109 protein-coding genes and 2 tRNA genes (2 of these 111 running past the window's edge) are annotated in these 114,080 nt (G+C 65.3%); 61 read left to right on the top strand and 50 right to left on the bottom strand.

Annotated elements, in window-relative coordinates:
* The 8 genes from ASF00_RS12525 to ASF00_RS12560 form a co-directional block, all read left to right on the top strand.
* Positions 1-1,514: the 3' portion of a TonB-dependent receptor gene (locus ASF00_RS12525; RefSeq protein WP_055879475.1), read on the top strand. Its footprint begins 946 nt before the window's first position; only the last 1,514 of its 2,460 coding nucleotides appear in the window; its start codon lies beyond the left edge, outside the window; the stop codon is at positions 1,512-1,514.
* Between the two features lie 279 nt (positions 1,515-1,793).
* Positions 1,794-2,147, top strand: a complete 354-nt coding sequence (locus ASF00_RS12530) for a hypothetical protein (RefSeq protein ID WP_235525797.1) — start codon at positions 1,794-1,796, stop codon at positions 2,145-2,147.
* A gap of 62 nt (positions 2,148-2,209) precedes the next feature.
* On the top strand, positions 2,210-3,070 hold the full coding sequence (gene panB, locus ASF00_RS12535) for a 3-methyl-2-oxobutanoate hydroxymethyltransferase (protein WP_055879481.1): 861 nt from the start codon (positions 2,210-2,212) through the stop codon (positions 3,068-3,070).
* 70 nt (positions 3,071-3,140) lie between these two features.
* Complete coding sequence (locus tag ASF00_RS12540) at positions 3,141-3,893, top strand: tetratricopeptide repeat protein (protein WP_055879485.1); 753 nt, start codon at positions 3,141-3,143, stop codon at positions 3,891-3,893.
* Entirely contained in the window at positions 3,890-5,212 is a 1,323-nt protein-coding gene (locus ASF00_RS12545; RefSeq protein ID WP_055879489.1) for an outer membrane protein assembly factor BamB family protein, read from the top strand. Before ASF00_RS12540 ends, ASF00_RS12545 begins: the two co-directional genes overlap by 4 nt.
* A gap of 172 nt (positions 5,213-5,384) precedes the next feature.
* Positions 5,385-6,773, top strand: coding sequence for a ribosome biogenesis GTPase Der (der, locus tag ASF00_RS12550; protein WP_055879492.1), 1,389 nt, complete (start codon positions 5,385-5,387; stop codon positions 6,771-6,773).
* Between the two features lie 6 nt (positions 6,774-6,779).
* Positions 6,780-6,998, top strand: coding sequence for a sulfurtransferase TusA family protein (locus ASF00_RS12555; protein WP_443024410.1), 219 nt, complete (start codon positions 6,780-6,782; stop codon positions 6,996-6,998).
* 83 nt (positions 6,999-7,081) lie between these two features.
* Positions 7,082-7,519 (top strand): Hpt domain-containing protein, encoded by a 438-nt coding sequence (locus ASF00_RS12560; RefSeq protein ID WP_055879501.1) that lies wholly within the window; start codon positions 7,082-7,084, stop codon positions 7,517-7,519.
* A 106-nt stretch (positions 7,520-7,625) separates the two neighbouring features.
* Here ASF00_RS12560 and bfr read toward each other — a convergent pair whose 3' ends face one another.
* The 4 genes from bfr to purL all read right to left on the bottom strand — a co-directional run bounded on the left by bfr (position 7,626) and on the right by purL (position 12,440).
* Complete coding sequence (bfr, locus tag ASF00_RS12565; RefSeq protein ID WP_055879504.1) at positions 7,626-8,141, bottom strand: bacterioferritin; 516 nt, start codon at positions 8,139-8,141, stop codon at positions 7,626-7,628.
* A 103-nt stretch (positions 8,142-8,244) separates the two neighbouring features.
* A complete protein-coding gene (locus ASF00_RS19050) occupies positions 8,245-8,415 on the bottom strand; it encodes a (2Fe-2S)-binding protein (protein ID WP_082463413.1) in 171 nt (56 codons plus the stop codon).
* An 81-nt stretch (positions 8,416-8,496) separates the two neighbouring features.
* The gene (locus ASF00_RS12570; RefSeq protein ID WP_055879507.1) at positions 8,497-9,747 is read right to left on the bottom strand and encodes a DUF418 domain-containing protein; all 1,251 of its coding nucleotides are present in this window, start codon (positions 9,745-9,747) and stop codon (positions 8,497-8,499) included.
* 464 nt (positions 9,748-10,211) lie between these two features.
* On the bottom strand, positions 10,212-12,440 hold the full coding sequence (gene purL, locus ASF00_RS12575; RefSeq protein WP_055879508.1) for a phosphoribosylformylglycinamidine synthase subunit PurL: 2,229 nt from the start codon (positions 12,438-12,440) through the stop codon (positions 10,212-10,214).
* A gap of 185 nt (positions 12,441-12,625) precedes the next feature.
* Between purL and ASF00_RS12580 the strand changes: the two genes are divergently transcribed.
* On the top strand, positions 12,626-13,024 hold the full coding sequence (locus ASF00_RS12580; RefSeq protein WP_055879511.1) for a DUF1842 domain-containing protein: 399 nt from the start codon (positions 12,626-12,628) through the stop codon (positions 13,022-13,024).
* A 304-nt stretch (positions 13,025-13,328) separates the two neighbouring features.
* On the opposite strand, the gene map is transcribed toward ASF00_RS12580, so the two are convergent.
* The gene (gene map, locus ASF00_RS12585; RefSeq protein ID WP_055879516.1) at positions 13,329-14,156 is read right to left on the bottom strand and encodes a type I methionyl aminopeptidase; all 828 of its coding nucleotides are present in this window, start codon (positions 14,154-14,156) and stop codon (positions 13,329-13,331) included.
* A gap of 51 nt (positions 14,157-14,207) precedes the next feature.
* Here map and ASF00_RS12590 point away from each other — a divergent pair, with 51 nt between their 5' ends.
* Positions 14,208-14,966 carry a competence/damage-inducible protein A gene (locus ASF00_RS12590; RefSeq protein ID WP_055879520.1) on the top strand — a complete coding sequence of 253 codons (759 nt, stop codon included), beginning with the start codon at positions 14,208-14,210 and terminating at the stop codon, positions 14,964-14,966.
* Positions 14,967-14,979: 13 nt separating this feature from the next.
* Here the strand turns inward: ASF00_RS12590 and ASF00_RS12595 are convergent, their stop codons facing one another.
* From ASF00_RS12595 to ASF00_RS12605, 3 genes are all read right to left on the bottom strand, one after another.
* Complete coding sequence (locus ASF00_RS12595) at positions 14,980-15,399, bottom strand: HIRAN domain-containing protein (protein WP_055879522.1); 420 nt, start codon at positions 15,397-15,399, stop codon at positions 14,980-14,982.
* Positions 15,400-15,591: 192 nt separating this feature from the next.
* Positions 15,592-15,948 carry a hypothetical protein gene (locus ASF00_RS12600; protein WP_443024411.1) on the bottom strand — a complete coding sequence of 119 codons (357 nt, stop codon included), beginning with the start codon at positions 15,946-15,948 and terminating at the stop codon, positions 15,592-15,594.
* A gap of 89 nt (positions 15,949-16,037) precedes the next feature.
* Positions 16,038-16,826 carry a metallophosphoesterase family protein gene (locus ASF00_RS12605; RefSeq protein WP_055879530.1) on the bottom strand — a complete coding sequence of 263 codons (789 nt, stop codon included), beginning with the start codon at positions 16,824-16,826 and terminating at the stop codon, positions 16,038-16,040.
* A 158-nt stretch (positions 16,827-16,984) separates the two neighbouring features.
* On the opposite strand from ASF00_RS12605, the gene ASF00_RS12610 reads away from it, so the two are divergent.
* Complete coding sequence (locus tag ASF00_RS12610) at positions 16,985-17,977, top strand: M48 family metallopeptidase (RefSeq protein WP_055879533.1); 993 nt, start codon at positions 16,985-16,987, stop codon at positions 17,975-17,977.
* On the opposite strand, the gene wecC is transcribed toward ASF00_RS12610, so the two are convergent.
* Positions 17,978-19,258 (bottom strand): UDP-N-acetyl-D-mannosamine dehydrogenase, encoded by a 1,281-nt coding sequence (wecC, locus tag ASF00_RS12615; RefSeq protein ID WP_055879535.1) that lies wholly within the window; start codon positions 19,256-19,258, stop codon positions 17,978-17,980.
* A complete protein-coding gene (gene wecB, locus ASF00_RS12620; RefSeq protein WP_055879538.1) occupies positions 19,242-20,405 on the bottom strand; it encodes a non-hydrolyzing UDP-N-acetylglucosamine 2-epimerase in 1,164 nt (387 codons plus the stop codon). Before wecB ends, wecC begins: the two co-directional genes overlap by 17 nt.
* Positions 20,406-20,557: 152 nt before the next feature.
* Here wecB and galU point away from each other — a divergent pair, with 152 nt between their 5' ends.
* Positions 20,558-21,430, top strand: coding sequence for a UTP--glucose-1-phosphate uridylyltransferase GalU (gene galU, locus ASF00_RS12625; protein WP_055879542.1), 873 nt, complete (start codon positions 20,558-20,560; stop codon positions 21,428-21,430).
* A 55-nt stretch (positions 21,431-21,485) separates the two neighbouring features.
* Here the strand turns inward: galU and ASF00_RS12630 are convergent, their stop codons facing one another.
* From ASF00_RS12630 to ASF00_RS12645, 4 genes are all read right to left on the bottom strand, one after another.
* Positions 21,486-21,761: a hypothetical protein gene (locus ASF00_RS12630; RefSeq protein WP_055879545.1), complete on the bottom strand. Its 276-nt coding sequence runs from the start codon at positions 21,759-21,761 to the stop codon at positions 21,486-21,488.
* A 207-nt stretch (positions 21,762-21,968) separates the two neighbouring features.
* Positions 21,969-22,496 (bottom strand): molybdenum cofactor biosynthesis protein B, encoded by a 528-nt coding sequence (gene moaB, locus ASF00_RS12635; RefSeq protein ID WP_055879548.1) that lies wholly within the window; start codon positions 22,494-22,496, stop codon positions 21,969-21,971.
* A gap of 5 nt (positions 22,497-22,501) precedes the next feature.
* Positions 22,502-24,373 (bottom strand): lytic transglycosylase domain-containing protein, encoded by a 1,872-nt coding sequence (locus tag ASF00_RS12640; RefSeq protein ID WP_055879551.1) that lies wholly within the window; start codon positions 24,371-24,373, stop codon positions 22,502-22,504.
* Positions 24,370-25,128 carry a uracil-DNA glycosylase gene (locus ASF00_RS12645; RefSeq protein ID WP_055879553.1) on the bottom strand — a complete coding sequence of 253 codons (759 nt, stop codon included), beginning with the start codon at positions 25,126-25,128 and terminating at the stop codon, positions 24,370-24,372. The genes ASF00_RS12640 and ASF00_RS12645 overlap by 4 nt, the downstream gene beginning before the upstream one ends.
* 152 nt (positions 25,129-25,280) lie before the next feature.
* On the opposite strand from ASF00_RS12645, the gene ASF00_RS12650 reads away from it, so the two are divergent.
* The 6 genes from ASF00_RS12650 to ASF00_RS12675 all read left to right on the top strand — a co-directional run bounded on the left by ASF00_RS12650 (position 25,281) and on the right by ASF00_RS12675 (position 32,797).
* Positions 25,281-26,942 (top strand): electron transfer flavoprotein-ubiquinone oxidoreductase, encoded by a 1,662-nt coding sequence (locus ASF00_RS12650; protein ID WP_055880478.1) that lies wholly within the window; start codon positions 25,281-25,283, stop codon positions 26,940-26,942.
* Between the two features lie 40 nt (positions 26,943-26,982).
* Positions 26,983-28,368 carry a tetratricopeptide repeat protein gene (locus ASF00_RS12655; protein WP_055879556.1) on the top strand — a complete coding sequence of 462 codons (1,386 nt, stop codon included), beginning with the start codon at positions 26,983-26,985 and terminating at the stop codon, positions 28,366-28,368.
* A gap of 226 nt (positions 28,369-28,594) precedes the next feature.
* A complete protein-coding gene (locus ASF00_RS12660) occupies positions 28,595-29,470 on the top strand; it encodes a 4-(cytidine 5'-diphospho)-2-C-methyl-D-erythritol kinase (protein WP_055879559.1) in 876 nt (291 codons plus the stop codon).
* Positions 29,471-29,704: 234 nt separating this feature from the next.
* The gene (gene recA / locus ASF00_RS12665; RefSeq protein WP_055880491.1) at positions 29,705-30,778 is read left to right on the top strand and encodes a recombinase RecA; all 1,074 of its coding nucleotides are present in this window, start codon (positions 29,705-29,707) and stop codon (positions 30,776-30,778) included.
* 523 nt (positions 30,779-31,301) lie between these two features.
* Complete coding sequence (locus tag ASF00_RS12670; protein ID WP_055879561.1) at positions 31,302-32,138, top strand: class I SAM-dependent methyltransferase; 837 nt, start codon at positions 31,302-31,304, stop codon at positions 32,136-32,138.
* Between the two features lie 35 nt (positions 32,139-32,173).
* The gene (locus tag ASF00_RS12675; RefSeq protein ID WP_055879564.1) at positions 32,174-32,797 is read left to right on the top strand and encodes a glutathione S-transferase family protein; all 624 of its coding nucleotides are present in this window, start codon (positions 32,174-32,176) and stop codon (positions 32,795-32,797) included.
* A gap of 174 nt (positions 32,798-32,971) precedes the next feature.
* On the opposite strand, the gene ASF00_RS12680 is transcribed toward ASF00_RS12675, so the two are convergent.
* On the bottom strand, positions 32,972-34,309 hold the full coding sequence (locus tag ASF00_RS12680; protein WP_055879567.1) for a dicarboxylate/amino acid:cation symporter: 1,338 nt from the start codon (positions 34,307-34,309) through the stop codon (positions 32,972-32,974).
* 78 nt (positions 34,310-34,387) lie between these two features.
* Between ASF00_RS12680 and ASF00_RS12685 the strand changes: the two genes are divergently transcribed.
* Entirely contained in the window at positions 34,388-35,650 is a 1,263-nt protein-coding gene (locus ASF00_RS12685; protein ID WP_156348333.1) for a M24 family metallopeptidase, read from the top strand.
* A gap of 290 nt (positions 35,651-35,940) precedes the next feature.
* A complete protein-coding gene (gene alaS, locus ASF00_RS12690) occupies positions 35,941-38,583 on the top strand; it encodes an alanine--tRNA ligase (RefSeq protein WP_055879574.1) in 2,643 nt (880 codons plus the stop codon).
* Positions 38,584-38,878: 295 nt separating this feature from the next.
* Here alaS and ASF00_RS12695 read toward each other — a convergent pair whose 3' ends face one another.
* Positions 38,879-40,525: a thiamine pyrophosphate-binding protein gene (locus ASF00_RS12695; RefSeq protein WP_055879576.1), complete on the bottom strand. Its 1,647-nt coding sequence runs from the start codon at positions 40,523-40,525 to the stop codon at positions 38,879-38,881.
* 122 nt (positions 40,526-40,647) lie between these two features.
* Between ASF00_RS12695 and ASF00_RS12700 the strand changes: the two genes are divergently transcribed.
* The 6 genes from ASF00_RS12700 to ASF00_RS12725 all read left to right on the top strand — a co-directional run bounded on the left by ASF00_RS12700 (position 40,648) and on the right by ASF00_RS12725 (position 45,091).
* Positions 40,648-41,547, top strand: coding sequence for an SMP-30/gluconolactonase/LRE family protein (locus tag ASF00_RS12700; RefSeq protein ID WP_055879579.1), 900 nt, complete (start codon positions 40,648-40,650; stop codon positions 41,545-41,547).
* 53 nt (positions 41,548-41,600) lie between these two features.
* On the top strand, positions 41,601-42,311 hold the full coding sequence (locus ASF00_RS12705) for a CoA transferase subunit A (protein ID WP_055879583.1): 711 nt from the start codon (positions 41,601-41,603) through the stop codon (positions 42,309-42,311).
* Positions 42,312-42,400: 89 nt separating this feature from the next.
* Entirely contained in the window at positions 42,401-43,243 is an 843-nt protein-coding gene (locus ASF00_RS12710) for an HAD family acid phosphatase (protein WP_443024412.1), read from the top strand.
* Positions 43,243-43,566 carry a DUF5076 domain-containing protein gene (locus ASF00_RS12715; protein WP_055879586.1) on the top strand — a complete coding sequence of 108 codons (324 nt, stop codon included), beginning with the start codon at positions 43,243-43,245 and terminating at the stop codon, positions 43,564-43,566. Before ASF00_RS12710 ends, ASF00_RS12715 begins: the two co-directional genes overlap by 1 nt.
* Positions 43,566-44,201, top strand: coding sequence for a 3-oxoacid CoA-transferase subunit B (locus ASF00_RS12720; protein WP_055879589.1), 636 nt, complete (start codon positions 43,566-43,568; stop codon positions 44,199-44,201). Before ASF00_RS12715 ends, ASF00_RS12720 begins: the two co-directional genes overlap by 1 nt.
* Entirely contained in the window at positions 44,201-45,091 is an 891-nt protein-coding gene (locus tag ASF00_RS12725) for an alpha/beta hydrolase (RefSeq protein ID WP_055879592.1), read from the top strand. Before ASF00_RS12720 ends, ASF00_RS12725 begins: the two co-directional genes overlap by 1 nt.
* A gap of 67 nt (positions 45,092-45,158) precedes the next feature.
* On the opposite strand, the gene ASF00_RS19180 is transcribed toward ASF00_RS12725, so the two are convergent.
* Positions 45,159-45,290, bottom strand: coding sequence for a hypothetical protein (locus ASF00_RS19180; RefSeq protein WP_268795100.1), 132 nt, complete (start codon positions 45,288-45,290; stop codon positions 45,159-45,161).
* A gap of 44 nt (positions 45,291-45,334) precedes the next feature.
* Here ASF00_RS19180 and ASF00_RS12730 point away from each other — a divergent pair, with 44 nt between their 5' ends.
* From ASF00_RS12730 to nadA, 10 genes are all read left to right on the top strand, one after another.
* On the top strand, positions 45,335-46,555 hold the full coding sequence (locus ASF00_RS12730) for a hypothetical protein (protein WP_156348334.1): 1,221 nt from the start codon (positions 45,335-45,337) through the stop codon (positions 46,553-46,555).
* Positions 46,556-46,651: 96 nt separating this feature from the next.
* Positions 46,652-48,088, top strand: coding sequence for a 3-isopropylmalate dehydratase large subunit (leuC, locus tag ASF00_RS12735; RefSeq protein WP_443024413.1), 1,437 nt, complete (start codon positions 46,652-46,654; stop codon positions 48,086-48,088).
* 112 nt (positions 48,089-48,200) lie between these two features.
* Positions 48,201-48,830, top strand: a complete 630-nt coding sequence (leuD, locus tag ASF00_RS12740) for a 3-isopropylmalate dehydratase small subunit (protein WP_055879600.1) — start codon at positions 48,201-48,203, stop codon at positions 48,828-48,830.
* The gene (locus tag ASF00_RS12745; protein ID WP_200910538.1) at positions 48,793-49,791 is read left to right on the top strand and encodes an NADPH:quinone oxidoreductase family protein; all 999 of its coding nucleotides are present in this window, start codon (positions 48,793-48,795) and stop codon (positions 49,789-49,791) included. The genes leuD and ASF00_RS12745 overlap by 38 nt, the downstream gene beginning before the upstream one ends.
* 351 nt (positions 49,792-50,142) lie before the next feature.
* On the top strand, positions 50,143-50,466 hold the full coding sequence (locus tag ASF00_RS12750) for a DUF1476 domain-containing protein (protein ID WP_055879606.1): 324 nt from the start codon (positions 50,143-50,145) through the stop codon (positions 50,464-50,466).
* 1 nt (position 50,467) lies between these two features.
* On the top strand, positions 50,468-50,698 hold the full coding sequence (locus ASF00_RS12755) for a BolA family protein (protein ID WP_055879608.1): 231 nt from the start codon (positions 50,468-50,470) through the stop codon (positions 50,696-50,698).
* A gap of 10 nt (positions 50,699-50,708) precedes the next feature.
* Complete coding sequence (grxD, locus tag ASF00_RS12760; RefSeq protein WP_055879610.1) at positions 50,709-51,032, top strand: Grx4 family monothiol glutaredoxin; 324 nt, start codon at positions 50,709-50,711, stop codon at positions 51,030-51,032.
* A gap of 418 nt (positions 51,033-51,450) precedes the next feature.
* Positions 51,451-52,305, top strand: coding sequence for an MBL fold metallo-hydrolase (locus ASF00_RS12765; RefSeq protein ID WP_055879612.1), 855 nt, complete (start codon positions 51,451-51,453; stop codon positions 52,303-52,305).
* Entirely contained in the window at positions 52,290-53,012 is a 723-nt protein-coding gene (locus ASF00_RS12770) for a DUF4230 domain-containing protein (protein ID WP_055879614.1), read from the top strand. The genes ASF00_RS12765 and ASF00_RS12770 overlap by 16 nt, the downstream gene beginning before the upstream one ends.
* Positions 53,013-53,039: 27 nt before the next feature.
* Complete coding sequence (gene nadA / locus ASF00_RS12775; protein ID WP_055879618.1) at positions 53,040-54,023, top strand: quinolinate synthase NadA; 984 nt, start codon at positions 53,040-53,042, stop codon at positions 54,021-54,023.
* A gap of 7 nt (positions 54,024-54,030) precedes the next feature.
* Here nadA and ASF00_RS18860 read toward each other — a convergent pair whose 3' ends face one another.
* A complete protein-coding gene (locus ASF00_RS18860; protein WP_200910539.1) occupies positions 54,031-54,180 on the bottom strand; it encodes a hypothetical protein in 150 nt (49 codons plus the stop codon).
* Between the two features lie 167 nt (positions 54,181-54,347).
* Between ASF00_RS18860 and nadC the strand changes: the two genes are divergently transcribed.
* The 3 genes from nadC (at position 54,348) to ASF00_RS12790 (ending at position 56,462) form a co-directional block, all read left to right on the top strand.
* The gene (gene nadC / locus ASF00_RS12780; protein WP_414893458.1) at positions 54,348-55,214 is read left to right on the top strand and encodes a carboxylating nicotinate-nucleotide diphosphorylase; all 867 of its coding nucleotides are present in this window, start codon (positions 54,348-54,350) and stop codon (positions 55,212-55,214) included.
* Positions 55,215-55,276: 62 nt separating this feature from the next.
* The gene (locus ASF00_RS12785; protein WP_156348335.1) at positions 55,277-55,759 is read left to right on the top strand and encodes a hypothetical protein; all 483 of its coding nucleotides are present in this window, start codon (positions 55,277-55,279) and stop codon (positions 55,757-55,759) included.
* Positions 55,749-56,462 carry a ribonuclease T2 family protein gene (locus tag ASF00_RS12790; RefSeq protein WP_055879626.1) on the top strand — a complete coding sequence of 238 codons (714 nt, stop codon included), beginning with the start codon at positions 55,749-55,751 and terminating at the stop codon, positions 56,460-56,462. Before ASF00_RS12785 ends, ASF00_RS12790 begins: the two co-directional genes overlap by 11 nt.
* A gap of 123 nt (positions 56,463-56,585) precedes the next feature.
* Here the strand turns inward: ASF00_RS12790 and ASF00_RS12795 are convergent, their stop codons facing one another.
* The 5 genes from ASF00_RS12795 to rpsA form a co-directional block, all read right to left on the bottom strand.
* Positions 56,586-57,011, bottom strand: coding sequence for a DUF4112 domain-containing protein (locus ASF00_RS12795; RefSeq protein WP_055879629.1), 426 nt, complete (start codon positions 57,009-57,011; stop codon positions 56,586-56,588).
* A gap of 5 nt (positions 57,012-57,016) precedes the next feature.
* The gene (locus ASF00_RS12800; RefSeq protein ID WP_235525798.1) at positions 57,017-58,393 is read right to left on the bottom strand and encodes an ABC transporter substrate-binding protein; all 1,377 of its coding nucleotides are present in this window, start codon (positions 58,391-58,393) and stop codon (positions 57,017-57,019) included.
* Positions 58,394-58,476: 83 nt separating this feature from the next.
* Positions 58,477-58,560, bottom strand: a tRNA-Leu gene (locus tag ASF00_RS12805).
* 93 nt (positions 58,561-58,653) lie between these two features.
* The gene (gene ihfB, locus ASF00_RS12810) at positions 58,654-58,932 is read right to left on the bottom strand and encodes an integration host factor subunit beta (RefSeq protein ID WP_055879632.1); all 279 of its coding nucleotides are present in this window, start codon (positions 58,930-58,932) and stop codon (positions 58,654-58,656) included.
* A 160-nt stretch (positions 58,933-59,092) separates the two neighbouring features.
* A complete protein-coding gene (rpsA, locus tag ASF00_RS12815) occupies positions 59,093-60,811 on the bottom strand; it encodes a 30S ribosomal protein S1 (protein ID WP_055879635.1) in 1,719 nt (572 codons plus the stop codon).
* 275 nt (positions 60,812-61,086) lie between these two features.
* On the opposite strand from rpsA, the gene ASF00_RS12820 reads away from it, so the two are divergent.
* Positions 61,087-61,344 (top strand): SemiSWEET family transporter, encoded by a 258-nt coding sequence (locus tag ASF00_RS12820; RefSeq protein ID WP_055879637.1) that lies wholly within the window; start codon positions 61,087-61,089, stop codon positions 61,342-61,344.
* A gap of 245 nt (positions 61,345-61,589) precedes the next feature.
* Here the strand turns inward: ASF00_RS12820 and cmk are convergent, their stop codons facing one another.
* Both cmk and aroA read right to left on the bottom strand, forming a co-directional pair.
* Positions 61,590-62,225 carry a (d)CMP kinase gene (cmk, locus tag ASF00_RS12825; RefSeq protein ID WP_055879641.1) on the bottom strand — a complete coding sequence of 212 codons (636 nt, stop codon included), beginning with the start codon at positions 62,223-62,225 and terminating at the stop codon, positions 61,590-61,592.
* 1 nt (position 62,226) lies between these two features.
* On the bottom strand, positions 62,227-63,561 hold the full coding sequence (gene aroA / locus ASF00_RS12830) for a 3-phosphoshikimate 1-carboxyvinyltransferase (protein ID WP_055879645.1): 1,335 nt from the start codon (positions 63,559-63,561) through the stop codon (positions 62,227-62,229).
* A 99-nt stretch (positions 63,562-63,660) separates the two neighbouring features.
* On the opposite strand from aroA, the gene ASF00_RS12835 reads away from it, so the two are divergent.
* The 3 genes from ASF00_RS12835 (at position 63,661) to ASF00_RS12845 (ending at position 65,807) form a co-directional block, all read left to right on the top strand.
* Positions 63,661-63,987, top strand: coding sequence for a TIGR02300 family protein (locus ASF00_RS12835; RefSeq protein ID WP_031395784.1), 327 nt, complete (start codon positions 63,661-63,663; stop codon positions 63,985-63,987).
* An 82-nt stretch (positions 63,988-64,069) separates the two neighbouring features.
* Positions 64,070-64,145, top strand: a tRNA-Ala gene (locus ASF00_RS12840).
* Between the two features lie 90 nt (positions 64,146-64,235).
* A complete protein-coding gene (locus ASF00_RS12845) occupies positions 64,236-65,807 on the top strand; it encodes a DUF6538 domain-containing protein (RefSeq protein ID WP_327196360.1) in 1,572 nt (523 codons plus the stop codon).
* Between the two features lie 374 nt (positions 65,808-66,181).
* Here the strand turns inward: ASF00_RS12845 and ASF00_RS18545 are convergent, their stop codons facing one another.
* From ASF00_RS18545 to ASF00_RS12885, 9 genes are all read right to left on the bottom strand, one after another.
* Complete coding sequence (locus tag ASF00_RS18545; RefSeq protein WP_156348337.1) at positions 66,182-67,024, bottom strand: hypothetical protein; 843 nt, start codon at positions 67,022-67,024, stop codon at positions 66,182-66,184.
* 5 nt (positions 67,025-67,029) lie between these two features.
* Positions 67,030-67,584: a hypothetical protein gene (locus tag ASF00_RS12855; protein ID WP_156348338.1), complete on the bottom strand. Its 555-nt coding sequence runs from the start codon at positions 67,582-67,584 to the stop codon at positions 67,030-67,032.
* Positions 67,584-68,096 carry a hypothetical protein gene (locus ASF00_RS12860; RefSeq protein WP_156348339.1) on the bottom strand — a complete coding sequence of 171 codons (513 nt, stop codon included), beginning with the start codon at positions 68,094-68,096 and terminating at the stop codon, positions 67,584-67,586. Before ASF00_RS12860 ends, ASF00_RS12855 begins: the two co-directional genes overlap by 1 nt.
* A 27-nt stretch (positions 68,097-68,123) precedes the next feature.
* The gene (locus tag ASF00_RS18550; protein ID WP_156348340.1) at positions 68,124-68,387 is read right to left on the bottom strand and encodes a hypothetical protein; all 264 of its coding nucleotides are present in this window, start codon (positions 68,385-68,387) and stop codon (positions 68,124-68,126) included.
* Between the two features lie 1,033 nt (positions 68,388-69,420).
* Positions 69,421-70,095: a recombinase family protein gene (locus ASF00_RS12865; protein WP_055879660.1), complete on the bottom strand. Its 675-nt coding sequence runs from the start codon at positions 70,093-70,095 to the stop codon at positions 69,421-69,423.
* 268 nt (positions 70,096-70,363) lie between these two features.
* Complete coding sequence (locus ASF00_RS12870) at positions 70,364-71,116, bottom strand: nucleotide-binding protein (RefSeq protein ID WP_055879662.1); 753 nt, start codon at positions 71,114-71,116, stop codon at positions 70,364-70,366.
* Between the two features lie 297 nt (positions 71,117-71,413).
* Positions 71,414-73,207 carry an autotransporter domain-containing protein gene (locus tag ASF00_RS12875; RefSeq protein ID WP_055879664.1) on the bottom strand — a complete coding sequence of 598 codons (1,794 nt, stop codon included), beginning with the start codon at positions 73,205-73,207 and terminating at the stop codon, positions 71,414-71,416.
* A 104-nt stretch (positions 73,208-73,311) separates the two neighbouring features.
* On the bottom strand, positions 73,312-74,310 hold the full coding sequence (locus tag ASF00_RS12880; protein WP_055879667.1) for an inorganic phosphate transporter: 999 nt from the start codon (positions 74,308-74,310) through the stop codon (positions 73,312-73,314).
* A gap of 165 nt (positions 74,311-74,475) precedes the next feature.
* Positions 74,476-75,594: a DUF47 family protein gene (locus ASF00_RS12885; RefSeq protein WP_055879670.1), complete on the bottom strand. Its 1,119-nt coding sequence runs from the start codon at positions 75,592-75,594 to the stop codon at positions 74,476-74,478.
* Positions 75,595-75,788: 194 nt separating this feature from the next.
* Here ASF00_RS12885 and ASF00_RS18865 point away from each other — a divergent pair, with 194 nt between their 5' ends.
* Complete coding sequence (locus ASF00_RS18865) at positions 75,789-75,953, top strand: hypothetical protein (protein ID WP_200910540.1); 165 nt, start codon at positions 75,789-75,791, stop codon at positions 75,951-75,953.
* Between the two features lie 39 nt (positions 75,954-75,992).
* Here ASF00_RS18865 and ASF00_RS12895 read toward each other — a convergent pair whose 3' ends face one another.
* Positions 75,993-77,318 (bottom strand): MFS transporter, encoded by a 1,326-nt coding sequence (locus ASF00_RS12895; RefSeq protein ID WP_055879677.1) that lies wholly within the window; start codon positions 77,316-77,318, stop codon positions 75,993-75,995.
* Positions 77,319-77,432: 114 nt separating this feature from the next.
* Between ASF00_RS12895 and pgsA the strand changes: the two genes are divergently transcribed.
* The 3 genes from pgsA to ASF00_RS12910 are packed head-to-tail and all read left to right on the top strand — an operon-like array spanning position 77,433 to position 78,690.
* Positions 77,433-77,984, top strand: coding sequence for a CDP-diacylglycerol--glycerol-3-phosphate 3-phosphatidyltransferase (gene pgsA / locus ASF00_RS12900; protein WP_055879680.1), 552 nt, complete (start codon positions 77,433-77,435; stop codon positions 77,982-77,984).
* A 2-nt stretch (positions 77,985-77,986) separates the two neighbouring features.
* The gene (gene moaD / locus ASF00_RS12905; protein WP_055879682.1) at positions 77,987-78,244 is read left to right on the top strand and encodes a molybdopterin converting factor subunit 1; all 258 of its coding nucleotides are present in this window, start codon (positions 77,987-77,989) and stop codon (positions 78,242-78,244) included.
* Positions 78,241-78,690 carry a molybdenum cofactor biosynthesis protein MoaE gene (locus tag ASF00_RS12910; RefSeq protein WP_055879686.1) on the top strand — a complete coding sequence of 150 codons (450 nt, stop codon included), beginning with the start codon at positions 78,241-78,243 and terminating at the stop codon, positions 78,688-78,690. Before moaD ends, ASF00_RS12910 begins: the two co-directional genes overlap by 4 nt.
* Positions 78,691-78,799: 109 nt before the next feature.
* Here the strand turns inward: ASF00_RS12910 and ASF00_RS12915 are convergent, their stop codons facing one another.
* The 3 genes from ASF00_RS12915 to ASF00_RS12925 form a co-directional block, all read right to left on the bottom strand.
* A complete protein-coding gene (locus ASF00_RS12915; RefSeq protein ID WP_082463415.1) occupies positions 78,800-79,429 on the bottom strand; it encodes a fasciclin domain-containing protein in 630 nt (209 codons plus the stop codon).
* A 136-nt stretch (positions 79,430-79,565) separates the two neighbouring features.
* Positions 79,566-80,198, bottom strand: coding sequence for a fasciclin domain-containing protein (locus tag ASF00_RS12920; RefSeq protein WP_082463458.1), 633 nt, complete (start codon positions 80,196-80,198; stop codon positions 79,566-79,568).
* A gap of 89 nt (positions 80,199-80,287) precedes the next feature.
* The gene (locus ASF00_RS12925; protein ID WP_055879690.1) at positions 80,288-81,190 is read right to left on the bottom strand and encodes a hydrogen peroxide-inducible genes activator; all 903 of its coding nucleotides are present in this window, start codon (positions 81,188-81,190) and stop codon (positions 80,288-80,290) included.
* A 147-nt stretch (positions 81,191-81,337) separates the two neighbouring features.
* On the opposite strand from ASF00_RS12925, the gene ASF00_RS12930 reads away from it, so the two are divergent.
* Together ASF00_RS12930 and ASF00_RS12935 are read left to right on the top strand one after the other, a co-directional pair.
* Positions 81,338-81,883: a peroxiredoxin gene (locus tag ASF00_RS12930; protein WP_055879693.1), complete on the top strand. Its 546-nt coding sequence runs from the start codon at positions 81,338-81,340 to the stop codon at positions 81,881-81,883.
* Positions 81,884-82,029: 146 nt separating this feature from the next.
* Positions 82,030-82,548: a carboxymuconolactone decarboxylase family protein gene (locus ASF00_RS12935; RefSeq protein WP_055879695.1), complete on the top strand. Its 519-nt coding sequence runs from the start codon at positions 82,030-82,032 to the stop codon at positions 82,546-82,548.
* Between the two features lie 143 nt (positions 82,549-82,691).
* On the opposite strand, the gene ASF00_RS12940 is transcribed toward ASF00_RS12935, so the two are convergent.
* Positions 82,692-83,459 (bottom strand): sulfite exporter TauE/SafE family protein, encoded by a 768-nt coding sequence (locus ASF00_RS12940; protein ID WP_055880505.1) that lies wholly within the window; start codon positions 83,457-83,459, stop codon positions 82,692-82,694.
* Positions 83,460-83,622: 163 nt separating this feature from the next.
* Between ASF00_RS12940 and epsC the strand changes: the two genes are divergently transcribed.
* Both epsC and ASF00_RS12950 read left to right on the top strand, forming a co-directional pair.
* Entirely contained in the window at positions 83,623-84,315 is a 693-nt protein-coding gene (gene epsC / locus ASF00_RS12945; RefSeq protein ID WP_055879698.1) for a serine O-acetyltransferase EpsC, read from the top strand.
* A 13-nt stretch (positions 84,316-84,328) separates the two neighbouring features.
* On the top strand, positions 84,329-84,667 hold the full coding sequence (locus ASF00_RS12950) for a DUF2794 domain-containing protein (protein ID WP_055879701.1): 339 nt from the start codon (positions 84,329-84,331) through the stop codon (positions 84,665-84,667).
* Between the two features lie 73 nt (positions 84,668-84,740).
* On the opposite strand, the gene ASF00_RS12955 is transcribed toward ASF00_RS12950, so the two are convergent.
* Together ASF00_RS12955 and pncB are read right to left on the bottom strand one after the other, a co-directional pair.
* Positions 84,741-87,662 carry a TonB-dependent receptor plug domain-containing protein gene (locus ASF00_RS12955; RefSeq protein ID WP_082463416.1) on the bottom strand — a complete coding sequence of 974 codons (2,922 nt, stop codon included), beginning with the start codon at positions 87,660-87,662 and terminating at the stop codon, positions 84,741-84,743.
* A 160-nt stretch (positions 87,663-87,822) separates the two neighbouring features.
* Complete coding sequence (pncB, locus tag ASF00_RS12960) at positions 87,823-89,127, bottom strand: nicotinate phosphoribosyltransferase (protein ID WP_055879704.1); 1,305 nt, start codon at positions 89,125-89,127, stop codon at positions 87,823-87,825.
* Positions 89,128-89,211: 84 nt separating this feature from the next.
* Between pncB and ASF00_RS12965 the strand changes: the two genes are divergently transcribed.
* Complete coding sequence (locus ASF00_RS12965) at positions 89,212-89,799, top strand: cysteine hydrolase family protein (protein ID WP_055879707.1); 588 nt, start codon at positions 89,212-89,214, stop codon at positions 89,797-89,799.
* Positions 89,800-89,952: 153 nt separating this feature from the next.
* Here ASF00_RS12965 and ASF00_RS12970 read toward each other — a convergent pair whose 3' ends face one another.
* Positions 89,953-91,248, bottom strand: a complete 1,296-nt coding sequence (locus ASF00_RS12970; protein ID WP_055879711.1) for a glycoside hydrolase family 130 protein — start codon at positions 91,246-91,248, stop codon at positions 89,953-89,955.
* A gap of 147 nt (positions 91,249-91,395) precedes the next feature.
* On the opposite strand from ASF00_RS12970, the gene ASF00_RS12975 reads away from it, so the two are divergent.
* Entirely contained in the window at positions 91,396-91,608 is a 213-nt protein-coding gene (locus ASF00_RS12975; RefSeq protein WP_055879715.1) for a hypothetical protein, read from the top strand.
* 179 nt (positions 91,609-91,787) lie between these two features.
* Here the strand turns inward: ASF00_RS12975 and ASF00_RS12980 are convergent, their stop codons facing one another.
* The 4 genes from ASF00_RS12980 to ASF00_RS12995 all read right to left on the bottom strand — a co-directional run bounded on the left by ASF00_RS12980 (position 91,788) and on the right by ASF00_RS12995 (position 96,986).
* A complete protein-coding gene (locus ASF00_RS12980) occupies positions 91,788-93,578 on the bottom strand; it encodes a putative bifunctional diguanylate cyclase/phosphodiesterase (RefSeq protein WP_055879717.1) in 1,791 nt (596 codons plus the stop codon).
* Positions 93,579-93,644: 66 nt separating this feature from the next.
* A complete protein-coding gene (locus tag ASF00_RS12985; protein WP_162233585.1) occupies positions 93,645-95,342 on the bottom strand; it encodes a sensor domain-containing protein in 1,698 nt (565 codons plus the stop codon).
* Between the two features lie 181 nt (positions 95,343-95,523).
* Positions 95,524-96,276: an SDR family NAD(P)-dependent oxidoreductase gene (locus ASF00_RS12990; protein WP_055879723.1), complete on the bottom strand. Its 753-nt coding sequence runs from the start codon at positions 96,274-96,276 to the stop codon at positions 95,524-95,526.
* 146 nt (positions 96,277-96,422) lie between these two features.
* On the bottom strand, positions 96,423-96,986 hold the full coding sequence (locus tag ASF00_RS12995; protein WP_327196364.1) for a TetR/AcrR family transcriptional regulator: 564 nt from the start codon (positions 96,984-96,986) through the stop codon (positions 96,423-96,425).
* Positions 96,987-97,127: 141 nt separating this feature from the next.
* On the opposite strand from ASF00_RS12995, the gene ASF00_RS13000 reads away from it, so the two are divergent.
* From ASF00_RS13000 to zwf, 5 genes are all read left to right on the top strand, one after another.
* Positions 97,128-98,315: an efflux RND transporter periplasmic adaptor subunit gene (locus ASF00_RS13000; protein ID WP_055880513.1), complete on the top strand. Its 1,188-nt coding sequence runs from the start codon at positions 97,128-97,130 to the stop codon at positions 98,313-98,315.
* A gap of 6 nt (positions 98,316-98,321) precedes the next feature.
* The gene (locus tag ASF00_RS13005) at positions 98,322-101,546 is read left to right on the top strand and encodes an efflux RND transporter permease subunit (protein ID WP_055879731.1); all 3,225 of its coding nucleotides are present in this window, start codon (positions 98,322-98,324) and stop codon (positions 101,544-101,546) included.
* Positions 101,547-101,587: 41 nt separating this feature from the next.
* The gene (locus ASF00_RS13010) at positions 101,588-103,147 is read left to right on the top strand and encodes an efflux transporter outer membrane subunit (protein ID WP_055879734.1); all 1,560 of its coding nucleotides are present in this window, start codon (positions 101,588-101,590) and stop codon (positions 103,145-103,147) included.
* A 397-nt stretch (positions 103,148-103,544) separates the two neighbouring features.
* Entirely contained in the window at positions 103,545-105,092 is a 1,548-nt protein-coding gene (locus ASF00_RS13015) for a cation:proton antiporter (RefSeq protein WP_082463418.1), read from the top strand.
* 95 nt (positions 105,093-105,187) lie between these two features.
* A complete protein-coding gene (zwf, locus tag ASF00_RS13020; RefSeq protein ID WP_055879742.1) occupies positions 105,188-106,690 on the top strand; it encodes a glucose-6-phosphate dehydrogenase in 1,503 nt (500 codons plus the stop codon).
* 174 nt (positions 106,691-106,864) lie between these two features.
* Here zwf and ASF00_RS13025 read toward each other — a convergent pair whose 3' ends face one another.
* The 3 genes from ASF00_RS13025 to ASF00_RS13035 are packed head-to-tail and all read right to left on the bottom strand — an operon-like array spanning position 106,865 to position 107,832.
* On the bottom strand, positions 106,865-107,152 hold the full coding sequence (locus ASF00_RS13025) for a hypothetical protein (RefSeq protein WP_055879746.1): 288 nt from the start codon (positions 107,150-107,152) through the stop codon (positions 106,865-106,867).
* A gap of 28 nt (positions 107,153-107,180) precedes the next feature.
* Entirely contained in the window at positions 107,181-107,411 is a 231-nt protein-coding gene (locus ASF00_RS13030) for a hypothetical protein (RefSeq protein ID WP_055879749.1), read from the bottom strand.
* A 40-nt stretch (positions 107,412-107,451) separates the two neighbouring features.
* On the bottom strand, positions 107,452-107,832 hold the full coding sequence (locus ASF00_RS13035) for a winged helix-turn-helix transcriptional regulator (protein WP_055879753.1): 381 nt from the start codon (positions 107,830-107,832) through the stop codon (positions 107,452-107,454).
* Positions 107,833-107,931: 99 nt separating this feature from the next.
* On the opposite strand from ASF00_RS13035, the gene ASF00_RS13040 reads away from it, so the two are divergent.
* On the top strand, positions 107,932-108,993 hold the full coding sequence (locus ASF00_RS13040) for an SDR family oxidoreductase (protein ID WP_055880516.1): 1,062 nt from the start codon (positions 107,932-107,934) through the stop codon (positions 108,991-108,993).
* Between the two features lie 165 nt (positions 108,994-109,158).
* Here ASF00_RS13040 and ASF00_RS13045 read toward each other — a convergent pair whose 3' ends face one another.
* Complete coding sequence (locus ASF00_RS13045; protein WP_055879756.1) at positions 109,159-111,546, bottom strand: hypothetical protein; 2,388 nt, start codon at positions 111,544-111,546, stop codon at positions 109,159-109,161.
* A 201-nt stretch (positions 111,547-111,747) separates the two neighbouring features.
* Between ASF00_RS13045 and ASF00_RS13050 the strand changes: the two genes are divergently transcribed.
* Both ASF00_RS13050 and ASF00_RS13055 read left to right on the top strand, forming a co-directional pair.
* Entirely contained in the window at positions 111,748-113,685 is a 1,938-nt protein-coding gene (locus ASF00_RS13050) for a TadE/TadG family type IV pilus assembly protein (protein ID WP_327196361.1), read from the top strand.
* Positions 113,682-114,080: the 5' portion of a TadE family protein gene (locus tag ASF00_RS13055; protein WP_055879763.1), read on the top strand. The gene runs 189 nt beyond the window's last position; only the first 399 of its 588 coding nucleotides appear in the window; its start codon is at positions 113,682-113,684; the stop codon falls past the right edge of the window. The genes ASF00_RS13050 and ASF00_RS13055 overlap by 4 nt, the downstream gene beginning before the upstream one ends.

Below are 114,080 nucleotides of genomic sequence, written 5' to 3' on the forward strand. Positions count from 1 at the left end.
GCGCGAGGCAGGAATTGGGCGGGGTGTCGCTGCTTGGCAATCTGGATCTGGGTGCGGCGACGATCACCTCGGTCAGCGCCTGGCGGTTCTGGAACTGGGATCCGTCGAACGACCGCGATTTTATCGGCCTGCCGATCACCACCGTCTCCGCCAATCCGTCGCAGCAGACGCAGTACAGCCAGGAGCTGCGGATCGCGTCGAACGGCAAGCACACGCTCGATTACGTGCTCGGCGCGTTCTATTTCTACCAGACGATCGATACGCAGGGCCTCCAGGTCCAGGGCCCGGCGGCAAGCGCCTATCTGCTCAACCCGACCAGCGCCAACAGCCGCAACCCTGCCGTGCTGAACGGTCTGACCTCGCGCAACACGATCGGCTTCACCAACACCAGTGCGGCGTTGTTCGGTAAGCTCACCTGGCATGTCACCGACCGGCTTCAGATCGCGCCCGGACTGCGGCTCAACTACGACAAGAAGAATGGTGACTACGTCTCGACCGTGACGACCGGCACCGGCGTGGCGCTCAACTGCTCGGCCACCGCACAGGGGGCGAGCAGCGTCGTCAGGGACCAGTGCGGCGTGCTCGCCCCGCAAAGCTATCGGCCGAACTTCGACAACTGGAACCTGTCGGGTGACATCACGGCCGCGTACACCGTGACGTCCGACATCCACGCCTATGCCACTTACGCGCGCAGCTATAAATCGGGCGGCATCAACCTGTCCGGCCTGCCGCTCGACCTTGCCAACGCGCCGATCCTGTCTGCCGCGACCGTAAAGCCCGAAAAGGTGAATCACTTCGAACTTGGCCTGAAGACGCAGCTGTTCGATCGTCGGCTGACGCTCAACCTCGCCGCTTTCTGGACCGAGATCAGCGATTACCAGGCGACCGTCACCAACGGCCAGCTCGGCGTGCTGCGTGGGTATCTCGCCAACGCCGGCAAGGTCCGCACGCGCGGCCTCGAAATCGACTCGGCCTTCCGTCCGTCGTCGCGGTTCAGCATCTATGCGAATGGTGCGTATACCGATGCGAAATACGTCAGGTTCGTCGACGCGCCGTGCCCGCCCGAACTCTCCGGCGGCTCCGCGCCGACCGCGACCAGCCCGGCGGGAGCGGCTGGCACTGGGACGGTCAGCCCGCTCAATTGCGACATCTCCGGTCAGCGCCTGCCCGGCGTCTCGAAATGGGCGTTCTCCTACGGCGCGGAATACGACCTGCCGGCGTCGTTCGCCGGGCTCGATGGGCAGGTCTATCTCGGCTATGACGGCAGCTACCGGTCGACCTTCTCTTCGAACCCGTCACGCTCCGCGTATACCGACATCAACGGGTACGCGCTCAGCAACTTCCGTCTTGGATTCAAGGCGAAGGACAGCTGGAACGTATTCGGCTGGCTGCGCAACGCGTTTGACCACAATTATTATGAAGTGCTCGCGCTGCAATCCGGCAGCACCGGATTGGTCGTCGGTCAGCCGGGCGATCCGCGCACCTATGGCCTGACCGTCTCGCGGTCGTTCTGATCGTCATTCAGAAATCGTCACGACGCGTTCAGGTTGCACGCGATAAACCGTGAACATGGCCCGGAGGGACGTCGCAGTCGGAAGCTCCCGACGTCTCTCCGGTTCCGAAACGACGTCATCTTGCCGCATATCGGGGCCCTATTGCCTGTACCCTCTGCGCGGCGCAGTCTGTTACCCCGAGACAACAGGGGTGGCGCTATGTTCTTCGTACGACAGGGACCCTTGTGGTTTCGACTTACAACAGGCGTGCTCGTCCTCTGGGCGCTCGTCGGATGCTTCATGTGCTTGCAACAGGTACGGCTCGGCGCCGACGCTGTGGGCCATGCGACCGCCTATGATCGGGCGCTCTATGCGGCGTTGCCCGCTTGGTATGAGCCGCTGTTTGCCATCGCCGTGCTGACCGGACTAGTGGGTAGCGTCCTGCTGTTCATGCGACGGGCTACCGCCCGCCCGTTCCTGATCGCCTCGTTGGTCGCGACGACCGCGCAGTTCGCCTGGCTGTTCGCCTCGACCGATATCATCGCGCACAAGGGCGCGGGCGAGACGCTCGTCTTCCCCCTCCTCATCGCCGCGATCGCGGTATTCACGATCTGGCTCGTCGGCCATGCGCGGCTGAAGGGGTGGGCGGTCTGATGCCCGCAAGCCCGACGATGGGAAGGCTGGGCGAGCCCAAGGTCCCACGCTAGAAAGCGGCCATGTCCACGACCTACACCCTCGACACCGCGACGAGTCGCGCGAACCCGACGCCGGCGCCGCTCAAGCGCCTGACGATTCCCGCGATCCGACGGCAGAAGGGCAAGACGCCGCTCGTCATGCTCACCGCCTATACCGTGCGGACCGCGCAGTTGCTCGATCCGCACTGCGATATGCTGCTCGTCGGCGACAGTCTGGGGCAAGTGGTCTACGGCCTGCCGTCGACCGTCCCCGTCACGCTCGAGATGATGGCCGCTCACGGCGCGGCTGTCGTGCGCGGCAGCTATCATGCGGTGGTCGTGATCGACATGCCGTTCGGCAGCTATGAAGCCTCGCCCGAAAAGGCGTTCGAGAGCGCGGCGTGGTTGCTGAAACAGACCGGCGCGGCAGCGGTAAAGCTCGAGGGCGGCACCGCGATGGCGCCGACCGTCAAGTTCCTGACCGAGCGTGGCATTCCGGTGATGGGGCATGTCGGCCTTACCCCGCAGGCGGTGAACGTGCTCGGCGGCTACGGCGCGCGTGGTCGCACGCCCGAGGAAGCGGCCAAGATCGTCGCCGACGCGCAGAGCATCGCCGAAGCCGGCGCCTTCGCGCTGGTGATCGAGGGCGTGGTCGAGCCGATCGCGATCGAGATCACCACCACGATCGCCTGCCCGACGATCGGCATCGGTGCGTCGGCGCAGTGCGACGGGCAGGTGCTGGTCGCCGAGGACATGCTGGGGATGTTCGAGCGGACCGCCAAGTTCGTGAAGCGCTTTGCCGATATCGCCGATACGATCGCGTCGGCGGCGCAGACCTATGCCGAGGACGTCCGCACCCGCGCATTTCCGGGGCCTGAGCAGGTCTACGCCCCCAAGGATTGATCCGCTTCCGTTTCGGTCCCGGCGCGGCTAAGGTCCGCGCCGTCCATCCCCAAATATTCCGGAGCTGTCCTTGGCCCTCCCGCCGAAAACCGATGAAGCATTTTTGCGCGAGGTCGACGAAGAACTCCGCCGTGACCAACTCGCCGGATTCTGGACGACTTGGGGCAAATGGGTCGCGATTGGCGTCGTCGCCGCACTCGCTGCGTTTGCTGGCTTCCTCTACTGGCAGCATCGCGATGGCGAGGCCGCCGGCGTCGCCGGTGAGCAGCTTCAGGCTGCCTACGATTCGCTAGGCGCGAACAATGCCGCTGCTGCGTTGAAGCCGCTCGCCGAGCTCGCCAAGTCGAACCGTGACGGCTACCGTGCGCTCGCGCTGTTCACGCAGGCCGATATCCTGCTTCAGAAGAACGACCTGAAGGCAGCCGCGGCCAAGCTCGGCACGATCGCCGCCGATGCGTCGCTGGCCAAGCCGTTCCGCGATCTCGCTTTGGTCCGCCAGACCTCGGCCGAGTTCGATACACTGAAGCCGCAGGTCGTCGTCGAGCGCCTCCGTCCACTCGCCGTTCCCGGTGGTGCATGGCTCGGTAGCGCGGGTGAGATGGTCGCGATTTCCTATCTCCGGATGAACCAGCGGCAGCAGGCGGGCGCGTTGTTCGGCCAGATCGCGCGCGATACCGGCGTACCAGAGACGATCCGTCAACGTGCGGTTCAGATGGCCGGCGTACTGGGCGTGGACGCTGTTGGCAGCCAAGGTTCTACCGACGGGCCGACCGCCAGAGTGATCGCTCCGGCCGCATCAAACGAGGATACCAAGGCGCAATGATGAAGACATATCGGGTGACGGTCGCCGTCGCCGCGTTGGTGGCGCTCAGCGGTTGCGGAATCTTCAAGGGCGGCGGCAAGAAGACGCCTACGCTGGGTGATCGCGTGTCGATCCTGGTCTCGGAAAACGAGGTCGAGACCGACAAGACGATTGCCGATGTGCAGGTCCTGCTGCCCGCGCCTGCGGTCAACGATGCTTGGTCGCAGCCCGGTGGCAACCCCGCCAAGTCGATGGGCCAGCTCGCGCTTGCCGATCAGCCCAAGCGGCTGTGGCAGTCGGGGATCGACGGCGGCTCGAACCGCGAACGGCTGGGTGCCGCCCCCGTCGTCGCCGACGGCAAGCTGTTCGTGACCGACGTCACCGCGACGATCCACGCGTTCACCGCCGATACCGGTGCGGCGTTGTGGAGCGCAGGGATCACCGAAGGCGATATAAACCGTGCCGCGCGCTTCGGTGGCGGCGTCAGCTATGACGACGGCAAGCTCTATGCCACCGACGGCGTCGGCGATGTCGTCGCGATGAGCGCGGCAGATGGCAAGATCTTGTGGCGTGCCAAGCCCGGCGCGCCGTTGCGGGGCGCACCGACCGTCGCCAATGGCGCGGTGTACGTTCTGACCCAGGACAACCAAGTCTTCTCGCTCAACCAGACCGACGGCAAGGTCCAGTGGGTCCAGTCGGGGACACTCGAGACGCAGGGCGTGTTCGGTGTCGCGGCCCCCGCGGTAAGCCAGGGTACCGTCGTCGCGGGTTTCTCCAGCGGCGAGCTCAGCGCCTATCGCTACGAGAATGGCCGCATTCTGTGGCAGGACGCCTTGTCGCGCACCTCGGTCACCACTTCGGTGTCGAGCCTGTCCGATATCGATGCCGCACCGGTGATCGACGGCGGCCGCGTCTATGCAGTCGGGCAGGGGGGGCGCATGGTCGCACTCGAACTGTCGACCGGACAGCGCCTATGGGAGCAGAACTTCGCGGGCATTTCGACGCCTTGGATCGCGGGGGAATGGCTGTTCGTGGTCACCGACGACGCCAAGCTCGTCTGCCTGTCGCGTTCGAACGGCAAGGCCCGCTGGATCGCGCAGTTGAAGCGGTTTCAGAACGAGAAGAAGCGCAGCAACGCGATCACGTGGTTCGGCCCGATACTGGCCGGCAACCGCTTGATCCTGACCAACTCGCGCGGCGAGATCAATTTCGTTTCGCCGACCGATGGCACGATCAGCGCAACGATCGAGACGAAGACGCCTTTCTCGCTGCCGCCGATCGTCGCGAACTCGACGCTCTATACGCTCGACCAGAAGGGCAAGGTCACCGCTTACCGGTGATAAAACTCCCTCGTCCGTCGGAAGCGGGAAGGGGGCCACATTGAAGGTAAGGAAGGGTGAGGGTGACGCTTCGACACGTTGCCCTCACCGTAACGTGACTATGTCGCTTCCCCATGTCCCGACGGGATAGGGACTAGGTGACCTTTGCCGCGACACGCGCTAAGGGCCTGCCATGTCCAAACTCCCCGTGGTCGCGATCGTCGGCCGCCCAAATGTCGGCAAGTCGACCCTGTTCAACCGCCTCGTCGGCAAGAAGCTCGCGCTGGTCGACGACCGGCCCGGTGTCACGCGTGATCGACGCGAGGGCGATGCGTCGTTGATCGGGCTCGAATTCCGCATCATCGACACCGCCGGCTACGAAGACCACGACGCGCAGACGCTGCCCGGCCGGATGCGCCAGCAGACCGAAGCCGCGGTCGAGCAGGCCGATGTCGCGCTGTTCCTGTTCGACGCGCGCGCCGGGATCGTGCCCCTCGACGAAGAGATTGCGCGCTGGCTGCGTACCGCCGACGTTCCGGTCATCCTCGTCGCCAACAAGGCCGAAGGCCGGGCAGGCGAAGACGGTATCCTCGAGTCGCTCGCCCTCGGCTTTGGCGATCCGGTGCAGTTGTCTGCCGAGCATGGCGAAGGCCTGGGCGACCTGTTCGAAGGCCTGCTCCCGCTGCTCGAAGGCAAGGAAGAGCCGCCCGAGGAACAGCCCGATAACGAATATGAAGGCCCGCTGAAGCTCGCGATCGTCGGCCGCCCGAATGCGGGCAAGTCGACGCTCGTCAACCGCATCCTCGGCGAAGATCGCATGATCACCGGCCCCGAGGCGGGCATCACGCGCGATTCGATCAGCGTCGATTACGACTGGCACCCGACCGGCGGCGAAGCGCGCAAGGTGCGGCTGATCGATACCGCGGGGATGCGCAAGCGCGCCAAGGTGCAGGACAAGCTCGAGAAGATGTCGGTCGAGGACGCTCTGCACGCGGTCGACTTCGCCGAGGTCGTCGTGCTGCTGCTCGACGCCACGCTCGGGCTCGAGGCGCAGGATCTCCGCATCGCCGACAAGGTGCTGCAGGAAGGCCGCGCGCTCGTCATCGCGCTGAACAAATGGGATATCGCCGAGAGCGCGTCGTCGCTGTTCAACGGCGTCAAGCGCGCGCTCGAGGATGGCCTCAGCCAGGTCAAGGGCGTCACCGTGATGACCGTGTCCGGCGCGACCGGCAAGGGCATCGACCAGCTGCTCCAGGCGTGTTTCGACACGCGCGATGCGTGGTCGAAGCGCGTCGGCACCGGGGAACTCAATCGCTGGTTCGAGCGCGCGATCGAGGCGACCCCGCCGCCGGCCCCGGGCGGCAAGCGGATCAAGATGCGCTACGTCACGCAGGTCAAGACGCGCCCGCCAAGCTTCGTCATCTTCGGTACGCGCGTCGATCAGCTCCCCGCCAGCTATGAGCGGTATCTGGTCAATTCGATGCGCAAGGACCTCGGCTTCGGCGCGGTGCCAGTGCGCCTGATGTTCCGCGCACCGAAGAACCCGTATGACGATAATGGCAAGGGCGGCGGCGGTAGCTAGACGCTGGTGTACGGGGTGGTCCACATCGATGCCCGGGGAATGCGCTGTCCCTGGCCGGCGGTGCGGCTGGCGCGCGCGTTGCGCGACGGTGCGCGGCATGTCGAGGTACTTGCCGACGACCCGCAGGCCCCGGCCGAACTCTCGGCGGTCGCCGAGGTGTCGAATGCCGAGGTGAAGATCGTTTTGGACAATTTTTACCCGATCTTTGTCGTCACTTGTCGGTAGTGTGACAACATTGTATTTACTCGGACCGGCTAAGTTGCGGTTCTGAGCTTCGTGGCGCTATTGCTCAACGGGAGAAGGCGACAGTGTCGTTCGAAGGAAGCACCTTGGTCAACTGGCCGGCATTTTCGCAGGCGCGGGCTGAACTCGGTGCCGGGTTTGTCCGTATCCTCGGCTATTTTCGCGAGGACGGCGTGAAATCTGTCGCGTCGATCGAGGCCGCGATGCGGTCGCTGAGCGCAGCCGCGATGGTGATCCCGGCGCATACGCTCAAGGGCGAAGCGCGGCAGTTCGGAGCCGAGCCGCTCGCCGATCTGGCCGAGGCGATCGAGACGATCGCGCGCGACTGCGTGGAGATGCAGGACACACCCGAAGAGGCGCTGGAGCATATCGTCAACCTGCGCCCGCTCTTCGACCAGACACTGACGCTGCTCGAGCGTGAGGCCAACCCGATCATCGCGCGGAAGCCCGTAGCGGGTGGTTTCGGCCGTCGCGCCGTGCCGACCGGTTTAGGCGAACACTAGGATCGAGCCGACCCGTCCTCGCCCGCACGGGGGAGCATACAGGCCGCCCGATAGGCACAGGCGATACTCGGCAGGGGCATCGCCTGGTGATTACCGCCTCAGGTGATTACCCCTTCAGATACGGTGCCGCGCCAGCCTTGGGCGAGTCATGCTCGGAGATCGAGTTCAGCTGGATGTAGTTGTGGATGCCCATCCGCGCGATCATCTCGAACTGGCGCTCAAGCGTGTCGACATGCTCTTCCTCGCTCGCGAGGATCCGCGCGAACAGGTCGCGGCTGATGTAATCCTTGACCTCTTCGCAGTAGGAGATCGCGCCCTTGAGCTGGACGGTCGCCTCAACCTCGAGCGCGAGATCCGACTTCAGGACCTCCTCGACGGTCTCGCCGATGCGGAGGCGACCGAGCAGCTGGAAGTTGGGCAAGCCATCGAGAAACAGGATGCGCTCCGACAACCAGTCGGCATGCTTCATCTCGTCGATCGATTCCATCCGCTCATATTGGGCGAGCTTGTAGACGCCCCAATGCTCGAGCATCCGGTAATGGAGCCAATATTGGTTGACCGCGGTCAGCTCGTTCTTGAGCGCCTCGTTCAGATAGTCGATTACTTGGGGGTCGCCGCGCATGGCCATATCTCCGTCACCTCTGACGGTCATGTAGCGGGCTGACGCAGATCAATACAACCCCAAAGAATGGCAGTTTTCTGGGCTTTGTCAGCTGCTGCGACGCTTATGCAGCAGCGCGTTCCTCGTCGATAATCGCTCGCGCTATCGACGCGCATTGGCCGCATTTGGGTGTGCGGCCCATCGACCGGAACGCCTGGCAGGGGGTCGTACAGCCACCACGTGCGCAGCTGCGGACGTCGGATTCTCGTATGGCATTGCAAACGCAGACGACCATGGATGCTCCCTCGCTCTGCGACCCGGGTATAGCTAATGCGACACGCTCGCAAGCTAAATTGCGTCGCGTTCGCAACAAGCGTTATCGGTTCACCGCGAACGCGGAACCTCGCATCGGCTGCCACGCGAATCGCGCGAAACTTCGCCACAACCATTCGAGCGGACCGTAGCGGAACCGATCGAGCCAGGGCTTCGACCACGCGAGCATCAGCAGCCAGACCGCGACCACAATCAGATAGAGCTGCGCGCGGGACAGGCCGCCGTAGAGGCCTAGTCCGTAGCCGTAAAAGACGGTGGTGCAGATCAGCGTGGTGCCGAGATAGTTGGAGAACGCCATCCGACCGGCTGCCGAGAGGCGGGGCGTCAGCCAGCCGTCGCGACGGGCAAGCAGGATGATCGCGGCGGCGTAGCCCATGATCGTCGGCGGCCGGAGCGGTGTTGCGAGCGCCAGCCACGATAGCGCGACGTAGCGCGCGTCGAATCGGTGGGCGATGGCGAAGGCCGCGATCGCCGCATAGCAGAGCCAGCCGATCCCGATCCCGGCGACCGCGATCACCCGATAGCGTCGCCGCGTCCATTGGCCGGTCAGGAACCCCGATCGCAGCCCGGCCATGCCGAACAGCATGAACCCTAGCGTCTCGGGTCCGTTGACCGTGAGCGACGTGATCGGGCCGGCCGCGTGCGTCCAGCGCCATGCGACCAGATCGCGCCATCCGCCGCGTCCGATCGCGAGGTCTCGGGCGATGACGGCGGGGCTGGGCTGGCCAAATTGATCCGCCAGACGCTGCCAGTTCGCGACGACGCGGGGCGCGGCGCCGGCTTTATGGGCGGAAGCGTGCAGATCGAACGCATACGCCACCAGCGTCGTGAGTTCGACCATCTGCACCGCGATGCAGGCGAGCCCGATTCCGATCAGCCACCGCACCGGCAGCCGCACGAACATGAAGGCGAACGCGCCGACGAGCGCGTATTGCGTCAAGATGTCGCCCCACCAGAGCAGATAGAGGTGCGCGATGCCGAACACGAACAGCCACGCCATCCGCCACAGATGCACCGTGGCGGGGTCTTCGTCGCGCGCCCGCGCACGGTCGATCACCAGCATCATCGACGCGCCAAACAGGAACGAGAACAGCCCGCGCATCTTGCCGTCGATGACGATGAAGGTGGTGACCCAAGCGATCAGGTCGGGGGTGCTCGGCCAGCCCATCGACGCGGGGGTCATATAGGCGAATTCGGGCAAGCCGAACGCGGCGATGTTGGCGGCGAGGATACCCATGACGGCGACGCCGCGGATGACGTCCAGCGTGGCGATTCTGGCGGGGGTGGGGGTCATGCGGGAACAGTGAAGTTCAGGAAGTTCACACGCTCGCGCGTGTCCTGATGGCGGACCGGCATGGCGTCGGGTGACGGCGTTGGAGTGGGTGAGGGGAGCGGCGGTGCCATTCCGGCCTGCTCGCATAGCCGGGGCGCGTAGGACAGCGTGATTTTGGGTTTGCGGGGGCGTCCGGTCGCTGTGCGCACCGTCAGGACGGGTTCTGGGGGGCGCGGTTTTCTTGTTCTCCCGCGAAGGCGGGAGTCCAGTCTGGGCCCCCGCCTTCGCGGGGGAGCAAGGCGCGGTTCGTGCTGGGCGTCCGTGCTCCACAACCGCGACCACCCCGGCGAAGGCCGGGGCCCAAATGGGAAGGCTTTAGTAAGAATGGCAGCGCGAGGTTACTGCGGCCATTCCAATTGGGCCCCGGCCTTCGCCGGGGGGGCGTTCGTGTTTGGGGGGCTCTAATTTACCCGCCCCCGACCCCATCAAGCGAGCGCGGCGTCGACGCCCATCAGCTTGGGGAAGAAGCCTTCATGCGCGGTACGCAGCGTCTCCAGCGCGATGACGTCGTCGCGGTCGGGGCGCTCGAAGATCAGGCGCTTGCCGCCGGTACGACCCAGAGGTTCAGCCTCGACGTCGGCCGCATGCGCGGCGCCGAGGAAGTCGAGCAGCGCGTGATCCTCGACGGTGACGATGTAGACGCCTTGGTCCTCGGCAAAGAACGCGCGCGCGCAGTCGAACGGCTGCTTGCGGTCGATCATCGCGCCGATGCCGCCCGCGAGTGCCATCTCGGCGAGCGTCACCGCGATGCCGCCGTCGGAGACGTCGTGGACCGCAGTCAACTGGCCGAGGCTGATCGCTTCACGGATCAGGTCGCCCACGCGGCGCTCGGCCGCGAGATCGACGGGCGGCGGGGGGCCGGCGTCGAGCTGCTCGCGGCCATGGCACTCGCGCAGCCACAGCGACTGGCCGAGATGCCCGCCTCGCGTGCCGACCGCGAGGATGATGTCGCCCGAGCCCTTGAACGCGATCGTCGCATTCTTCTGCCAGTCCGCGAGCAACCCGATCGCGCCGATCGCGGGAGTCGGCAGGATCGCCGAGCCGCCGCCGGTGGCCTTGGATTCATTGTAGAGCGAGACGTTGCCCGACACGATCGGGAAGTCGAGCGCGATGCACGCGTCGCTCATCCCCTCGAGGCAGCCGACGATCTGGCCCATGATCTCGGGCCGCTGCGGGTTGGCGAAGTTGAGGCAGTTCGTCACCGCCAGCGGCAGCGCGCCGACCGCGGTGAGGTTGCGCCATGCTTCGGCGACCGCCTGCTTGCCGCCCTCGACGGGGTCGGCAAAGCAATAGCGCGGCGTGCAGTCGGTGGTCATCGCCAGCGCCTTCTGCGTGCCGTGGACGCGGACGACCGCGGCGTCGCCACCGGGGCGCTGGACGGTGTCGGCGCCGACCATGTGGTCATACTGCTCCCAGATCCAGCGGCGCGAGGCGATGTCGGGCGAGCCCATCAGCGTCACCAGATCGGCGGCGATGTCGTTGCTGTGCGGCGCGTTTTCGAGCGGCGCGGGCTTGGGCGTCGGCACGTGCGGGCGATCGTAGAGCGGCGCCTCGTCGGCGAGCGGCCCGAGCGGAATGTCGCAGACCGTCTCGCCCTTGAACGTCAGCACCATGCGGCCGGTGTCGGTGACCCGGCCGATGACCGCGAAATCGAGCTCCCACTTCCTGAAGATCGCCTCGGCCTCGGCCTCGCGGCCGGGCTTGAGGACCATGAGCATGCGCTCCTGGCTCTCGCTCAGCATCATCTCGTACGGCGTCATGCCAGTCTCGCGCTGCGGCACGTCGTCCATCGTCAGCTCGATGCCGACGCCGCCCTTCGACGCCATTTCCACCGCCGAAGAGGTGAGGCCGGCGGCGCCCATATCCTGGATCGCGACGATGACGTCGGTCGCCATCAGCTCAAGGCAGGCCTCGATCAGCAGCTTTTCGGTGAAGGGATCGCCGACCTGGACGGTCGGGCGCTTGGCATCCGAATCCTCGCCGAAGTCCGCGCTCGCCATCGTCGCACCGTGGATGCCGTCGCGACCGGTCTTGGAGCCGACATAGACGATCGGATTGCCGATGCCGCTGGCGGCCGAATAGAAGATCTTGTCCTGATCGGCGATCCCGACGGTCATCGCGTTGACCAAGATGTTGCCGTCATACGCGCTGTGGAAGTTCACTTCGCCGCCGACGGTCGGCACGCCGACGCAATTGCCGTAGCCGCCGATGCCGTGGACGACGCCCGAGATCAGGTGGCGCATCTTCGGGTGATCGGGCCGGCCGAAGCGCAGCGCGTTCAGGTTGGCGATCGGCCGCGCGCCCATCGTGAAGACGTCGCGCAGGATGCCGCCGACGCCGGTCGCCGCGCCCTGATAGGGCTCGATATAGGACGGGTGGTTGTGGCTCTCCATCTTGAAGATCGCCGCCTGGTTGTCGCCGATATCGACGACGCCGGCATTCTCGCCCGGGCCGCAGATGACGCGGGGGCCCTTGGTGGGCAGCTTCATCAGGTGGATCTTGCTCGACTTGTAGCTGCAATGCTCGGACCACATCACCGAGAAGATGCCGAGCTCGACCATGTTCGGCTCGCGGCCGATGGCGCGCAGGACGCGCTGATATTCTTCGGGGGACAGGCCGTGGTCGGCGACGATCTGCGGTGTGATCTCGGTCATGCGGGGGCAGATAGCGGCGGCGAGGGGCCGCGTCACCCTTTGTGCGTCAGATTCACGCGAAAGGTCACGGCCAAGTCCAGATGGCTTCGCCGCATTCGTTTCGGACCCAATCTCGCTGGACTCGCCAGTCGCGCTATGAGGAAATCCACTACAGGACCAGCAAGGATCCACAGGAGGAACTATTCATGACCGAGTCGGTGGGGTTTTATCAAGTAAAGCTGCAGGTTCAGCACGCCGGGTTCGCCGGTGCGCCGGTACTTCATCTCGATCTGGGCGTGAATGCCGTAACCGGACAGGTTGCCGGATCGGCGCAGATCACGCAGGCGCTGCCGCCACCTTATGGAACGACGATGATTCCCTATATCACGGGTGCGATCCTGCACACCGGCTTCGGACAGGACACGCTGCTCGTGCATCTTACTGGGCAATATGTCGTGTCGGTGCCGCCGCCCGCAATCGGATCGTATCTCGCCCATTTCAGCGCGGCGCTCGCGGTGACCAAGGACTGGAACGGCAAGGGATCGTTCGACTATGGCGGCCACGTCATCACCGATTGCACGGTGAAGAACGTTTCGACCAGTTGACGCCGATTCGGGTCGATGGCGTCGTGACCCGACAACGACAAGCAGGGCCAACGTGGTCGACGTTCATTGCCAGCGGAGCGAATAGGCTACGCGGGTGGATAAATCGCGCGCTGTTTCATTACCGGAAGAGACGAGCGCGGCCAGCGTGTGGTTGGCCAAGGCGCAAAGCTCCGCGGGAGATGGGGCCGTTCCAGTATTCCGTCATCCTGCCGAAAGTCAGGATGACGGAAACCAGGCGATGCGCGGCAACGACGGCGTTTGTAGCAATGCTACCCGCCGACGTAACGACCGGCGCTAGCGCCGCTCAGACGTAGGGCGGCTGCGTGTAGCCCTTGGGGCTGAGCGTGAAGATGTCGCAACCGGTCTCGGTGATGCCGATCGAGTGTTCGAACTGTGCGGACAGCGAGCGGTCCCGGGTGACCGCCGTCCAGCCATCGTCGAGCAGCTTCACGTCGGGGCGGCCGATGTTGATCATCGGCTCGATCGTGAAGATCATGCCCGGCCGCAGCTCGGGGCCAGTGCCGGGCTTGCCGACATGGACGACCTCGGGCGCGTCGTGGAACAGCCGGCCGACGCCGTGACCGCAGAAATCGCGGACCACGCCGTAGCGGTGCTTCTCCGCATGGCGCTGGATCGCGTTGGCGACATCGCCCATGCGGTTGCCGGGCTTGGCCTGCTCGATGCCGAGCATGAGGCATTCATACGTCACCTCTACGAGGCGGCGTGCCTTGATCGGGACGTCGCCGATCAGGTACATCCGGCTCGTGTCGCCGTGCCAGCCGTCGAGCAACGGCGTGACGTCGACATTGACGATATCGCCCGATTTCAGCGCCTTGTCGCTCGGGATGCCGTGGCAGACGACATGGTTGATCGAGATGCAGACGCTGTGCGTATAGCCACGATAGCCGAGCGTCGCAGGCACGCCGCCGCCGGCGATGATGAAGTCGTAGATCAGCCGGTCGATCTCGGCGGTGGTGACGCCGGGCACCATGTGCGGAACGATCATGTCGAGAGTCTCGGCCGCGAGCCTGCCCGCCTTCATCATGCCCTCGAACGCGGCAGGGCCGTGCAGCTTGATCGCGCCAGTACGCGCGTCGGGCTGGTCGGAGGTGACGGTTACATATTCGGTCATGCCGCGCGATATAGCGTAGCGACGGCTCTTTTGCGAGGCTATGCGGGGGGCATGGCACAAGAACGCATCTGGACCGCCGCGCTGACGATCATCGGTGACGAGATCCTGTCAGGCCGCACGCAGGACAAGAACGTCGCGCAGATCGCGTCCTGGCTCAATGTGCAGGGCATCCGCCTCGCCGAAGTGCGCGTCGTCGCCGACAAGACCGAGGCGATCGTCGAGGCGGTCAACACGCTGCGCGCGCGCAACGATTATCTGTTCACGACCGGCGGGATCGGGCCGACTCACGACGACATCACGGTGGATGCGATCGCCGCGGCGCTGGGCGTCGCGGTCGAACATCATCCGCGCGCGATGGCGGTGCTGGAGGCGTATTACGCGACTCGCGGCGGGCTGACCGAGGCGCGCGCGCGGATGGCGCGCGTACCGGTCGGCGCGGACCTGATCGACAACAAGGTGTCGGGCGCGCCGGGCATCCGCGTCGGCAACATCTTCATTATGGCGGGCGTGCCGCACATCACCGCGGGAATGCTCGACGCACTGACCGGGACGCTCGAGGGCGGGCGCCCGGTGGTGTCGAAGACGATCGGTTGCTGGGTGGCGGAGAGCGAAGTCGCCGACCTGCTGCGCGACGCCGAGAAGACGCATGAAGGCGTCGCGATCGGCAGCTATCCGTTCTTCCGCGACGGGCGGACGGGTGCGAACTTCGTCGTGCGGAGTTCGGACGAGGCGCTGGTCGACCGCTGCATGGCCGATTTGACGCGCGATCTCGAAGCGACCGGGCGAATCGTCAGCGCACAGGGGATCTAGCGCGGCGCGCGATTCAGGCTCCCCATTCGGGGCCTTCGGGATCGGGATAAAAGGCGTCAGGATCGAACGCGGCGGTGCGGCCGGGCGCGGGTGTTTCCGCCTCGCTTGGACGGGGGAGCGTCGGCATGCCGCCGCCAAAGCGGAGGCGGAGATAGCCCATGCTGCCGACCAGCGCCTGGAACACCGCGACATACCCCTCCTGCTGCATCCGCCGGCCGATCAGCGGTGCGCGCTCGGCGGAAAGATATCCCATCTGCACACCGCGTTCGCTGAAGACCGCCACGGCATTGGCGTCATGCGGGTTCTTCGGCTCGCGACGGAGCTCGACCGGTTCGCCCGGTGTGCAGAGCATCAGCTCCATCCGTCGGTTGCTCCCGCTCCGGTCTGCGTTGGGAAAGTCGATCCCGACCACGGTAAGCGTCAGTTCGTCCACGCCGTGTCCTTCGATCCAAACGCGTCGTCTGGCACCCGACGCGCCGAGCAGAATCGGCGCCCAACGCATGCGCGTGTCTGCGGAGCGGACCCCACCGAGCGGACCTTCCGATGCGCTGCCGGCGAGTGACGGAGTCCGGGCAAAAAAATAGCGGCCCGAAGACCGCTATTTCCTTCAACGAAGTCGTTAGACTTAGTTGCTGTCCGAGTTGTCGTCGTTGTCTGCAACGATGACGATCCCGGCTACGACTGCAGCCGCTGCCAGGATGGCAACGATGATGCCGCCGCCAGCAAGCTCGTTCTTCTTTGCCGACACCGAACCGGTGCGAACCGACTTCGAAACCGACAGGTTGGCTGCTGGATTTGCTGCCATGGCCGGAGCAACTGCCATCGTGGCGGCTGCTGCGGTCAGGATGTACTTCCCAAGACGCATGATGAACTCCCTTTGTGCTCGTCGCGCTGCCAATGGCACGAAACCAGTGACATGGCAACCAACGTAACCGGTAAGGAACGGAAGCGTTCCCCACTGTTGCGGCAGTGCAACATGCATCTGCCATTGCGCTCTATAGCGGCTGCCCGAAATTCGAGAAGGGGGCGTGGCGCTCAGATGTGATAAATACCGGCTGAAACAGCGCGGATCTAGGTCGAAGCATCTTCAAGGCTCGGTCCGGCGGTCTGAAGATGCCAGACATCGCTGCCTTCCAACCCCAGAGCCGTAAGCTTGCCGGACTTGTAAGCGCCGGTATCGACGCCGATCCGGTGCGTGCGATGCTCGATGTCGTCGGTCATCGTATGGCCGTGGACGATCGTCTTTTCCAGCCTGGTGCGATGGTCGAGAAACGGATCGCGGATCCAGCGCAGGTCGGCCGTGCGTTGACGGTCGAGCGGGGCGTCGGGGCGCACCCCGGCGTGGACGAAGGCATAGTCGCCAATCACGATCATGTCCTCGAAGTTGCCGACGAATGCGCGATGCTCGCTCGGGACGAGATCGGTAAGACGATGGACGAGCTCCTCATAGTCGAGCCGCTCATATTCGGTCGATTCCATACCGTAGCTGAGCACGGTCTCACGCCCGCCGATTCGGCAGAACAGCCGCAACGCCTTGGGTTCACCGTCGAGCGCGCCCAGAAATATCTCCTCGTGATTGCCGAGCAGACATCGGACGTTGCCGCGAGTCGCGGACAGCGTGCGCAACCGCTCGATCACCGCCGCCGAGGCGGGACCACGATCCACCAGGTCGCCAAGGAAGATTAGCAGGGTGTCGGCTGGGCCGCGTTCGGCATCGTCCGCGTCGATCAGCGCGATCAACTCGTCGAGTAGGTCGGCGCAGCCATGGATGTCGCCGACCGCATAGACGCGCTGGCCTTCGGGCACGGAGGGGGCTGACGCCTTGGCAGCGGTGCGAGACTTGAAAAGCTTTGAAATCATGAAGCCGAGATGTGTGCAGTGCGGTATCGAACTGCAATACCACGGAGGTGTGGCGCGTACCGGGTTACGCGGCAGGTCGCAACGTTCGCGCGCCGACCCGTGGCCGCGACCAGCTTTGCGCGCATGACGCGGTCGCCGGACGCGGCTAATGCAAGGCTATGACGCTTACCGCCCGGCTGTTGCCGCTTCTCCTGCTGACCGCCGCTGCACCCGCCCCGGAGGCCGCGCCGCCCCCTGCGTTCTTCGAGGCTCTGCGGACTGCGGACCTGCGGCTGGCGACGATCGCGTACCGGCTGACGACCGCCAATGCGGCGCTGTGCGACCGGGTTCAGCCGCAGATCGGCATGCCGATCCACGCGTTGACGCAATATGGCCCGGCAGCGCGTGGACCGGCGGCGACGGCGTTCGGATTCGAGTCGCTGATCGGCGTCGAGGCGGTGGTGGCGGGCGCGCCGGCAGATCGCGCCGGGATTCGCGCGAACGATTCCCTGGCGGCAATCGGCGATGTCGCATTGCCGGGCTTGCCCGCTGCCGACGCCCCCGAGAACGCGGCGAGTCGCGACATCGCCGAAGCGACGATCGCCGATGCCACGCCGAGTCGGCCGCTGCGGTTGACGGTGCTGCGCCAGGGACGCCGACAGACCATCGCGGTAAACCCGGTGACCGGCTGCCGATCGCGGTTCGAGATTCTGCTCGGCAGCGGGCTTGACGCGAGCGCCGACGGATCCGTGGTGCAGATCGGCGAGCGGTTTTTCGAGGGCTATACCGATGCCGAAATTGCGGTCGTCGTGGCGCATGAACTCGCGCACAACATCCTGCGGCATCGCACGCGGCTGGATGCCGTGAAGATCAATCGGGGGCTGCTCGCGGAACTCGGGCGCAACGGCCGCCTGATCCGCGAGACCGAAGACCAGGCCGACCTGCTCGGGATCTACCTGCTCGCCAATGCCGGTTATGATCCGATGTCCGCGCCCGCGTTCTGGCGGCACAAGGGTGGCACGGTTGATGGCGGGCTGTTCCGCAGCCGGACGCATGCCTCGTCGAAAGCGCGCGCCGACACGCTGGACGCGGTGGCGCGGACGATCGCCGCCACCCCGGCCCGGCCCCTCATCCCGCCGGTCGTGGCGACCCGGAACGAGCCGCTTCGCTGACTATCGCCGATCGGGCGACGCGCGGGGCTGATCCGGCCAGATTCCGCGTGTATCGAGCACCAGTTTGTCGGCGCGCTCTTCCAGAGGGATCGACTTGAAGACGTCGTGATCGACCAGCACGACCATGATCGGACAGGTCTCGATCGCGGTATCGACATCGATCAGCGTCGCGCCGCTATGGGCCAGCGCCGCGGGGAGCGTTCGGGCATAGGGTTCGACGATCCGGACCCGGTCGCCGAAAGCGTTTGCGACGGCCTGCGCGACCTTCAGCGCGGGACTCTCGCGGAAGTCGTCAATATTCGCCTTGAACGCGAGGCCGAGGCACGCGACCGGTGCGCCGGGCATCGAGTCGACCAGCGCCGCGACCTGCGCGATGACGTGATTGGTCTTGCCGTCATTGACCTCGCGCGCGGTCCGGATCAGGGGCGTCTGGTCGGGCGCGGCATGGACCAGGAACCAGGGGTCGACCGCGATGCAATGCCCGCCGACGCCGGGGCCCGGCTGGAGGATGTTCACGCGCGGGTGACGGTTGGCGAGGCGGATCACCTCCCACACATCGACGCCCATCGTGTCGGCGATCAGCGATAATTCGTTGGCGAAGGCGATATTGACGTCGCGAAACGCGTTCTCGGTCAGCTTGGTCATTTCCGCGGCGCGCGCGGTGGTGGTGACGCAGGCGCCGCGGACGAAGCGGCGGTAGAAGGTGAGGGCCTTTCGCGCGCACCGCGGCGTGATCCCGCCGATGACGCGGTCGTTGTCGATCAGCTCGACCAGGATGCGGCCGGGCAACACGCGCTCCGGGCAATAGGCGATCGCGATATCCGCCTGCTCACCCGCGCGGCCGGGCACGCGGATATCCGGGCGGAGCCGGGCCAGCAGGTCGCGCACGCGCTCGGTGGTGCCGACCGGCGAGGTCGATTCGAGAATGATCGTGTCGCCGGCCTTCAAGACCGTGGCGATCGTCGTCGCGGCATCGAGGACATAGCCGATGTCGGGCGCGTGATCGTCGTCGAACGGCGTCGGCACCGCGATGACGAAGACGTCGGCAGGCTCGATCACGGTCGAGGCGCGCAACGTACCACGCGCCACCACGCCCGAGACGAGCCCGTCGAGATCGACCTCCTCGATATGGACGCGGCCCGAATTGACGGTTTCGACCACCGACTCGGTTACGTCGACGCCAAGCACGCGCGCGCCGGTCCGCGCGATTACCGCGGCGGTCGGCAGGCCGATATAGCCGAGCCCCATGACGACGACGGTGAGTTCAGTCTCGGTGAGCATGCGCGGCGGGTCCCTGTGCGTTGGCGGGGGTAAGCAGATCGGCGATGATCGTCGCGATCCGTTGGGCGGCATGGCCATCGCCGAACGGATTGTGCGCGCGGGCCATCGCCGCATAGGCTGGTTCATCGTCGAGGAGCGCGACGATCTCGGCAACGATGCGATCTTCGTCGGTGCCGATCAGCTTGGCGGTGCCCGCCGCCACCCCCTCGGGGCGCTCGGTCGTCTCGCGCATCACCAGCACGGGCTTGCCGAGTGCGGGCGCTTCCTCCTGCACGCCGCCCGAATCGGTCAGGACGATGTTCGCCATCCCGAGCGCGCGGACGAAGTGCGGATAGTCGAGCGGTGCGATCCGTGCGACGTTCGCGCGTTCGCCCAGGATGGCGTCCATCACCGACACTACATTGGGGTTCGGATGAACCGGAAACAGCACCGCCACGTCGTCCCGCTCGGCGATGCGGCCGATCGCGCGTGCGATCGCGGCCATGCCGTCACCGAAATTCTCACGGCGATGCGTCGTCACCAGGATGATCCGCTTGCCCGCGAACCGGGCGGCGATGTCGTCGAGGCCGGCGGCAAGCGCGGGATCGGCGGCAACCCGCGCGCTGGTCCAGTGCAGCGCGTCGATCACGGTATTCCCGGTGACGTGGATCGTGTCGGGTGCGATCGTCTCGCGGCGGAGCGCCTCGGCCGACGTTTCGGTCGGCGCGAGGTGGAGCGCGGCGATCGGTGCGACGATCCGGCGGTTCACCTCTTCGGGCCAGGGATGATAAATATCACCTGACCGCAGTCCCGCTTCGACATGCGCGACCGGAACCTTGCGATAATAGGCGGCGAGCGCGCCGGTCATCGCGGTCGCGGTGTCGCCCTGTACGATGACCAGATCGGGCGATTCGGCGTCCATCACGTCGCCAAGCCCGGTCAGGAGCCGCGCGGTCAGGCGATCGAGCGTCTGGCCGGGCTCCATCAGGTCAAGATCGATGTCGGGCGCGAGATCGGCGATTGCCAGCACCTGGTCGAGCAGCCCGCGGTGCTGCGCGGTGACGCAGGTCCGCACCGTCACGTCGGGAAGCGCCGCCAATGCCCGGATGACCGGGAAGAGTTTGATCGCTTCCGGGCGCGTTCCGAAGATGACGAGGATCTTTTGCATGTAACGCCTCTAGCGCAGCGTGCTTAACGGCGCGCTAAACGATCGTAGCAATCTGCACCTTGGGTGCGGGGCAATCTGCACCCTGGGTGCGGGGAGATTTGCACCTGTGGGCAGGGGCGGATAGTGCCGTGACATAGATATTGGAGTTTCGAATGACCATCAAACCGCTGCGTAAGGCCGTCTTCCCGGTTGCAGGATTGGGTACGCGCTTCCTCCCCGCCACCAAGGCGATGCCGAAGGAAATGCTGACGGTCGTCGACAAGCCGTTGATCCAATATGCCGTCGAGGAAGCACTCGAGGCGGGGATCGAGCAGATCATCTTCGTCACGGGCCGCAACAAGGGCTCGCTGGAGGATCATTTCGATATCTCCTACGAGCTAGAGGATACGATGAAGGCGCGCGGCAAATCGCTCGATGCGATCAGCCATATCCGGATGAAGCCGGGTTCGCCGGTCTATGTGCGCCAACAGGAACCGCTCGGTCTCGGCCATGCGGTATGGTGCGCGCGCGAGATCGTCGGCGACGAACCCTTTGCCGTGCTGCTCCCCGACGAATTGATGGTCGGGACGCCCGGCTTCCTCAAGCAGATGGTCGAGGCGTATAATCAGGTCGGCGGCAACGTCATCGGCGCACTTGAGGTCGCCGATTCGGAGACCGATAAATACGGCATCATCTCGCCGGGGGCGATCGACGGGCGCCTGACCGAAGTCACGGCGCTGGTGGAAAAGCCCAAACGGGGTAGTGCACCGTCCAACCTGATGATCCCCGGTCGCTATATTCTCCAGCCCGAGGTGATGCGCATACTCGAAACGCAGGAGAAGGGCGCAGGCGACGAGATCCAGCTGACCGACGCGATGGCGCAGCTTATCGGTGTCCAGCCGTTCCACGGCTTTACCTTCGACGGCCAGCGCTATGATTGCGGCGACAAGGGCGGGTATATCCAGGCCAATCTGGCGATTGCCTTGTCGCGCGATGATATCGGCCCGGGTGTCCGCGCGTTTGCCGAGCGTTTGTTGGCGAAATGACCGGGCTCTAGGGCGGCGGCGGCACCGGTACGGTGCCGCCGCCGCCCGCGGCGCGTCACTTCTGCGCGACCATCACCGTCGTGGACTGGACCGTGGTCTCGGCCATCGTCGTCTTCGGCATGTCGAGTCCGTCGGCGCTCCACTGCGTCGCGCTCTTGCACGTCTTGCGCTGGAGGTGTGTGCCGGTGACGGCCGGATCGGTCAGGCAATATTTCTGCGTCTTTGCATCGTATTTCAGTGCCGTGGTCGGCTGTGTTTCGCCGGCGAGGGCCGGCGCAGCGGTCACGACCATGGCGGCGGCGATGAAGCTGTTCAGGATGAGCGATGGCATGATGGCGTCCTTCGGATCGTTGGTGTCGCACCCCTGATCGGGTGCATGACGACCAATGCATCGAGTGTGCCAGTTTCCTAATACGGCGATACACGCACGCAGCGGGCTCGAATCATGCGATATTCTTGAGGCTGACCGTTTTGCACCGGAAGCGGTGTTCCGATCGCAACACCATGATTTGGTGCCATGTACGGGGTATTGGTGCTTTTAGCGTTCCAGCAACCGCGGCATCAGTTCGACGAAGTTGCAGGGGCGATGGCGGCTGTCGAGCTGGTCGCGCAATATGCCGTCCCAGCCGTCCTTCACCGCGCCGGTCGAGCCGGGCAGCGCGAAGATATAGGTGCCGTGCGACACGCAGGCGCAGGCGCGCGACTGCACGGTCGAGGTGCCGATCGTCTGGTAGCTCAGCATGCGGAAGAGTTCGCCAAAGCCGGGGATCATCTTCTCGGCGACCTGCTCGATTGCCTCGGGGGTCACGTCGCGCCCCGTCACGCCGGTGCCGCCGGTGGTGATGACGCAGTCGACCTCGGGATCGCCGACCCAGGCGTGCAGCCGCGAGACGATCGTCTCGACATCGTCCTTCTCGATCCGGCGATCGGCGAGGATGTGACCCGCCTCGGTCAGCCGCGCGACGAGAGTGTCGCCCGAGCGATCCTCGGCGAGGCCGCGCGTGTCGGACACCGTCAGCACGGCAATCCGTACCGGCAGGAACGTCCGGCTTTCATCGATCGGCATGAAACTCAGTCCGCGCGCGTGACGGTGGTGGAGCGTGGTCCGACGTTCGCATTGACCGCGAGGGTCGCCTGCACCGGCGTCACGCTGGCGTGATATTGCGTGTACGGCTTGGCGGCCATCCGGACCGCGGACGCACCCGGCAGACCGGGGAAGCGCGGCCACATGCCTTGCGCCAGCGCGTTGCGGCTGGTCGATGCCTTCTTGCCGCCCTGTGCCTCGTACATCCAGTAATTGCGCAATACCGTGGTCACGTAGCCGCGCGTTTCCCAATAGGGGATGCTCTCGATGTACAGCAGCGGATCGCCGTTATCATGGACGATCGCGTTCCAGTCGCCGACCGGACGGGGACCCGCATTATAGGCGGCGATCACCTTGGGCAGGAGCCCGCCGGTCACGCCCGCCATGTCGCGAAGCCGCTCGAGATGGCGCTGGCCGATATCCATGTTGGTCGACGGCTTGGTGAGCGCCTTCATGTCGATCGCGGTGCCGCGTTCGCGCGCGAAGTCGGTCGCGGCGGCGGGCATGATCTGCATCAGGCCATAGGCGCCCGCCGGGCTCTTCACGGTGTTGCGGAACCGCGATTCCTCGAGCGTGTGCGCATAGACCAGCGCCTTGTCGATGTGCCAGCCGCTGTCCGGCGTCCAGTTCGGCGTCGGATAGCGCGCCTCGGCGGTCGACGTGACGCCCTGCGGGCAGTTGTGCGCGAGGAACACGGTGGTCGCGGGCAGGCTCAGCGCCTCGGCGACGCGGACCAGATTGGCGAATTCGCGCGGGTCGCCGATCTTGGCCTGCTGGCGGATGACGGTATCGGCGAGATCGGTCTCGCCGACCTCGACCAGCGCCGCGGCGACGCGGACGTTGGGGCGCTTGCCGACGACCTTCCAGTCGCTCGCGACGAGCCCGCCGACCGACGTCCCCTTGTCCTTCATCGCCAGCTGCTGGCGCGCGAGCTGGCCGTAGAAGCTCTCGCTGAACTGCGCCGCCGCCTTCAGGCGACCCTCGATCTTGTCGGGGCGCGCACACACCATGTCCGCGCGCGACGCCCAGTACAGCGCCGCCGCGCGCAGGTCGACGTCGCCGGCGCGCGCCGCGACGCCCTCGAACCCGGTTTCGGCATTCGCGCAGTCGTTCTGCCGCCATGCCGACAGCGCGTTGACCCAGCGACCCTGCACCGCCCAGTCGCCGACGCCGTCCTGCGCCTTGGTAGCCATGACCCGTGCGTTCGCATCGTCGCCCTGGAGGAAATAGATCCACGCGATCTTCTGCTGCCACTCGGTCAGCGCCTCGGGGGTGAGCCCGGGCGTGCTTTCGAGCAGCGACTGCGCCTCGCGGCCCATGTCCGCCTTGACGTAGGGCTGCATCTTGAGCGCGAGATCGGCGGCGATCATGTCGCCCTTGAGGCTCTTGGCGCGGACGCGACGCGGCGCGCCGTCCTGCCAGATCAGACGCTGCGCGACGGGCAGCGGGGGAAGGTCGACGGCACCGCGCATCGCGGCGAGGCGCGAGATCTGCTCGGCCTCGGGCAGCTCCGGCGCTTCGTTGAGCAGCGCGACGAGCGGCTCCATCTCGACCCTGGGCGAACCCTTGGCCGTATACATCTCCGCACGCGCGATGGCGTGCAGCGGGCCGGGCTTCATCGTGTCGAGCCCGATCTGCGCGTCGGTCCACTTGCCGTCGCGGATCGCTGCGAACACGGTCCTGTACGCCTCGCGCTGGTCTGGATCGAGCTGGTCGGGGATCTGCTCCAATGTCGGCGCACCGACGAGCTGCGTCGCGCCGAGCCGGGTATTGCCACCGGGCTCGCCCGCGATCGTCGCGGCGAAAGCCGGAAGGGGGAGGGCGCTTAGCCCCAGAACGATAGCAAGAGTTCGAATCATCGTGCGCCCTTTTGCGACATCTGTGCGCCCATCAGCATCTGCAAGTCCTTCCAGGCCTCGGCCTTGGCCGCCGGCTTCTCGATCAGAAACCGCGGATGGAAGCTCGCGACGACCGCCGTAGAACCAGCCCCCGTTTCTCCGGTCTTATGGTTAAAGTCGTGTAAACGCCCGCGCGCCGCCTGTAATTCCGTCCCGAGGATCGCACGGCTCGCCGCATTGCCCAGCAGCAGCAACCGCTGCGGCGCAACCAACCCGATGTGATGCTTGGCGATTTCTGCCAATCGCTCCTCGACGTCGCTATGGATCCGCCCTGCGGTCGGCCGCTTTGCGCAGACCGCCGCGAGATGCACGTCATCGCGCGTCAACCCGATCGCTGCGAGCATCCGGTCGAGCAGCCGCCCCGAGGCGCCGCTCAGGAGCGCCCCGGCATCGCCATCGTCGCGATCCGGGCAATCGACAAGCACCATGACCGTAGCGTCAGCCGGGCCCATGGCCGCCAGCGACACCCCGCTCCAGTCCGCCTCGGGAACCGCCGCGCCGCGCCGCCAGTCGAGAAAATCGGCAAGCAAAAGCGGCATCGCGGACTGTGCGACGACCGGTCCGGCAGGCGCCGCGGCGGGCACCACGAGTGGCTCCGGCGCCGCGAACCAGTCGCGCGGGACGTCGTCGACCAGCGTGTCGACGCCAGCCTCGTGCCACCAGTCGAGCGCGCTCGCCGCGGCATTTCGCCAGTCGATGGTTTGGTCCGCCCCCACAGGGTAACCTATGCTGGACGGTTGACGTGGCGGTCAACTCGCGCAATCGCCATAATGGACAAGACGGTGCCGGCCCGAGCCCGAACGAACGCCGAAGCGCGCGGGCCGGACGGAAAGCCAGGCAGACAGGGGACATCCCCCGGGAGACGATGATGACGACACGTGAATCGATGCCCTATGACGTGGTGATCGTCGGCGCAGGCCCGGCCGGTCTCTCGGCAGCGATCCGTCTCAAACAGATGGCGGCCGAGAAGGACGCCGAGATCAGCGTCTGCGTGCTCGAAAAGGGCTCCGAGGTCGGCGCGCACATCCTGTCGGGCGCGGTCATCGATCCGAAGAGCCTCGACGAACTGCTCCCCGACTGGCGCGAGGACGGCTGCCCGCTCGCCGAGGTGCCGGTGACCGAGAACCACCACTGGATCCTCAGCAAGACGAAGAAGAGCGAAATGCCGCACTTCGTCACGCCGTCGTTCATGCACAACAAGGGCACCTACACCGGCAGCCTCGGCAATCTGTGTCGCTGGCTCGCGGGCAAGGCGGAGGAACTCGGCGTTGAGATCTTCCCGGGCTTCGCCGCCGCCGAAATCCTGTTCAACGACGACGGCTCGGTCAAGGGCGTCGCGACCGGCGACATGGGCGTCGCGCGCGACGGCACGCACAAGGGCGACTACACCCCCGGCCTCGAACTCCACGCGAAGTACACCTTCTTCTCGGAAGGCTGCCGCGGTCACCTGACCAAGCAGCTGATCGCCAAGTTCGATCTAGCCAAGGACAGCGATCCGCAGGTCTATGGCCTCGGCATCAAGGAGCTCTGGGACATCGATCCCGCGCTCCACAGCCCCGGCCGCGTGATCCATACGCAGGGCTGGCCGCTGACCGAAACCGACGGCTCGAACGGCGGCGGCTGGATCTATCACCAGGCAAACGGTCAGGTCTCGATCGGCTTCGTCACGTGGCTGAACTACACCAACCCGCATCTCTCACCGTTTCACGAGATGCAGCGCTGGAAGACGCACCCCGAGATCGCCGCGCTGCTCAAGGGCGCCAAGCGCGTCAGCTACGGCGCGCGCGCGATCAGCGATGGCGGGCTGCAGTCGATCCCCAAGCTCGTGATGCCCGGCGCCGCGCTGATCGGCGACAGTGCCGGCTTCCTCAACGTGCCGCGGATCAAGGGCACGCACACCGCGATGAAGTCCGGCATGATGGCCGCCGAGGCCGCGGTCGAGGCGATCGTGTCGCAGCGCGGCCATGACGAGCTCGCCGCCTATCCCGCGGCGTTCGAGACGTCGTGGGTCAAGAAGGAGCTGTCGGTCGTCCGCAACGTCGTGCCGCTGGTCAAGAAGTTCGGCGACTTGGTCGGCTCGGGTCTCGCCGGCGTGACGATGTGGCTCGAGCATCTGGGGATCAAGGTGCCCTTCACGATGCACCATCACCCCGATCACGAGAGCCTGTGGCGCAAGGATCTGGTCAAGCCGATCGACTATCCCAAGGCGGATGGCGTCCTCACCTTCGATCGTCTCTCGTCGGTGTTCATTTCGAACACCAACCATGAGGAGGACCAGCCGGTCCACCTGACGCTCAAGGATCCGGCGGTGCCGATCACCTACAACCTGCCGATGTACGACGAGCCCGCGCAACGCTATTGCCCGGCCGGCGTTTACGAGGTCGTCGGCGTCGAAGAGGGCGATCCGAAGTTCGTCATCAACGCGCAGAACTGCGTCCACTGCAAGACCTGTGACATCAAGGACCCCACCCAGAACATCAACTGGGTCGTACCCGAGGGCGGCGGAGGCCCCAATTATCCCAACATGTAAGCCCCTTCGTCCGCCTCTATTCCTCCTGCTCGGTCTCGCCGTGGCGGCACCCGCCGCGGCCGAGACGGGGGATCTCTCCGCCTATCTGAAGGCGCGCGCCGCCGATGCCGCGGGGCGCCCCGACCTTGCCGCCGCCAGCTATGCCAAGGTGCTGGCGGCATCGCCCGCCGATCCCGTCGTCGCGATCCGCGCCTATCGCGAAGCGCTCAAGGCGGGTGACATGCCGCTCGCCACGCGCGCCGCCGCTGTCCTCGGCAGGGCGGGCGTTGCCCCCGCCGATGCCGCGCTGCTCCCGCTCGCCGAGGCCGCACGACAGGGCGATACCAAAGCCGCGAGCGCCGCCATATCCACGCTCGCGACCGGTCCGCTCGTGGTCCTCGCGCCCTCGCTCTACGCCTGGGTTGCGCACGCCGAAGGTCGCGATCCCGAACCGTCGCTCGCCACCGCCGCGAAGGACCCGGTCGCCAACCGCTTCGCCGCCGAAACCCGGACGCTGATCGCCGCGGCGCCCACCAGGCAACCACTCGCGATCGGCGTCTCACGCCTGCTCACCCGCCTCGCCAGTGATCTCGCCGCGGGCGAACCCTCGCCGCTGTCGATCGCCCTGACGCAGGCTGCACTGCGCGCCGACCCGCGCTACGACGGCGCGCGCGTCCTGCTCGCTGACGCGCTCGCCCGCACCGAGATCGTCGACCGCGCGCTCATCGTCCTCGATGAGATCGGTCCGAAAAGTCCCTCTGCCGCCGCCGCCGCCGCCGCGCGAATCGACATCCTCGCCAACGCCGACCGCGACGGCGAGGCGCTTGCCGCCGCCAAGAACCGCGTCGACCAGCCGGGGGCGGGGGCCGCTGACTGGCAACGCTATGCCGATCTGCTCCTGACCACCGGCAACCCCGCCGATGCCGCCACTTATTACCAGCGCGTCATCGCCGCCGACGCCGACACGGGCGGCAGCTGGGCGGCATGGCTGCAATATGGCGGCGCGCTCGATCAGGCCGGCCGCTGGCCCGAGGCCCGCGACGCGCTCGAAAAGGCCGTCGCGCGCGGCCCGGCGCAACCGCTTGCACTCAATTATCTCGGCTTCGCGCAGGTCGAGCATGGCGACGACATCCCCGCCGCGCTCAAGCTGCTCGAACGCGCCACCCGCCTCGATCCCACCAATGCCTCGATCACCGATTCGCTGGGTTGGGCCTATCACCTCTCCGGCAACACCGCGCGCGCGCTGCCGCTGCTCGAAACCGCCGCGCAGGCCGAGCCCACCAATGCCGAAATCGCGGATCACCTCGGCGACGCCTATTGGAGCGTCGGCCGACACTATGAAGCCCGCTACGCCTGGCGCGCCGCGCTGCTGACCGCCGAACCCAGCGATACCGCGCGCCTGACTGCGAAGATCACGAACGGCCTCCCGCCAAACGCGCGTCGCTGACTCGCGTATCGCAACGGGAAGGGGCCAGCACCGGGCAGTGCCTAGCCCGAACCTGGCGAAGTGCGCCCCCCCTTGCGTCGTCCTGACGAAAGTCAGGATCCAGAGCCGGGCACGGCATCGCTCGTTACGCTGGATCCCGACTTTCGTCAGGATGACGGGAGGCTGGCGTTGCCAGCGCCCCTCCGTCCGCTAAGCCCAACCCGAACCGCAAACCCCGAGACCCACGATGCCCGCCACCACCGAACCCGCGCCTGCGAAGATCAACCTGGCGCTCCACGTCCGCCGCCGCCGCGACGACGGCTATCACGAGCTCGAAACGCTGTTCGCCTTCGCCACCGACGGCGACATCGTCACCGTCGAACCGGCCGCCGCGAACAGCTTCACCATCACCGGCCCCTTCGCGGATGCGCTGCTCCCCGCCCCAAAACACAACACCACCCCGGCCTCCGCCGGGGTGGCGGCATGGGGTGGCAACCTCGTCACCGCCGCGGCCGACGCCTTCACCGCCGCGTTCGCCCCAGACACCCACCACGCGATAACGCTCGAAAAGCACCTCCCGATCGCCTCGGGCATCGGCGGCGGCTCGGCCGACGCCGCCGCGACGCTCCGCGCGCTCGCCCGCCTCCACTGCGTCGGGCCGACCGATCCCCGCCTCCACGCGATCGCCGCAACGCTCGGCGCGGACGTCCCCGCCTGCCTCGCCAACCGCACCACGCTCGGCACCGGCAAGGGCGACACCCTCGCAAACCTCGAGGGCCTGTCCGGAACGCCGCTCCTCCTCGTAAATCCCGGCGTCGCGGTCTCCACCGCCGCGGTCTTCAAGACGTGGGATGGCCAGGATCGCGGCCCGATCCCCGAAGGCGACCTTCTCACGCGCGCAACCGCCGGCCGCAACGATCTGGAGCCCCCCGCATTGGCCTTGGCCCCCGTCATCGCCGACGTCCGCACGCTTCTCGACGCGGCACACGAGGTCTTGCTGTCCAGAATGTCCGGATCCGGCGCCACCTGCTTCGCCCTTTTCGAGACAGCCGAAGCCAGGGACGCTGCCGCAACCGCCGCTTTAGCCCGCGGCTGGTGGACGCTCGCAACGACGCTCGCCTGAACGGCCTCCCACCGCGCGTCGTCATCCTGACGAAAGTCAGGACCCAGACCCAAAAACGAATACGCCGGCCACTCCCAAGCGTGCGCCTAAACGACCCGACCCATTATTGACCAAACTCTGCCTTTTTCGCGGAAACCCGATGTTCCACACTTGTTCCAGGAGAACAAAGAGAATACATGGCGTTTGACGCGTTGAATGGCACGCGCGCTTGCTTTAGCGATGGGAGCATATTCGATGGCCGCTAATTTGAAAGTGATCGACACCGGCATGGCAACCGCAACCAACGACCGCCAGAAGGCGCTCGACGCCGCGCTCGCGCAGATCGACCGCGCGTTCGGCAAGGGCTCGGCGATGCGCCTTGGCTCCAAGGAAACGATGCAGGTCGAGGTCATCTCGACGGGCTCGCTCGGGCTCGACATCGCGCTCGGCGTCGGCGGCCTGCCGCGCGGCCGCGTGATCGAGATCTACGGTCCGGAAAGCTCGGGCAAGACCACGCTCGCGCTCCACGTGATCGCCGAGGCGCAGAAGAATGGCGGCACCGCGGCGTTCGTCGATGCCGAGCATGCGCTCGATCCGGTCTACGCCAAGAAGCTCGGCGTCAACATCGACGAGTTGATCGTGTCGCAGCCCGACACCGGCGAGCAGGCGCTCGAGATCGTCGACACGCTGGTGCGCTCGAACGCGATCGACGTGCTCGTGGTCGACTCGGTTGCGGCCCTCGTGCCGCGCGCGGAAATCGAGGGCGAGATGGGCGACAGCCATGTCGGGCTCCAGGCGCGTCTGATGTCGCAGAGCTTGCGCAAGCTCACCGGCTCGATCAGCCGCTCGCGCTGCATGGTGATCTTCATCAACCAGCTCCGCATGAAGATCGGCGTGATGTACGGCAACCCGGAGACGACGACGGGCGGCAACGCGCTGAAATTCTACGCCTCGGTCCGCCTCGACATCCGCCGCATCGGCGCGGTCAAGGCCGGTGAAGAGGTGACGGGCAACCAGACTCGCGTGAAGGTCGTCAAGAACAAGGTCGCGCCGCCGTTCAAGCAGGTCGAGTTCGACATCATGTACGGGCAGGGCGTCTCCAAGCTCGGCGAGATTCTCGATCTCGGCGTGAAGGCCGGGCTCGTCGAGAAGTCGGGCGCGTGGTTCAGCTACGACAGCGTCCGGCTCGGCCAGGGTCGCGAGAATTCGAAGACCTTCCTAAAGGACAACCCCGAAACCGCCGACCGCCTCGAAAAGCAGATCCGCGCGCGCACCGACAAGGTCGCCGAGGAAATGATGGTAGGCCCCGGCGCCGAAGACGACGCATAACCCGAACGCTCTCCCGTCAAGCGGGAGAGCCGGACTGCTTGACCCTCTCCCCTCGGGGGAGAGGGAGGGGCCCATTGCCCTTGCAATGGGAGGGTGAGGGCACGCGAGGAAACGCGTCGCCCCCAAGCCCACACCACCCCGGCGAACGCCGGGGCCAGTTGGGAAGGCCGCTCATGTCGAGTGCCACGACGACGCAAGCCCGCATCACCCCGGCGAAGGCCGGGGCCCAGTTGGGAAGGCCGCTCATGTCGAGTGCCATGACAACCCAAACCCACGCCACCCCGGCGAAGGCCGGGGCCCAATTGGGATGGCTTTCCAATTCAGGTGCTACGACGCTCGCGCCCCGATGATCTCCCGCGAAGGCGGGAGCCCAGACTGGATCCCCGCCGTCGCGGGGAAAAACGGATACGCAATCTACCGCGGCCGCGAAAAATCCCTCGACGCAGACCCCGCGCGAGCGTCTATACTTTCTATACTTCACTCCCCCCAATGCCCCGAACCCCAAGCATGAAGCGCGCCGCTGATGACCACAGGCTTTGACTGGACCGGCAGGATTGGCGACGTCTGGGCCGAGGAATGGCGCCGCACCGACCGCAGCTTCGCCAACCTCACGCCGCATCTGAACGCCGCGATCCTCGCCGCCGCGTCGCCGCAAACAGCCAAGGTCATCGACATCGGCTGCGGCGCGGGCGCGACCACGCTCGCCACCGCGCAGGCGCTCCCGAACGCGACCGTCACCGGGATAGATCTCTCCCCCACGCTGATTGAGACAGCCCGGCAGCGCGCCGCCGATCAAACCAACGCGCAATTCGATTGCGCCGACATCACCGCCGCCGCCGCGAACCACGCCCCGGTCGATCTCTACGTCTCGCGCCACGGCGTCATGTTCTTCGCCGACCCCATCGCCGCCTTCGCCACGCTCGCCGCTGCCGCCGCCCCGGCCGCACCCCTCGTCTTCTCCTGTTTCGCGGAGCGCGCCGCCAATCGCTGGGCCACCGAAACCATCGCCGCAACCGGCGGAGATGCGGACGCGCCGGCGACGACTACGCCCGGCCCGTTCGCGTTCGCCGACCCAGGCCATGTCGCCGCCATCCTCGCCAAGGCCGGCTGGCACGCAGAACCGCCGCGCCGGATCGACTTTGCCTATCGCGCCGGCGGCGGGCGCGACCCCATCGCGGACGCGGTCAACTATTTCCGCCGCATCGGCCCCGCCGCCTCCGCGATCCGCGATGCGGCGCCCGCGGAACGCGCGCGCCACATCGCGCGTCTCAACCTTGTCTGCGACCGTCACCGCATCGGCGACATGGTGGAATTTCCCGCCGTCGCCTGGATTTGGACGGCGCGCACCGCGGCCCGATAAGCGTGTCGGCGGGATAGAAGAGCAGGGGAGCCAGCATGATCATCGTCCACCACCTCGAAAACTCGCGGTCGCAGCGCATCCTCTGGATGCTCGAGGAACTCGGACTCCCCTATGTGATGAAGCGCTACGAACGGAACCCGCAGACCATGCTCGCCCCGCCCGAGCTCAAGAAGGTCCACCCGCTCGGCAAGTCGCCGGTGATCGAGGATGAGGGGCAGATCATCGCCGAGACCGGCGCGATCGTCGAATATCTCGTCGACAAGGCGGACGGCAAGCTCGGTGCGCCTGCGAACCGCGCCGGCGCGCTGCGCTACCGCTTCTGGCTGCATTACGCCGAAGGCTCGATGATGCCGCCTCTGCTATTGAAGCTCGTCCTCGCGCGCATCCCGATCATGGGCAAGCTCGCGGTCAAGAGGATCCAGCCGATGATCGACGTCCATCTCGACTATGTCGAATCCGAGCTGTCGCAGCGTCCCTGGTTCTCCGGTAACGAGATGACCGCCGCCGACATCATGATGAGCTTCCCGCTCGAGGCCGCGCGCAGCCGCGGCGGCCTGAACGAGTCCCGCCCCGCGACGATCGCCTGGCTCGGCAAGGTCCATGCGCGGCCGGCATATCAGGCCGGGCTCAGAAAGGGCGGCCCCTACGCCTACGCCTGAGCGTCTGGATCACGCCACCGCCTCCCAACGTCCGTCATCCTGGGCTCGACCCAGGATCCAGAGCCACGCGCGCGCCGATCGTGGCTCTGGATCCCAGCCTTCGCTGGGATGACGAAGATTGCCGGGGTGACGGACGTTCCCGGGATAACGGACGTAACTTCACCGCTGTCCGCCTCAACCCTGACCCGGACTAATCTTGTCGAAGCTGTCGACATTGGTCTTCGGCCCATGCCCGGTCGGCGCCACCGGCGGATCGCGGTCGGCGGGCTCGCGCTCGTCGAGCCCGCCCTCCCACTTCGCCACCACCGTCGCCGCGACCGCATTGCCGATCACATTGGTCGCCGAGCGCCCCATGTCGAGGAAATGGTCCACGGCCAGGATCAGCAGGATACCCGCCTCGGGGATCTTGAACATCGACAGCGTCCCCGCGATCACCACCAGCGACGCGCGCGGCACGCCGGCGATCCCCTTCGACGTCACCATCAGCACCAGCAGCATCGCGATCTGCTGCCCGATCGGCATGTCGATGCCATAGGCCTGCGCGATGAACAGCGACGCGAACGTCATGTACATCATCGATCCGTCGAGGTTGAACGAATAGCCGAGCGGCAGCACGAAGCTCGCGATCCGCGGCGGCACGCCGAACCGGTCGAGCGCCTCCAGCGTCCGCGGATACGCCGCCTCGGACGACGCCGCCGAGAAGGCGAGGATCAGCGGATCGCGGATATAGCGCACCAGCAACCGAGTCCGCGGGCCGATCAGCACGAACGCGATCCCGATCAGCAGCGCCCACAGCAGCGCGAGCCCCAGATAGAAGCACAGCATGAAATAGCCGAGATCGCCGAGAATGCTCGGGCCGCGCTCGGCGAGCGTCGCGGTCACCGCGGCGAACACCGCGAACGGCGCGAACCGCATCACGTAATTGGTGATCTGGAGCATGACGGCGACCAGCGCCTCGATCGCCTTGACGAGCGGGGCGGCCTTCTCGCCGACCGCGGTGATCGCCACGCCGACGAACACCGAGAACACGACGATCTGCAGGATCTCGTTGCTCGCCATCGCCGCGATCATCGAATCGGGGACGATGTGCGAGATGAACTTGGCGAGGTCGAACGCCGCGGCATCCACCCCGCTCGACGCGGTCGCGGGCGGGATCGCCAACTCGAGGCCGACGCCCGGCTGCAACACATTGACCAGGATCATGCCCAGCGTCAGCGACAATAGCGACGCGCAGACGAACCAGCCGAGGCTGCGCAGGCCGACGCGACCCAGCGCGCCGGTGTCGCCCATATGCGCGATGCCGACGACCAGCGTCGAGAAGACTAGCGGCGCGATGATCATCTTGATCAGCCGCAGGAACAGCGACGTCACGATCGAAAAATAGCCCGCAATGTCCTTCAGCTGCGCGGCCGATGCGGCGGTGCCGTCGTCGATCGATGCGTTGAGGATCCAGCCGACGACCAGACCCGCGACCAGCCCCAGCAAGATGTAATAGGTTAGCCGCTTGGCCATTAATCGCTCCCGAATTTCGTGCGCGAGGGAAGGGGATTGCGGCGCTCGGGTCAAGCACCCTATCGTCCGGCGATGTCGATGACCGCCTTTAAACCTTCGCGCCGCACGCTGCTTGGCCTTGCCGCCGCGGCGCCTTTGCTGTCCATTAGCACCCTCCTGCGCGCCGCGGAACCGGACCTGTCCGCGCTGTCCGATATCACTGGCGCAGCGAAACCGATCGACGCCGCCGAGCGCGCCGCACGGCTGGTTCGCGCGCAGTCGCTGATGAAGGCGGCGGGGATCGGCGCGGTGCTGATCGAGCCCGGATCGTCTATGATCTACTTCACCGGCGTCCGCTGGCACACCAGCGAGCGGCTGACGCTGGCGGTGATTCCGGTCGAGGGGACGCCGTGCATCGTCACGCCCTTCTTCGAGGAGCCCTCGGTGCGCGAGACGCTCGCCGTCCCCGCCGACGTCCGCGTGTGGCAGGAGGACGAGAATCCGCTGCGCGTGGTGGCCGGGTTCCTGCGCGATCGCAAACTCGCCGCGCGGCCGATCGCGCTGGAGGCCGACGTCCGCTATTTCGCCTATGCGGGCCTTGCACGCGTGCTGCCGGGGGCGAAGATCGTGTCGGCCGATCCGGTCGTCCGCGCCAGCCGGATGATCAAGACCCCTGCCGAGATCGCGCTGATGCAGACGGCGACCGACGTCACGCTCGCCGCCTATCGCTGGACCAAGGCGCGCGTCGAAACCGGCATGACCGGCGCGCAGATCGGCGCGCTGATGACCGCCGCGACGAAGGCTTTGGGCGGCGCGCCCGAATTCTCGATGGCGCTGGTCGGCGAGGCGTCGGCCTATCCGCACGGCAGCCGCGAGATCCACCGCGTCGCCGACGGGCAGGTCGTGCTGATGGATTGCGGGTGCACGGTGCAAGGCTATCAGTCCGACGTCTCGCGCACCTGGGTCCACGGCGCCGCGACCGCCGACCAGCGCAAGACCTGGGATCAGGTGGCCCGCGGGCAACAGGTCGCCTTTGCCGCCGCAAAGATCGGCGCGACCGCGGGCAGCGTCGATGATGCGGTCCGGCGCTATTACGAAACGCTCGGCTACGGTCCGGGCTACACGCTCCCCGGCCTGTCGCACCGGACGGGGCACGGGATCGGTATGGACGGCCACGAACCCGTCAACTTCGTCCGCGGCGAGACGACGCGGTTGGCGGCGGGGATGTGCTTCTCCGACGAACCTGGGCTTTATACGCCGGGCAGATATGGTGTCCGGATCGAGGACTGCTTCCACATGACCGATTCCGGGCCGGCATGGTTTAGCAAGCCGCCCAGATCGATCGACGCACCTTTGGGGTGAGGTAACTTACCACACACTCCACCACCCCGGCGGAGGCCGGGGTCCAGTTGGAAAGGTGGCAATAACGGAGCGCGATCCGTTGTTACTGCGGTCCCCCAACTGGGCCCCGGCCTTCGCCGGGGTGGAGGCTGTGACCAGCGACACCCCGCACCTCCTTGTTCTCCCGCGAAGGCGGGAGCCCAGGCTGGGTCCCCGCCTTCGCGGGGACCCATACTACGCTGGTAATGCCGTCATGCCCCCACACACACCTCTACTTGAGCGAACCGCCGCGCTCGCCTAAGTCCCCCGGCATGACATCGACGAACGACATCCGCCGCGGCTTCCTCGACTATTTCGGTTCGCAGGGGCACCAGATCGTGCCCTCCGCGCCGCTGGTGCCGCAGAACGACCCGACGCTGATGTTCGTCAATGCGGGGATGGTGCCGTTCAAGAACGTCTTTACCGGTCTCGAATCGCGTCCCTACAGCACTGCGACGTCCAGCCAGAAGTGCGTCCGCGCGGGCGGCAAGCACAATGATCTCGACAATGTCGGCTATACCGCACGGCATCACACCTTCTTCGAAATGCTCGGTAATTTCTCGTTCGGCGATTATTTCAAGGAACAGGCGATCACGCACGCCTGGACGCTGCTGACCAAGGAATGGGGCCTGTCGCCGGACAGACTGACCGCGACCGTCTATCACACCGACGACGAGGCGTTCGACCTCTGGAAGAAGATCGCGGGCCTCCCCGAGCACCGCATCATCCGCATCCCGACCAAGGACAATTTCTGGTCGATGGGCGACAACGGACCGTGCGGACCGTGCTCGGAGATCTTCTACGACCACGGCGACCACATCCCCGGCGGCCCTCCCGGCAGTCCCGACGAGGATGGCGATCGCTTCGTCGAGATCTGGAACCTCGTGTTCATGCAATATGAGCAGGAAAATGCCGAGATCGTCGGCAACCTGCCCAAGCCCTCGATCGACACCGGCATGGGGCTCGAGCGGATCGCCGCGGTGATGCAGGGCGTCACCGACAATTACGACACCGACACGTTCAAGGCGCTGATCGCGGCGTCGGGCGCGCTGACGCATACCGCGACGAACGGCGCGAATACGGCCAGCCACCGCGTGATCGCCGACCATCTGCGTACCGCGGGCTTCCTGGTCGCAGACGGCGTGCTGCCCGCCAACGAAGGCCGCGGCTACGTGCTGCGCCGGATCATGCGCCGCGCGATGCGCCACGCGCATATCCTTGGCGCCAAGGAGCCGTTGATGCACCGGCTGGTCCCCGCTCTCGTCACCGAGATGGGCGCCGCCTATCCCGAACTGTCGCGCGCGCGCCCGCTGATCGAGGCGACGCTGCAGCAGGAGGAGACGCGCTTCCGCCAGACGCTCGACAAGGGGCTGAAGCTGCTCGACGAGGCGACCGCGGACATGACCGAGGGGACGCTCGCGGGTGACGTCGCGTTCAAGCTCTACGACACCTATGGCTTCCCGTACGACCTGACCGAGGACGCACTGCGCGACCGCGGGCTCGCGGTCGACCGCGAAGGCTTCGACACCGCGATGGCCGAGCAGAAGCGCGCGGCGCGCGCCGCGTGGAAGGGCTCGGGCGCCAAGGCCTCGGACGATATCTGGTTCGATATCGTCGAGCAGGCCGGCGGCACCGAATTTCTCGGCTATGCGTCGGACACCGGCGAGGGCGAGGTCGTCGCCTTGGTCAAGGACGGCGCGCGCGTCGACCATGCGACCACCGGCGATACGGTGTCGATCGTCGTCAACCAGACGCCGTTCTACGGCGAGAGCGGCGGGCAGGTCGGCGATGCCGGGCACATCTCGACCGACACCGGGCTGCGCGCGACCGTCACCGAGACATCGAAGCAGCTCGGCCGCGTGTTCGTCCATCACGCGATCGTCGATGCGGGCGGCATCAAGGTCGGCGAGTCCGTCAAGCTCCAGATCGACGTCGCGCGCCGCGCGCAGATCCGCGCCAACCACTCCGCGACGCATCTGCTGCACGAGGCTTTGCGTGAACGCCTCGGCAAGCATGTCGCGCAGAAGGGGAGCCTCGTCGCGCCCGACCGCCTGCGCTTCGACTTCTCGCAACCGGTCGCGATGACCCCCGCCGACATCGCGCAGGTCGAGGCCGATGTGAACGCGCAGGTCCGCGGCAACGGCGCGGTGACAACGCTGCTGATGACGCCCGACGATGCGATCGCGATGGGCGCGATGGCGCTGTTCGGCGAGAAATATGGCGACGAGGTCCGCGTCGTCTCGATGGGGTCCACGGACGAGGGCACCTATTCGATCGAACTGTGCGGCGGCACGCATGTCACCGCGCTCGGTGATATCGGGCTGTTCAAGGTCGTCGGCGAAGGCGCGGTGTCGAGCGGCGTGCGCCGCGTCGAGGCGCTGACCGGCGAGGCGGCGCGCGCCTATATGACCGGCCGCGACGATCGCCTGCGCGAGGCGGCGGCGGCCCTGAAATCGACCCCCGACGAAGTGCCCGCGCGCGTCGCGGCGCTGATCGAGGATCGTCGGCGTCTCGAGCGCGAACTGGCCGATGCGAAGAAGGCGCTGGCGCTCGGCGGCGGCGGCGGCGGTGAGGCTGCTGGCCCCGAAGAGGTCGGCGGCGTGGCGTTCATCGGGCAGGTGCTGAACGATTTCGAGGCGAAGGGCCTGCGCGGCGCGGTCGACGAGGCCAAGCAGCGGCTGGGGTCGGGGATCGCGATGCTCGTTGCGATCAACGACGGCCGCGCCTCGGTCGCGGTCGGCGTGACCGCGGATCTGGTCGCGAGCCGCAACGCCGTCGACCTGCTGAAGATCGCGGTCGCGGCGCTCGGCGGGCAGGGTGGCGGTGGCCGTCCCGACATGGCGCAGGGCGGCGGCCCCGATGGCGACAAGGCGGCGGACGCCGTGGCCGCGGTGCGGGCGGCGCTGGCGGGCTGACGGGCCTCGGCTCGGCTTCTCGCGAAGGCGCGGGGCCCTCGCCCGTTCCCCCGCGGATGCGGGGGCCCAGCTAAGTACCGACAGCGCCCGCTACCCTGGCCCCCCGCCTTCGCGGGGGAACAGTGAGGTAAGGCGCTCACCTAACGTCAGCCCCACCCCGGCGAAGGCCGGGGCCCAGGTGGGAAGGCCGACGTAACGGAGGACTGTGCGCAGTTACTGCTGTCCCCCAACTGGGCCCCGGCCTTCGCCGGGGAGGGGCTCCAGTTTAAAAAATGGCCGTCACCCTGGCCCGATATCACCGACCCCCGCGCACCTTTGCGAGCGTCGTCCCAGCGGTAATCGCCTCGATATCCGTCACCAGGTGCAGCATCCGCACGCCCGTTCGCGCCATCGCGCGGTCCAGCGCATCGACGAAATCGCCCGTCTGCGTCACCGTCTCCGCCCAACACCCGTAAGCGCGCCCGAGCGCCGCGAAGTCCGGATTGCGCAACGCTGTCCCCGACACGCGGCCCGGATACTCCCGCTCCTGGTGCATCCGGATCGTCCCGTACCCACCATTGTCGACGACCAGCACGAGCATGTCCGCCCCGTGCGCCACCGCGCTCGCCAGCTCCTGCCCGTTCATCAGGAAACACCCGTCGCCCGCGAGCGCGACGACCGTCCGCTCGGGATGCCGCAGCGATGCCGCCACTGCTGCCGGCACGCCATAGCCCATCGCCCCGGCGGTCGGCGCAAGCTGCGTCCCCGGTCCGGCATACGCCCAGTAGCGATGCCACCAGCCCGAATAATTCCCCGCGCCGTTGCAAATGATCGCATCCGCGGGCAGCCGCTCGCGCATCGCGATCACGCACGGCCCCAGATCCATCGCCAGATCGCGCGGGCGCGGCGTCGACCAGTCCAGCCACTCGGCATGCGCCTCCTGCCCGGCGGTGCGCGGCGGCAGGTCGAGCAGCAGCAACGCCTCGGCGAACTCCGCCATCCCCGCGCACACCGCGACGTCCGCGCGGTAGGCGCGGTTGAGCTCGTCGGGATCGGGATGGACATGGACGATCCGCTGACCCGGATGATCGGGTGTGATCAGCGCATAGCCATCGGTCGTCGCCTCGCCCAATCGCGGGCCGACGATCAGCAGCAGATCCGCCGCCTTCACCCGTTCGACCAGCTTGGGGTTGGGGCCATAGCCGAGATTGCCCGCCCAGACCGGGCAGTCGTTCGGGATCGCATCCTGCCGCCGGAACGCCGCTGCGACGGGCACGCCGTTGCGGTCCGCCCAGGTCGAGAACGCGCCCGACGCGGCGACGTCCCAGCCCGCGCCGCCGACGATCGCGACGGGCCGTTCGGCGGTGGTCAGCAGATCGGCCAGCAAATCCATCGTATCGGTGTCGCAGCCTTGCGCCACGCGCTCGACCCGCGGCCGATCCACCGCCTCCACCACGTCGAGCAGCATGTCCTCGGGCAGCGCAAGCACCACCGGCCCCGGCCGCCCCGAAAGCGCGGTCGCATAAGCGCGCGCGACATATTCCGGGATCCGCCGCGCATCGTCGATCCGCGCCGCCCATTTGGCGACGGCTCCGAACATCGCCTGGAAGTCGATCTCCTGGAACGCCTCGCGGTCGCGCGTGCCGCGGTCGATATCGCCCACGAACAATATCATCGGCTGCGAATCCTGCATCGCGACGTGCACGCCGATCGACGCATTGGTCGCACCTGGCCCGCGGGTGACGAAGGCCACGCCGGGCCGGTGCGTCAGCGTGCCGTCCGCGCACGCCATGAACGCGACGCCGCCCTCCTGCCGGCACACCACCAGGTCGATCGCCGGCGTATCGTGCAGCGCGTCGAGGACGGCGAGGAAGCTTTCTCCAGGGACGGTGAAGATCCGATCGCAGCCCTGTGCGACAAGTTGGTCGACCAGGATGCGGCCGCCGGTGCGTGTGGTGCTCATCGCGGCATCCTGCCGTCCGTTTCGCGCGAAGTCGAGAAACGTCGTGCGCGCGCGGCGTTCTCGCTTACTCTTGCCGTGTTCACGAAGCCGGGGCCTAACCCGACTCAGGGCAGGAGAGGATCATGACCGAATTCACCACCGTCGCCAGCGGCTTGCGCTTTCCCGAGGGTCCGGTCGCGATGCCCGATGGCAGCATCATCCTCGTCGAGATCGAGGCCGGCCGCATCACCCGCATCGCCGCCGATGGCATCAGGACGACGGTCGCCGAACCCGGTGGCGGCCCCAACGGGCTCGCGATCGGTCCCGACGGCATGCTCTATTGCTGCAACAATGGCGGCTTCGCCTGGCGCGAGGCGAACGGCTTCCTCACCCCGCACGGCCAGCCGCACGACTATTCGGGCGGTCGGATCGAGCGGATCGATATCGCCACCGGCGCGGTCGAGACGCTCTACCGGGACGGCGACTTCGGCTGCACGCTGCGTGGCCCGAACGACATCGTCTTCGATTCGCATGGCGGCTTCTGGTTCACCGATCACGGCAAATCGCGCGATCGGGCGCGCGACATCACCGGCATCTTCTACGCCAAGGCCGACGGCAGCCACCTCACGGAAGTGATCTTCCCCAGCGAAAATCCCAACGGCATCGGCCTCTCGCCCGACGGCACGCGGCTGTACGCGGCGGAGACCTTCACGTGCCGGCTGATGGCGTTCGACATCGTCGCGCCGGGCAAGGTCGCCAGCGCCGCGGGGACGCCGCTCTACCGTCCCGCCGGCTACAAGTTCTTCGATTCGCTCGGCGTCGAGGCGGGCGGCAACATCTGCGTCGCGACGATCGGCGAATGCGGGATCAGCGTGATCTCGCCGGCGGGCGAACTGGTCGAGTTCGTCGCGACCGATGACGTCTTCACCACCAACATCTGCTGGGGCGGCGCGGACGGGATGGACGCCTACATCACCTGCTCGGGCAGCGGCCGGCTGGTGAAGACACGGTGGAAACGCCCCGGTCTCGCGCTCGCTTACTAAGTTGCCGAGCGCCGGACGGCGGCTTATGCGAGGCCAAAGCTCTAGGAGGATGCATGGCGAACAAGCGCTACACCGATGCGGCAACGGCACTCGAGGGCGTGCTGTTCGACGGCATGACGATCTGTGCCGGCGGGTTCGGACTGTGCGGCATCCCCGAGCGGCTGATCGACGCGATCGCGGCGTCGGGGGTCAAGGACCTGACGATCGCCAGCAACAATGCCGGGATCGACGGACAGGGCCTCGGCAAGCTGCTCCGCTCGCGCCAGGTCAAGAAGATGATCTCGTCCTATGTCGGCGAGAACAAGGAGTTCGAGCGGCAATATCTGAGCGGCGAGCTCGAGGTCGAGTTCTGCCCGCAGGGGACGCTCGCCGAGCGCTGCCGGGCGGGCGGCGCGGGGATCCCCGGCTTCTATACCAAGACCGGCGTCGGCACGCTGGTCGCGGAGGGCAAGGAGGTGAAGAGCTTCGACGGGCAGGATTATATCCTCGAACGCGGCATCCGCGCCGACCTTAGCATCATCAAGGGCTGGAAGGCGGACGAGAGCGGCAACCTGATCTTCCGCAAGACCGCGCGCAACTTCAACCAGCCGATGGCCACCGCGGGGAAAATCTGCGTCGCCGAGGTCGAGGAGATCGTCCCCATCGGCAGCCTCGATCCCGATACGATCCATCTGCCGGGGATCTATGTGAAGCGGATGATCGTCGGCGCGCCCTACGACAAGCAGATCGAGTTCCGTACCGTTCGCGAGCGGGTCTCGGCGTGACGTCGCGGATGTTCTCCTGCGCACGCAGGAGCCCAAGGTCGCGGGCGTTGCGCTTGATATCCTGGGCTCCTGCGTTCGCAGGAGCACTGGTGTTACAGGGCTGCGTCAGCGTCTCCGCGCCGACGTCCGTCGCCGCCACGCCGATCGCCGCGGTGCCCGTCACCGTCGACGGCGTCCCTGCGGGCATGCAGTTTCTCTACGCCTCGGGCGAGGCCGCCGCGGTCAGCGTCCAGGCGTGGAACGCGCTCGTCGGCTATGTCCGCGCGCAGCGCACGCCGACATCGGTCGTCCTCGCGCCCGGCGCGTCGCTCGCCGCGCCCAGCTGGACCGCGTGTGGCACCAAGCCAAAAGCGGCCGTGTTCGACGTCGACGAGACCGTCCTGCTCAATCTCGGCTTCGAATATGATGCATCGTCGGGCCGCCCCTGGTCCGAATCGCGCTGGCAGGAATGGGAGCGTACCGGGCTCAAGCAGGTCGCGCCCGTCCCCGGCGCGCTGTCCGCGCTCGGGCAACTCCGCGCGATGGGCGTGACAGTGATCTTCAACACCAACCGCGCCGCCGCCAACGCCGCGCAGACGCAGGCGACGATCGAGGCCGCGGGCCTCGGCCCCGCGCGCCACGGCGAGACGCTGTTCCTCGCCGGCGACGACGCGAGCGGCTCGAAGAAGGACGGTCGCCGCGCGACGATCGCGGCGAAATACTGCGTCGTCGCGATGGGCGGCGATCAGCTCGGCGATTTCAGCGATCTGTTCAACGCAGGGCAGACCCCCGCCGCGCGTCGCGCCGTGGTGCAGTCGCCCGCGATCACCGCGAAATGGGGGGCAGGGTGGTTCGTGCTGCCCAACCCCGTCTACGGCACCGCGCTGAAAGGCGCGCGTGACGACGTGTTCCCGCCCAACGTCCGATGGGCCCCGACTGGAGGCATGCGCTGATGGCCGATCATCCCGCCGATCACCCTAATGCGATCAAACTCGATGCAGGCGCCGCACTGACCGACGAATCGGTCGAGGTCGCGCGCATCTGGATCACCAACAATGCGGGCAGCAACGTGCTGATCGATGCGGGCGTGCTCGAGGATCCGACGGTGTTCGGCTATCTGCTCGCCGACACGATCCGTCACGCCGCGCGCGCCTATGCGGGCACCTGGGGCCTTGCCGAGCATGCCGCGTTGCAGGCCATCGTCGAGGGCGTCAGCGCCGAACTGCGCGACCAGGTCACGACCATCTCGACTATCCAGGAAGGAACGCTCAACTGATGCCGTGGGATCGCAACCAGATGGCCGCGCGCGCCGCCAGGGAACTGAAGGACGGCTATTACGTCAATCTCGGCATCGGCATCCCGACGCTGGTGGCCAACAACATCCCCGACGGCATGACCGTCACGCTCCAGTCGGAGAACGGGATGCTCGGGATCGGCCCGTTCCCCTATGCGGGTGAGGAGGATGCCGACCTGATCAACGCGGGCAAGCAGACGATCAGCGAACTGCCCTCGTCGGTGTATTTCAGCTCGTCCGACAGCTTCGCGATGATCCGCGGCGGGCATATCGACCTGACGGTGCTCGGCGCGATGGAGGTCAGCGAAGACGGCGACATCGCCAACTGGATGATCCCGGGCAAGATGATCAAGGGCATGGGCGGCGCTATGGATCTCGTCGCGGGCGTCAAGCAGATCATCGTCGTGATGGATCACACCGCCAAGGACGGCACGCCCAAGTTCATCCCGGCGTGCTCGCTGCCGCTGACCGGCAAGAACGTCGTCGACATGATCGTCACCGATCTCGCGGTGTTCCAGCGGCCCGATCACGAGTCGCCGTTCAAGCTGATCGAACTCGCCCCCGGCGTCACCGCGGACGAGGTCGCGGCGAAGACTACCGCGCACTACACCGCCTGATGAAGCGTGCGGCCATCGTCCTGGCGTTGATCGTGATCCTGATCGCGGGCGCGGCGTTCAGCGCGGGGCCGGGTACGCTCAGCGTCCTAGACGGCGTGATGGGCGGTGGCCGCGGGACCGCGCGGGTCCGCGAGGGGGTGCCGTTTGGCACGCATGGCCAGAAGCTCGACGTCTGGCGTCCATCGGGCGGCGCGAAGACCGGGTTGCCGGTGCTGATCTTTTGGTATGGCGGCGGCTGGGTGCATGGCGCGCGCGACGCCTATGCGTTCGCCGCGCGCGCCTATGCGAAGGCGGGCTACGTCGTCGTCATCCCCGATTACCGCAAGGTCCCCGACGTGCGCTTCCCCGCCTTCCTCCAGGATGGCGCCGAAGCGGTGAAATGGACCCGCGATCACATCGCGCAATCGGGCGGCGACCCCAACCGGATCGCGGTCGCGGGACATTCCGCAGGCGCGTACACCGTCGCGATGCTGACGCTCGACCAGCGCTGGCTGAAGGCGGAGGGCGTCGACCCGCACATCATCAAGGCCGCGGTTGGCCTGTGTGGGCCCTACGACTTCTACCCCTTCACCGCACAACGCGCGATCGACGCGATGCAGGGCGCCGCCGACCCGGTGATGACGCAGCCGATCCACTTCGCGCGCGCGGATACGCCGCCGATGCTGCTGATCACCGCGGGCGACGACATGCAGGTCAAGCCGCACAACGCGATCAACCTGACCGCACGGTTGAGGGCGCTCGGCGCGCCGGTGACGCATATCGATTATCCCGGACTGACCCACGAGAACGTCGTGATGGCGCTATCAAAACCATTCCGCGGGAAAGCACCCGTGCTCGCCGACAGCGTCGCGTTCCTGATCCGAATCGATGTGGTACGCAGCGCGGAATGATCCGACACGGACTAGCGCAAATCGGATCAGTAAAACGCAAAGTATAAGTGCGTAAACATGCTGATATTCATTGTATTTCAGCGCGGCGAACTGTGTCAAAAATCAGCAATGCTTCATATCGGATCATGTCATCGTTGACGCCAGGAGGCAGAGAGTCGGACATGAAGGTGGGCGCTGGAAATCCGAAGATGATCGTCATCATTCGTCTTTAGATGTTTGCGCTCTCTTCACGAAAGGCAAACCATGTCAGACCCCACGACGGTTCTCGATACCGTGAATGCACAATGGTATAATACATTGGCGAAGGAGTTGAACCTTTCGGTTCAGGAATTCCAGCTAAGTCAGGGCGACGTCATCCTGCCGCGGACGACCGATCAGCTTTGGGACATGATGAACGAACTGCCCACGGATACGGTGGTGCAATATTATACGCCCGACACGCTGGTCAGCTTTTCGAGCCAGTACACGTCGCTGCTGTCGTTTGTGCAGGCGCCGAACGCCGCGGAGTTCGGCACGGCAATGGGATCGAGCAACATGTCGGCCTGGACCACGACCAAGAGCGCGTATTTCAAAGCAAATCCCTCGGCATTCAGCGATTCGGCAACCGTCCTGCAGACGGCGTTGGAAAACCTGTTCCAGAATTGGAGCATGGCCGAGCTCGTGCCCAATCCCGGATCCGCGGCGCAATGCTATACGCTCTACCGCGCCGGGTTCGAAAATCCGATCTACATCGCACAGGAGCTGCAGCTGAATCTGCCGCTTGGCGGGCCCGCGGCGTTCAACCAGACCTATGATCAGGTGTTGAGCGATATCGCCGTCGCACCCAGCGTCAAGTTCACGATGCAGTCGGCCACGGCATCATCGGACATCAGCGAGTCCTGGGCGAACAGCAGCAACTCGACCGGTGGCAGTTATTTCTACTCGAAATCGAGCAGTTCGGAGTCGAGCGACTTTTCGCAGACATTCGCATCGGCCGATTTTTCGGTCGCGGTGTCCTATGAGCATTTCATCAACGTGACGGCGCAGCCCTTGTCGGGCGAGTCGATCAAGGCCGATACGACGACCTATCTGCCCTGGTATTATGGCGCGGCGCTGGCCTATGCGTACAACAACAAGACGGCCGAGGTGTGGACCGATTTGGCGCAGTGGGAGGCGCTGTTCGGCGCCAAGGGCTCGATGCAATATGTCGTGACCAGCCTGATCATCGCGGACGGTACGTCGACGACGACGACATCGTCGCAGACGTTCAGCGCCGCTGAGCAGACTTATGCGCATACCGCCAGCGACGAGGGCTATGGTTGCTGGCCCTATTATGTCAGCAACAGCTCGGACAGCACGACGCAGACCAGCACAACGTTCAATTCGGCGAGCAACCTGGTCGTGACGACGACATCGGCGCTCGGCAATCCGATCGTCGTCGGTGTCCTGGTATCGTCGGTCGAGGACCTGACGCAGGACGGTTAGGCCGCCAGCGGCCCGCGACATACGTCGCGTAGCTCTCGGTCGATAGTTGCGCTTGGGCTTTGCCTGGGCGCAACTATCGGTTAACGGGGCGCCATTATGGCGACTCCACAAACCTTGTACGAGAAGATCTGGGCCGCCCATGTCGTCGAACGTCGCGACGATGGCACCTGCCTGATCTATATCGATCGTCACCTCGTTCACGAGGTCACCAGCCCGCAGGCGTTCGAAGGTCTCCGCGTTGCGGGGCGCAAGGTGCGTCGTCCCGACCTGACGCTTGCCGTCCCCGACCACAACCTCCCGACGACTCCGCGCAAGGACGCCGCCGGGCGCGTCCTGCCCATCGCCGATCCCGAAAGCGCACAGCAACTCGACGCGCTGCGCCGCAACACGACGGAGTTCGGCATCGACTATATCGATGCGACCGCGGCGGAGCAGGGCATCGTTCACGTGGTCGGCCCCGAGCAGGGCTTCACGCTCCCCGGCACGACATTGGTCTGCGGCGACAGCCACACGTCGGCACATGGCGCGCTCGGCGCCTTGGCGTTCGGGATCGGCACCAGCGAGGTCGAACACGTCCTCGCCACGCAGACTCTGTTGCTCTCGCAGGCCAAGACGATGGAAGTCCGCGTCGACGGCGACCTCGGCTTCGGCGTCAGCCCGAAGGACGTCATCCTCGCGATCATCGGCAAGATCGGCGCGGCGGGCGGCACCGGCCACGTCATCGAGTTCACCGGCAGCGTGATCCGCGCGATGTCGATCGAAGGCCGCCTGACGATCGCCAACATGTCGATCGAGGCAGGCGCGCGCGCGGGTCTGATCGCGCCCGACGACACGACCTTCGCCTATCTCAAGGGCCGCCCGATGGCGCCGACCGGCGAGAATTGGGACAAGGCGGTCGCCTGGTGGCGTAGCCTCGCGACCGATCCCGGAGCGCGCTACGACAAGACTGTGGTGCTCGATGCCGCCGATATCGCCCCCGGCCTCACCTGGGGCACCAGCCCCGAGGACGTCGTCCCGATCACCGGCGTCGTCCCCGAACCGTCAAGCTTCGCCGACCCCGCCAAGCAGGCGGCGGCGCAGAAGTCGCTCGACTATATGGGGCTGACCGCGGGCACCGCGATGCGCGACGTCACGATCCAGCACGTCTTCATCGGCAGCTGCACCAACAGTCGCATCGAGGACCTGCGCGCCGCCGCCGCGATCGCCGACGGGCGCCATGTCGCGGATGGCGTGCGCGCGCTCGTCGTCCCCGGCTCGGGCCTCGTCAAGCGGCAGGCGGAAGCCGAGGGGCTCGACCGGATCTTCATCACGGCAGGATTCGAATGGCGCGAGCCCGGCTGTTCGATGTGTCTGGCGATGAACCCGGACAAAGTCCCTGCGGGGGAGCGTTGCGCTTCCACGTCGAACCGTAATTTCGTCGGCCGACAGGGTCCCGGAGCGCGCACGCATCTGGTATCACCCGCGATGGCGGCGGCGGCGGCGGTGACCGGCAAGCTGAGCGACGTCAGAGAGTTGATGGGGGCACGAGTATGAAGAAGGTTTTCGTATTGTTGGCGGCGGGCGCCATGATCAGCGGCGTCGCGGCCTATGTCGCATCGGCGCGCACGACTGCGGAGCGAACGGGCCCGGAGCGCACGGAGCAGCGATGACCCCCGTCACCACCGTCTCGGGTCGTGCCTATCCGTGGGGCGCGAAGAACATCGATACCGATGTCATCATCCCCGCGCATTGGCTCAAGACGATCACGCGCACCGGCCTGGGTCGTGGCGCGTTCGAGACGGTGCGCGCGCAACCCGGCAACATCTTCGACGACCCGCGCTATGCCGGATCGCCGATCCTGATCGCGGGCGATAATTTCGGCTGCGGATCGAGCCGCGAGCACGCCGCATGGGCGCTCGCCGACATGGGCATCACCGCGGTGATCGCGCCGAGCTTCTCCGACATTTTCTCAGGCAATGCGTTCAAGAACGGCATCGTCCCGGTCGTCCTCCCGCAGGCGGCGATCGACCGCCTGCTGGAGGTCGCGCAGGACCAGATCGTCACCGTTGATCTCGAGACGATGACCGTCACCACCCCGTTCCAGGATCGCTTCACCTTCGAACTCGACGCCTTCCGTCGCCAGTGCCTCATGGAAGGGCTGGACGAAGTCGGCCTGACGCTGGCAAGAGATACCCAGATTTCGAAATTCGAGGAGGCGGTCGCATCGAACCGCCCCTGGACGACGGTGGAGAGCGGGTATGCGAGCATTGGTGTCGAAGGCGGTCGGCGGACCTGAAACTTTGGAGATGGTCGCGCTGCCCGATCTGGCGGCCGGCCCCGGACAGGTCGTCGTCGCGGTCAAGGCCTGCGCGATCAACTTTCCCGACGTCCTGATCATCGAGGACAAATATCAGTTCAAGCCGCAGCGTCCGTTCGCGCCGGGCGGTGAGATCGCCGGCACGATCGCCTCGATCGGCGAGGGCGTCACCGGCTGGGAAATCGGCGACCGCGTGATCGCGATGCTCGGCCATGGCGGCCTGTGCGAGCAGGTCATTGCCGACCCCGCCAAGCTCTACCGCCTTCCCGAAGGCCGCAGCTTCGCCGAGGGTGCATCGCTGATCCTCACCTACGGCACGACGATCCACGCACTGCTCGACCGCGGCCATATCAAGGCGGGGCAGACGCTGCTCGTCCTGGGCGCGGCGGGCGGGGTCGGGCTCGCGGCGATTGAACTCGGCAAGGCCTTCGGCGCAAAGGTCGTCGCCGCCGTCTCGTCCGAGGAGAAGGCCGCCGCAGCGAAGTCCGCGGGTGCCGACGAAACGCTGATCTACGCGCGAGCGCCGTTCGACAGGGACCAGTCGAAGGCGCTCGCCGAACAGTTCAAGGCCGCGGTCGGTCGCGATGGCGCGGACGTGATCTACGATCCGGTCGGCGGCGATTATGCCGAGCCCGCGCTACGCTCGATCGCCTGGGAGGGCAAATATCTCGTCGTCGGCTTCCCCGCCGGCATCCCCAAGCTGCCGCTCAACCTGACTTTGCTCAAGAGCTGCGACGTCTGCGGGGTGTTCTGGGGCGCGTTCGCGGCGCGCGATCCCCAGGCCAACCAGGCGCATATCGAGACCCTGTTCGATCTGTGGGAACAGGGCGAGATCGCGCCGCGTGTGACCGAGGTCTTCACATTCGAGGATGGCGGCAAGGCGATCGCCAAGATGGCGGCACGCGGCGCGATCGGCAAGCTGGTGGTGGAGGTCAGCTAACCCTGCTGGCCTCCCCATCTCCAAGGCACCTCTGCAAGCTGCAGAGACTGGGTCAGAGGATTTCGTAGGCGACGGCTGCTATCGCCGCCCACATCATCAATGACGCCATCATGCCATATGCCAAGCCTTGGACGACGCGCGGCGCCGACGGTGTAGGCGGAGTGGATGCAGGTACTGAAATGCTCGTCATGATCGCTCTCCTGCCCGTGCGTTTGTCACGTGACCGTCATATATATCGGTACATTTTCGGCGTGGCGCTAGTAGGTTTTTACCGAATCCCGTCGATTATTGCGTAGCGACGGTAGGCGACCTATCTCGGGGCCAAGACGAGGCTCAACGGGAATTCGCGACATGACCACATTCGACGATCGCGAACGCGCGAGCGAGGCGAATTTCGCACGCGAGGAGGAGATGGCGTTCCGGATCACCGCACGCCGCAATCGCCTGCTCGGCGGCTGGGCGGCGCAGGAGATGAAGCTTACGCCGGAAGAGACCGATGCCTATGCGACCGCGCTCGTCCATGCCGACATGGAAGGCGGCGGCGACGACGACGTCGTGCGCAAGCTGGTCGGCGATCTGACCGCGGCGGGCCTCGATCACGACGAGGCGACCGTCCGCCGTGCGCTCGCGCAGCAGATGATCGAGGCGCGTCGCCAGTTGCTGGAGGCGCGCTGAGATGCCGATGGCTGCCGACGACATCGCGACGATGATCCGCGACGCTATTCCCGACGCGCAGGTCGAGATCACCGATCTTGCCGGTGACGGCGATCATTATGCCGCAAAAGTGATCGCCGCGAGCTTCGCCGGCATGAGCCGCGTGAAGCAGCACCAGGCCGTCTATGCCGCGCTTGGTGGCCGTATGGGCGGCGCTCTGCACGCACTTCAGCTTACCACCGCAATTTCCTGAGGATCTATCAATGACCGACGACTCCAACGCCCGCATCGACGCCCTGGTCAAAGCCAGCCCCGTCGTCCTCTTCATGAAGGGCAGCCCGCTGTTCCCGCAGTGCGGGTTTTCCAGCCGCGCGATCGCGATCCTCAATCATCTCGAGGTCGAGTTCGAGAGCGTCGACGTGCTGCAGGACCAGGGTATCCGCCAGGGCATCAAGGCGTATTCGGACTGGCCGACCATCCCGCAGCTCTATGTCCATGGTGAGTTCGTCGGCGGCTCGGACATCATGATGGAGATGTACGAAAGCGGCGAACTGGCGCAACTGTTCGAAACGCAGAAGGCGAACTGACGCAGAACTGCCGCCCCTCCTCAATCGCCACCCCAGAGGATGCTGGGGTGGCATTGTCTAGCGGGGGGCACCTGGATCGAGTGATCCCCCAGCGTTCGATGATAGGTACGGCATCGTCGCATGCCTCGACGCCACAATCCGGCTCTGCGCGTCCCGATGATCGATTTTGAAGCAGCACCGGGGAGGGTGGATCGACGCGAGACCGGAAGAAGCGGTCGATCCACCCTGCGTGAACGCGGATGCGTTCGGTGACCGCTCAGACGATGCATCGGGCGTGCCAACATCGCTCAGTCATGCTGTTTCGGGGCATCCGATGGTTAATCGCCAATGTTGATGATACCGACTTGTAAAGATCGGCGACAGCCGCCCGAAATATGCGGGTCTTGCCATCGCTGCGCCAAGCGGCCATCTCGCATCCATGGCTGAGCATCCGACCGGTATCCCGATCCAGCTCGAGCCGCTCGTCGTCCGTGTGCTGGCGCCGAATCCGTCGCCCTACACCTATACCGGCACGCAGACGCATATCGTCGGCACGACCGATGTCGGTGTGATCGACCCGGGTCCCGACGATCCTGCGCACTTGGATGCCCTGACCCGCGCGATCGACGGTCGCCCGGTCACCGCGATCGTCGTCACGCACCACCACCGCGACCACAGTCCCGCGACGCGGCCGTTGCAAATAATCACCGGCGCGCCGATCGTCGGCGCGGCCCCCTTCGACTTGGCCGACGCGGGTGCGCGCGCGGATGCATCCTTCGACACGGCATATGCCCCCGACTGCGTGCTGCACGAGAGCGATACGGTCACCGGCGCCGGCTGGACGCTGCAGGCGATCGCGACGCCCGGCCACACGTCGAACCACCTTGCCTTCGCGTTGCCCGAGACCAAGGCGCTGTTCTCCGGCGATCACGTCATGGGATGGTCGACGACGATCGTCTCGCCGCCCGATGGGAACATGACGGCCTATCTGGCGAGTCTCGAAAAGCTGATGCGGCGCGACGACCGGATCTATTACCCCGGCCACGGCGAGGCGATCGAGAAGCCGCAACGCCTTGTCCGCGGCATGCTTGGCCACCGCAAGCAGCGCGAGGGGCAGATCCTCCGACTGCTCCGCGACGCCGCGCGGCCGATCCCAGCGCTGGTCGAGCGTATGTATGTCGGGCTCGACGCGCGGCTCGTACCCGCGGCCGCGCGTTCGGTGCTGGCCCATCTGTACGATCTGCAAACCCGTGGACTGGTGATCGAGGAAGGCGAGACATGGCGGACGACGTAATCGAACCGAACCGCAAAAGCGGCATCGGCGCATTTCTGGCAAAGGCGGTTGGCGTCGTCGTCATCCTGATCCTCGCCGGTCTGCTCGCGCTCTGGGGCGTGCAGCGTTATGTGAGCGACCGGCTGACCCCCGACCCGACGACGATCGCCAGCGCCAGCCTGGCGGGGCTGCGCGAACAGAATCGCCTCTCCGCGTTCGCCGCGCGCTATGTCGCGGTCGTCACGTCGAAACAGTCGCAGTTGGGTTTCACCACGGAGAAGACGCTCATCATGCCGGGCATGGTGCGCTATGAAGTCGACATGGCCAAGCTGACGCAGGCCGATGTCGCGTGGGACGGCACCAGCAAGACGCTGTCCGTACGGCTGCCCGCGATCGAGGCGGATGGTCCGCAGGTGGATCTCACCGCAGTCCGCGAATATGGCTCGGGCGGCGTGCTGACCACCTTCACCGATGCCGAAAAGCGCCTCGATGCCGCCAACCGTCGCGCCGGCCAGATCGAACTGATCCGCCAGGCGCGCGAGCCGGCGATGATCAAGCTCGCGCGCGACGCCACGCGCCGCGCGGTCGAGCGCAGTTTCGCGATGCCGCTGCGCGCCGCGGGGATCGACGCGACCGTCGCGGTACGCTTCGCCGACGAGCCGACCCCGAGCACCGAACGCTGGGATACCTCGCGCTCGCTGCAGGACGTGCTAGGGAACAGGCGCTAAAAGACGGGCACCACTCGGGATACGATCATGGAATTGAACCAGAACTTCGCCGGCATCGACATTCGCGCCGAGATCGAGCGGCTCCGCAAGGAGAAGAACGCGGTCATCCTCGCGCATTACTACCAGAAGCCCGAGCTTCAGGATCTGGCGGATTTCGTCGGCGACAGTCTCGATCTGTCGCGCAAGGCGGCCGCTACCGACGCCGATGTCATCGCGTTCTGCGGCGTGCGGTTCATGGCGGAGACCGCCAAGATCCTGTCGCCCGACAAGATCGTCGTATTGCCCGACATGGATGCCGGCTGCAGCCTCGAGGACAGCTGCCCGCCCGAGCAGTTCGCCGCGTTCCGCGCCAAGCATCCCGATCACATCGCGCTAACCTACATCAACTGCTCGACCGAGGTGAAGGCGCTCTCCGATATCATCGTCACCTCGTCGTCGGCGGACACGATCCTCGCGCAGATCCCGCCCGAGCAGAAGATCATCTTCGGCCCCGACCGCAATCTCGGCGGCTATCTCGCGCGCAAGACCGGTCGCGACATGCTGCTGTGGCCGGGCGTCTGCATCGTCCACGAGGCGTTCAGCGAGACCGAGTTGATGAAGCTCAAGGCGCAGCATCCCGGTGCACCCGTCGTCGCGCATCCCGAATGCCCGCCGATCATCCTCGACCACGCCGATTATGTCGGCTCGACGCGCGGCATCCTCGACTATGCATTGGCGATGCCGGGCGACACGCTGATCGTCGCGACCGAGCCGCACATCATCCACCAGATGGAAAAGGCATTGCCGAACAAGCGCTTCATCGGTGCGCCGGGCGCGGACGGCAACTGCAACTGCAACATCTGCCCGTACATGGCGCTCAACACGCTGGAAAAGCTCTACGTCGCGCTGCGCGACCTGAGCCCGCGGATCGAGATCGAGGAAGGCCTCAGGCTTCAGGCCAAGAAGAGCCTCGACGCGATGCTGCGTATGGCGTCGAATACCGTCGGCAAAGGCGATCTGGGCGCGCGATAATCCGCGCTCAGGCGGCGGGGGAATCTCCGCCGAGCTGGGCAAGCGCCTGGTCGACGTGGATTGCGACGATCGGCAGTTCCAAGGCGTCGGCCAGCGCAAGCGCCTCGTCGAGCAGGGCGTTGAGGTGTGCGGTATCGGCGATCGTCTTGGTAATCATCGGAATTTCCTTGGGTATCCGGCCTGAAACCGTCGTTGGGGATATTGGTTCCGGCTATCTCGAAGTATTTTTCGTGCCGCGGGGGCGGCTGAATTTTGCTGTCCCCGCAGGCCGTTTTTTGGCACCGGCGGTTGCAAGGCCGGTCGGCGAATTCTGGGAGGCGATAGGTGAACGCAGCATTGCCCGAGCGTTTGGGGTTTCCGGGTGACTTCGACATCGATGCCTTTGTCGCGGCGACGCTGGGCGAGGACCTCGGCGCGCTCGGCGACATTACCTCCACCGCGGTGATTCCCGCCGACGCGCGCTTTACCGGCGTGATGGATAGCCGTGATCCGATCGTCGTCGCCGGGCTCGATCTTGCCGAGGCGTTCTTCCGTTCGCTCGATCCGCAGGTTCGGATCGCGCGTCTGGTTCGCGATGGCGATGTGGTTGCGGCCGGTACCGAGTTGCTGCGGCTCGAAGGCGTCGGGCGGGCGATGCTCACCGCCGAACGGTCTGCGCTGAACACCGTCCAGCATCTGTCGGGAATCGCGACGATGACGCGGGCCTATGTCGACGCGATCGAGGGAACCGGTGCGATCCTGCTCGATACGCGCAAGACGATTCCCGGGCTGCGCGTGCTGGAGAAATACGCGACGCGTACGGGCGGTGCGCAGAACCACCGCATGGGGCTATGGGATGCGGCGATGATCAAGGACAACCACGTCGCGGTCGCCGGCGGCGTTGCCGAGGCCGTTCGCCGGGCGAAGGCGGCCGGGATTGCGCAGATCATCGTCGAGGTCGATCGCATCGATCAGGTCGAGCCTGCTCTGGCCGCCGGGGCGACGCGCCTGCTGCTCGACAACATGCCGCCGGCGATGTTGCGCGAGGCCGTGACTCTGGTCGGTGGCCGCGTGCCGACCGAGGCGTCGGGTGGCGTCAACCTCGATACGATCCGCGCGATCGCCGAGACCGGCGTGACCTACATATCGGTCGGCCGCTTGACGCAGTCGGCACCTGCGGCGGATATAGGGCTCGATTTCGCGATGCTGTGATCGCCGTGCCAGGCTGGCACGGCGCGGACGCGGCGTCGGATCGGACGCAGGGGACCAGGATCATGATCAGACCGCCATCCATCGTGCGGTACGAACGGCTCTACCTTGCCGCGTTCGTGCTTGGGCTGGTCGTGTCCGCCACCAGCTGGAGCCAGCGTGCCGCGATCCTCGGCGCCAACCCGATACTCGCCGCTGCGACCTGGGTCCTGCCGATGACGCAGGCGATCAGCATCGCGGTCGCGCTGCTGCTCTGGTATTTCACCGCCCGCGCGCCGAGCGTCATCGCAAAATGGGTGGTCGTTGTTTTCGCCGCATTCGGCGTGCTCAGCATCCTGTTGTCGCTCGGCACCTTGCTCATGGGTCGCGCGGCGAATGCCATGACGGTGACGCTGTCGATCGTCACCAACGCACTGTACGTAGCCGCCGCGGTCCAGTTGTTTGCGGCCGACGCGCAGCTCTGTTTCGGCGAACTGCCCGATATCGATGACGACGGGCATGACGCGCGGCATGATGATCTTAACGAGGATAACGCGCATGTTCGCTAGAGTGACGCTCGCCGCTGCGGCAATCGCATTCCCCGCGGTGGTGCAGGCGCAGTCCTATCAATGCGCGACTCCGGCAACGGTGGAGCGCGTCCGCCCGGACCTGCCATCCGAGAGCCAGCCAAAGCGTGACGTGCCGATCGGCAGCTACACGCTCGCGATCAGCTGGACGCCGCAATATTGTCGCGACAATGGCGACCGGGCAGGGGCGACGTTCCAGTGCGGCGCGGGAAACCGCTTCGGCTTTACGCTCCACGGGCTGTGGCCGGATGGCGTCGGCAAGGCGTGGCCGCAATATTGTCGCGCCGCCGAGTTCGTGCCGCCGCCGGTCATCCGCGCGCACCTGTGCACGACGCCGTCAGCGCAACTGCTCCAGCATGAATGGGCGAAGCATGGCACCTGCATGCCTGGCTATCGTCCGGCGAAATACTTCAACCAGTCGGCGGCTCTTTATGGCAGGCTGCGCTATCCCGACATGGATGCGCTGTCGCGGGCGCCGCTGACCGCGGGGCGGTTCGCGGCCGCCATGGCAGGGGCGAACCCGGGTCTGAAACCAGACATGATGCGCGTGACGGCGTCCAAGCAGGTCTGGCTGGACGAGGTCTGGATCTGTCTCGACCGCCGCTTCCGCTATCGCCGCTGCCCGGTGCACCAAGGTGGGCTGGCCCCGAGCGCGCCGCTGCAGATCTGGCGGGGACGTCGATAGGCGATCCTGCGTTGCCGCGCCCGCGGAGGCTAGGGCCTATTTGGTGCGGTAGCCGCAATAAAGCGCCGGTGCCCTTGGCGACGTTTCCCAATCGGGCCTTCGCCTCGACCGGAGCGCCGAATACTAGCCCTCGAGCGTCGTCGTCGACGGATGATGCTTGTCGAGATGCTTCTTGATGATCCGCAGGTTCCGTGTGTTCGAGCGAAAGAAGAAGTCGGGGATAGCCCCGACGAACGGGATCATTCCGAGCGCCCAGTCGACGCCGACATTGCCGAACATGCGGGCCATCTGGATCCGCGACATCCCGATGTTGCGCGCTTCCCAGGCCATCCATGCGCCGACCGCAGCCGCGATCGTGCTGCCAGCGAACGGGATGAGGTCGAGGATAACGTCCATGCCGACCTTGCGGTTGGTGCCGGGAAGCGTGAACAGCCCCTCCATGACGCGCTCCATCGCTTCAACGCGGCGGCGGACGGACAGCGCGTCGCGCCCGATCGGCAGGGAGTCGAAGCTCAGCCCGGAGGCGAGGCGGGTGGGGCGCTGATTCATGAGTGTCAGTTGGTGTCGGCACGCAACCGGTTCAACGGGTGCCATGCTCGCGTGTTGGGCTGCCATTGCTGCAACCGCGCCGAGACCAGTGACCAGCGCAACGGTCGGGCGAGCGGAATGAACGCGACGTCCGCATTCATCGCCGCATCCGCCACAGCGATCCGCCGCGCGCGTTCCGCGAGCGTCGGTGCCTCGCGCGCGGCATCGATCGCGGCTTGCGCCGTCTCGCCACACAGCACGCACGCCGTGGCCAGATACCAGCGCGCGCTGTCATAGGGCGCAACCGCATCGATCAGCGCGAGCTCGGCGTCGGCGTCAGCCTCGACTCGCTGCGGCGTGATCCCGACCGCAATCAGCGATCCGGCGATCTGCGCGTAGAGCAAGGTCGCCCCCGGACCGTTTGGCAGTGCGATCCGGAGCGTAACCGGCCCCTCGGGCCAGGCCGCGATTTTCTGGCGTGCCGCGATCCGGCGCTCGTCCTGCGTCAGCAGCGTCCAGGCGGGAACCTGCGGCAGCGCGGCCGAATCGAGGATGTCGGGCAGGATACGGTCGGCGGGATCCCAGGCGGGCGCAATCGCCGTGGTCAGCGCGGTGCGATCGATCGCCTCGGCAACGGCCTCGCGATTGGTGACCTCGGCGAGAAAACCGTCACGACGGACGATCGCCAGCCCGAACAGTCCCGCTGCTGGATCGATCCGCACATTGCCCGGCGCTATCCTGGTGGTCGCGAGCAACGGCCAATCGGCGAAGCTGCCGCCGCTGACGAGGTCCGAATCGCGATTGGCAAACCGCGCGATCGCACGCGCGGCGCGTTCGCCGATCAGCCGGACGTCCTCCTCGGGCTTCGTCGCTCGCTGATCCTCGGGGTCGGCCTGGTTCGGATCGAAGGCAGGGCGCAGCAGCGGCGCTCGCCCATGTCCGTGCGGCGCGACACGGAAGGGACCGCTGCCGCCCGTCGGCGTCACGCGTAACAGGCCCAATTCGGGTTGCGCGAACAGCTTGAGCAAATCGGGACGAGGGCGGGCAAGCCGGACCTCGATCACCTGCGGGGTCATCACGACGATTTCGTCGATCGCGGTCAGGAACGGTGCGAGCGGGTTGCGCGAGCCGGGTGCGATCTGGCGCTTGAGGATCGCGACGACCTGATCGGCGGTGACCGGCGTGCCGTCGCCCCAATCGCCCTCGCGCAGGCGGAAGATGTAGCTCATTCCGCCGTCGATCACGATCCAGCGCTCGGCGAGACCCGGTTCGATCTGTCCCGCGGCGTCGAACCGGACAAGGCCCTGCGCGGTCGAGTCGATCAGCAGCCTGCTGGGGGTGTCGAGCAGCGTGCGGCGCGGATCGGCGACCCGCGGTGGCTCGCCGATCGCGCTGACGACCACGGCGCCGGTGTCCGGGCGACGATTATCGCATCCCGCCAGCGCTGTGCTCAGCGCGAGACAGATCGCCAGAAACGCAGGGGCGCTGGTGCGGACGGCGGGACTCGAACCCGCACTCCTAGGGAGGGAGATTTTAAGTCTCCTGCGTCTACCGGTTTCGCCACGTCCGCACACACCCCCAACAAGACGACGCCGTCCGTCGGGTCAACCCATCTCGGGCACAAACTCGACCGAACGGCGCTGAAGATCGCGAATCGCGTCAATCACACGTTTAGGCGCGCACGCATTTCCTTGCCGGGCTTGAAATAGGGGACGCGCTTGGCATCGACCGCGACGACTTCGCCGGTACGCGGATTGCGACCCGTGCGGGCATCGCGGGCGCGCGTCGAAAATGCGCCGAAGCCGCGCAACTCGACCCGGCCATCCGCGGCCAATCGCTTGGAAATCTCGTCAAAAAACGTGCTGACGATCAGTTCGACTTCGTTCGGTTGCAGGTCCGGATGCGCCTCGGCGATCTTGAGGACCAGTTCAGATCGAATCATTCGTTTTCCCGCTCGTTTCGCAGTTCCGCTCGTTGACATAAATCAACTTGCGAAGCGTTAGCACTAATCCGAGCGCAATGAAAAACCAAAATCGAATAGGCAATAAAAAGCCCGGCATGTTTGGGACATGCCGGGCCAATTTATCGGTAAATCGTTAGACTTACTTCTTTTCAGCTTCCGTGCGAGCCTTGAGAGCCTCGCCCAGGATGTTGCCCAGAGTCGCGCCCGAATCGGACGAACCGTACTGTGCAACGGCCTGCTTCTCTTCCGAGATCTGCATAGCCTTGATCGAGAAGGTCGGCTTCTTCGAACGATCGAAGCCCGTCACCATCGCGTCGAACTTCTGGCCGACCTGGAAACGCTCCGGACGCTGCTCGTCGCGATCGCGACCCAGATCCGTGCGCTTGATGAACCCGGTCGCGCCATCATCGCCCTGCTGCACTTCGAGACCCGCATCGCGGACTTCGAGAACGGTGACCGTGACGATCGCGTTCTTGTTCAGCTTGTCGCCTGCTGCTGCGATGCCGCCGGCCGAAGGCCCGCCGCGCTCGAGCTGCTTCATGCCGAGCGAGATACGCTCCTTCTCGGCGTCGATGTCGAGCACGACGGCCTCGACGGTCTCACCCTTGCGATGCAGGTTGAGCGCGTCCTCGCCCGAAACGCCCCAGGCGATGTCGGACATGTGGACCATGCCGTCGACATCGTTGTCGAGGCCGATGAACAGACCGAATTCGGTCGCGTTCTTGACTTCGCCCTCAACGGTCGAGCCGATCGGATGCGCGGCAGCGAAGGCCTCCCAAGGATTGGCCTGAGCCTGCTTGAGGCCGAGCGAGATGCGACGCTTCTCGGAATCGACTTCGAGGACCATGACGTCGACTTCCTGCGACGTGCTGACGATCTTGCCCGGGTGGACGTTCTTCTTGGTCCAGGACATTTCCGACACGTGGACCAGGCCTTCGATGCCCGCTTCCAGCTCGACGAACGCACCATATTCGGTGATGTTCGTGACGCGGCCGGTGAGCTTTGCGCCGACCGGGTACTTGACCATCGCGCCATCCCAGGGATCGCTCTCCAGCTGCTTCATGCCGAGGCTGATGCGCTGCGTGTCCTTGTTGATGCGGATGATCTGCACCTTGACGGTGTCGCCGATGTTCAGGACTTCGCTCGGGTGACCGACGCGCTTGTAGCTAAGATCGGTGACGTGCAGCAGGCCATCGATGCCGCCGAGGTCAACGAACGCACCGTAATCGGTGATGTTCTTGACGACGCCGTCGATGATCTGGCCCTCGGCGAGGCTCAGGATCAGGCCCGAACGCTGCTCGGCGCGCGTCTCTTCGAGAACGGCGCGACGCGACACGACGATGTTGCCGCGCTTGCGGTCCATCTTCAGGATCTGGAACGGCTGGGGGATGTCCATCAGCGGGGTGACATCGCGCACGGGGCGGATATCGACCTGCGAGCCCGGCAGGAACGCGACGGCGCCGTTCAGGTCGACGGTGAAGCCACCCTTCACGCGGCCGAAGATCACGCCCTCGACGCGGGTCGTCTTCGAGAATTCGGTTTCCAGCTTGTCCCATGCGGCTTCGCGGCGCGCACGATCGCGGCTGAGCATTGCTTCGCCGTGCACGTTCTCGACGCGGTCGACATAGACTTCGACTTCGTCGCCGACCTTGAGGTCCGCCTTCTGGCCCGGCGCTGCAAATTCGCGAAGCGGCACGCGGCCTTCCGACTTCAGACCGACGTCGATGACGGCCATGTCGTTCTCGATGCCGGTCACGGTGCCATGCACCACGCGGCCCTCGAAGCTGTCGGCGTCGCCGAGCGTTTCGTTCAGCATCGCCGCGAAATCGTCGCGGGTCGGCATTACCTGGGTTGCCATAGAATTCAGTAATCCTAGTCTGTTTCCGGCCAAGCGGTTGGGTCCGCTGGTCTTGGCCTTCGTTGCCGCGACGACCGAACGCCGGCGCAGCATCCGGACGGCACGAGGCGCAGAGGACGTAGACGCTGAATGCGAAAACGGCGCGTGAGACTCAGAGGTCTCCGCGCCTTCCTCCACGAGCATCGCTCGCCGGACACCTCTGTGTAGCCGAAACCACGTCTCGGAGCAAGTTGGCTGCTGCTTCGTTAGGGGCGGCTCACAACAGGAGCGAAGATTTGAGCGAACGCGGCATTCTCGTGCTGGGCTGGATCGCTACGGCGACGGCGATCGTGATGTATCTGTCGTATATCGACCAGATCATGCTGAACCTTGGCGGGCAGAAGGGGTCGGTGGTCCAGCCGCTCGCGACGATGGTCAATTGCGGGCTCTGGGTGGCGTATGGCGTGCTCAAGCCGAAGCGCGACTGGCCGATCGCGGTGGCGAATTTTCCGGGCGTGGTGCTGGGGGCGATTACGCTGGCGACGGCGCTTTAAAGGGGCGGGGGCTCTCAGCGTCTTTGTTCGCCCGCGAAGGCGGGAGCCCAATCTGGGTCCCCGCCTTCGCGGGGAAACACTGTTAATGCACGGAGCCCTAACCCAACCCAAACACCACCCCGGCGAAGGCCGGGGCCCAAATGGGGGACGGTACTGGCCGAAGATAGCGCTTCGTTACGGCGACTTTCCCAATTGGGCCCCGGCCTCCGCCGGGGTGGTGTTCCTCTTCTGGTGAGGGGAGAGGCCTAAACCGCCGCCTTCTTCGCCCGCTGCGCTTCAACCAGCGCCACCGCGCGCTGCACAGACGCCTCGATCGACAAAAAGCTCGTATCCAGCAACGCAGCATCCGCCGCCATCACCAATGGCGCGGTAGACCGCCCACTATCCCGCGCATCGCGCGCCCGAATATCCGCCAGCACGCGGTCCTTGCTCGCCGTCCCACCGCGCGCCTGCAACTCCGCATGCCGCCGTTGCGCGCGGATGTTCGGGGTCGCCTTCACGAACAGCTTCGCGTCCGCATCCGGTGCGATCACCGTGCCGATGTCGCGGCCATCAAGGATCGCGCCACCCTCCTGAGCAGCGAACCGCTTCTGCCGCTGCATCAGCGCCGCGCGGACCAGCGGATGCGCCGACACGATCGAGGCGAGCGCGCCGATATCGTCGTCGCGCAGTGCCGGATCGGTCATCATCGCATCGTCGAAATCGCACGCCGCGACCGAGTCGGCTTCGCTCTCGGGATCGAGCCCCATCCGCGCCACGTTCAACGCGACCGCGCGGTACAGCAGCCCGGTATCGAGATACGGCAGCTTGTAATGCTTGGCCAAGGCGCGCGCGATCGTGCCCTTGCCCGATGCCGCCGGGCCGTCGACTGCGATGATCATCTTAATTCCCCTGGCCGGTAAGCGCGTCGAGCGACCGGAAGAACACGGGGTAGCTCGTCGCCACCGGCGATACATCGTCGATCGTGACGGGCTCGCTGCTCCCAAGTCCAGCCACCACCATGCTCATTGCGATGCGATGATCGAGTTTCGAGGCCACCCGAGCGCCACCGCGAATCGCCGCGCTGCCCGACCCGGTGATCGCCATGCCGTCCTCATATTCCTCGCAGGCCACGCCGCACGCCTCGAGCGCGATCCGCATTGTCCTGATCCGGTCCGATTCCTTGACGCGCAGCTCGTGCGCACCGCGCGCGATCGTCGTGCCGGTCGCGAACGCGGCGGCGACGAACAGCACCGGATATTCGTCGATCATGCTCGGCGCCAGATCGGCCGGCACCTCGATCGCGGTCAGAGCGGCATGCCGGACCCTCAGGTCCGCGACCGGCTCGCCGCCGACAATCCGCGGGTCGAGCTCGGTGATGTCGGCGCCCATCATGCGCAACGCGGTGACGATGCCGATCCGCGTCGGGTTCAGCCCGACATTGCGCACGACGATGTCCGACCCCGGCACGATCGACGCCGCGACCAGCCAGAAGGCCGAAGACGACGGATCGCCCGGCACGACGATGTCCTGCGGCGCGAGTTCCGCTTCCCCGGTGATCGAGATCACGCGGCCCGCCTCGGTCTCCTCGACGGTCAGCTTGGCGCCGAAGCCGGTCAGCATCCGCTCGCTGTGATCGCGCGTCGCGACCGGCTCGATCACCGTCGTGATGCCGGGCGTGTTGAGTCCCGCCAGCAAGATGGCCGACTTCACCTGCGCCGAGGCGACAGGCAGCGTGTAGCGGATCGGCACCGCCGGGCAGATGCCGCGCACCATGAGCGGCAACCGCCCACCCGGCGACGCGGTGATATCCGCGCCCATCTGCGACAGCGGCTCGATCACGCGGCCCATCGGCCGTCCCGACAGTGACGCGTCGCCGGTAAAGGTGCAGGTGATCGGATGGCTCGACACAAGCCCCATGAGCAGCCGCGTCGAGGTGCCCGAATTGCCCATCTCCAGCGCGGTCTCGGGCTGGAGCAACCCGCCGACACCGACTCCGTCGACGACCCAGATGCCGTCGTCCTGCCGCTCGATCGTCGCGCCCATCGCGCGCATCGCCGCCGCGGTGGCAAGCACGTCCTCACCCTCCAACAGCCCGGTGATCCGGCTGGTGCCGACCGCCAGGCTTGCGAACATCAGCGCGCGGTGGCTGATCGACTTGTCGCCGGGAACCGCGATCGAACCGGTCAGGGGACCGCGCGCGGCCACGTCCAGGGGCTGGGGGAGGGGGTGTGTCATCGGGCCGGGCTTTTGACAGTGGCCTTGCGCTATGGCAAGGCGCGCCCACTTTGCGAGGGTATCCCCCCGCAATCCATTCATCCGAAAGGTTCTATCGGCATGATCAAGCCGGAATGGGGCACGAAGCGTTCGTGCCCGAAATGCGCGACGCGTTTCTACGACCTCGAAAAAGCCGACCCCGTGACCTGCATCGAATGCGGGTATGCCTGGGAGCCCGAGCCCATCCTGAAGTCGAAGCAGCCGCTGCCGTTCGAGGTCGCCAAGCCCGACACCAAGAAGCCCGACGCGGATCTCGAGGGTGACGAGGAAGAGGATATCGCCTCGATCACCGGCGAGGACGAAGAGCCGTCGGCAGACGACGAAGTCGATCTGGGTGGCGACGACGACCTCGGCGTCGAGACGCCGCAGGACGAACACGAGCGTTGAGATAAAGAAATTTGGCAAGCGGTGTTTACGCCGCTTGCCAACCCGGGCGGCTCCGGTTAGTGAGCCGCCTCCCAACGGGAATGGGGCCGTAGCTCAGCTGGGAGAGCGTTCGCATGGCATGCGAAAGGTCAGGGGTTCGATCCCCCTCGGCTCCACCATTCTCTTTAAACCGTTGAAATTACGGTAAAGTGTTGGAAAACAAAGGCTTTTTACAAGCGTCTGGTACAAAGGTACGAGGACGGAAGCCTATGTGTTCATACCTCCACAGAGCCCCTAACGGGGTCTATTATTTCCGCATGGGCATACCTGCGGACCTGCGCCCATTCATGGCTGGGAAGCGGGAGATAAAGCGTTCGCTAGGTCTAAAGGACCGTGACGCCGCTAAAGCCGTGATACCCGATATGACGAAGGCTGCTCATGCCCTGCTCAAGCAAGCGGAGCGGGATAAGGCTGTGGATAAGTCCGGGGATAAATCCGTGGCTAAACCGGTGCCTATCAAGTCCGCTGCTCAGATTGAGCGGGAGCGGCAACGGTGGGAGGCTGAGCAAGAGCAAGCCGAATACACTGCCAACGAATCATTCGCCGCTGATATGGAGCATGAGGCCCTAGGGCCGATTATGGATGCACTTAGCGAGGGCAAGGAGGCTGACGCTTCCCCTGCTGAGATAGCTAGGGCTGGCCGCTTGCTAGTCCTGCATGAGCGGGAGAGGGCAGGGGCGGAACTGGAAGCCCTGCGAAATAGCCTACATGCCCGTTACGGACAAAATGCCCGCGCATCGGAAACCCAAAATCAAGCCGTTGAATGCGAGCCTGCTACCGGGTCCGGTCTGTATCTCGACAAGGATATCCTAGACCGTTGGGCCGCTGAGCGGGGTGTCGTCAAAAAGGGTAAGGATACCCATGAGGCCGTAGCCCGTTGGTTCTACGAGCGGACTGAGCGCAAGCCGGTCGAGCGAATTACTCGGCAAGATGTGCTGGCCTTCAAAGACAAGCTGCTCACTGAGGGCCAGACAGTCGCCAATACGAACATGAAGCTATCCCGCCTGCGGACGCTGATAGGCTGGGCATATCAGAACGATCTAGCGCCATCGAACGTAGCTGAGGGCATTAGCGTCAAGGTTGCCGACAGCGGCAAAACACAACGGCTTCCGTTCTCTCTGCCCGAACTACAGGCCATCTTTGCCAGCCCGGTCTATGCCAATGGGGATCGACCCAAGGGCGGCAGGCTTGAGGCTGCATATTGGCTACCGCTGCTCGGTCTATTCACCGGGGCGCGGCTAGAGGAAATTGGACAGCTTCGCGTGTCGGACGTGCAGCGTAAGGATTACCCCGATCAAGATGGCAAGATGCTGTCCGGTTGGTTCCTGAGCATCGCTGCCGGTACTGACGAACTGGGGCAGGCCAATCGAATCAAGAACGCAGCGAGTGAGCGGCTTGTCCCATTGCATCCCGAGTTAGAGCGGCTTGGCTTTATCACGTATGTTGAGAAGCTGGCCGATCAAAAGGGCAGGGTGTTCCCGGACCTAAAGCCGAATATTTACGGTCGCCATACCGCTAAATGGGGCGAATGGTTTGGGCGCTATCTGCGGACTGTCTGCGGAGTTGCCGACAAGCGTAAGGTTTTCCATTCATTCCGGCATACCTTCAAGGATTATACTCGTAGGGCCAGGATCGCGGAGGGAGTGCAGCGGCAGCTAATGGGCCATGCTGGCCGGGACGTGGCAGACGACTACGGTAGTGGGTACGATCTGCTCAGCTTGGTCGAGGCTATGGCGACATACCGGGTGCCGGGACTTGTTATTGTCAGCAAATCGGAATAATGGGCCGTTTAGATAGCCAACGGTTATCCCGTCTTAAGCGCCTTCGGGTGACGGTCTGATCCTTCGGGTGTGACTAAGAGTGCCGACTTACTCGGCAAGGGATAATCGGACGGTACGCCAGCCTAGCAATAGGGTGAGACAAGCGGTGAAGCCTAACGGCAGGCCGTGACGGGGACCGGATAAGACCGGGGTACGTCCAGCTTTTGACAGTTGAGGCATTCCCTCGCTGCCTATCATGTCGCCTTGGTGACGAGCCAAAGACACAGATACCCAAGAGCGCCCCCGTTCAGCCCCGTCAGGAGTCGATTTGATGCGCTCGGGTATCTGTATGGCCGGATAGCTATCGCCTCTCAGTGACTCTGCTAGCGGGTCTATCAGGCATCATAGCCAAGCGGGACGCCAGCCTCTCGGCGGGCCTGCTCCCCGGTCGGGGTAGCGCGGTATCCCGTATCGGTCTGGAAACCGGCAACGTCGCCTACCGGAGTGCCGTGGGTCTGACGGGCTCGCACCCCGGTCTGAGCTACCCGGATGCCGGTCACGTCCTGTCCGCCCTTGAAGGGATCATAGCCCGTCATGCTCTGCCCCGTCTGTGGGCCGGTGGGGCCGCTGGGAGCCTGCGCTACGAGGGTGTAGCCGGTCGGACCCATGATCCACTGCGGGCCGGTCTGTTGCGCCTGAGCGGGCTGCTGGGCGGGCTGGCGAGCAACGCCGGGAGGCGGGTTGAATGCGAACGAGCTTTTGACCACTTCACCGGGTGGGATCGAGGACGCCTCGGGAACATCAGGCGTTTCCGCATAGGCTTCGACAGTGCTGCCTAGAGCATCATCAACGGTCCAACTAGCAGCATCGGCTTCGGTAACTTCACCCTTACTGATAGCCAAAGCCTTTGCATCCTCAAGGATCATAGGAGCAAGGTTATCTAGATGACTTTCGTCACCGCTGTTATTATATGCTGTCAGTGCCTTGTCATACATCGAGACGGTAGCATCATCGCTGTTATGGATAAGATCGACAGCAATCTCTAGGGTATTCTTCAATGCAGGAACGCGAGCCGTGAATGAGTTTAGAGCTGTAGAGTACGCGGCATTGGCCGGATAGCCCTTTGCCATTTCGTCCTGAGCTTGCTTCTGTACTGAGCGGGGATTGTGCCCATGTACTGCAATCAGGGAAAGTGCGGCCTTCACCTTAATGGCTTGGCGGGGAGTTAGTGCGGTCATTGGTTTTATTCCTTAAACTTATTTAGAATGTGGGGCGGTGCCGGTTTGGCAGGGGAGCTTGGCTCCACGTCGCCCATTGTCGGCAGGGGCGGGATGATCCCGCTACGGATGCAGGCGGCAAGGTACTGGAAGGCAAACTTGCAATCGCTGGGCCTGAGGTACGGACGGCCATTGGCTTCCCAGATCGAACGGACTTGAGCGGCAGAGCGGCGGGCTTCGCATTGGCTGTCCGGGGAGAAGCCGTAGATTGCGGGAGTTACGGCAGCGCCGCTTAGGCGGGGCCATCCTGCGGCATGTTCCTCGGCTTCCCTTGTCAGGATGACAGAGAGGTGAGCGACACGGACCGGCAACGATACGGCTTCAAGCTGCTCGCCGTCTGTCTTCATCAACCAAACGGAAATGGCGGACCATTCCAGATGGGTCTTCGCGGCATCACCATAGGGGCCTGCCCGTTGCATCAGATCGTCTAGGGTCTGCGGGACTAGGGCGACCTTGGGTTCATAATCGGGGCGGGATGGCCTTGGTGGCGCTCCCGTTCCCCGATCATCAAGGTTGGACATTAGGCCGCTACCGCCGCGCCCTTAACATAGCCTCGCTGTTTACCGACAAAGTACAAACCGAACGCCTCTTGTGCGTTACCCGGTGCCAGCGCCATAATCTCGGCAGGGATCAGATGTGGCTTTACCGTTACGAGATATTCGTAAGCAGCATCGTCCAGCCCGGCAAACCCCCTGCATTCATACACCTTGGGGAGAGACTCCTTGGCGTCATTGTCCCAAGTCTTACGGGTATAGTAGATCATGAAGGGAGTATTCATTAGGTTGTGGCCGGGTGTGGCGACAATGCGGATATCGGTGAAAGCCTTAAGCCGCTCCTCCCGCTCTACCTCACCCTGATTAGCAAGTGCATCAGCAAAGCGGTCCTTGGCATCAGCAAGAGACTTAGCAACTTCATCTGCCTTAAGAATGGCAGGCTGGCCGATCAAATCGATAAGATCATTGATCTTCGACAAATGAGCATCAAGGGCTCCAATCTCATTAGCGATATCTGCAAGCGTGGTATTCTGTGTCATTGGTTTTCCTTGTAATGAATTGAGGGATTACGGACGGGGAGCGAACGGGCCGACCCGTAGTTTCTCGGCGCGGTAGGTATGGATCGTGCCTGTATCGGCATCGACTGCGGCCATCAGAGCGGCTCGTCCCGGTCGGCCTGCGGGCTTACGGCAGAGGAAGTCGGGCAATTCGATGCCTAGGGCTTCCAATGTGAAGCGAACGCCAATCGTTACACGGCGGTCGGTAGATGCGAGGTAGTCAGCAACGGGCTTGTTATTGATGCGGTCGATATTAACGGTGACAGTATTCATAGCTTATCCTTTCATCGTGTGTAGGAACTTGTCCCAATGTAAAAGAGAGATAGCCCCCTTGCGTATAAGCAAACGAGAGCGGGTAAATTGATGGTATGAAAAGGGATGCCTGCTAACTGCCAACAGGGGCAACGCTACAGTTAGCAGGCTGGCAATGCTCAGGGCCGATGGGCGTCATTGGATAAATGAGCATTGCGTAGTTAGGGGAGCGGCTAGCGTACCGCCGTGATATGCTAGCCATGAAGCGGACCTGTTTAGGTTCAACGCTCCTACATTCCTCAGATTAACTCAGTAGGGCAGATAACTGGAAAACCAATGACGGAAACCAGAGTATCATTTGCCTATTCAATACAAAGACTAAAGACGCCTCGATATTGATTGCTGAGCTAATCTGAAGGATGCTTATGGGGAATACGGTTATGGCCGTAGAGTATCAATGATACATAGATATAATACTATCTATTATCATCTTAGATTAGGGAATATTAAGCTGGATCTATCGGTTTCCCCCTTACCCCCAAACCTCCTAAATCGGAAGCTACCCGTAAGAACGGATAAAGGATAATCGACTACATAGGTAGAAGCGGAATGCCTCAGCTACAGTCATTGGGAAAGCCTCAGAGCCAATATCATCTTGAGTTAGATCATACGTCGCTTGGAGTGCTATCGGTTTGGACGCCATGCACCTATTCGTAAGAATGGCACACCCCCTCGCTATAAAGCTAACCATTGCTGGCTGTGGGTCCTACAGCTTAAGGCTGTCAATCTTCGTAGGGCTCTACCTACCTTGGGCGGTGATGAATGGTTTATCTAGGACTACGGTACTGGAAAGGACCGATTGCGAAGGTGATGTTCTCTATTGCAATACGGTCCCGAAATGGGGACACGTTGTCCGGCGTCTATGGCCGCTCCCGAATAAGCCCCTCTCAGACTCATTCCGATAATCAGGCTGGGCAATACCCGGACCCTCCCCAATTGAGTCTGGCGGGGCTGAGGCGGCGCATACGCGGGCCTTCCCGTCGCCTGCCCGGTATCAGCTTGGGGAGTGGCAGCGCATTACGTCGCTAACCGATTGAGCCGCCCACTTGCCGCCTCGGGCTGTGATGATCCCGCGCCGATTAAGCTCCCCGGCAATGGCTCTCAGGCTGGTATGGCCGTCAACCTTGATCGCCTCAATGATGGGCGCAACGTCACTAGCGAACGCCTGAGCCTTGGCCTTGATCGCTTCCACCGCTGCCCCGTTGCCCTTGCTCTCCCCGAACGCCTTAGCGCCCATTGGATTGCCTAGCTTGGTGCCTCTGGCCTTGGCAGCGGCGAGGGCTTCAATCGTCCGCTTGCTGATAGCTTTGCGTTCGGCCTGGGCCATTGCTGCCATGATGTGAATTGTAAGCTCGTTAGCCTCGGGCATGTCGGCAGCGATGAAGCGGGTTCCAGCATCTTGCAGCTTGGCAAGGAAGGCGAGGTTGCGGCTCAGCCGATCCAGCTTGGCGATAACGAGGGTAGCCCCTGTCACCTTGGCATGATGCAATGCCTTGATAAGCTCAGGCCGATCATCCCGCTTGCCGCTCTCTACCTCGACATATTCAGCGAGGGGCTGGCAATCCCGCGACTGGCAGAACGAGGCGATGGCAGCTTTCTGAGCATCTAGGCCCAAGCCGCTGCGGCCCTGCTTGGCAGTCGAGACACGGTAGTAGGTGACGGTTCGCATTGGCTGGCTTCCCTGTTGCCAAGCCTAGATACGAGTACTGTCCATAATTGTCTAACGCTCGTTAGGTTATTCTGGACAGGGCCGGAAGCGGATCGTTTGGCGATAGTGACACGTCATGCAGGGATGGAGAACCACGCGCGATAATGCAGGTCGCGCTAGGCGTGTCATAATCGTGTGAGGGGCGAACCGGGCATACGGGGTAAACGGCGCTCACTCTTGTTGGAATTGCCCTCTCGCAAATCTCTATCAAAAATATGCCGTAGCCGACTCAGTAGAACCCAGAACTTCGTGAGTTAGGCGCGTCCTTGAGTTGGACAGTTTCCTTCCCGACACGGTCGATCACATACCCCCACTTTGCACCGGCCTTCTCGATGTACAATCGCGCAGAGCCGGGTTTGAGCTTTAGGATGGAGTCAATCTCATTGAAGCGCATTACGCTAGTATTGTCGCTGGATGACCTTCCCCCAAACCAACTCTCGATGATAGAGACACAATCATTCTCGTCATCGATTAGCCCTTCATCGGCGGCAACCGGCTCACTAATTGCTGCCGGCTCAGGCTCCCGAGTACCAAGCTGTTTGATGCTCTTTCTAATTCGATTACAAGCTGCGCCAAGAGCCGCAACTAGGTTCTTGTCTTGCCGATCCGCATCATATTCTGCAGGTGTAATCCCGAGCAAATCTGTTGGTAGGTGCAAATCATCGGAATTGCGTGGCGTGATGATAAAGCAACGCTCTTGACCCAATCGCCCAGCAAAGAGTCCGAGTTCAAAGATTACGTTGTCACGTACCGTCGAAACAATCTCTTTGCGCATTGCAGTTAGATCGTCGGGGGCCATAACGAAAATGGCGAAATCATTAATATCTAACTGGTCAATCAATGCCGCCATTGTACCACGCGATGGCTGGAATACGCCTTGGGTCCAGACGGTGGCTTCGACATCGTAATCCAACCCCTCCTGTACGGCGTAGGCTAGATCAACATGCTCCGTGGAGGAGCCAATAAAGACGCGTGGTTTCATTCCTTGAACGTACAGTTCCGCGCCTGCCGTTGGCAAGCCTTCGAACTGGCGGCGAGAGATGGACGTCGGCCCTTGCCTCAATTAGTACAAAAGCCTAATACAAGCGTCCCGACGCCAAAATAAATATCCTTTGTTTCTCAGTGCTTACGGGGATTTTAACCGATCCCCCTCGGCTCCACCATTTCCGTTGACGACCGGTCGATCGGACCGATGTTCCAGATAGTATAGACCAGGCCGTTGGCCAGCGCGGGCACTGTCCGGGATGCAGACTCTCCACATCCCGAACCAGCACCATAGTCAGAACGCGGCGGATAGCCCGGCGAATGCCGTCACGCTGTCGCGATCGTCGCGCAGCGCGTAGCCCGCTACACCCGCGCGAAGCGACAGCTGGCCGGCGACCGTGCCGTCGACGCCCATCGCATAGCTCATATAGTTGCGATCGGCGCGCTCCACGGTGCTCGTGAAGCTGATCGGCGCGCCGGTCGGCGTCATCGTCAGCGTACGCGGGTCGTCGTCGAACTCACGCTCATACCCGGCGCGCGCGAAGAATCGCACCGGTTCGCCCGGCACCGTGCGGATCACCGCGCCGAACCGGCCGGTCAGGCTTTCGATCTCCTGCCTGCCGAACGTCGCCGCGGTCGAGAGTCCGCCGGTCTCCGTATAACCCGCGATACGGACCCGGTCATATTGCGCGGCGAGGTCGGGACCGAAGGCGACGCCACCCAGTGTGATCAGATCGAACGCGGCGGTGATGCGGCCGGCGACGTAGGTGCCGTCGGTTTCGCCCTCATGCGTGCGCAACGCGGGCCCGAGCTGGACGCTGCGGCGGATATGGCGATAGTCGATCTCGCCATAGGTGCCGTCCGCGAGCAGGCGCACCGGGCCGAGCTCGCCGCGCGCGTAGCCGCTGACCGACCAGGCGCGCGGCTTGTAGGTGCCCGCGCCGGTCTTGAAATCACCCGTGCCGTCCGAATAGCCGCCGGCGACGCCGACGCCGGATGCATCGCCGATTGCGAGGTCGGCGCCCACGGTGCCACTGAACCCGCGCTCGGTGATGCCGACGCGCTGCGCCGAGGTGCCGCTCGCATAATAATGATAGCCGGCACTGCCGAACACCGACAGCGCCTGGCCGTCGCGTTGCGCGCCGCCGCGCTCCGCCGCTTCGATCAGGTCGCGCTGCCCGCGGAACATCGCCTGCGCGGCGTAACCGAGCCCGGCGATCTGGTCGGGGGCCTGGACGAGGCTGGCGATCGCCTGGCCCTGGATCCGCTGCGTCTTCCCCGATGGGTGGACGCTGTCGGCGAGGATATAGGTCTCGTTGGCGTCGGGCGAGACGAGCGTCGCGCGCGTGCAGGCCAGCGAGGAGGGGACGGTGCACGCGACGCCGGTGATGTTGGTGTAGCCATAGGTCGCAGGGCTCGCGACGAGCTCGCCGAACAGCCGGTCGGTATCGAAATACAGCGCATTGACGTTCGCCGCCGCCAGCGCCGCGGCATAGGTCCGGTTGAACAGCTGCAGCCCGGCCGCACCGCCCGACTGGACCGCGAGCGTCACGATCCGGCTCGCGCCCGCCGCCTGGAGCCTGCTGACCTGCGCTGCGAGCTGCGTGGCGGCGGTGGTCAAGATCGCGGTGTTGGTGCTGCCCCCGGCCTGGAACGCGAAATAGTCGTTCCCGCCGCCCTGGATATAGACGAGGTCGCGCGGCCCGAAGGTGCCGCCAGCGGCGAGGAAATTGCTGATCTGCGTCGTGACCGGGATCGACAGCGCGTTGGCTGCCGTCACACGCGCGCCGCCGACCGCATAGTTGGTGCCGCCCTTGCCGTAGACCGGATCGAGCGCGAGCCCGAGTCGCGCGGCGAGAACCTCGGGCGCGACCGGATCAGGGTTGGTCGTGAAGCTGCCCGCATCGCGCGGCAGACGCGGATCGAGCGTGAGATAATAGCCGCCGTCGGCAAGGCTGTCGCCGAACACCACCATGCGGTTGTAGGTTTCGCTGGCCGCCACATTAATCGTGCTGCCGGTCTGTGCGTGGCCCGGACTCGCGATGCTCAGCGCGGTCCCCAACAGCAACGCCGTATAGGTCGTCTTCATGATACCCTCTCCCTGGCGGCAAAGGATCGCTGTCCTTCGCTCGCCAAAGAGTGTCGTGGCGCTTTACGATTGCGTCAATAGACTGCGTTTGGTCGGCGAACCATTCAGACGAACAGCCCGACCAGCAGATACGTCCCCGCGCCGATCAGCCCGGCCGCGGGCAGCGTCAGCGTCCAGGCGACGACGATATTGCTCGCCACGTTCCAGCGGACCGCGGACAGGCGCCGCGCGGCGCCGACGCCGACGATCGAGCCGGTGATCGTGTGAGTCGACGAGACCGGGATACCCCAGAAGGTCGCGGCGAACAGCGTGATCGCGCCACCGGTCTCCGCACAGAATCCCTGCGCCGGGGTTAGCCGCGTGATCTTCGAGCCCATCGTGTGAACGATCCGCCAACCACCCGACAGCGTGCCGAGCGCCATCGCCGCCTGACACGACAGCACCACCCAGAGCGGCACGTGGAATTCGCCGCCGAGCAGCCCCTGCGAATAGAGCAGCACCGCGATGATCCCCATCGTCTTCTGCGCGTCGTTGCCGCCATGCCCGAGCGAGTAGAGCGCGGCTGAAATCAGCTGGAGCTTGCGGAACCGCTTGTCGACGCCGAGCGGGGTGAGCTTGAGGCTGGTCCAGGCGACGAGCAGCACGAGCACCAGCGCGAGCATCAGCCCGATCGCGGGCGAGGCGAAGATCGCGATGACGGTCGCGATGACGCCTTTCCAGACGATCGCACCGAAGCCGACCTTCGCGATGCCGGCCCCCAGCAGGCCGCCGATCAGCGCGTGGCTGCTGCTCGACGGGATGCCGAGCACCCAGGTGATGACGTTCCACGCGATCGCGCCCATCAGCGCGGCGAAGATCACCTGCGCATCGATGACATGCGCCTGGACGATCCCGGTGCCGACGGTCTGCGCGACGTGCAGGCCGAAGACCGCGAACGCAATGAAGTTGAAGAACGCGGCCCACAGGACGGCATATTGTGGCTTGAGGACGCGCGTGGAGACGACCGTGGCGATCGAGTTCGCCGCATCGTGCAGGCCGTTCAGGAAGTCGAACAGCAGCGCGATGCCGATGAGGCCGATGAGGAGCGGGAGGGAGAGGATCATGCGGCTGCCGCCCTATCCGCTACCATGCCACCCCAGCCTGTCTGTTCTTCCGCGAAGGCGGGAGCCCAGGGTACCAATCGGCGTAGTGGGTGGGATTCCTGGGCCCCCGTTTTCGCGGGGGAACGGGAAGGGCGTGCACAATGCGCTGCACGCCCGCAAAACAGCTCAAGCATGGTCGATGACCAGCCCCTGGATCTCGTTTGCGACATCCTCGAAGCGGTCGACGATCTTTTCAAGGCTGCTGTAGATTTCGCGGTTGATGATGAAGGTCATCGGATCCGCGCTGATCTTCGACGCTTGGAACAGCGCACGCAGGCCGGTGTCGTGGATGTCGTCGGCATGCCCCTCGATCTGGATCAGCCGCGCCGTCAGGTCGTGCAGCCGGCCCGCATTGGTGCCGAGCGAGCGGAGCAGCGGGATCGCCTCCGCGGTGATCCGCGCGGCCTCGACGATGATGCCTGCCATGTCGCGCATTTCGGCCGAGAATGCGGTCACCTCGTACAGCGCGATCGCGTTCGCGGTGCCGTTCATCTGGTCGATCGCGTCGTCCATCACGCCGATCAGGTCGGTGATCGCGCTGCGGTCGAACGGCGTCACGAACACGCGGCGGACGTCCTGCAGGACCTCGCGCGTGATGTCGTCGGCTTCGTGCTCGCGCTTGACGATCTCGGCGATCTGACCCTCGATCGAGCCTTCGCCGTGGAGCAGCCGTGCGAGCGCATCGGCACCGGCGACCAGCGTCGCGGCATGCGCGTCGAACAGTTCGAAGAACCGTCCCTGCTTCGGCATCAGCGACTGGAACCAGCCCAGCATCGGAATTCTCCTTTTCGCACTCGTGCGTACGACGGGTAAGATACGTTGCGCGAGCGTCGCCGGGATCGGCGGCTCGCGGAAGGCAGCGATAAGCGCCTTCAGGCCGGGCTCATTGACAGCCTCCGCCGCGCGATCAAGCGTAAACCAGCGCGTGTCGCGTTGATGACGCTCGGGCCAGTCATCGACCTGCTCGACGAAGGCGAGTGGAAACACCGTCACGATCATGTCGCGGTAGCGGCCCGTGCGACGTCGTTTCCGGTAGCCGAATTCGCCGACTGCGGTGGGGCAGGGAATGCCGCGGATCCCCGCTTCCTCATAGGCCTCCTGCGCGGCGGCCTCGTGGCTGGCGAGCCCGGTGATGGGATTGCCCTTGGGGATCACCCATCGACCGGTATCGCGCGAGGTGATCAGCATCACGCGGGCATGACCGTCGCCGTCGATGATGTAGGGAAGTGCCGCAATCTGCTGGATAATTCTGATCCTGTACCCCGCGGGCTCGCGGCGATTCGCGCAAGCTTATACGCCACGGCGGGGGAGGAACAGGGGGCGCCGGACGGCTTTGGCACGGAGTCCGGCGCGGCGATTCCGTCCCATTCCCGGACGGCGCCGGTTTAACCACTTTTGGCGCTGGTCGATTTAGTAAACGCGGCGTTAACGTTTGCATCATGACCAGACGCCTAGTCCTTACCAACGAAGCCGCCCGCCACCCGCTGCGCCGCGCATTGCCGCCGCCGGTGACCGCAAAGCCCCGCGACGACGATCACGACATCAAGCTGTTTCTGTTGAGCTTCGCCGCGTTCTTCACCTGCTTCTACAGCTTCTTTCTCTGAGCGCAGGCGGCTGGCCGCCCGCCTCACGCGGACGTCCGCCTAGTGGCGAAGTCCTGGCAGGCATCCGTTCGCATCGTCGTCGCAGGCAAGGTGCAGCTTCTGCGCCAGCCATGCCGAGACGAGGCACATCGCCGCGACCAGGAATAGCATGTTCTCCGGCGTCACGCCCAGCGCGGTGATGCCGATGACCAGGATCGAGCCGATCGTCATCGCGCCAGAATTGACCACGTTGTTCGCCGCCACGGTGCGTGCGGTCTTATCGCGTTCGACCGTCGTCGTCAGGAACGCGTAGAGCGGCACGACGAACATGCCGCCGGTGATCGCGATCGCCAGCAGCGTCGCCAGCACGGGGACCGCGCCTGGCTGGCGGATGAACCCCGCCCAGTCGTAGAACTGCCCCGGCGGCGCAGGCGTCCAGTTCCGCGCGAGGAACGAGAACAGCACGACGAAGCCGCCCATCGCGATCACCGACGCGGGCGAGAACTTCGCCGAAATACGCCCCCGCAGCATCGAGTTGATCACCACCGACCCGATCGCGACGCCGACCGAGAAAACCGCGATCACGAAGCTTGCGACGCGCTCGTCGGCGGTGAGCACATTCTTCACCAGCGGCGGGAAGACGATGATCAGCACGGCGCCGATCGTCCAGAAGAAGCTGATCGCGATGATCGCGAGGAACAGCCGCGGAATGTGCAGCGTCGCGCTGATCAACCGCCACGACGCGGTGAACGGGTTGTAGTCGAGTTTGAGCGGCGGCCCCTCGCGCGGGGCGGGCGGCACCTGGCGGCCGGAGAACCAGCCGATCACCGCCACGATCAGCACGCTGGCGGCGGCGCCCTCGATCGGGATCCAGCCCGCGGTCACGGTGCCCAGCAGGATCGCGAGATAGGTGCCCGCCTCGACCAGTCCGGTGCCGCCGAGCACGTCGCCGGGGGGGAGATGCTGCGGAAGGATCGCGTATTTGATCGGGCCGAAGAACGTCGAGTGGACGCCGAGGCACAGCACCGCGCCGAGCATCAAGCCGATGCCGAGGCTCGGGTGGCCCGCGCGCGCGACCATCAGCCCGGTCGCGCCGAGCAGCATGATGCCGATCTCGACCGTCTTCACGATCCGGATGATTCGCGCCTTGTCGTGGCTGTCCGCCAGTTGCCCCGCGAGTGCGGACAGCAAGAAGAACGGCAGGATGCCGAGCCCCGTCGCCAACGCGTTGAAATTGGCTTCCATCTTCGGATCGTTGAAGACCGCATAGGTGGCGAACAGGACCATCGAGGTCTTGAACAGATTATCGTTGAACGCACCGAGGAACTGCGTCGTGAACAGGGGCAGGAAGCGACGTTGCTTCAGCAACCCAAGGGCATTGAGCATGACGGGAAATAGCCCTGATCGTTGCGAAAATACGGCGAAGCCTTAGCCGAGTGGCATCGCGACGCCAACGTTAAACCGGTTTCGCCGCGCGGCCGACCGGTATAGGGGTGGTATGTGCTGAGCTTGCCTAACCTCCTGACATTGTCGCGGATCGTCGCGGTGCCCCTGCTGGTCTGGTTCCTGTGGTGGCCCGACTGGGAGGCGGGGTACGGTATCGCCTTCGTGTTGTACTGCCTGATGGGCATCACCGACTATTTCGACGGCTACCTCGCGCGGTCGAGTGGCGCGGTGTCGCGGCTCGGGATCTTCCTCGATCCGATCGCCGACAAGATCATGGTCGCCGCGGTGATCCTGATCCTGGTCGGGACGCGCGATATTCCGGGCGTCCATGTGATCGCCGCGCTGGTCATCCTGCTGCGCGAGATCGCGGTGTCGGGGCTGCGCGAGTTCCTGGCGCAGGTCCAGGTTTCGGTGCCCGTCTCGCAATTGGCGAAGTGGAAGACGACGCTGCAACTCGTGTCGCTCGGCGGCATCATTCTCGGCGGTGCGGTGCCCGAGATGGCGTGGGTGCATAATGTCGGCATCGTCGCCCTGTGGGGCGCGGCCTTCCTGACCGTGCTGACCGGATGGGATTATCTCCGCGTCGGCCTGAAGCACATGGACTGAGCATGACAATACGCATGGTGTATTTCGCCTGGGTGCGCGAGCGCATCGGCACGGGGGAGGAGTCGGTCGCGCCGCCCGCGAGCGTCGTGACGGTGGCGGATCTGGTCGGTTGGCTGGCCGAGACGAGCGAGCCGCATGCGCACGCGTTCGAGGATCGCGCGCGGTTGCGCGCGGCGGTCGATCAGGAATTCGTCAGCCTCGATACGCCGATCGGCCGCGCGCAGGAGATCGCGATCTTTCCGCCGGTGACCGGCGGATGATCCATATTTCGGTGCAACAGTCGGCGATCGATATCGCGGCTGAGATGACGCGCGCCGAGGCGGCGGGGGCGGGGGCGGTCGCGACCTTCACGGGTCTCGTTCGTGCCGATGACGGCGTCGGCACGCTCGAACTCGAACATTATCCCGGCGCGACCGAAGCGGCCTTGCTGCGGGTTGCCGAGCAAGCGATCGAGCGCTGGACTCTGCAGGGGGCGATCATCGTCCACCGCGTGGGTCCGATGCATCCGGGCGAGCGGATCGTCTTCGTTGCGGCGACGGCGGCGCATCGTGGCGCCGCGCTCGAGGCGTGCACGTACCTGATCGACCGGCTGAAGACGGACGCGCCGTTCTGGAAACGCGAGACGCGGGGCGCGACGGCGAGGTGGGTAGAAGCGCGCGATAACGATCACGCCGCCGCTGCACGCTGGGATCAGCCGGAAACCTGAATCAGGTCGTAAGCGCCGCAAGCGCAGGGGCCAGACCGTGTCCCCACCTTTGCGGGGACACACGGCAGTGCGGGCCGCGCGCGAGAGGCGTTCGCGGCCCGCGACCCGTTTAGCCGAGCTTGGGAACGCTCATGCCGTTGGTCAGGTGGACGACGCCGTTCGTCTCCTTGATGTCGGCCGTATCGACATAGGCCTTGATCCCGGCGGTATCGGTCAGCTCGATATTGCCGTTGGGGCCGAGCGACGCGATCAGCGGCTGGCCGGCAAGCGTCGTCAACGTGGTCTTGCCACCGCCCGCGGTGATCTGCGCCTTCAGCTGGTCGGACGTGATCGCACCGGCAACGACGTGATACTTGAGGATCGTCGCCAGCGTCGGCGCCGATTCGGGCTTCAGCAGCGTATCCAGTGCGCCGGCCGGCAGACGGGTGAAGGCTTCGTCGCTCGGTGCGAAGACGGTGTACGGGCCGGGGCCCGCAAGCGTCGTCTGCAGCTTTGCCGCGGTCACCAGCTTGGTCAGCGTCGCACGGTTCGGCAGCGTCGGGAGCGCCGCGGCGATCGTCGTGGTCGGCGCGGCCGTCGGGGCGGCTGGCGTCGCGGCGCCCGGTGCAGCCGGCGCCGCCGTGGCTGGCACGGTCTGCGGCGTCGCCGGTACGGTGGGCGACGTGGTCTGCGCGGTTGCACCCGCAGCGACGATCATGCTCGAGGCGGCTGCGATCAGAAGGTTGGTCTTAATAGTCATCTGTGACTCCAACTATACTTGATGGGACGGGTAGAAATTCGAACGAAAAACGTAGGTATGGGCTCGGTCGATCTTCAATCTTTTCGCGGACCAGCCGCAGCAGACATGCGATGAACCGAGCCATTGCCCTTGGCGATCAGCTCAATTTCGGCACGATGACGCCGTTGACCACGTGTACGACACCGTTCGACTGGCGTACGTCTGCGGTTTCGACATAGCTCTTGTTGCCGTTTACGTCGGTCAACGTGATCACCGCACCAACCAGTGTCGCGGTGATCGGATCACCTTCGACCGTGGTCAACGTCGCGGTGCCCCCGCCCGCCGCGATCCGCTGGCGCAGGTCGTCGGCGGTCACGACGCCCGGCAAGACGTGATAGGTCAGTACTTTGGTCAGCGAGGATTTGTTTTCCGGCTTCAACAGCGTGTCGACCATGCCGGGCGCAAGCCGACCGAACGCGTCGTTGGTCGGTGCGAACACCGTGAACGGACCTGGGCCGGACAGTGTACCGACCAGATCGGCGGCCTTTACTGCGGCGACCAGCGTCGACAGATTCGGTGCGGCCGACGCATTGTCGACGATCGTCCGGGTGGCCATCATCGGCACGCCGCCGACGGTCGGGTTGGCGACCGCGGGCGGGCCGTTCGGTACGGACAGCGCAGGATTGGCGGGCGTGGTCGACGCACTGGCCACGTCGTCCTTCGATTTGCCGCTGCACGCCGCAAGCGCCAGCGCACTCGTGATCAGCAGTAGCGGAAACGTCTTCGACATCATCGGATCTCCAGCGGGAAGTGCGAGACATACGATCGAACGCCGAGTTGGTTGCGCATCCGTGCCAATCCCGGCGTCGATGTGCGCCGCTATTGAACGTCGGCAAGTGCCTTGGCCATCAGCCGGAAATCCTTCTCGCGCGGGCTTGCCCGTCGCCAGACCAGCGCGATCTTTCGCACCGCGTTGATCTCATCGAGCGGCCGTGCCGTGATGTTCGTGTTGTCGAGGATCCCCGCCTTCAGCGCCATTTCGGGCAGCATCGTGATGCCGAGCCCGTTGTCGACCATCTGCACGATCGTGTGCAGCGAGGTCCCCAGCATCGTCGCTTCCGCGCGCAGTTCGGGGCGATTGCACGCCCCCAGCGCATGGTCCTTCAGGCAATGCCCATCCTCGAGCAACAGCAACCGAGTCTCGTCGATCGCCGACGCCGGGATCGCGGGCAGTGCGGCGGGCACCTCCCCCGACGGATAGGCGACGAACAGTCGATCCTCGAACAGCGTCTCGGCCGTCACTTCGCCGCAAGCATAGGGGAGTGCCAGCAGCACGCAGTCGGTGCGGCCGTTATGCAACCCCTCGCAGGCCGCGCCGCTCGGCTCCTCGCGCAGGAACAGCTTCAGGTCCGGATAATCCTTTCGCAAACGCGGCAGGATGCGCGGCAGCATGAATGGCGCGATCGTGGGGATCACGCTCATCCGCATATCGCCCGATAGCGGCTGGCCGGCGGCACGCGCCATGTCGCCCAGCTCCTCCGCCTCGCGCAGCACGCGCCGCGCCTTGTCGGCGATCGAATCACCCAGCGGCGTGAACCGCACGACGCGCCGCGTACGCTCGACCAGAACCACGCCGATCAGCGTCTCGAGCTCGCGCAGCCCCGCCGACAGCGTCGATTGCGTCACGAAACACGCTTCGGCGGCACGGCCGAAATGCCCGTGATCCTTCAGCGCCACCAGATATTGCAGCTGTTTCAACGTCGGTAGGTAAGTCGCAGCCATTAATCGCCTCTATCGATCATCAGGTGATAAATAGAGTGTTGGATCGATTACACCAGTCCCCATATACCGCATCGCACAACGACCGAGCGGGACAACCGCCGCCAGTGAGGATGCCTGGAGCCAAAGATTTTACAGGAGGCTTCCATCATGTTGACCATCGGCGACCAGTTCCCCTCGATGACCATCCCCGTCCAGCAGGGCACCGCAGCGCTGCCCGCCGGCGAGACGCTCGACCTGACGACGGCCTATCCCGGCAAGTGGAAGGTGCTGTTCTACTGGCCGAAGGACTTCACCTTCGTCTGCCCGACCGAGATCGTCGGCTACAGCGACATCCGCGGCGATTTCGAGGATCGCGACGCCGTGCTGATCGGCGCATCGACCGACACCGCGCACGTCCACCTCGCCTGGCGCAAGTCGGATGCGGACCTTGCCGCAGCCGACTTCCCGTGGCTGGCGGATAACGGCGCCAAGCTCGCCGACGCGCTCGGCATCGTCGACAAGAACGAGCATGTCGCGTTCCGTGCGACGTTCATCATCGATCCGGACAACGTCATCCAGGCGGTCCAGGTCAACGGCCTGAACGTCGGCCGCAACCCGGCCGAGACGCTCCGCGTGCTCGACGCGCTGCAGACCGACGAGCTGTGCCCGTGCAACTGGAACAAGGGCGACGACGTCCTCCAGCTCGCCGCCTAAGTAAAACTCTTCTTTCCCCTTCCCGCTTGCGGGAGGGGGCAGGGGGTGGGCCCGCGCGCTCCCCGAACGCATCCGTTCATGGTGAGCGCGGGCCCACCCCTCAGTCCCCTCCCGCAGGCGGGAGGGGAGGAAGAATTAGTAGAGATATGTCGCTCAAGGAATTCGCCGGGCAGCTGCCCGATTACGCCAAGGATATCCGTCTCAACGTCGGCTCGCTGCTGAACGAGACGCATCTGACCGATCAGCGCAAATACGGCCTGCTGCTCACCTGCGCGCACGGTTCGGGCTACAAGCCGCTCGTCGAGGCCGCCGAAGCCGAATGCGCGCCCAAGCTGTCGCCCGAAGCCGCCACCGCCGCCCGCGCCGCCGCTGCGGTGATGGCGATGAACAACGTCTATTACCGGTTCACGCATCTCGCCGGGAACCAGGAATATCGCAACATGCCCGCCAAGCTGCGCATGAACGTGATCGGCCAGCCGGGCATCGACAAGGTCGATTTCGAGCTGTTCAGCCTGGCCGTGTCGGCGATGAACGGCTGCGGCATGTGCATCGACAGCCACGAGCAGATCCTGAAAAAGGCGGGCGTCACCGCGGAGGCGATCCAGACCTCGGTCCGCATCGGCGCTGTGATGGCGGCCGTCGCGACGGTCCACGCTACGCTGTGACGCGGTAATCCTCCCCCGCGAGGGGGAGGTGGCTGGCGCTTGCCAGACGGAGGGGGAGGAAAGGGGTAACGCCTGTTGCGTGTCCGCCCCCTCCGTCGCCTTCGGCGCCACCTCCCCCTGGCGGGGGAGGATTGTACGAGTTTCTAGTGCCAGATCGCGCGGTAGAGGCCGAACAGGCTGGTGATCGTCAGGATCACGCCTACCATCACCATCAAGGTCTTCGCCGGAACACGCTTCGCCAGCATCGCCCCGAACGGCGCGGCCAGCACGCCGCCGATCAGCAGCCCCACCGTCGCCTGCGTGAACGCCGACCAGCCAAGCTGCGTGATGAACGTCGCGGAGATCGTCGCGGTCAGGAAGAATTCAGCCGTGTTGACCGTCCCGATCGTGGTGCGCGGCGACGCCCCCTGAACCAGCAGGTTCGACGTCACGACCGGCCCCCAGCCGCCGCCGCCCGCCGCATCGAGGAACCCGCCGACGAGCCCGAGCGGCTCGACGATCTTCGGCTCCTTCTGCTTGGGCGGATAGCGCAGCCCGCGGTAGAGCAGGTAGACGCCGATCGACGTCAGATAGGCCAGGATGAACGGCTTGGCGGTGCTCGCGTCGATGTTCGACAGCACATAGGCGCCCAACACCCCGCCGATCACGCCCGGGATCATCAGCCGCAGAAACAGCGTCCAGTTCACGTTCTTGTGCAGCACATGGCTGATCCCCGACACCGCGGTGGTGAATGTCTCGACGGTATGCACGCCCGCCGACGCGGCGGCCGGCGGCACCCCGACCCACAGCAGCAGCGTATTCGAGATCACCCCGAACGCCATGCCCAGCGCGCCATCGACGACCTGCGCAGCGAACCCGACCAGGATGAAGGGCAGCAGCGTCTCGAAGCTCACGGTCGTCAGGTCGAACATCGGCATCCCCTTGCAATCATGTCCTACCTGCTACGCGCGGGCTTATCCGACAACAAAGATAGGCTTTACCCCGATCCGGACGATCTGATGCCCCCCAAAGCGCGCGCTTCTGGAAATCGACCGTTCGATATCCTAGATACGGCAATCGCGAAGGGGACTGCGGATGTCGAGCGGATTACTGGCCTATCTGGATTCGATCCGCGCCCGCGACCCGGCCCCGCATTCGCGCGCCGAGATCATGCTGTACCCCGGCGTATGGGCACTCGGCTATCACCGCATCGCGCATCGTCTGTACAAGGCGAAACTGTATTTCCTCGCGCGCTGCGTCAATCACTGGTCGCGGTTCATGACCGCGATCGACATCCACCCCGGCGCGACGATCGGCCGCAATTTCTTCATCGACCACGGCTTCGTCGTGATCGGCGAGACCGCGGAGATCGGCGACGACGTGACGATCTACCAGTGCGTCACGCTCGGCGGCACCAGCCCCGACAATGGCGTCCAGGGTAAGCGTCACCCCACGATCCTCGACGGGGCGATCATCGGCTCGGGTGCGCAGGTGCTTGGACCCATCACGCTTGGCATGCGCTCACGCGTCGGCGCCAACGCGGTCGTCACGCGCGACGTACCGGCGGGAACGACGGTCGTCGGCATTCCCGCGCGCACGACCACGATCGAAGGCGGCAACGCGCCCGAGCTGCCGCGGTTCGTGCCTTATGGTACGCCGTGCAGCGAGGCGTTCGACCCGGCGACGCAGAAGATGGAGCTGATGCGGTGCGAACTCGAGACGATGCGCAAGCGGCTCGACGCGCTGCTCGCCGACGATCAGCCAGAAGGCCGTCGCGACCGCGCATGATGGTGGCTGGCTGATGGGCGTCGTGCCGTTCCCGATACCGTCCAAGGCGACGCAGGTCGGCTTCGAACGCCTCGAACTCAATCGGATTCTCGATCTCTACGGCCGGATGGTCGCAGCGGGCCACTGGCGCGACTATGCGATTGATCTCGGGAAGGACGCCGCGGTGTTCGCAGCGTTCCGCCGCGCCGCCGAACGGCCCGAGTTCCGGATCGAGAAACGACCCGCCTTGCGCAACAAGCAGGGCATGTGGGCGCTCATCGGCGAAGGCGGCGCTGTCGTGAAGCGCGGGCATGATCTGGGTCCGGTGCTGGCCCCGGTGGAACGGCGCCTGATGAAGCTGGTCGAGAACTGAGGCATCTCGATAATCCATCCCCTTGGCGGGGGAGGATTATCGAGGACGCTATCACGGCTAACGACGGCTCAGATCAAAGCCCCCATGACAGGCGGATATACCCGAATTGGCCCGGCACATCGTAGGTGGTCGGATCGTAGTTTGGCCCGGTGCAGCTGAAGCAGGCAGGCGGGTCCTGGTTGAAGACGTTGTTCACGCCGATCGTCAGCCCCAGCTGGTTCTCCAGCCAGCCCGGCGCGAGCGTCAGCTGCACATCGCCGTAGAAGGTGTTGTCGAGCGTCTTGCCGTCGGCTTCCTTCACGCTCTTGATGTAGCGGGCGGTGAACGAGGCGCGCGCCGCGCCGATGTCCCAGTCGACGACCGCGTTGCCCTTGAACTTCGGATAGGATTGCTCGGGCGAGCCGCGCGTCGTGCCCTGGTAGTTGGTGGTGGTGAAGCCGACCGTCGCCGGGAAGCTCTCGGCGTATTTCAGCAGGATGTTGCCGTTGAGCGAAAGCCCGAACGTCCCCGCCGAGGTCTGCGGCGAGCGATAGATCGCCGTCACGTCGACGCCGCGCGTGCGGATGCCGCCGATATTCTGCAACTGGGCATTGATGCGCGAGATCAGACCGTTGGGCGTCCGGGTGATCGCCGCGCAGCTGAGCGCATCCGCGGCCTGCGCGCAACGGCTGAGCGTCAGCGTCGCATCGGTCGCGGCGATCGCGTCGTCGACCTTGATGTCGTAGTAATTGCCCTCGATGCTGAACTGGCTGGCGATCCCGCTGGTCCGCGCCCAGCTTGGGGCATACACCGCGCCGAACAGCCATGTCCGCGACGTCTCGGGTTTCAGTGCCTTGTTGCCGCCGGTCAGGACGCTGAGCTGGCCGCCATTCGGCTCCTGATAGCTGCCGTTGGCCGGAACGCCGTTGGCGGTGCAGTTGGTGCGGACGGTCGCGGATGACTGATAGGGCGATCCGGCGACGTTGGTGCAGGGATCGTCGATCGACGCGTCCGATCGCGATTCCGCGCCGAACAATTCGCCGATGCTCGGCGCGCGGAACCCCTGCGCATAGGATGCGCGCAACAGCAGGTCGCTGAACGGCTTCCACAGGCCGCTGCCGGTATAGGTCGTGTTGCTGCCGCTGATCGAATAGTTCGAATGCCGCACCGCACCGCCGATCTCGAGCGATTGGATGAGCGGCGTGTTGTGGATCAGCGGTACGCGCAACTCGGCATAGACTTCGTCCGAATTGAAATGCCCGCGCGCGGGCTGTGCAGGGATGTCGGCGCCGAGCCCGGCGGCAATGATCGGATCTGGCGTGAAGCTGCCATATTGCACGCGGTGCTCATAACCGGCGGCGAGGCCGACCGGGCCCGCGGGCAGGTCGAACAGTTCGCCGGAGATATTGGCGGTGTAGTCCTCGAGGCTCTGAGAACTGCGCGCACGCTCGTCGAACGCAATGAAGCCGAGCATGGCCGGCGTGACCGAACCCGCGCCACCGAAGATGTTGAACGGCACGCATGCGCCGGTGCAGTTCGCGACCGGACCCAGCGCCTGGGCGAGATTGGCGGCGTTGATGTTGCCGGTAAACAGCTGCTTGGCATCGTTGAAGCCAAGGACCGCGTTGACGTCCCAGTAGAATTTGCGTTCGCCGACATGGAACGACCCGTCCAGCGTCGCGGTCGCCGACATCGTGTCGACCGTCTGCGAATAGGTGCGCTGTCCCGCCTCGACCAGGCGACGGCGGACCGTCGAATAATTGGCCGGACCGTTACCCGCGCCGCCTGCCGACAGCGTGTAGCCGAACGGGTTGAACGGGTTCGTCGCATCGACCGAGATCGTGTCGAGCAGATTGCCGTTGCCCGCATCGGGCCCGATCACCAGCGGCAAAAACGCGGCTTGGTTCTGCGAATTGCGACGCGTGTAGTTCAGTTTGACCCGCAGGTTCACGGTATCGGTGAGTTCCTGTTTCGCGCTGACGAAGAAGCCGTAACGTTCGGACGGGGTCAGGAAATAGTTGAACGGCGCGAAGTTGAAGCGGTCGGCAGCGGTGAACTCCTTGAAGTCGCTGTTCGGGCCGGTCGGATTGGCGGCGTCGTAGCGGGGCCGTCCGGCAATCGGGGCCGATTTCAGCGTCAGGTTCCGCCCGCCGACCTGGAAGAATCCGGTTGGCGTCGCGCCGGAACACCCGCCGATCGGATCGCTGCACGACGTTTGGCCGGGATTGGGGAATTGCGAGATCGAGCGATCGCGCGTCCGGACTGCCTCCTGCTTCACGTAGCTGCCGCCGAACACCACGCTCGTCCGCGGCGCCTGGATGCCATAGCTGACGTTATAGTCCTGCGTGTGCCCGTCGCCCTGGCGGAACGTGCCGAACTGCGCGGACGCCTTGAGGCCCTTCTGCTGCGACTTCGTGATGATGTTGACGACGCCGGCCAGTGCATCGGAGCCGTAGAGCGGCGACTGCCCCGACTGGAGTATTTCGATCCGCTCGATCGAGCCGACCTGGATCGTGTTCAGATCGACCGTCGAGGGGATGCCGCTGGCCGAAGCACCGTTGACGAAGCGCAGGCCGTCCACCAGCACCAGCGTCCGTTTGGCCGTGAGGTAGCGCAGATCGATCTCGGCCGACCCGGCACCGACGCCGCCGCCATCGGGCGGATTGCCGATATTGCCCGAATTATTGACCTTCGAATTGAGCCCGCCGGCCGCGCTCGGCAGCCGCTGAAGCACGTCGGCAACCGACGAAAGCCCCGTCCGCTGGATCGATTGCGCATCGACCGTGACGACCGGCGAGGGCTGGTCGAGCGGACTGCGGCGAATGCGCGATCCGGTCACGACGATCTCGTCCCCACCCGGCTGATCGATGGTCGCGTCGGCGACCTGGACGCCATCGGTGGCCGGCGTCGTCACCGCCTGTGCGAAGGCCGGCATCGCCGCGAGCATCGCCGCCAATGCCAAACCGCTGGCGCCGGCATATTTACCCGCGCTGTTGAACGTCTTGATCCCACGCATGAACGCTTCCCCCTTGTTCGTGCCCCGACAAACATCCGCTCGATTATCTTATGTGTGCGAATGATGACTCGGAGGCGTAACGAAGCAAGCGACGATTGCGCATTAGGACAATTTTGTTGCGAAAAATGCCAGCCGTGTTGCGCCTAGGACACGGCGTGGGTCAGACGAGCACCGGGGCCGCCGCCCGGTCCGCTTCCCCGAAGACACGCAGGTAGCGAGCGATTTCCGCGGGTTCGCCGGTCGCCTTGGCCGGATTATCCGACAATTTCACCGCCGGGCGCCCGTTCGCCTCGATTACCTTGCACACGAGCGAGATCGGCTCCAGCGCCGCCGCGCCATCGGGATCGCAGCCGCGGAAGTCGTTGGTGAGATTGGTCCCCCAGCCAAAGCTCATCCGCACGCGCCCGTGGAAATGACGATAGGTCTGCTCGATCGTGTCGATGTCCATGCCATCGGAAAAGATCAGCAGCTTGGTCTTCGGATCGACGCCCTGCTCTTCCCACCAGCGGATGATCTGCTCGCCGCCCGCGATCGGCGGGGCGCTGTCGGGGCGGAAACCCGTCCACTCCGACAGCCAGTGTGGCGCGTTGCGCAGGAACGCGGTCGTGCCGAACGCGTCGGGCAGCGCGATCAGTAGGTTGCCGTTATAATGTCGCCGCCAATGCTCGAGCACGCGGTACGGTGCCTCGGCGAGTTCGGCGTCGCTGTCGGCCAGCGCGGCGGTCACCATCGGCAGTTCGTGCGCATTGGTGCCGATCGCCTCGAGGTCCGCGTCCATCGCCAGCAGCACGTTCGACGTGCCGATGAACCGGTCGCCAAGCCCTTCCTTGAGCGCCTCGACGCACCAGCGCTGCCACAGGAAGCCGTGCCGCCGCCGCGTACCGAAATCCGACAGGACGAGATCGGGCAGATCGCGTAGCCGCTCGACCTTCTCCCACAGCTTGGCCTTGGCGCGCGCATAGACGATATCGAGCGCGAAACGCCCCCGGTCGCGTAGGGCGGCACGCGATTTGAGTTCGTTGATGATCGTGAGCGCGGGGATCTCCCACATCGTCGTATGCGCCCAGGGGCCGTCGAAATGCAGCTCATACTGGCCGTCGACCTTGCGCAGGTCGTACGCCGGCAGCTGGAAGTCGGCGAGCCAGGCGAGGAACTCAGGGCCGAACATCTTCTGCTTGCCGTAGAAGCTGTTGCCCGCGAGCCAGATCAGCTCCTTCTTGGCGAACCTGAGCGTCCGCGCGTGATCGAGCTGCGCGCGCAGTTCGGCTTCGTCGACGATCTCGGAGAGGCGCACGGTCTTGGTCCGGTTGATCAGCGCGAAGGTTGCGCTGACGTCGGGGTAGACCTGCCGGATCATCTGCAACATCAGCAGCTTGTAGAAATCGGTATCGAGCAGGCTGCGCACGATCGGATCGAGCCGGAAATTGTGATTGTACGTCCGGGTGGCGATATCGGTCACGGCCATGCGCGCGGGCTCCTGCGTTGCTTGGGGGTTGCGGGTGTCCGAGATGCGGGGAGTGTGTCAAGCAGCGCGCAAAGGAGACGGACGATGACGCGGTTCGTGGTGGTGGTGGATACGCAGTGGGATTTCATGGCCGAGGGGGGCGCGCTGAGCGTAGCGGGGGCGGCGGCGTTGGTCGCGCCGATGCGGGCGTGGCTGTCGTCCTTGCGGCCTGACGACACGACGGGCGTTTTGTTCACGTTCGACACGCATTTCCGCGAGACCTATGCGGCGTCGCCGGAAGCGCAGATGTTTCCGATCCACTGCGTTCGCGGCACGCAAGGCTGGGACAACATGCTCGACGTCGCGCTGGCCGACCCGGCGGTACCGGCGTGGCGGATCGAGAAGGGGGTGTTCGATATGTGGGCCGAACCGGGGCTCGGCATCGAGGACGCGCGCGATGCGGGTACGCCGGTGTTTCCGCGCGAAGCATTCTTTGCCGCGCTGGCCGCGAAGGGTGTCACGGACGTCACGGTGATCGGCGTCGCGGCGGATTATTGCGTCCGCTGGGCCATCGAAGGCCTGATCGCGCGTGGCTTCACGGTGACCGTCCCGGCAGGGCTGACGCGCGGTATCGACCGCCAGATCGATGTGGTTGCCGCGGAGGATTTCGCGGGCGCAGCCCGCGTCGTCTGACCTGCCCATCGCCGGCCAAACGATCCTCCCCCGCCAGGGAGAGGTGGCAGGCGTAGCCTGATGGAGGGGGAGGTAAGGCAACCTGCGTCGCGTGTCCTGCCCTTCGTCCGGCAAGGTGCGAGCCACCGCCCCCTGGCGGGGGAGGATCAGCGCTCAGGCCATCGCGGCAAGCAACCGGCCCACATCCACCGTCGCGAACGACGCGAAATTGTCCGCGACGCCGAACGGCAGCAGCAACGTGCGGTCGTGGACGATCCCGCCGCAGCTGTAGACGACGTTCGGGACATAGCCGTCGCGCTCCGTGGGACTGGGCACGATCAGCGGGTCGGTCATCCGCGCGAGCAGCTTGGTCGGGTCGGCCTTGTCGAGCAGGCAGGCGCCGACGCAGTAATTGCGGACGCTGCCGACGCCGTGCGTCAGCACCAGCCAACCCTCGTCGATCTCGATCGGTGAGCCGCAATTGCCCATCTGGATAAATTCCCACGGCCATTTCGGCTCGATGATCTTGGTGCCGCCGTTCCATGTCAGCAGATCGTCCGAGGTCAGATACCAGATATTCTCGTTGTCCTGCCGCCCGAGCATCGCATAGCGGCCATCGATCTTGCGCGGGAACAGCGCCATCCCCTTGGTGCCCGCTACGGTTCCCCGCATCGGCTGCATCTCGAACGTCTTGAAGTCCTCGCCGCGCAGCAGTTCGCAGCGCGTCTCCGAGCCGCTGAACGCGGTATAGGTGCCGAGATACTGGACCTCGCCGGCATCCTCGAACCGGACCAGACGCAGATCCTCGATTCCCTGGCGCTGGCTCGGCAGGATCGGGAAGATCACGGTTTCAGACAGCTCGCGGCTGTTGCCGCATTGCAGCCGGGTCGGACCGCCATCGGTCGCGCCCTGATCCGACGGCTCGATCCGCGGCGGCACCGCGGTCTGGCTGGCGGGATCGATCGAAAAGCCATCCGCCGGCGACCAGCTGCCGGTGCGGAAGGTGACCGACGAGACATGCCCCTCGCCGATCCCGCGCAGCGATAGGATGAACCGCACCCCGTTCTCGGGCGCGCCGGCTTGGTCGGGATCCAGCACCATGCTGGGGTTGAACAGTGCGGCGGCCTCGAACGAATATTCCCCGCTCAGATAGGCGCCGATCAGCAATTGTTGATCGCGATTGATCGCCCGCGGTTCGTCGAGATCGGCCATGATCACCCCGAACCGGTGCAGCAACAGGTCGTCGACGTCGCGGTGGCGCTCGTCGAGCGATACCATGACCCGTTGGCGCTCGGCATGGAGTTCGTCGGGCGTCAGCGAGAGTACGCGGTCGATCACCCGTGCGACCCGCGAGTGCCCCTCCACCTGGAAGGGCCCGGGATACCCGATGTTGAATGGCCGGATGACGGTCCGCGAGGGGTCGGGCCTGAGCTGCACGTTCGAGAAGGTGACGAGTTCGCTTTCGGCCATGGTCGGCTCCGGCAAAGGCGCGGGTCGGCGCCGGGGTTTTCAGAGACTGACGAACGCCCGGGTACGCCGATCGCTGCGGACCCGAGCTGAAATATTGCGAACGGGATAGTGGTTCACGTCCCGCCCCGGACTATGAGGGGGAGCGTCGTGCGGCGCCAGCCGGTGCCATCGATCGACTGCGCGCTCGGTCACCACGCACCGCGTTCGTTCCACCGCGACATCTTTGGCGAACCGATCTGCCGGATGCGGTCGTGGCAGGCGGCCGGCGGCGAGGTCGTGTCGCTGACCAAAAGCGACGTCCGGATCAGGGACCCCTTCGTCCCGCATCGCCATGCGGGATCCATCACCGCGCGGGCATGATGGCGGTGGCGGGGCGTGCCGATGCCGCGTCGAAGGACCGTATGATCGACGGCGATATCGGCCGGTTTCGGCGCACGCTGGCGGACTTCGATCGAACCAGACCATCCGCACGGTGCACGGCCGGGGCTATCTGTTCATCACCGACATGATCGGGTTCCGACCTGGGCTGTCGCGGACGATCAGGCGGCAGCGCGCGGCGTTTCCGCCGGATCGGTGTGCGCCGTGTACCATGCGATGAAGCCGCTTGCTTCCATGGGGCGCGCAAACAGGAAGCCTTGCGCTTCGTCGCAGGCCATCGCGGTCAGGCAGGTCGCGGCGGCCTCGGTCTCGACGCCCTCGGCGACGACGCGGAAGCCGAGGTCATGCGACAGTCCGATCATCGTCCGAACGAGGGTCTGTTCGTCGGTGCCGTTGGCCGCCGCACCGAGATTGCGCATGAAGCTCTGGTCGATCTTGACGACGTCGACGGGCAATTGCTGGAGGTAGGCCAGGCTGCTGTAGCCGGTGCCGAAATCGTCGATCGCAAGCCGGATCCCGGCGGCACGCAGCGCCGCGAGCTGTTCGCGCGCCTGGGCGACGTTGCGCATGATCGCACTCTCGGTGATCTCCAGCTCGATCCGATCGGCGGGAATACGGTGTTTGCGCAGGAGCTGCTCGATGCGTGCGGCAAAATCGGGCTCTTCGAGATTGTTGGCGGACAGGTTGACCGAAAGGGTCCCGGCGAACCCCTCGGCGATCCAGCCGACGAGCTGATCCAGCGCGCGATCCACGACCCACTGGGTCAGCGGTTTGGCGTGCGACGTCTGTTCGATCAGCGGGATGAACTCGGCCGGCGACACGTCGCCGAGCACCGGATGCACCCAGCGCAGCAGCACTTCGGCGCCCAGGCACCGCCGCTGCAGCAGCTCGACGCGGGGTTGATAGACGAGCCGCAATTGATCGTCCGCCGCGAGCGCCGCCTCGAAGTCGTGCAGCAGCGCGAACCGACGGCGATGCGCGGTGTCGTTCGCCGACGAGAAGAAGCATACCGTTTCCTCGATCGTCCGTGCGTCCTGGGCCGCGCCGTGGGCAAAGCGGAGGACGTCCTGCGGCTCCACGGTCCCCAATATGATCGGCGCCACGCCGACCGCTCCGGTGGTCGCGAACCGCATCGATGACTTGGCGCTGCAGTGCGCGATCTCGCGCGTCAGTTTGTCGACATAGGCGGCGTCGTCGACATCGGGCTCGGCGAAGAAGACCATCTGCGTCGCGGCGACGTGATAGGCGCGGCGCGTCTGCGGGAGCGCCTTGCGGAGTTGCAGCGCGGCCGTCCTGACCATCTGGACGACGTATTCGGATCCTAGGACGCGCGTCATCGTGTCGATCTGATCGGTCCGCGCGAGATCGAACATCACGAGCAGGCGCCGTTCACCGGCATGATCGCGCGTGAGATCGTCGAGGTCGTCGAGAAACTGCTGACGGTTGGGAAGGCCGCTGATCGGATCGATCCGGCCAAAGGCATGCTGCAGCTCGATCTGCGCCATCGTCATCGCCGCCAGATCGCGCAACGCGGTCATTTCGGCTGCGGTTACCGTGCGCGGTTCGGTGCCCAGCACGCACAGCGCGCCAAGGCCATATCCGTCGCGCGTCGTCAACGGTGCCCCGGCGTAGAACCGCGTGCCGCGCGCGGCGAGCTGACTATCGGCATAGACCGGATCGGCGAGCAGGTCCGGAATCACCAGCGCCTGCGTGGTCTCGGCGACCTCGGCACATGGCGCACCGTCGCGGCCAAGCTGAGTATCGGTCACGCCGACCCGCGACTTGAACCATTGGCGGTCCTGATCGGTCAGCGATATCGCGGAAACCGGCAATCCGAAGATCTGGCTCGCCATCCGGGTGATCCGGTCGAAACTCTCGCTGGGCGCGGAGTCGAGGATGCCGAGCTGTCTGAGGGCGTCGAGTCGCGCCGCTTCGGAGACGGGTTCGGTCATAGGGCTGTCGTGCACCACTATAACTTAAGTGAGTGTGAATGTATACCAAATCGGTTGAAACCTCTGTTAGGCTATCCGGATATGCTGCAGCTTCCGGCTCCGTTTGGCCGCGTAAAGCGCGGCATCCGCCTGTCGCCATGCGATCGCAAAGCTCTGGACCGGCGATGACGTCGACCCGGTCATCAGGACGGCACCGACACTGCCGCTGATCGGCAGGCTCAGCCCGTTGCTGGTCAGCCGCTGGCCGAGCGCGCGGTCGATCCGATCGGCAACGACGGCGAGGCGGGCATCGTCGGCATCGGGTAGCAGCACCGCGAATTCGTCCCCCCCCAGCCTGGCCAGATGATCGCTGGTCCGCACCACGTCGTGCAGACGCCGCGCCACTTCGACGAGCACGGTGTCACCGACGCTGTGCCCAAAGTGGTCGTTGATCGCCTTGAACCGATCGAGGTCGATCGCGATGACCCCGATCGAGACACCCGTGGCGGTCTGCGCAAGGCGTTGCTCGAGACCGCGACGATTGAGCAACCCGGTCAGCGGGTCGGTCTCGGCGGCGTTGACGGCACGCAACTGGCGTTCGCGATCTTCCGAAATGTCGATCGTGACGCCGACGATCCGCAGCGGACTGCCATCGGTCGCGCGCAACAGCTTGCGATCGCACCGCATCCACCGCGGCCCGTTGATCGTCGATAACTCGTATTCGACCGAAGCCTCGTCGATCTCGCCGTCGAGCAAGCTCTGCACCGACGCGGCGTCGCGGTTCGCCGGCGCGATATATTCGCCATAGGCATCGAGGTCGATCGACCCGGGCGCATCGGGGCCCTTCACGAAGCGCGTGAAGCTGGGCGATGTCTCGAACTTCTGGGACTCGACGTCGATATGCCAGAATCCGCCCCGCACGGCCTCCATCGCCAGCGTCAGGCGGGCGTTGATCTCCTGGAGCGCGTGATCCGCGCGGCGGCGTTCGGTGATGTCCTCGATCTGGACGATCAGCCGGACCAGATCGCCCGCCGCGCTGCGGACCGCAGAGACCGCAAGCGCGACATGGACAGGCGTACCGCTGCGATGGACATAGCGTTTCTCGAGCCGATAGTCGTCGCGCGTGCCCGCGATCACGTCGCGCCACAACGCGTCGCCCGCGGCACGATCGTCGGGATGCGTGATCGACGAGAAGTCCCGGCCGGCAAGGGCGTCGACCGACAGGCCCAGCATCGTCGCAAACGCCGCATTGACGCGCTCCATCCGACCCTGGCGATCGGCGACCGCAATCCCGATCGGTGCATGCTCGAACGCATCGTTGAACATCTGCTCGTTCTCGACGATCTTGTCTTCCAGATCCTTCCGGACGCTGATGTCGGTGACCAGGACGACGATACCGCGGACGACTCCGGCGGCATCGATATCCGGGACATAGCTGCCCTGGACGCGGCGTGCGTTGCCGCCGTCGAACAGCGTATATTCATAGGTGACGGGCGTGCCGTCCAATGCAGCGCGCAACTTCGGCACGACCGTCGGATAATTGCCCTCACCGACGATCTCACGGCAATGCCGGCCGACGATCCGCTCGGGCGCAATGCCCCGCCATGCCGCATAGGTCGCGTTGGCATAGCGATAGCGAAGGTCGCGGTCGAAATAGGCGACCAGCCCCGGCAGCAGGTCGAGCATCGCCCGCGCGCAGGGCAAGCCGTCCGGCGCACGCTCCGGCGAGGTCGCTACCGATTCACCTTGCGATGTATCTTGGAGGGGCATTGGCGGGTGGCTCATGGCGTTCGATAGGATCATGATAGTTAAGCGTTGGTTCGTCCACGCAGGGCGATAATCGCTCGTCTCGCCGATCGATGGAGAAAGTGTAGCAACTCCCGTAAGATAGCGGCCTGCCGCCCGGTCGGGATGAGGCGGTAATTGTAGAAATACGTCACGGCCAGTTCGGTTGTATCCGCCGCCGTCACCCCGTGCGGGCGACCTGGAACCCGGCGAACGACTGGCTGACCGGCATGATCTCGAGCCGGTTGATGTTGAGATGCGCCGGCAGCTCGGCGATCCACAGCAGCGTCGCGGCAAGGTCGGCGCCGGTCATCGGTTCGGCGCCGGCATACAGCGCGTCGGACGCCGCCTGGTCACCGTCGGTGCGGACCAGCGTGAACTCGGTTGCGATCATGCCGGGCTCGATCGACGTGACGCGAACGCCCTTGCCATGCAGGTCCGATCGCAGCCCCAGCGAGAACTGCTCGACGAACGCCTTGGTGCCGCCATACACATTGCCGCCGGTATAGGGGTAGGTGGCGGCGACCGAGGACAGGTTGATGACCGCCCCCTTCCGCGCGATCAGCCCCGGCAGCAGCTTGTGCGTCAGCGACACCAGCGCGGTGACGTTGGTAGCGATCATCGTCTTCCACTGGTCGACATTGGCCTGGTCGGCGGGCTTGGTGCCCAGCGCCAGTCCGGCATTGTTGATCAGCAGGTCGATAGCGCGAAACGCGTCGGGCAGCGCCTCGAGCGCGGCATCGCGTGCGTCTTCGTCACACACGTCGAAGGCCGCGGGATGGACCGTGTCGGCGCCCAGCGCCGCGACCAGCGCATCGAGACGGTCCTTGCGACGACCGGTCGCGATCACGCGCCATCCCGCCGCCGCAAACGCATGCGCAGCGGCTTCACCGATGCCCGACGTGGCGCCGGTGATGAGAACGGTCTTGGTCATGTCGCTTCCTAGCCGGGTTCCGCCGCGCGCTTGGCGGGGCAGGGGCAATGTAGGATCGATCGCCCCACCCGCAATCGGGCCCGCATTGCAGCCCGCATTTGGTACGCGGCAAATGACCGTCCCCAAACGCCGGGACTAGCCCGGAACTAAAGTGCGCGCACCGCGGCCAGGATCATCCGGCCGGTCAGGCGCGCGGTCTCGTCCTCGGACAATCTCGGCCGTGACAGCGTGCGATGACCGAGGCCGAACATGAACGCGAGGATCAGCTCCTCTGCGCCCTCGAGCTCATTTTCGTGCAGCGCTGGATTGGCGACGCACGCCAATTCGCGGATCAAATGTCGAAATCCGCGACACAGGTCGGCGATCGTGTCGGCAACGTCGGCGTTTCGGTGCGCCTCGGCCATGATCTCGAACGACAACGCCTCGTCTCCCTTGGACAGCGCGCGCCGCGCCAGTTCGACGAACCCCTCCTCGATCGACAGTCTCCCGGATTTCACCAAGTCGTTCATCGTCTGCAACTCGGCCATCTTGGCCGCGGCGTCTTCCATCACGATCGCCTGGATCACCGCATTCTTGCCCGTGAACAAACGATAGATCTGGCCGACCGAGACGCCCGCTGCGACCGCAAGTTCGGACATCGGAGTCTGATGAAACCCTTGGGTCGCAAACAGGTGACGGGCTGCGGCGACGATACGCTCGCGGCTCCCCATCTCATGTTGCACTGCACTCAAAATCAGATCCTCAACGCGTTTTTTGGTTGACCGGCCGCTCGCACAATCCTAGCGGGCAAGCAAGCGGAATGAACGTTCATTCCGGTAATACCTATCTGCACGGACGTCGGGATGCTCAACATGCAGCGATTGAATCTCAAGGGAACGGTGGCTTTCGCCGCGCTGGCACTGATGACGGCGTGCAGCAAGGAGCAGGCGCCCCCGCCGCCGCCCACGCCGACCGTCGGCGTCGTCAACGTCGCCGAGGAATCGGTCGTCCTCACCTCCGAACTGCCCGGTCGGATCGCCGCGGTGGAGACGTCCGAAGTCCGTCCGCAAGTCAATGGCGTCGTCCGCGACCGGCTGTTCACCGAGGGTGCGATGGTCAGCAAGGGCCAGGTTCTCTACGCGATCGAGGACGCGCCCTATCGCGCGGCGCTCGCCAGCGCGCAGGGGCAGCTCGGCGCGGCCCAGTCGCAGATCAACGCGACCCGGCTCCAGGCGCAGCGCTACGGCCAGCTCGTCGCGCTGAACGCGGTCAGCAAGCAGGAGGCGGACAACGCCACCGCGGCCGCGCAACAGGCCCGCGCCAATGTTGCAGCGCAGCAGGCTGCGGTCCAGGCCGCGCGCGTCAATCTCGGATTCACGCGGATCAAGGCGCCGATCTCGGGCCGTATCGGCCGATCGCTGGTGACCGTCGGCGCGCTCGTCCAGACCGGGCAGACCGATCCGCTCGCGACGATCCAGCGCACCAATACCGTCTATGTCGACGTCGTGCAGTCCGCCGCGCAGCTGCTCGATCTCAAACAGGCGATGGCAAGCGGCGGCGTGACGCGCGGCGACGGCAGCGCGCGCGTCCAGCTCATCCTTCCGAATGGCACGACCTACCCGATCGAGGGGCGCCTCCAGTTCGCCGAAGTCACCGTCGACCAGACCACCGGCGCGGTCACGCTGCGCGCGAGCTTCCCCAACCCCAACGGCCTGTTGCTGCCGGGCATGTATGTCCGTGCAAAGCTGGTCGAGGGCACGCGTCGCCAGGCGATCATGGCGCCCACCGCGGGCATCACGCGCGATCCGCGCGGCGGCGCGACCGCTTTGGTCGTCAACGCGCAGAACAAGGTCGAGCAGCGTACCGTCACCACCGACCGCGTGATCGGCGACAAGTGGATCGTCACCAGCGGCCTGAAGCCCGGCGACAAGCTGATCGTCGAGGGCCTGCTGAACCTGCGGCCCGGCGCGACCGTTAAGCCCGCTGCCCCGCAGCAGGTCGGCAAGGCACCCGGCACCGGCGGCGCGCCCGCCTCCGGCACCACGCAGGCCGGGAAGTAACCGCCCATGTCACGCTATTTCATCGATCGACCCATCTTCGCGTGGGTCATCGCGATCATCCTGATGATGGCGGGCATCCTCGCGATCCGCTCGCTGCCGATCGCGCAGTTCCCTGAGATCGCCGCCCCCAAGGTGACGGTCGCGACGTCCTATCCGGGCGCCGACGCACAGACGCTTGAGAACACGACGACGCAGATCATCGAGCAGCAGATGAAGGGGATCGACAACCTTCGCTACTTCGCCTCGACGTCGGACGGCTCGGGCAACCTCGCGATCACGCTCACCTTCGAGCAGGGCACCGATCCCGACATCGCGCAGGTCCAGGTGCAGAACAAGCTGCAACAGGCGACTCCGCTCCTGCCGCAGGAAGTGCAGCAGGCCGGTCTGCGCGTGACCAAGGCGACCGCCAACTTCCTCCTCGTCATCGCCGCCTATTCCGAGAATGGCGCGCACGACCAGGTCGATCTCGGCGACATGATCGCCTCGAAGCTCCAGGATCCGCTGAGTCGCATCAAGGGCGTCGGCGACACCCAGGTGTTCGGCGCGCAATATTCGATGCGGATCTGGGTCGATCCGTTCAAGATGTCGAACCTCGGCGTCACCGTCACCGACATTACCACGGCGCTGACCGCGCAGAACGCGCAGGTCTCGGCGGGTCAGGTCGGCAGTCTGCCGGCGGTGAAGGGCCAGTCGCTCAACGCCACCGTGACCGCGCAGACGCGTCTCCAGACCCCTGAACAGTTCCGCGCGATCATCGTCCGCTCGGCGACCAGCGGCGCGACCGTGCGCCTGTCGGACGTCGCCCGTGTCGAGATGGGCTCGGAAAATTACTCCTTCCAGGCCCGCTACAACGGCAAGCAGGCGGCAGGTTTCGGCGTGAAGCTGGCACCGGGCGCCAACGCGCTCGATACCGTCAAGCTGGTCAAGGCCGAGGTCGACCGGATCGCCAAGCAGTTCCCGTCCGACGTCAAGGTCGCCTACCCGATCGACAATTCGACGTTCGTGCGGCTGTCGGTCGAGCAGGTCATCCACACGCTGATCGAGGCGATCGTCCTCGTCTTCCTCGTGATGTTCCTGTTCCTTCAGAACTTCCGTGCCACGTTGATCCCGACGATCGCGGTCCCGGTCGTGCTGCTCGGCTCGCTTGCCGTGCTGTATGCGGCGGGGTTCACGATCAACACGCTGACTTTGTTCGGCATGGTGCTGGCGATCGGTCTGCTCGTCGATGACGCTATCGTCGTCGTCGAGAACGTCGAACGCCTGATCCAGGAGGAGGGGCTGAGCCCCAAGGAAGCCGCCAAGAAGTCGATGGACGAGATCAGCGGCGCGCTGGTCGGCATCGGCCTCGTCCTGTCCGCCGTGTTCCTGCCAATGGCGTTCTTCAGCGGCTCGACCGGCGTGATCTTCCGCCAGTTCTCGATCACCATCGTGTCGTCGATGGCGCTCTCGGTGCTGGTTGCGTTGATCCTCACGCCCGCGCTCTGCGCGACGATCCTGAAGCCCGCCAAGGACGGGCATGGCGAGAAGAAGGGCTTTTTCGGCTGGTTCAACCGCACGTTCGACCAGGGCGTCGGGAAATACGGCAACGGCCTGCGCCGCGTCGAGAAGGGCTGGGTCCGCACGATGCTGGTCTATGCCGTGATCGTCGTCGCGATGGCGTTCATCTTCCTGCGCCTGCCGTCGGGCTTCCTTCCCGAGGAGGACCAGGGCGTCATGTTCGCGCAGGTCTCGATGCCGGCGGGGACCCCGATGGAGGAAACCGCACGGACGATGGACAAGGTCCGCGATCACTTCCTGATCGACGAGAAGGCCAACATTTCTGGCATCTTCACGATCAGCGGTTTCGGCTTCGTCGGCCAGGGCCAAAATGTCGGCATCGCCTTCATCCAGCTGAAGCCATGGGAAGATCGCGAGGGCGCGGAGAACACCGTCGCCGCAGTCGCCGGGCGCGCCAACCAGGCGCTCGCCGGGATCCGTGCCGGCATGGTCATCGGCTTCGTGCCGCCCGCCGTGCAGGAACTGGGCAACGCCAACGGCTTCGACTTCATGCTGAAGGACAATGCCGGCGTCGGTCACGAGAAGCTGCTCGAGGCGCGCAACATGCTGCTTGGCATGGCCAGCCAGGACAAGCGCCTGATGCAGGTCCGCCCGAACGGCCTGGAGGATGCGCCTCAGCTGAAACTGAACGTCGACCAGGCGCAGGCGGGGGCACTCGGCCTCAGCCAGGCGGACATCAACACCACCGTCAGCACCGCGTTCGGTGGTGCCTACATCAACGACTTCATCGACCGCGGTCGCGTGAAGAAGGTGTTCGTGCAGGCCGACGCACCGTTCCGCACCTCGCCTGCCGATCTCGGCAACTTCTATGTCCGCGGCACGACCAGCAACGCGATGGCACCATTCTCGTCCTTCTCGACGACCGAGTGGAAATACGGGCCCTCACGACTCGAACGGTATAACGGCGTAGCCTCGTTCGAGATCATGGGTTCGCCGGCGCCGGGCGTCAGCAGCGGCACCGCGATCAAGGCGATGGAGGAGATGGCGGCCAAGCTTCCCCCCGGCATCGGCTATGAGTGGACTGGCCTCAGCTACGAGGAAAACCTGTCCTCGGGCCAGTCGACCACGGTCTATGCGCTGTCGCTGCTGATCGTGTTCCTCTGCCTCGCGGCACTGTACGAGAGCTGGTCGATCCCGATCGCCGTCCTGCTGGTGGTGCCGCTCGGCGTCCTGGGCGCGGTCGGCGCGGCGATGCTCTTCGGGCTGAACAACGACATCTACCTTCAGGTCGGGCTGATCACGACGATCGGCGTGGCGGCGAAGAACGCGATCCTGATCGTCGAGTTCGCCGAGGAGAAGATGGGCGACGGGATGAACGCGGCCGATGCCGCGGTCGAGGCGGCCAAGCTTCGCCTTCGCCCGATCCTGATGACGTCGTTCGCGTTCATCTTCGGCGTGTTGCCGCTCGCGCTGTCGAGCGGCGCCGGTGCCGGCGGCCAGAACGCGATCGGCTGGGCGGTGGTCGGCGGCATGCTGTCCGCGACCGTCCTCGCGATCTTCTTCGTCCCGCTGTTCTTCCTCCTCGTCAAACGCGTTTTCAAGCAGGACAAGGCTGGCGCGGGCCAAGACCGTGACCAGGTGCCCGACCACGACGGCAATCGTGACGATAACCGTGACGACGGCCATGACGGTAACCGTCATCCGCCCCACGACCAGCGGCCGCAGGAGGCCTGATCCAGATGTTCGCTCCCATACTTACGCGCAAGACAGCGCTCATGTTCGCTACCGGGCTGACGCTCGCCGGGTGTAACCTTGCCCCGAAATACGTCCGTCCCGAATTGTCGGTGCCAACGGCAACGCCCACCGGTCCTGCGTATGCAGCGACCGATGCGGCGGGGGCGATCATGCCCGCGGATACGTCGTGGGAGGTGTTCTTCACCGACGACCGCCTGCGCCGGGTGATCCGGACCGCGCTGGAGAACAACCGCGATCTCCGCGTCGCGGTCGCCAACGTGGCGCAGGCGCGCGCGCAATACACCGTCCAGCGCTCGAACCTGTTTCCGACGCTCGCGGCTAGCGGTAGCGCGACCTACCAGAAGTCGCCGTTCGGCGCGGTCGGCAGCGGGCTTGCGGGCGGTACGGGTACCGGCGGCACGGGGACGGGTGGCACTGGAACGGGCGGTACTGGTACTGGTACTGGTACTGGCGGAACCGGCACGGGCGGGACTGGCACCGGCGGCGGGACTGGCGGGACCGGGTCCAGCGTCGTCTCGAGCGGTCGTGCCGACATCTATTCGGCGAACGTCGGCATTTCGGCGTGGCAGATCGACCTGTTCGGCCGCGTCCGCAACCTGACCCAGGCGCAGCAGGAGCAGTATTTCGCGGCGGAAGAAAATCGCAACGCCGCCCAGGTGTCGCTGATCGCCGAGATCGCGACACAGTGGCTGACGATGGCCGCCGACCAGGATCGCCTCAAGATCGCGCGCGATACGGAGCGTGCGTTCGGCCAGACCGTCAAGCTGACCCAGGACCGCTTCCGGATCGGCATCGCATCCGAACTCGAAGTGCGCCAGGCCAGCACTAGCTACGATCAGGCCCGCTCGGACATTGCCGACGCGACCACACTGATCGCGCAGGACCAGAACGCGCTGAACCTGCTCGCGGGGACGACCCTGACCGCCGACTCGCTGCCGGCCCGGCTCGATACGACCAGCCCGACGCTGGAGAACCTGCCCGCCAACCTGCCGTCGGAGGTGCTGTTGCGCCGTCCGGACATCGCGTCGGCCGAGCATCAACTGATCGCCGCCAACGCCAATATCGGCGCGGCGCGCGCGGCATTCTTCCCGAACATCTCGCTGACGGCCGCGTTCGGCACGATCAGCCTTGGACTGTCGAATCTTTTCGGGAATGGGTCTCAAAACTGGTCGATCGCGCCATCGGTCAGCCAGACGCTGTTCGACTTCGGCAGGAACAAGGGCAATCTGCGCTACGCTCAGGCGACTCGCGACGCCGCAGTCGCGACCTACGAGAAGAGCATCCAGACAGGCTTCCGCGAAGTCGCCGATGCCCTTGCGCGGCGTGGCACCATCGGCGCGCAATTGCAGGCGCAGACCTCGCTTCGCGACAACGCGGCGGGCGCGTTCAAGCTGTCGGAATTGCGGTTCCGCGCCGGGATCGACACGTTCCTGACGACGCTTGATTCGCAACGCTCGCTCTACACTGCGCAACAGACGCTCCTCGCCGCCCGCTTGACGCGCGACAGCAACTCGGTGGAGCTCTACCGAGCGCTCGGTGGCGGTGTTACGTCAAGCCTGTCCTCAACCCCGCGCCCGTAAAACTAGATAAGCGCCGATCGGCACTCCGTTCAGAACGGCCAAATCGGCGCTCATCTTCGGCATGCCAGACATGTTCCGGGATCCACGATGCCGCACCATCGAAAGATTTAGATCCGCGGAGTTGTGACGCCCGGAACCAGCGTGCTGGAACCCGTTGCGAAGTGGCGGGATCTTGAACGGACGAACGTCACGCGATCCTGACGATCCTCCCCGGGCAGGAGGGTACGGTGCTGGCGTTTGCCAGACGGAGGGGAAGGGAAGGCAAAATGCTTGTCCGTGTCCTCCCCCTTCGTCACCTTCGGCGACACCTTTCCCTGCGGGGGAGGTCGAGCGCGAACTCCTTCGTCTCCGGCGCCACTGATCGGACCCATAGCGAGGCGCCGACCGTTGCGCCCCGGTGCAGCTATTAGAATCCCTTGACGTCATCCTGCTCGCCGCGTTGGTCCTGCTCGTCCTAGCACGCAAGTTGAACGTCCCATATCCCACCCTGTTAGCCGTGGCCGGGCTTGGCTTTGCGCTACTGCCATTCGCGCCAAAGATCGCGGTCGATCCACATCTCGCGCTCGCGCTGTTCATTGCGCCAGCGTTGCTCTACGCGTGCTATAACACCAGCCCGCGCGCGCTTCGCCGGTTTTGGTTCCCGCTGCTGTCGCTCGCCGTATTCGCGGTGCTCGTCACCACCGCCACGGTCGCGCTGGTCGGCGTCACGCTCGGCGGATTATCGCTCGCCGCCGCATTCGCACTGGGGGCGATCGTCGCCCCCCCTGACGCGGCAGCGTCCGAAGCCGTGCTCGGCGAAGTCGGCATCCCCCGTCGCGGGCTGCTGCTGCTGCAGGGTGAGAGCCTGCTCAACGATGCAACCGCATTGTTGCTGTTCGGGCTTGCAAGCGCGTTCGCGACGCATTCGAATACCGCGGTCACCCCACTTGCGCTTGCTGCAGCTATACCAGGCGGGGTTGTTTTCGGCGCGCTGGCGGCGTGGGCGTATCTTCGCGTTACGCCTTTGTTTGCGCGGACGCTGGGCGCCAGCCTGGCCGATTTTGCGGTGACGTTCGGAATCTGGTTGCTCGCCGAAAGGCTGCACATCTCGCCGGTGCTCGGCGTTGTCACGTTCGGCATGATTGTGTCGCAGCGTCGTCCGATCGGCCAGCCCGCACGCGACCGGCTGCAGGGGGCCGCGGTGTGGTCGGCGGCGGTGCTGCTGCTCAATATCATCGCGTTTGCAGTGATGGGGCTGCAGTCGCGTGATATTCTGATCCGGCTGCCGAGCGCCGAGCGCTGGCCTGCGATCGGTTTTGCTGCAGTTGTGCTCGCAACGGTCCTGGCGACTCGTATCGCGTGGGTTTTTTTCGTGCGCTTCGTCGAGGGCGCGATCGCCAGTCGATATGCCCCCTCCTGGATGCCCGAGCCTCCGCCATGGAATGCGTCGGTCATCCTTTCCTGGTCGGGCATGCGGGGTCTGTTGACGCTGGCTACTGCGTTCGCGCTCCCGCGGTCGGTGCTCGGTCGCGACCTCATTGTGCTGGCCGCATTCGGCGTGGTGATCGGTACGCTGGTCCTCCAGGGGCTTACGCTCGGCCCGCTGATCCGCCATCTTCACTTGGGCGAAGATCCCGACCTTGCCGACGAGATCGCGCCGGCCCGTAAGCAGCTCATCGATGCCGGGCTTGCGGTCCTCCCGGTTGGGGGAGGGGAGGCGGCGGAGGCGCTCCGTTTTCGCTACGGCGCGGCGAGCAAGGTGATTGCTGATTCGGTCGATCCGCAGGCGACTTCTGAATTTGACGAGCTCCATCTTCAGATGATCGCCCGTCAGCGTGTTGTGCTGCACCGCATGCGCGATGCGGGCGAGATCGCCGAAGACGTCTATCGCCGCCTGCAGGAGGAACTCGACTGGTCCGAAGTCGATGCGCGCAGCTATGGCGACAACATTCTCAAGGCGACCTGACCCGCGTCAGGATATGCCAATCAGGGAACATCGGCGCGCGCTGCGCAGTTTGGGGGAACCATCGTGGAAAGGTCGAGTATGTCCGAGGCGTCGTCGTGAGCAAACCCGTCAAGGCCGCGCCGCCCACCACACTCGTGATCTTCGGAGCCTTCGGCGATCTCACCCGCCGCTTGCTAATGCCGGCGCTGGTCAACATGACCCGGTTAGGACTGGTCGGTGACGATTTCCACGTGCTCGGCGTTGGTATTGACGAGGGGACTGACAAATCGCTCCGGGAAGCGCTCGGCAGTTTCGAGGCGAAAGGCGGCGAGGGGGCGGGTCAGACGGGCGGCGCCTGGGCGCGGCTCAAGGATCGCGTGCGCTATCTTCAGGGCGATTTCACGCACGACGACGTCTACGAGCGCCTCAAGTCATGCGTGACCGGCAACGTCGCCTTTTACTTCGCGGTGCCGGCCAAGTTCTTCGGCGATATCGTTGATAAGCTCGCCGAGCACGGGCTGATGACGGAGGCGCCCGACGCGTTCCGCCGGATCGCGATCGAGAAGCCGTTCGGCCACGACCTCGCCTCCGCGCAGGCGCTCAACGCGCGGATCCTCTCGCAGATCGACGAGGCGCAGGTCTACCGGATCGACCATTTCCTCGGCAAGGAAACCGTCCAGAACATCATGACCGCGCGCTTTGCGAACATGATGATCGAGCGCGTCTGGAATTCGGACTGCATCGCGCACGTCCAGATCACCGCGGCGGAAACCGTCGACGTCGGCACGCGCGGCAAATTCTACGACGCGACCGGCGCACTGCGCGACATGGTACCCAATCACCTGTTTCAGCTCCTCGCCATGGTCGCGATGGAGCCGCCCGCCAGCTTCGACGCAGAGGCGATCCGCAACGAAAAGGGCAAGGTGCTCAAGGCCGTACGGCGCTATTCGCCCACGCAGGCGAAGGACAACGGTATTCGCGGGCAGTACACCGCGGGGACCGTGCAGGATCACGCTGTCCCCGCCTACACCGCAACCGCCGACATCGCACCCGACAGCGCGACGGAGACCTATGTCGCGCTCAAGCTGATGGTCGACACGTGGCGCTGGGCAGGCGTGCCGTTCTATCTGCGCACCGGCAAGGCGATGACCTGCCGCGACACCGAGATCGCGATCACCTTCAAGCCGGTGCCCTTCGCCTCGTTCCCCGGCGCCGCCGCGGACATGCTCCCGCCCAACCGGCTGATCATCCAGATTCAGCCCGACGAGGGGCTGGCGATGGATATCAACATCAAGCGCCCTGGACTCGAGGTCGCAACCGCGCCGATCGCGCTCGATTTCCGCTACGCCGACGCGTTCGATATCGGCCATCTGACCGGCTATGAATCGCTGATCTACGATCTGTTCGTCGGCGATCAGACGCTGTTCCAGCGCGCCGACGCGATCGAGGCGGGCTGGGCCGCGGTGCAGCCGTTCCTCGACCTATGGGCGACCGACCAGAAGATGCCGGAGCCGTATGCGGCCGGCACGCTCGGCCCGGCGGCGGCGGATGCGCTGCTCGCTCACGACGATCACCAGTGGCATGAACTGGCGCCGGCCGGGAAGACGGTGCCTTCGTAACGACTGCTTTGGCCTCAACCACCACCCCGGCGAAGGCCGGGGCCCAATTGGGGGACATCGCGAACGAAAGACCGCGCTCTGTTACGCCGACCTTCCCATTTGGGCCCCGGCCTTCGCCGGGGTCGGTATGGGGCGCCGTGTGTTACGGTTTCGGTCGGGAGCGGTGGTTTGCCCTCAAACCCGCTCGGTCAGCTCGATCTCGCCTTCGACCTCCATCTCGTCCTCGTCGCCCATTTCGTCCATATCGGGCATCGTGAAATCGGCCTTCCAGTCGTAGACCTTCTCGACGCCGCCCTGTACCCAGACGCGTACCGCGCCCTCGGTGATCTCGCCACCCATCGCGCCGACGAAATCCGCAACCAGCGAATCCGCGGCATCCTCGTGATCGGTCGCACCAGGGATCGTCGCAGGTGTCATCTCTTCGTCGAGTTCGATGATCTGCGCCCAATATTGCTTCGCCATGTGTCGCTCCTGCGTGGATAAAAAGCCGTCAGCCGGCAGTGATGATGGGGTGATCCTCGCGCAGCCGGTCCGCCAGCCGCTCGACCGCGTCGACCTCGCTCGCGCTGCCCAACGGAGTCACCGCCCAGTTGCAGTGCGCGTGCGTTGCGATCGAATACACGCGCACGTCGCCGACGATCAGCCGCCACCGCCGCCGGTCGCCGCTATTGTACCGGACGAGGTTGGTGACGAACAGGCTCTGGAGATCCGATGCGGTCATCCGCGCCCCATAGCCAAGCGCGGCCCGGTCGCAAACCGGGTTATGGCGCGCGCCGGGACGTCGGCTTGGCCTGCAACGCGTCGAGTGCATCGGCATTCCGGCGCCCCCAATCGTACAACAGCTCGACCGGCTCGACGAACCGCGCACCCAGCGGCGTCAGCGCATAGTCGACCGCGGGTGGCACCGTGCCGTGGACCTGCCGGACGACCAGCCCCGACGCCTCCATCTCGCGCAGCGTCTGCGTCAGCATCTTCTTCGAGATGCCGGGGATCGATCGCAGCAGCACGCCGGTCCGCACCGGGCCGTCGTGGCGGACGTGCAGCGTATGCAGGATCATGCTCGTCCACTTGGTCGCGAACAGTTCGAGCGTCCGCCGCGGCGCGCAATCCTCGCGCCATTCCTCTTCGGCCGAACCGCGCATCTGGTTACCTTCCGGTGCCTATGTCCCCAATGGGTGCCTTCTAGAAGCCTGCGTCCCCGATGCCTAGCTGGCAGGTAACACGCAGATATGGAGTTGAAGATGGCCAAAACGGCATTGGTAGTGGGAACGAGCGGGATCGTCGGCGGCGCGACCGCAGCGGCCTTGGTAAAGGCGGGCTGGACCGTCCACGGCCTCGCGCGACGCCCGACCGAACAGGACGGCGTCCAGCCGGTCGCGGCGGATCTCCAGGATCCCGCCAGCCTCGAAAAGGCGCTCGCGGGGCTCAAGCCCGACGCGGTGTTCATCGCCACCTGGTCGCGGCAGGACAGCGAGGCGGAGAATATCCGCGTCAACGGCGGCATGGTCCGCAACCTGCTCTGCGCGCTCAGCCCCGCGGGCAGCGTCCGCCACGTGGCGCTCGTCACCGGGCTCAAGCATTATCTCGGACCGTTCGAGGCGTACGGCAAGGGCACGCTCCCGCAGACCCCATTCCGCGAGGAGCAGGGCCGGCTCGACGTCGAGAATTTCTACTACGCGCAGGAAGACGCGGTGTTCGAGGCGGCCGCGCGCGACGGCTTTGGCTGGAGCGTCCACCGCCCGCACACGGTCATCGGCAAGGCGGTCGGCAACGCGATGAACATGGGCACCACGCTCGCGGTCTATGCGACCTTGTGCCGCGAGACCGGCCGCCCGTTCCGCTTCCCCGGTTCGGCCGCGCAATGGAACGGTCTCACCGACATGACCAGCGCAACGCAGCTCGCCGACCACCTGCTCTGGGCGGCGACCACGCCCGCGGCGCGCGACGAGGCGTTCAACGTCGTCAATGGCGACGTCTTCCGCTGGAGCTGGATGTGGGGCCGCATCGCCGACTGGTTCGGCATCGAGGCCGCGCCGTTCGACGGCACCGTCCTGACGCTCGAGGAGCAGATGAAGGACGATGCCGGCCTCTGGCGCGAGATCGCCGCGCGTGAAGGCCTGGCGGAAGCGGACCTGTCGCGGCTTGCCTCGCCCTGGCACACCGATGCCGATCTTGGCCGGCCGATCGAGGTCGTCACCGACATGAGCAAGAGCCGCCGTCTGGGGTTCACGGCATACCAGCCCACCGACGACGCGTTCTTCAACCTGTTCGCCGAACTGCGCGCGGACCGCCTGATCCCGTAAGTGTAGGCGAGGAATCGACCATTGAAATCCTCCCCCGCCAGGGGGAGGTGTCTGGCCCTTGCCAGACGGAGGGGGAGGAAAGGGCAACGCCTGTGCGGTGTCCGCCCCCTCCGTCACCTACGGTGCCACCTCCCCCTGGCGGGGGAGGATTGCACTGGGGAACCGCTAGCTTTTCACCGCCACCGTCGCGGTAACCGCCGGATCGTCGCGCAGCTTTACGAACAGCATACCCCCAGCCGGCTTGGGCACGGTCAGAGAAGCCCCAGTAAACCCCTCGGGCACCCGCACCGCATCTGCAAACCCCGCATTCGCCGCGACCGAGTCGATCAGGAACAGGTCGCTCCCCGCCAGCGTGCACACATCCTTGCACGTCACCCCGGCCAACCCCGGCACCCGCACCAAACTCGTCAGCGGGACCCAGTCGCCGGCCACGCCGTCCTGCACCAGCCGCCACCGGAGCGGCCCATGCGCGGACACCCCCAGCGCCTTGCCCGGCTCGACTGAGGCCACCGCGATCCGTTCGTCCTGCACGGTCAGCCCGCGCCCCGACGCGACGCTGGTCGTCGGCCCACCGGCCACCGCGTCGATCTCGACGCTGTCTCCCGCCGCAAACCGCGTGGTCCCTTCGGCGCGCAGCGAGAAGGTGATCCGGGCATCCTGCGCGATCGCGGTATCGCCCGCCAGCACGACCGGCAGGCCGGGGGCGGGGGGCGTAATCACGCTCTTGGCGATCAGCGTCGCCTTGGGTCGCGCCGCCGCGACGGTGACCTTCACCGACCGCTTTCGTCCATCGGTCAGCGTCACGACCGCGGTCTTCGCCTGACCAGCCGCGAACTTCGGTGCCGTCTCCGCGGTCAGCCCCAGCAGATCGCCCTTGTCCGCCCGCACGACCGCGCCCGGCTTGAACGCGACCCCGTCGATCGTCATCGACGCGACCAGATCGAGCCGCGTCCCCGCGAGCGTCCCCGCCGTATCGCCCGCATACAGCGTCAGACCATCGATCCGCCCCGCCTCGGCCAACGCGGTCAGCGCGATCGTCTCGGGAGCCTCGACCCCATATTGTTTCACCAGCAGCGTGAGTTTCCCCGGCGCGGTCTTCGCAAGCGGCAGCGTGAGCCCGATCCGGTCGCCGCTCGTCGTCCATGCCAGCGGCACGTCACCCGCCGCACTCGACAGTGTCACCGCCTCGACGCAACTCGGCGTCGGTCCGGCCAGCGCCACCGGATTGTCGCGCCCGACCACCAGATTCTCGGGGTCAGTATCGACCATCTGCCAGCCGCCGGCGCGCGGCACCTGCAGACGGAACCGCGGCCCGTCGAACGGTGTGAACCCCCAGCGCCCGTGCAGCGCCGCATCGGTCACGCTGCTCAAGCCCGCGGTCCGCATCCCCACCTGATCGAGCACATAGCCGCCGCGCTCGGCATCGGCCTGCACGGGCAGCTCGACCACGCCCCCCTGCGGCGTCGTTACGCGCAGGCTCATGGCGTGCGCGAACTGCGTCGCATAGATCAGCGGCGCGCCCTCGACCGGCAACACCAGATCGGGCTTGGCCGCGCAGACCAGCCGGTCGGCTTCCGCGCGGCGCAGCGTCGGAGTCTGCGGCGTCCCCGTCTCGATCACGGGCATCGCGACGACCATCACCGATTTCGGGCTCGCGAACGACGGCGCCGCGTTCAGCAGCAGCGCCATCTTGTCGTCGCGCAGACGCGCCAGCGCGGGGATGTAGCGGAACTGAGTCGACTGGAACGCGCCGAAGATCTTCGCCAGATCGCGCACCACGCCGATATACGGGCTGTAATAGCCGAGCCCGCCCGCCGGCGTCGCACTCAGTTGCAGCGCCAGATCGGTCGGTGCGCCCACCAGCGTGTCCGCCAGCGTCGAGCTCTGGCCATCCGCCAGCACGAGCGAATCGCGGCTTTGCGTGAGGCAGGAGGCCTGCAGGTCGGCGGCGAGATCGAGGCATTCCGCCTTCAGCTTGATCGCCAGGCTGCGCGACAGCAGCGGCGACACCGCCTCGATCCGCTCGGGCTGCGTCCGTTCCAGCGCATGGATCCCGTCGAGGAACGCATCGAGCCTCGCGCGGTCGAGCGATGCCTGGTCGAGGTCCTGCACCGCGCGCACGAACGCCCCCGGCTGCTTGCGCACCGCGGCGACGACCGCATCGAACCCGCCGCTGTCGGGCACCAGGAACACCACCAGCTGCCGCGCGCCGTCGGGTACCTTCAACGCCAGTGCGGCCTTCTTCGCCTTCCACGTCTCGGCCTTGAAGAACCACGATTTCGGCGGCGGCTCGGTCGCGCCGCGCAGGAACGCGGCGACGAGCAGATAGCGCGTGCCATCGTCCTTCCTGCCCGTCGGGAGGTCGGCCGCGATCGAGACGCGCTCGCCGGTCGCGAGCTTGGGGACCTGCGCGATCGGCAACGTCGTTGTCCCGTGGGTCACACCGACGCGCAGGCTCGGCCCAGTCAGGTCGAACGGCGCGGGATCGGCCTGCGCGGCCATCGGCACGAGCAGGGCGGCGATCAGGCAGGAGGGGAAGAGTCGGAGCTTCATCGGGGCGCGATCTCGGATTGTCGACGACAGGGTGTGTCTCGCAGGTGTGCGCCCGGGCGGTGTCGATTTTGAGGCACGCGAGGTGCTGGGGCGGCCACCGCAAGCCACGTTCAAAAAGGTAATACTAACCGTAATTTAATGTCCGCCTGCGATTGAACCAAAATGAACGTAACCGGGTCCGATCCGGTTCAAGGGGGATGGATGCTACAGGGCAAGACACGAGCCAGCGGCCCACGAGGGCCGCTCGGCAGCGCATTACGGCGCCTGCCCAGTAACCGCAGGGGATCCGCGATCGCCATGATGGCGGCCGGGCTCATCCCTGCAATCGCGGCGCTGGGCTCGGCGATTGACGCCGGGCGGGTCTACATTGTGAAGTCGCAATTGCAGACCGGCGTCGACGCGGCGGCGCTCGCCGGCGCGCGCGCCTTCTCGGTATCGGGCACCGCCAGCAACTCGCGCGAGAGCCAGGTCGCGGCCTATTTCAGCGGCAACTTTCCCGACACCTATATGGGCGTCACGAACCTGAAGGTTTCGCCCGCGTTCACCGTGATCAAGGACATCAACACCACCACGGTCGTCGCCACCGCGACGCTGCCGATGTCGTTCATGCGGTTGTTCGGCTTTGCGCAGCAACCGATCCGCGCGATCGCCCGCGCGGCAATCAACCCACACCCGCTCGAGGTCATGATGGTGCTCGACAATACCGGTTCGCTCAAGGCCAACCTGCCGCGCGATTCGAACGGTGTCGTCAAGACCCGCATCACGGCGCTGAAGGACGCGGCGAAAAGCTTCAACGAGATCCTGTTCCAAGGCAGCGACACGCGCAAGGATCTGGCGATGGGGTACGTCATGTACGACATCACCGTGAATGTCGGCAAGTTGCTGACCGACTGGCGATTACCGTCCGTCCGCCAGATGTTCGGGTTCAACGACGTGATCGCCAACACCTATGGCGGCACATGGCCCGGCAACAAGCTCGGGTGGAAGGGGTGTGTGTTCGGGGATGACACGGTCAAGGATCTGACCGCGACGCTGACGTACCGGGATCCGAACGCGTGGGATATCGATCGCACGCTGCCGGGTGAGGGCGCGCATCCGCCGGTAAAGCCCTATTTCATCCCGCCGATGTACGTCCCGCAGATGCCGGGTAACGCGATCGCGACCGGCGCTAAGGCGAACCCGTCGAGCGCCTATTATAGCGTTGCCAATGTCGAGCCGAACAACAATCTCTACAAGTTGCACCCCAGCTATTACGACCAGATGCTGAACCTGGATTTCTACGGCAACCAGTTCGCGAACAACCCGTACCGCGAGGCATTCTACGACGCCTATATCGACCTGAACGACAACGCCGCCAAAGCCGACAACGACGTGATCGTCCGGGCGGACAATGGAGGCTTCTACGATCCGTCGAGCAACCCGTGGAATTTCACGACGCGCACTGGCACGCAGTTCCGCGTGCGCTACGACAGGATCCCCCAGTTCAACAACTGGAAGGACGCCACCGAATATACCGTCAACCCGCTCGGCGGCAGCGTCGACGACGGCGGACGGAACAAGACCGAGTTCCCGTCGCCCAACTGGCAATGCCCGGAAGCAGCAACCGCGGTCGATTACGGCCGGTCGCGCAGCTTCTACGACGACGTCATCGATCGCCAGAACGCCGCGATCTATCCCGCGAACGGGACGTTGCACCACGCCGGGCTGCTATGGGGCTATCGGTTACTCGTGCGCGACGACGTCTTCAAGCGAACGCCGCCCCGCGGGCAGGAGGAACCCAAGCGCGCGCTCGTGTTCATGACCGATGGCGAAACCGCGCTAGGCGCAAGCCAGAACGGCTATGAGGACCGGACCTGGACCTTCTACGGCAACTATGCGGACTCGCCGATCTCGGCGAGCAAAGGGGGGCTTATCGGACAGTCCGAACGGCGGTTCGCCAAGACCTGCGCCGCGCTCCAGGCGGAGAACAATGCGCCGAAGGTGTACATCGTCGCGCTGACGACGACCGACCGGAACACGCTGGCGATGTTCGAGCAGTGCGCGCCGGGGCACGTCTATCAGACGTCTGACACCGCAACGCTGAAGGCGGCGTTCGACGATATCGCGTCCGAACTCGTCGATCTCCACCTCGTCCAGTGACGGTTTCCGCTAGGCTGCGCACCGACGTGCGCGGCGTCACCATCGTCGAGTTTGCGATCATTCTGCCGGCGATGCTGTCGCTAATCTGCGGCGCGATCGAGTTCGGCCACATGTTGTTCGCGCGGGTCGTGCTGGAGGGCGCGGTAACCGAGGCTGCGCGCGCCGCGACCGCCACGCTCGAAACCAAGGAATCGGAGCGTACCGCGATTATGCGTGCAAGCATCGCCAAGTCGATGAGCGATTTTAACACCGCGCCAGGCAAGTCGATCGAGATTGTCACGACCGTCTATCGCAATTTCAGCACCGCATTCCCCGAAACCTACACCGACTCGAACGGCAATAAGCAGTATGACAAGGGCGAACCCTATGTCGATCGCAACCGGAACGGCATGTGG

It is taken from the genome of Sphingomonas sp. Leaf34 (assembly GCF_001421805.1).
Classification (GTDB): Bacteria; Pseudomonadota; Alphaproteobacteria; order Sphingomonadales; family Sphingomonadaceae; genus Sphingomonas.

Bases quoted from the DNA above. Each gene is read 5' to 3' on its own strand.
- ASF00_RS12680 (WP_055879567.1), bottom strand. From the start codon at position 34,309: ATGGCCAAGCGGCTAACCTATTACATCTTGCTGGGGCTGGTCGCGGGT.
- ASF00_RS12600 (WP_443024411.1), bottom strand. From the start codon at position 15,948: ATGCATGTTGCACTGCCGCAACAGTGGGGAACGCTTCCGTTCCTTACC.
- ASF00_RS18860 (WP_200910539.1), bottom strand. From the start codon at position 54,180: ATGATTACCAAGACGATCGCCGATACCGCACACCTCAACGCCCTGCTC.
- ASF00_RS12930 (WP_055879693.1), top strand. From the start codon at position 81,338: ATGTTGACCATCGGCGACCAGTTCCCCTCGATGACCATCCCCGTCCAG.
- leuD (WP_055879600.1), top strand. From the start codon at position 48,201: ATGACCCCCGTCACCACCGTCTCGGGTCGTGCCTATCCGTGGGGCGCG.
- ASF00_RS13005 (WP_055879731.1), top strand. From the start codon at position 98,322: ATGTCACGCTATTTCATCGATCGACCCATCTTCGCGTGGGTCATCGCG.
- rpsA (WP_055879635.1), bottom strand. From the start codon at position 60,811: ATGGCAACCCAGGTAATGCCGACCCGCGACGATTTCGCGGCGATGCTG.
- ASF00_RS12860 (WP_156348339.1), bottom strand. From the start codon at position 68,096: ATGACACAGAATACCACGCTTGCAGATATCGCTAATGAGATTGGAGCC.
- ASF00_RS12940 (WP_055880505.1), bottom strand. From the start codon at position 83,459: ATGTTCGACCTGACGACCGTGAGCTTCGAGACGCTGCTGCCCTTCATC.
- ASF00_RS12990 (WP_055879723.1), bottom strand. From the start codon at position 96,276: ATGACCAAGACCGTTCTCATCACCGGCGCCACGTCGGGCATCGGTGAA.
- ASF00_RS12695 (WP_055879576.1), bottom strand. From the start codon at position 40,525: ATGAGCACCACACGCACCGGCGGCCGCATCCTGGTCGACCAACTTGTC.
- alaS (WP_055879574.1), top strand. From the start codon at position 35,941: ATGACATCGACGAACGACATCCGCCGCGGCTTCCTCGACTATTTCGGT.
- ASF00_RS12630 (WP_055879545.1), bottom strand. From the start codon at position 21,761: ATGCCATCGCTCATCCTGAACAGCTTCATCGCCGCCGCCATGGTCGTG.
- ASF00_RS19050 (WP_082463413.1), bottom strand. From the start codon at position 8,415: ATGGTCGTCTGCGTTTGCAATGCCATACGAGAATCCGACGTCCGCAGC.
- ASF00_RS13010 (WP_055879734.1), top strand. From the start codon at position 101,588: ATGTTCGCTACCGGGCTGACGCTCGCCGGGTGTAACCTTGCCCCGAAA.
- cmk (WP_055879641.1), bottom strand. From the start codon at position 62,225: ATGATCATCGCAGTCGACGGCCCGGCGGCATCGGGCAAGGGCACGATC.
- ASF00_RS12915 (WP_082463415.1), bottom strand. From the start codon at position 79,429: ATGACTATTAAGACCAACCTTCTGATCGCAGCCGCCTCGAGCATGATC.
- ASF00_RS12865 (WP_055879660.1), bottom strand. From the start codon at position 70,095: ATGCGAACCGTCACCTACTACCGTGTCTCGACTGCCAAGCAGGGCCGC.
- ASF00_RS12925 (WP_055879690.1), bottom strand. From the start codon at position 81,190: ATGGCTGCGACTTACCTACCGACGTTGAAACAGCTGCAATATCTGGTG.
- moaB (WP_055879548.1), bottom strand. From the start codon at position 22,496: ATGCCGATCGATGAAAGCCGGACGTTCCTGCCGGTACGGATTGCCGTG.
- ASF00_RS12770 (WP_055879614.1), top strand. From the start codon at position 52,290: ATGGCGGACGACGTAATCGAACCGAACCGCAAAAGCGGCATCGGCGCA.
- nadA (WP_055879618.1), top strand. From the start codon at position 53,040: ATGGAATTGAACCAGAACTTCGCCGGCATCGACATTCGCGCCGAGATC.
- ASF00_RS12835 (WP_031395784.1), top strand. From the start codon at position 63,661: ATGATCAAGCCGGAATGGGGCACGAAGCGTTCGTGCCCGAAATGCGCG.
- ASF00_RS18865 (WP_200910540.1), top strand. From the start codon at position 75,789: ATGACCAGACGCCTAGTCCTTACCAACGAAGCCGCCCGCCACCCGCTG.
- ASF00_RS12765 (WP_055879612.1), top strand. From the start codon at position 51,451: ATGGCTGAGCATCCGACCGGTATCCCGATCCAGCTCGAGCCGCTCGTC.
- ASF00_RS19180 (WP_268795100.1), bottom strand. From the start codon at position 45,290: ATGACGATCATCTTCGGATTTCCAGCGCCCACCTTCATGTCCGACTCT.
- ASF00_RS12980 (WP_055879717.1), bottom strand. From the start codon at position 93,578: ATGACCGAACCCGTCTCCGAAGCGGCGCGACTCGACGCCCTCAGACAG.
- ASF00_RS12705 (WP_055879583.1), top strand. From the start codon at position 41,601: ATGGCGAACAAGCGCTACACCGATGCGGCAACGGCACTCGAGGGCGTG.
- ASF00_RS12855 (WP_156348338.1), bottom strand. From the start codon at position 67,584: ATGTCCAACCTTGATGATCGGGGAACGGGAGCGCCACCAAGGCCATCC.
- ASF00_RS13025 (WP_055879746.1), bottom strand. From the start codon at position 107,152: ATGGCGAAGCAATATTGGGCGCAGATCATCGAACTCGACGAAGAGATG.
- ASF00_RS12755 (WP_055879608.1), top strand. From the start codon at position 50,468: ATGCCGATGGCTGCCGACGACATCGCGACGATGATCCGCGACGCTATT.
- ASF00_RS18550 (WP_156348340.1), bottom strand. From the start codon at position 68,387: ATGAATACTGTCACCGTTAATATCGACCGCATCAATAACAAGCCCGTT.
- ASF00_RS12650 (WP_055880478.1), top strand. From the start codon at position 25,281: ATGACGACACGTGAATCGATGCCCTATGACGTGGTGATCGTCGGCGCA.
- ASF00_RS12970 (WP_055879711.1), bottom strand. From the start codon at position 91,248: ATGGCCGAAAGCGAACTCGTCACCTTCTCGAACGTGCAGCTCAGGCCC.
- ASF00_RS12870 (WP_055879662.1), bottom strand. From the start codon at position 71,116: ATGAAACCACGCGTCTTTATTGGCTCCTCCACGGAGCATGTTGATCTA.
- ASF00_RS12545 (WP_055879489.1), top strand. From the start codon at position 3,890: ATGATGAAGACATATCGGGTGACGGTCGCCGTCGCCGCGTTGGTGGCG.
- ASF00_RS12675 (WP_055879564.1), top strand. From the start codon at position 32,174: ATGATCATCGTCCACCACCTCGAAAACTCGCGGTCGCAGCGCATCCTC.
- ASF00_RS12795 (WP_055879629.1), bottom strand. From the start codon at position 57,011: ATGAATCAGCGCCCCACCCGCCTCGCCTCCGGGCTGAGCTTCGACTCC.
- ASF00_RS12725 (WP_055879592.1), top strand. From the start codon at position 44,201: ATGAAGCGTGCGGCCATCGTCCTGGCGTTGATCGTGATCCTGATCGCG.
- ASF00_RS12570 (WP_055879507.1), bottom strand. From the start codon at position 9,747: ATGACCCCCACCCCCGCCAGAATCGCCACGCTGGACGTCATCCGCGGC.
- ASF00_RS12700 (WP_055879579.1), top strand. From the start codon at position 40,648: ATGACCGAATTCACCACCGTCGCCAGCGGCTTGCGCTTTCCCGAGGGT.
- map (WP_055879516.1), bottom strand. From the start codon at position 14,156: ATGACCGAATATGTAACCGTCACCTCCGACCAGCCCGACGCGCGTACT.
- ASF00_RS12955 (WP_082463416.1), bottom strand. From the start codon at position 87,662: ATGCGTGGGATCAAGACGTTCAACAGCGCGGGTAAATATGCCGGCGCC.
- bfr (WP_055879504.1), bottom strand. From the start codon at position 8,141: ATGCGCGGCGACCCCCAAGTAATCGACTATCTGAACGAGGCGCTCAAG.
- ASF00_RS12610 (WP_055879533.1), top strand. From the start codon at position 16,985: ATGACGCTTACCGCCCGGCTGTTGCCGCTTCTCCTGCTGACCGCCGCT.
- ASF00_RS12530 (WP_235525797.1), top strand. From the start codon at position 1,794: ATGTGCTTGCAACAGGTACGGCTCGGCGCCGACGCTGTGGGCCATGCG.
- ASF00_RS13040 (WP_055880516.1), top strand. From the start codon at position 107,932: ATGGCCAAAACGGCATTGGTAGTGGGAACGAGCGGGATCGTCGGCGGC.
- ASF00_RS12895 (WP_055879677.1), bottom strand. From the start codon at position 77,318: ATGCTCAATGCCCTTGGGTTGCTGAAGCAACGTCGCTTCCTGCCCCTG.
- ASF00_RS13050 (WP_327196361.1), top strand. From the start codon at position 111,748: ATGCTACAGGGCAAGACACGAGCCAGCGGCCCACGAGGGCCGCTCGGC.
- ASF00_RS12785 (WP_156348335.1), top strand. From the start codon at position 55,277: ATGATCAGACCGCCATCCATCGTGCGGTACGAACGGCTCTACCTTGCC.
- ASF00_RS12730 (WP_156348334.1), top strand. From the start codon at position 45,335: ATGTCAGACCCCACGACGGTTCTCGATACCGTGAATGCACAATGGTAT.
- purL (WP_055879508.1), bottom strand. From the start codon at position 12,440: ATGACCGAGATCACACCGCAGATCGTCGCCGACCACGGCCTGTCCCCC.
- ASF00_RS12580 (WP_055879511.1), top strand. From the start codon at position 12,626: ATGACCGAGTCGGTGGGGTTTTATCAAGTAAAGCTGCAGGTTCAGCAC.
- der (WP_055879492.1), top strand. From the start codon at position 5,385: ATGTCCAAACTCCCCGTGGTCGCGATCGTCGGCCGCCCAAATGTCGGC.
- recA (WP_055880491.1), top strand. From the start codon at position 29,705: ATGGCCGCTAATTTGAAAGTGATCGACACCGGCATGGCAACCGCAACC.
- ASF00_RS12790 (WP_055879626.1), top strand. From the start codon at position 55,749: ATGTTCGCTAGAGTGACGCTCGCCGCTGCGGCAATCGCATTCCCCGCG.
- ASF00_RS12965 (WP_055879707.1), top strand. From the start codon at position 89,212: ATGACGCGGTTCGTGGTGGTGGTGGATACGCAGTGGGATTTCATGGCC.
- ASF00_RS12715 (WP_055879586.1), top strand. From the start codon at position 43,243: ATGGCCGATCATCCCGCCGATCACCCTAATGCGATCAAACTCGATGCA.
- ASF00_RS13030 (WP_055879749.1), bottom strand. From the start codon at position 107,411: ATGACCGCATCGGATCTCCAGAGCCTGTTCGTCACCAACCTCGTCCGG.
- ASF00_RS12920 (WP_082463458.1), bottom strand. From the start codon at position 80,198: ATGTCGAAGACGTTTCCGCTACTGCTGATCACGAGTGCGCTGGCGCTT.
- ASF00_RS12685 (WP_156348333.1), top strand. From the start codon at position 34,388: ATGACCGCCTTTAAACCTTCGCGCCGCACGCTGCTTGGCCTTGCCGCC.
- panB (WP_055879481.1), top strand. From the start codon at position 2,210: ATGTCCACGACCTACACCCTCGACACCGCGACGAGTCGCGCGAACCCG.
- ASF00_RS12720 (WP_055879589.1), top strand. From the start codon at position 43,566: ATGCCGTGGGATCGCAACCAGATGGCCGCGCGCGCCGCCAGGGAACTG.
- ihfB (WP_055879632.1), bottom strand. From the start codon at position 58,932: ATGATTCGATCTGAACTGGTCCTCAAGATCGCCGAGGCGCATCCGGAC.
- galU (WP_055879542.1), top strand. From the start codon at position 20,558: ATGACCATCAAACCGCTGCGTAAGGCCGTCTTCCCGGTTGCAGGATTG.
- ASF00_RS12605 (WP_055879530.1), bottom strand. From the start codon at position 16,826: ATGATTTCAAAGCTTTTCAAGTCTCGCACCGCTGCCAAGGCGTCAGCC.
- moaD (WP_055879682.1), top strand. From the start codon at position 77,987: ATGACAATACGCATGGTGTATTTCGCCTGGGTGCGCGAGCGCATCGGC.
- pncB (WP_055879704.1), bottom strand. From the start codon at position 89,127: ATGGCCGTGACCGATATCGCCACCCGGACGTACAATCACAATTTCCGG.
- ASF00_RS13045 (WP_055879756.1), bottom strand. From the start codon at position 111,546: ATGAAGCTCCGACTCTTCCCCTCCTGCCTGATCGCCGCCCTGCTCGTG.
- leuC (WP_443024413.1), top strand. From the start codon at position 46,652: ATGGCGACTCCACAAACCTTGTACGAGAAGATCTGGGCCGCCCATGTC.
- epsC (WP_055879698.1), top strand. From the start codon at position 83,623: ATGTCGAGCGGATTACTGGCCTATCTGGATTCGATCCGCGCCCGCGAC.
- wecB (WP_055879538.1), bottom strand. From the start codon at position 20,405: ATGCAAAAGATCCTCGTCATCTTCGGAACGCGCCCGGAAGCGATCAAA.
- ASF00_RS12845 (WP_327196360.1), top strand. From the start codon at position 64,236: ATGTGTTCATACCTCCACAGAGCCCCTAACGGGGTCTATTATTTCCGC.
- ASF00_RS12985 (WP_162233585.1), bottom strand. From the start codon at position 95,342: ATGAGCCACCCGCCAATGCCCCTCCAAGATACATCGCAAGGTGAATCG.
- ASF00_RS13000 (WP_055880513.1), top strand. From the start codon at position 97,128: ATGCAGCGATTGAATCTCAAGGGAACGGTGGCTTTCGCCGCGCTGGCA.
- ASF00_RS13035 (WP_055879753.1), bottom strand. From the start codon at position 107,832: ATGCGCGGTTCGGCCGAAGAGGAATGGCGCGAGGATTGCGCGCCGCGG.
- ASF00_RS12880 (WP_055879667.1), bottom strand. From the start codon at position 74,310: ATGATCCTCTCCCTCCCGCTCCTCATCGGCCTCATCGGCATCGCGCTG.
- ASF00_RS12745 (WP_200910538.1), top strand. From the start codon at position 48,793: ATGCGAGCATTGGTGTCGAAGGCGGTCGGCGGACCTGAAACTTTGGAG.
- ASF00_RS12910 (WP_055879686.1), top strand. From the start codon at position 78,241: ATGATCCATATTTCGGTGCAACAGTCGGCGATCGATATCGCGGCTGAG.
- ASF00_RS12660 (WP_055879559.1), top strand. From the start codon at position 28,595: ATGCCCGCCACCACCGAACCCGCGCCTGCGAAGATCAACCTGGCGCTC.
- ASF00_RS12590 (WP_055879520.1), top strand. From the start codon at position 14,208: ATGGCACAAGAACGCATCTGGACCGCCGCGCTGACGATCATCGGTGAC.
- ASF00_RS12670 (WP_055879561.1), top strand. From the start codon at position 31,302: ATGACCACAGGCTTTGACTGGACCGGCAGGATTGGCGACGTCTGGGCC.
- ASF00_RS12995 (WP_327196364.1), bottom strand. From the start codon at position 96,986: ATGGGGAGCCGCGAGCGTATCGTCGCCGCAGCCCGTCACCTGTTTGCG.
- grxD (WP_055879610.1), top strand. From the start codon at position 50,709: ATGACCGACGACTCCAACGCCCGCATCGACGCCCTGGTCAAAGCCAGC.
- ASF00_RS18545 (WP_156348337.1), bottom strand. From the start codon at position 67,024: ATGACCGCACTAACTCCCCGCCAAGCCATTAAGGTGAAGGCCGCACTT.
- ASF00_RS12950 (WP_055879701.1), top strand. From the start codon at position 84,329: ATGGGCGTCGTGCCGTTCCCGATACCGTCCAAGGCGACGCAGGTCGGC.
- wecC (WP_055879535.1), bottom strand. From the start codon at position 19,258: ATGCTCACCGAGACTGAACTCACCGTCGTCGTCATGGGGCTCGGCTAT.
- aroA (WP_055879645.1), bottom strand. From the start codon at position 63,561: ATGACACACCCCCTCCCCCAGCCCCTGGACGTGGCCGCGCGCGGTCCC.
- ASF00_RS12640 (WP_055879551.1), bottom strand. From the start codon at position 24,373: ATGATTCGAACTCTTGCTATCGTTCTGGGGCTAAGCGCCCTCCCCCTT.
- ASF00_RS12935 (WP_055879695.1), top strand. From the start codon at position 82,030: ATGTCGCTCAAGGAATTCGCCGGGCAGCTGCCCGATTACGCCAAGGAT.
- ASF00_RS12875 (WP_055879664.1), bottom strand. From the start codon at position 73,207: ATGAAGACGACCTATACGGCGTTGCTGTTGGGGACCGCGCTGAGCATC.
- ASF00_RS12750 (WP_055879606.1), top strand. From the start codon at position 50,143: ATGACCACATTCGACGATCGCGAACGCGCGAGCGAGGCGAATTTCGCA.